Below are 112322 nucleotides of genomic sequence, written 5' to 3'. Positions count from 1 at the left end.
AAGACGACCTTGCCGTCGTGGACGCGCCGGACCCGGCTGCTCCACCACGAGTGGCGCAGGCCCTGCTGGAGGAACACCTCGCAGCCCTCGCAGTCGGCGACCTTGACCACGACCTTGGTCCGGTGCGGAGCGGCGGCAGGGGCGGGGGAGGTGCCGAGGGCGAGCAGCCCGGCGACGAGGGCGAGCAGCGGCACGAGGAGGGCGAGAGGCCGGAGCGGGCGGAGGGTGCGGGACATGGGGGAGGACTCCTGGTGGTCGTGGGTGGGAACGTGCACCAGGGGAGACGCCGCCGGGCGGCGTTTGGTTCTCGGCCGGAGGCCCTCAGTCGCGCGACGTCCAGTTGCGGGCGCCGACGAGCAGCATCCGCAGCTGGGTCCGGGTGGCGTCGGCGATCCGGCGCTCGGCGGCCGAGCCGGGCTCGGCGCCGACCAGGCGCTCGGCGGTGGTCACCATGGCGCCCACGATGAGTGCCGAGAGGGTCTGCAGGTCCGGCTCGGACCAGACGTCGGTCCCGGGCAGGTGGGCGAGGTCGGTGGCGAGCTCGCGCTCGGCCAGCTCGATGCCGTGGGCGATCGCGGAGCGCACCCCGGCCGGCCCGGCGAACCGCTCGCGGGCGAGGAAGGCGAAGTGGGCGTGGTGGCGGCGTACCTGCTCGACGAGGACGTCGACCGAGCCGTCGATGATCGTGCCCGCGTCCTCGCCCGCCGTACGGCGCAGCTCGCGCAGCAGCGCGCGCAGCGTGTCGAGCGACTCCTCGACCAGCGCGAGCCCGAGGTCCTCGATCGAGGGGAAGTGCCGGTAGAAGGCGGTCGGCACGATGCCGACCTCCTTGGCCACCTGGCGCAGCGAGAGCGCCACGAGCGTGGTGTCGTCGCAGAGCGCGAGCGCGGCGTCGAGGATCGCGCGGCGGGTCCGCTCCTTGCGCTCCACGCGGCTCTCGGTCATGGGCCCGAGTCTACGTGAGTGAACATGTGTGCACTGTCACGCGGTGGGGTCGTTGACGCCTCCGGCGCCGACGGGTGAAGGTTTGGGTGTACAGACGTACACCGAAACTTCCGCCAACGAAGTCGAAGCCCCGAAGGAGGCGCGCATGTCCGCGCTCATCTCCCCGCCGGCTCCCGGCGGCCCTGTCGGGCGGCTCCTGCGCTCGCGGCTCGCCGCGGCGCTGGCCACCCCGCACAGCGTCGACCGGTACCTCGAGCGGTTCAACCCGATGTGGGCCGCGCACGAGGTGCGGGCCCGCGTCGTGTCCGTCCACCGCGAGACCACCGGGACCGACACGGCCCCGGTCGCCACGCTGACCCTCCAGCCCACCAGCACCTGGCGCGGGCACCGCGCCGGCCAGCACGTCCTGGTCGGTGTCGAGCTCCCGGGCTCGGCCAAGCGGCTGACCCGCGCGTTCTCGATCTCCTCGGCCGCCTCGGCGCCGGGGGAGCAGATCACGCTCACCATCCGTGCGCACGACGAGGGGCAGGTCTCGGCATACCTGGTGCGCGAGGCGCAGCCGGGCACGATCCTGCACCTGAGCCAGGCGCAGGGGGAGTTCACCCTCCACGAGAGCCCGGCCACCCCGACCACCAACCACCTGCTGCTCATTACCGGCGGCTCCGGGATCACCCCGGCGATGTCGATGGTGCGCACCCTCCTGCGCGACGGGTACGACGGCCACGCCGGGCGCAAGGTGACCTTCCTGCACTTCGCCCGCAGCGCCGAGGACCAGATCTTCGCCGACGAGCTGGCCGCGATCGCGGCCGCCGACAACGGCGTCGACGTCCAGCTGCGCCACGGCGACGCGCTGTTCAGCGCCTTCGAGCTGCGCCGGCTGGTGCCGGCCTACCGCGAGACCGACACCTGGCTGTGCGGTCCTGCGGGTCTGGTCGACCTGGTCAAGGACGCCTACACCGACGCCGACGGCACCCTGGCGCCGCGGCTGCGGATGGAGTTCTTCAAGCCCGCCGTCGCCCGCGCCGCCCAGCCCGCCGACGGCGCCGAGCTCGCCGGTGAGGTGACCTTCACCCGCTCGGGCGCGAGCGCGCCCGCCTCGGGCACCAGCCTGCTGGAGCAGGCCGAGGAGCTCGGCCTGAAGCCCGAGTTCGGCTGCCGGATGGGCATCTGCTTCTCCTGCACCCGCACCAAGACCGCCGGCACCGTCCGCAACGTCCTCACCGGCGAGGAGTCCTCCCTGCCGGACGAGGAGATCCGCATCTGCGTCACCGCCGCCGCCGGTGACTGCCACATCGACCTCTGAGGAGCCCTGATGAGCACCGACACCCTGACCCCCGGCCCCCTGGCCGACGAGAAGTACCACGGCCTCACCGCGGCGCAGATCGACGAGCTCGGCACCGAGCTCGACGCCCTGCGCCAGCGGATCATCGCCGACCTCGGCGAGGCCGACGCGGAGTACCTGCGCAAGGTCGTCACGACCCAGCGCAAGATGGAGATCGCCGGCCGTGCGCTGTTCTACCTGCCGGTGATCGGCTGGCTGCCGGCCGTCGCCTGCCTGAGCGTGTCGAAGATCCTCGACAACATGGAGATCGGGCACAACGTCATGCACGGGCAGTACGACTTCCTGGGCGACCCGGCGTTCAACTCCCGGATGTTCGACTGGGACACCGTGTGCCCCGGCGAGCAGTGGAAGTACAGCCACAACTACATCCACCACACGTTCACGAACATCGTGGGCAAGGACCGCGACGTGGGCTACGGCATCCTGCGGATGGACCCGGACCAGAAGTGGCACCCGTACTACCTGGGCAACCCGCTCTACGCGTTCCTGCTGATGACCTTCTTCGAGTGGGGCGTCGCGCTGCACGACCTCGAGGTCGAGAACATCGTGTCCGGCAAGCGCACGCTCGCCGACAACAAGCCGCTCTACCCGGGCCTGATGCGCAAGATCCGGCGCCAGGCGCTCAAGGACTACGTGCTCTTCCCGACGCTGACCGGACCGCTGTTCCCGCTCACCTTCGCGGGCAACGCGGTGGCCAACCTGGTGCGCAACGTGTGGGCGTTCAACATCATCTTCTGCGGGCACTTCCCGGCCGGCGTCGCGTCGTTCTCCGAGGAGGAGACCGCGAACGAGACGCGCGGCCACTGGTACCTGCGCCAGATGCTCGGCTCGGCCAACATCAAGGGCAGCAAGCTGATGCACCTGATGAGCGGCAACCTCTCGCACCAGATCGAGCACCACCTCTTCCCGGACCTGCCGGCCCGGCGCTACCCCGAGATCGCGGGCGAGGTGCAGGAGATCTGCGAGCGCTACGGCCTGCCCTACAACACCGGCCGGCTGCACCAGCAGCTGTTCAGCGTGTTCAAGAAGATCGTGCGCTACTCCTTCCCCGGCGGTACGGCGAAGCCCGCTCCCGTGCGCGGCCCCGAGGCCGTGACCGACGACTCGTTGGCAGCCTGAGCCCGCGCGGGGGAGACTGACCGGCATGACCGACGGACGCGACCGCCTGACCCGGGGCGAGATCACCAAGGACGCGCTCCAGGCGGGCGCCGAGGCCGCGGCCCACACCGTCGGCGAGGTCGCGACCATCGTGACCCGCGCCGTCGGCGAGGTGGCCTCGGCGGTCGGCGGCTTCGCCACGGAGATCTTCGAGATCCGCGACTCCTCGCGCCGGGCCCTGGCCGACCAGGTCGAGGAGATCGGCGACGACGAGGCGCCGCCGGCCTCACTCGAAGTGCAGCCGGAAGCCTGACATCCGGAAGGAGCCGAGCTGCCGGGCCCCGCGCAGGAAGCCCAGCGGGCCGTCGGCGGCGAAGCTCCACCGGCCCCGGCACGGCAGCGCCTTGGCGGTGCCCTTCATCACGACGTCGGCGGTCTCCGGGTGCTCGGCGATGCCGGGCTGCTCGACCAGACCCGAGAACGGCACCCGCAGCGCGGCGCGCGAGAGGTCGCTGAAGTGCGCCTCGACGATGGGACGCCGCTCCAGCGTGGCGGTCCAGTCGGTCGTGGTGAGCGGACCGCGGAAGGACGTCTCGAGGTCGAAGTCGCACAGGTCCTTGGGGATCGCCCACAGCTCGCGACCGCCGGCCTGCGAGGCGGCCGAGTCGACCCAGATGTCGGTGATGGTCACCGCGCCCTTGCCGGCCCTGTTCTTGACCGTCCGGGCGACCAGGAGCTCGTGGTAGGTCAGCGGGCTCGGCTCCTCGTAGGAGACCAGCGCGACGCCGTACGTGCCGGCGGGGTGGCGCTCGTCGGCGGCCTCGCGGAGCCGGAAGGCCGTGAGCCACATCGAGCCGTGCATGTGCCACGGCGCGGGGGGATAGACGTTCACGACTCGGGTTCCTCCTCGAGCAGGAGCTGGGCGGTCTGCTCCAGCTCGGCTTCCATGGCGGCGGGCAGGGCGTCGGTGAGCTCGTCGGCGATCGGGCTCTCCGCGCGCGGGCCGAGTCCGGCGGCGGCGCGCTCGACGGCGGCGCCGACGTCGATCAGCGTCGCCTGGCGCACGTAGGGCTGGTCGAGCTCGCGGGTGACGTACTTGGCCACGAAGCGGCGCAGCTCGCCCTCGACGTTGGCGGCCCGGCTGGTCAGCGAGGCGCGCAGCCCCTGCGCCTTGAGCCGTACGACGACCTGCGCCGGGCTGGGCGGCGTGACGTCGAGCGCGATCGCCAGGTCCGCGCGGGCGTGCGCGGTGATCACGAGCGGCACGGTGATGGCGGCGTCGAAGCGCTGCTTGTCCATGCCGAGGTCGATGGTGAAGACGAGCTCGACGGGCAGGTCGACGTGGAAGGCGACCGGGTCCGCGCCGACGCGCTGGCCGGTCGCGGTGCCGATCCGGCCCTGGGCGGTCACCTTGGCGATCCGGCCCGGGCCCACGCCCATCGGTCCGACGTCGATCGGGCGCCCGGCCAGGACGTTGACCCCGCGCAGCACCCGCTCGGCGGTGACCGCGGTCGCGAAGAACCGCTCGCCCCAGGCCGCGTAGTCGATCCGGTCCTCGCTCACGCGGGTGACCCTAGGGCATGGCGCGCGGTCCCGTGGCGAGTCCTCGGGTGACGAGCTCGAGGGTGCGCTCGATCGCGGTCTCGCGCTCGGCGGCGCCGAGGCCCGACAGCGGCCCGTCGATGAGCAGCATCGCCAGCCCGTGCACGGCCGCCCAGGGCCCGGCCTCGGCGTCGGGCCGGTCCTCGGGAGCGAGGTAGCCGACCGCGACCAGCTCGTCGAGCATCTCGCCCAGCAGCACGTACGGCGCCGGGTCGTTCATGCCCTCCTCCTCGTCGCCGAGCCGGCCGGTGAAGCAGGTGCGGAAGACGCCGGGCTCCTCGACCGCGAACCGGATGTAGCCCAGCCCGGTCGAGCGCAGCCGGGCCAGCGCGCGCCCGACGGGGTCGCCGTCGGTGGGCACCTGGGCGAGGAACTCGGCCATCGCGGCGACCATGCCGTCCATCGCCAGGGCGCGCGCGGCCTCGAGCAGGTCGGCCTGGTTCTCGAAGTGCCGGTAGGCCGCGGTGGGGGTGACCCCGACCTCGCGGGCCGCGCCCCGGATCGTCACGGCGTCGGGGCCGCCGGTCGCGGCCAGCTCGGCGGCGGCGCGGACGAGGGCGTTGCGCAGGTCGCCGTGGTGGTAGCTGCGCTTGGCCGGTGTCGAGGTGCTCACGAGAGACATGTTGACACCCGTACACATCCGTGCCAAGTTAACGGCAGCAAAGTTTACGGCCACACACATTCGAGGAGAGGGCCATGTTCCGCAGGATCGGCACACTCGTCACCACCCGTGCCCGGTGGGTCCTCGGGCTCGGCGTCCTCGCCGTGCTCGTCGCCGCCTGGGTCGGCGTCGGTGCCTTCGGCAAGCTGGAGACCCAGGGCTTCGACGACCCGGCCTCCGACAGCAGCCGGGCCGCCGCGCTGCTCGCGGACCGCTTCGGCGGCTCCGCCGACTACGTCTTCGTCGTCGCGGCCGCCGACGGCGACGTCGACAGCCCCGCCGCGGCGGCCGCGGGCACCGCCCTGACCGAGCGGCTCCGCGCGGACCCGGCGCTGGCCGACGTGGCGTCGTACTACGACGCGCACGCGCCGCCGCTGCGCTCCACCGCGGGCGGGCACGCCCTGATCACCGCCTCGATCGCGCCCGGCGCCGAGGCGGACCCGGGCGCCGTCCTCGACGCGTACGCCGGCACGGACGGCCCGATCGACGTGCAGGTCGGCGGATCCGAGGTCGTCGGCGAGGAGATCGGTGGCCAGATCGGCAAGGACCTCGGGCTCGCCGAGAGCATCGCGATCCCGCTCATCCTGGTGCTGCTCGTGCTCGCCTTCGGCAATGTCGTCGGCGCGCTGGTCACCCTCGGCATCGGCCTGGTCGCGATCCTCGGCACCTTCGCCGAGCTGTCCGTGCTCGGCTCGATGACCGACGTCTCGATCTACGCGGTCAACCTCACCACCGGCCTCGGCCTGGGCCTGGCCGTCGACTACGGCCTGCTCATGGTGGCCCGGGTCCGCGAGGAGCGCGCGGCCGGGCACGGCCACGACGCCGCCGTGCGGCGCGCGGTCGAGACCGCCGGGCGCACCATCGTCTTCAGCGCCACCACGGTCGCGGTGGCGCTCGCCTCGCTGCTCGTCTTCCCGATGTACTTCCTGCGCTCGTTCGCCTACGCCGGCATCGGGGTCATGCTCATCACCGCGTTCAGCGCGGTGCTGATCCTGCCCGCCGGGCTGTTCCTGCTCGGTGACCGGATCGACGCCTGGCGGGTGCCCAAGGTGCGCGGCATCCGTGGCGAGGAGGCCCCGTCGTGGGCCCGCCTGGCCCGGTTCGTCGTACGGCGTCCGGTGCTGAGCGCGCTGCCCGTGCTCGCCGGTCTCGTGGTGCTGGCCCTGCCGCTGGCCGGGATCTCGCTCGGCACGCCCGACGACCGGGTGCTGCCCACGAGCGCGTCGAGCCGCCAGGCCGGCGACGCGCTGCGCGCGGAGTTCGCCGGTGACGGCACCCACCCGATCCAGGTGGTCACCACCGCCTCGCTCGGGGAGGCCGCGCTGGCCGACTACGCCGCCCGGCTCGGCGACCTGCCCGACGTCGTCCGGGTCGACACCACCCCGGGCCGCGACGCCGACCTGCTCTCGGTCGTCACCGACCTCGACCCGCGCTCGGCGGCCGCCCGCGACCTGGTCCAGGACGTGCGCGGGGTGGCGCCGCCGTCCGGTGCCGAGGCGCTCGTCGGCGGCGCGTCGGCCGAGCTGCACGACCAGATGACCGGGATCGGCGATCGGCTCCCGCTGGTCGCGGGCTGGCTGGTGCTGAGCACGCTGGTGATCCTGTTCCTGTTCACCGGCAGCGTGATCCAGCCGATCCGGGCGCTGCTGCTCAACGCGGTCGGCCTGGCCGCCACCCTCGGCGCGATGGTCTGGGTGTTCCAGGACGGCCACCTCTCCGGCGTCCTGGGCTTCACCCCGCAGCCGATGGACTCCTCGATGATGGTGCTGCTGTTCTGCGTCGCCTTCGGCCTGTCGATGGACTACGAGGTGTTCGTGATGGGCCGGATCAAGGAGATGCGCGACCGCGGCCTGGGCAACGAGGAGGCGCTCGTGCACGGCCTGGCCCACACCGGCCGGATCGTCAGCACCGCCGCGGCGCTCATCGCGATCAGCTTCTTCGCCTTCCTGGTGAGCTCGGTGAGCTTCATCCAGTTCTTCGGGCTCGGCACCGGGCTGGCGATCCTGATCGACGCGACCCTGATCCGGGGCGTGCTCCTGCCGGCCGCCGTACGGCTGCTGGGGGAGCGGGCCTGGTGGGCCCCGCGCCCGCTGCGTGCCCTGCACCGCCGGGTCGGTCTCTCGGAGACGGCGCCGGCCTGAGCGCAGACGCCGACGGCCCGGAGGACCAGGTCCTCCGGGCCGTCGGCGTACTGCGTCGGGGTCAGTCCTCCGGGTCGTCGAGCCGGGCCAGCCAGGTGGCGAAGCGCTCGATCGGCGTCTCGAAGTCGGGGTGCACGTCGACGAACTCCTGGAGCCGCTCGCCGAGCCAGGCCAGGGTGACCTCCTCGTCGCCCCGGCGCTGCTGGAGCTCCTCGATACCGCGGTCGGTGAAGTACATCAGCTGAACGCGCGCTCGATCAGGTCGGCCTGCTCCGCCGCGTGCCGCTTGATGGTGCCGACGGCGGTGGTGGAGGAGGACGCCCGGGTGATCGGCTCGACCGCACGGCCCAGCTCGGGCACCACGTTGAGGTGGTACGACGGCCACGGCCCCTGGTTGAAGGGCTCGTCCTGGACCCACTTGACCTGGGCGTTCGGGTACTTGGCCAGCTCGGCCTTGATCGCCTCGGTCGGCCACGGGTAGAGCTGCTCGACCCGCAGGATCGCGACGTCCTCGCGCTCGCTCTTCTTGCGCTCGACCATGAGGTCCCAGGTGAGCCGGCCCGAGACCAGCAGCACGGTGGAGACCTTGGCCGGGTCGGCGCTCGCGTCGCCGATCACCGGGCGGAAGTCACCGCTGGTGAAGTCGGCCGGCTGCGAGGCCGCCTCCTTGCGCTTGAGCATCGACTTCGGCGTGAAGACGATGAGCGGCTTGTGCTCGCCGCCGAGCGAGTGCCGGCGCAGCAGGTGGAAGTACGACGCGGGCGTCGACGGCTGGGCGACGACCATGGACTCCTCGGCGCACAGGGTGAGGAAGCGCTCGATGCGCGCCGACGAGTGGTCGGCGCCCTGGCCCTCGTAGCCGTGGGGGAGCAGGAGCACCACGCCGGAGTCCTGGCCCCACTTGGTCTTGCCCGCGGAGATGTACTCGTCGATGACCGACTGGGCGCCGTTGACGAAGTCGCCGAACTGGGCCTCCCACAGCACCAGCGCGTCGGGACGCGCCACCGAGTAGCCGTACTCGAAGCCGAGGGCGGCGTACTCGGAGAGGAGGCTGTCGTAGACGAAGAACTTCGCCTGCTCCTCGGTGAGGTTGGCCAGCGGGGTCCACTCGTCGGCGTTGTGCCGGTCGATGATCGTCGCGAAGCGCTGCACGAACGTGCCGCGGCGCGAGTCCTGGCCGGCCAGGCGGACCGGGCGGCCCTCCATGAGCAGCGAGCCGAAGGCGAGGATCTCGCCGGTGCCCCAGTCGATCGGGCCGTCGGCGATGGCCGCGGCGCGACGCTGCAGCTGGGGCATCACCTTGGGGTGGACGGTGAAGCCGTCGGGCGGGGTGACGTAGGCGTCGGCGATCCGCTTGAGGACCTCGGCCGAGACGGCGGTCTGGGTCTCGCCCGCGGTCTTGTCCGGGTAGTCGGGGACGGTCGTCCACTCCTTGGGCGCCGACGACGCCTCGCGGACCTCGGTGAAGACGCGCTCCAGCTGCTGCTGGTAGTCGCGCAGGACCTGCTCGGCCTCCTCGATCGTGATGTCACCACGACCGATGAGCGACTCGGTGTAGAGCTTGCGCACCGAGCGCTTCTGCTCGATCAGGTCGTACATCAGCGGCTGCGTGTACGACGGGTCGTCGCCCTCGTTGTGCCCGCGGCGGCGGTAGCAGACGAGGTCGATGACGACATCGCTGTGGAACGTCTGGCGGTACTCGAAGGCCAGCCGCGCGACACGGATGCAGGCCTCCGGGTCGTCGCCGTTGACGTGGAAGATCGGCGCCTGGACCATCCGGGCCACGTCGGTGGCGTAGAGGGTCGAGCGCGACGAGCCCGGCGAGGTGGTGAAGCCGACCTGGTTGTTGATGACCAGGTGGATCGTGCCGCCAGTGCGGTAGCCGCGCAGCTGGGAGAGGTTGAGCGTCTCGGCGACCACGCCCTGGCCGGCGAACGCGGCGTCGCCGTGCAGGAGCAGCGGCAGCACCGGGAACTTCTCGCCCTGGTTGAGCACGTCCTGCTTGGCCCGCGCGATGCCCTCGAGGACCGGGTCGACCGTCTCGAGGTGTGAGGGGTTGGCCGCGACGGAGACCTTGATGGTCTCGCCGGTGCCGGCCACGAAGGCACCCTCGGCGCCGAGGTGGTACTTCACGTCGCCGGAGCCCTGGACCGTGCGCGGGTCGATGTTGCCCTCGAACTCGCGGAAGATCTGGTTGTAGGACTTGCCGACGATGTTGGCCAGGATGTTGAGCCGGCCACGGTGGGCCATGCCGATGGTGACCTCGTCGAGGCCGGCCTGGGCGGCCGCCTCGGCGATCTCGTCGACGACCGGGACGGTCGTCTCGCCACCCTCGAGCGAGAACCTCTTCTGACCGACGAACTTGGTCTGCAGGAAGGTCTCGAACGCCTCGGCCTGGTTGAGCTTGAGCAGGATCCGCAGCTGCTCCTCGCGCGGGGGCTTGCTGTGCGGCTGCTCGACGCGCTCCTGGATCCAGCGACGCTGGTCGGGGTCCATGATGTGCATGTACTCGATGCCGGTGGTGCGGCAGTAGGAGTCGCGCAGGATGCCGAGGATGTGGCGCAGCTTCATGAAGCGCCGGTCGCCGCCGCCGAAGGAGCCGGTCGGGAACTCGCGCTCGAGGTCCCACAGCGTCAGGCCGTGCGACTCGATGCGCAGGTCGGGGTGGCTGCGCTGCTTGTACTCGAGCGGGTCGGTGTCGGCCATCAGGTGGCCGCGCACGCGGTAGGCGTGGATCAGCTCGAGGATGCGCGCCTGCTTGTCGATCTCGTCGTCGTGCGAGGTCGCGATGTCGTTGTTCCAGCGGATCGGCTCGTACGGGATGCGCAGCGCGCGGAAGATCTCGTCGTAGAAGCCGTCCTGGCCCAGCAGGTAGCGGTGCACCTGGCCGAGGAACTCACCCGACTGCGCGCCCTGGATGACGCGGTGGTCGTAGGTCGAGGTCATCGTCATGATCCGGGAGATCGCGTTGCGCGCGATGGTCTCCTCGGAGGCGCCCTGGAACTCCGGCGGGAAGTCCATCGAGCCGACGCCGATGATCGCGGCCTGGCCCTGCATGAGGCGCGGCACCGAGTTGTTCGTGCCGAGGCCGCCGACGTTGGTGAGGCTGACCGTCGTGCCGGAGTAGTCCTCCATGGTCAGCTTGTTGTCCTTGGCCTTGCGCACGATCTCCTCGTACGCCGTCCAGAACTGCGCGAAGTCCATCGACTCGCACGCCTTGATGCTCGGCGCCACCAGCTGGCGGGTGCCGTCCTTCTTCTGCTGGTCGATGGCCAGGCCCAGGTTGATGTGGGCCGGCGTGACCATGGTCGGCTTGCCGTCGATCTCGTCGAAGGTGTTGTTCATCGCCGGCAGCGCCTTGATCGCCTTGACGATCGCGTAGCCGATGAGGTGGGTGAACGACACCTTGCCGCCGCGGGCGCGCTTGAGGTGGCTGTTGATGACGATGCGGTTGTCCCACAGGAGCTTGACCGGGATGTTGCGCACCGAGGTCGCCGTCGGGACCGACAGCGAGATGTCCATGTTCTTGGCCGTGGCGGCCGGGATGCCGCGCAGCACGGTCAGCGTCGGCTCGTCGCTGGCGGTGACCGGCGCGGGACGCGGGGCGTCCTTGGGGGTCGGCTTGGGGGCGTCGGCCTTGGGCGGCGTCGGCGTCGTCGTGGAGGCAGGGCTGACCTGGGGAGCGGGGGTCGCCTTGGGCGTGGGCGCGGCCTGCGCGGCCGGCGCCGCGGGGGCGGCCGGCGCCGCAGGAGCCGCGGCCGCGGCGGGCGCGGCCGGGGCGGCGGTGGTGGCCGTCGTGGTCGTCGTCGCCGTCGCGGTGACGCCGTTGGTCTTGAAGTAGGCGGCCCAAGCAGCATCCACGCTGCCCGGATCGGCCTCGAACCGCTCCTTCATCTCCTCCACGAGCCACTCGTTGGCTCCGAAGTCCGCAGGAACGGGTGATCCGGTGGACTGGTCTGACGACTGCGTCACGACGTGCTTCGCCTCTTCCGATGAGCTGCTCCGACCCGCGTACCGGTAGCGGGTGCTGTCGACCGCCAAGGCTAGTCCCATGCCGAAGCAAATACCGACCCTCGGTCACCCTTTGAGGCAGGGTGTTGCGCATCAGACATTCCGCCCGGGTACCGGGGGTGGAGCGAACGGGGGTGTCGAAGGTGCTACGCAGAGCGGATCGAGCCCGGATCGTGGCCGTCGTCACGGTCGCGGTCCTGGCCCTGGGCGGGTGCTCGGGAGGCGACGACAAGAGCTCCTCGGACGGCCCCGAGCCGTCCGGGCACGCCACCCCGGAGGTGCCGGCCGACGCCCGGCTCGGCAAGGTCCGGGGCCGGCTCGGCCCGGCCAAGGCCGATGCCGTCCTGGCCGCGGTGACCACGGCCGTCGAGGCCTGGGTCGCGGGGGCCTACGGCGGGGACTACCCGCGCACCGACTTCGCCCCGGCCTTCGCGGGCTTCACCGCCGACGCGCGCCGGCTGGCGCTGCGCCAGCCGGAGGTGATGAGCAATGCCGCCGTCGGCGCCGGCCTGGAGACGGTCGAGGTGACCGAGCGCCGGATCCGGGTCGACGTCCTCGGCGTCGACGGGCGGGCCGCCGGGGCGACCGCCCGGGTCCGGATCGGGCTGCGGCTGACCGGCGGGGGAGAGCGGACCGAGTCCGTGACCGGCCGGCTGCTGCTGACGCCGGTCAAGGGCGGCGGCTGGCAGGTGTTCGGCTTCGACGTGAGCCGTGGCGAGGAGGGGGCGTGATGGTGCGCAGGATCCTGCGGACGCTGGTGCTGGGGCTGGTCCTCGGCGCGACCGCGCTCGTCGTACCGGACAGTGCGCCGGCGCCGACCGTGCTGACCCTGGTCAAGATCGACCGCGCCACCGGCGTCGACGTCGACCCGGACGTGGTGTGGATCCTCGCCGCCGGCGTCGACACCCGCCCCCGCGAGGACCCGCTGCGCAGCCGCGCCGACGCGCTCCAGCTCATCGCCATCGACACCCGCACCGGCGCGGCGAGCGCGGTCGGCATCCCGCGCGACAGCTGGGTGCCCATCCCCGGCCACGGCTCCAACCGGGTCAACGCCGCCCTCTACTACGGCGGCCCCCAGCTGCTCGGACGCACGGTCGGCGACCTGGTCGGCGTCCAGCCCGACTACGTCATGCTCGCCACCTTCAGCGGCCTGGCCCAGCTCATCCGCGGCATCGGCGGCATCACCGTCGACAACCCGCGCTTCTTCGCCGACTCCCACCTCAACCCCGAGGGCTGGAAGGCCGGCCGGATCAAGATCGACGGCATGCGCGCCGTCGAGTTCGCCCGGGTCCGCAAGTCCCTGCCGCAGGGCGACTTCGACCGCTCGGCCAACCAGCAGCGCGTCATCCGCGGCATCCAGCGCAAGATCGCCGCCAACGCCGACCGCCCCGGCTGGATCGAGTCCGGCGTCCTCAGCGTCCTGCAGCACCTCAAGACCCAGGGCGTCTCGCCCAAGGAGCTGTTCCGGATCGCCCAGGCCATCGCCCAGGTCGACCACCGCAAGGTGACCACCTGCGTGCTGCCCGGCAGCATCGGCAACATCAACGGCGCCAGCGTCGTCCTGCCCTCCGTCGGCACCGCCCGCCGCTACGGCGACGACGCCCGCAAGGACGCCACCATCAAGCGCTGCTGAGCGTCCCGTCCCGCGCCTCCCGGGCCCCCTTGCCCGCCAACCCGTCCGCCTGCTCGTTGCCCGGGTCGCCCGCATGCCCCTTGACCCAGTGCCAGGCCACGTCGTGCTCGGCCGCCGCCACGTCGAGCCGGCGCCACAGGTCGTCGTTCTTGACCGGCGCCTTGGCCGACGTCCGCCACCCGTTGGCCTTCCACTTCGCCACCCAGGACATGATCCCGTTGCGCACGTAGCTGCTGTCGGTGTGCAGGTCGACCTCGGAGCGCCGGGTGAGCGTCTCGAGCGCGCGGATGGCCGCCATGAGCTCCATCCGGTTGTTCGTCGTGGCCGCCTCGCCGCCGTACAGCTCGAGGGTGTGGTCGCCGTAGCGCAGCACGGCGCCCCAGCCGCCCGGACCCGGGTTGCCGAGGCAGGCGCCGTCGGTGTGGATGGTGACGCGGGAGCTGGCTTCGGGCATCCGCACAGCGTAGGTCAGGCGGGCGCGTCGTCGAGCGCCAGGAACCCCGCAGCCATGGCCGCCGCGTCCACCCGCAGCACGACGTACGCGCCGCGCCGGGCGCCGACGCGCTCGGCCGTGGTGCGCTCGGCCGTGGTGCGGTCGGGGGAGAGGTGGACGTGGTGGCGCCGGCGCCGGTCGAGGCCGAGCCCGGATCAGGTCACGGCTCCACGGGAGCCGCGGCCAGGGTCCGCCGCGAGTACGGCGACGAGGTCGTCGAGCACGAGGCCGATCGAGTCCGGCCGATGGCGCAGGACCAGGGAGAGGCGTTTCGACAGGGATGTGTCGTGGGAGTTCATGCGGCGCCTCCGGCAGGATTCGAACCTGCGACACCTGGTACCGGAAACCAGTGCTCTATCCCCTGAGCTACGGAGGCATGCACCTCATGGAGGTGCGGTCAGGAACCCTACCGGTCCATATCCGTGCAAGAGAAACCGGTGCCCATCGATAGGCTTGCCCGTGTGACTCCGGCCCAGCTCTCCGCCACCATCGTCGACGCCCTCCAGGCGCTCGTCGCGCAGGGTTCGCTGACCCTGCCCGACGGCGTCCCTGCCGAGGTGACGGTGGAGCGACCCCGGCAGAAGGGGCACGGCGACTACGCCACCAACGTGGCGCTCCAGCTGGCCAAGAAGGCGGGCACCAACCCGCGGGCGCTGGGGGAGCAGCTCGCCGAGCAGCTGCGGGCCGCTGACGGGATCAGCGGGGTCGACCTGGCGGGGCCGGGCTTCCTCAACATCTCCGTCGAGGCGGGGGCGCAGGGCAAGGTGGCGGCCGAGATCGTCGCGGCCGGTACGGCGTACGGGCGCACGGACACCCTCGCCGGGCAGCGGATCAACGTCGAGTTCATCTCGGCCAACCCGACCGGTCCGCTCCACCTCGGGCACACCCGGTGGGCGGTGCTCGGCGACGCGATCGCGCGGGTGCTGGGGGCTGCGGGCGCCGAGGTGACCCGGGAGTTCTACATCAACGACCGTGGCGTGCAGATGAACAACTTCGCCGCCTCGATCATCGCGGCGGCGCTGGGGCAGCCCAAGCCCGACGACGGGTACGCCGGCGCCTACGTCGAGGACCTGGCCAAGGCCGTCGGCGAGGCCAGCCCGGGCATCTTCGACCTCGAGGGTGACGAGCGGCTGGCGGCGGTGCGGGCCAAGGGCTACGAGCTGCAGCTCAAGGAGCAGCAGGACCAGCTCGACATGTTCAACACCCACTTCGACGTGTGGTTCTCCGAGCTGTCGCTGCACGAGTCCGGGTCGGTGCCCGAGACGCTGGCCAGCCTCAAGGAGAAGGGCCACGTCTTCGAGGACGGCGGCGCGCTCTGGATGCGCACCACCGACTACGGCGACGACAAGGACCGCGTCCTCATCAAGTCCGACGGCGAGCTGACCTACTTCGCCTCCGACACCGCCTACTACCTCAACAAGCGGGCGCGGGGCTTCGACCGCTGCATCTACCTGCTCGGCGCCGACCACCACGGGTACGTCGGCCGGTTGCGCGCGATGGCAGCCTGCGCCGGCGACGACCCGGCCCAGACGCTCGAGGTGCTGATCGGCCAGCTGGTCAAGATCATGCAGGACGGCGAGGAGCTCAAGCTCTCCAAGCGCAAGGGCACGATCGTCACCCTCGACGAGCTCGCCCAGGAGATCGGCGTCGACGCGCTGCGCTACTCGCTCGCGCGCTACCCGGCCGACTCGCCGCTGGTGCTCGACGTCGCCGAGATCACCAAGGCGACCAACGACAACCCGGTCCACTACGTGCAGTACGCCCACGCCCGTACCTGCCGGATGCTCGCCAACGCCGCCGACCTCGGCATGACGCTGCCCGAGGGCGACGCGTTCGACCCGAGCCTGCTCGACCACGAGCGCGACGGCGAGCTGCTGCGCGCGCTCGCGGAGTTCCCGCGGGTGGTCGCGAGCGCCGCCGAGCTGCGCGAGCCGCACCGGATCGCCCGCTACCTCGAGGACACCGCGTCGGTGTTCAACAAGTGGTACGACACCAAGGAGTGCCGGATGCTGCCCCAGGGCGATGAGCCGGTCGGTCCGGCCAACCTCGCCCGGATGGTGCTCGTCGTGGCGACCCAGACCGTGATCGCCAACGGCCTCGACCTGCTCGGCGTCTCCGCGCCCGAGCGCATGTGACCCCGGGAGAGACGACGCGATGACCCACGAGGCCGGCTGGGCGCACGCGCCCGGCGCCCTGCGCGGACCTGCCTGGCTCCAGGCGCCCGCCGACGTCAACACCCTGGTGCCGCAGCTGTGGTCGGCGACCGCGCACAAGACCGAGAGCGGCGACCTGGTCGTCGGCGGGCTGCCGATCGCGGACCTGGTCGCCGAGCACAACACCCCGGCGTACGTCCTCGACGAGGACGACTTCCGGGGCCGGGCGCGTGCCTTCCGAGACGCCTTCGCCGACTACGACGTCTACTACGCCGGCAAGGCGTTCCTCTCCGTCGCGGTCGCCCGCTGGGTCGCCGAGGAGGGTCTGCACCTCGACGTCTGCTCGGCCGGCGAGCTGACCGTCGCGCTGCGTGCGGGCGTCGAGCCGGCCCGGATCGGCTACCACGGCAACAACAAGACCGTCGCCGAGCTGCGCCGTGCGGTCTCCGCCGGGGTCGGGCGGATCATCGTCGACTCCTTCCAGGAGGTCGAGCGGCTCGCGATGGTCGCCGCCGACACCGGGCTCCCGGCGCGCGCGATGGTCCGGGTGACGGCCGGCGTCGAGGCGCACACCCACGAGTACATCGCGACCGCCCACGAGGACCAGAAGTTCGGCTTCTCGATCACCTCCGGCGACGCCTTCGAGGCCGTACGACGCCTCCACGAGGCCCCCGGCGTCGAGCTGCTCGGCCTGCACTCCCACATCGGCAGCCAGATCTTCGACTCCGCCGGCTTCGAGGTCGCGGCCCGCCGCGTCCTCGGCCTGCACGCGCGCGTGGCCACCGAGCTCGGCGCGGTCATGCCCGAGATGGACCTCGGCGGCGGCTTCGGCATCGCCTACACGACCCAGGACGACCCGCGCGAGCCCGCCCAGCTCGCCGCCGAGCTCACCGCGATCGTCGACCACGAGTGCCGCGCCCTCGACGTCGCCCGCCCGCGGCTCTCGATCGAGCCCGGCCGCGCGATCGTCGGCCCGGCGATGTGCACCGTCTACACCGTCGGCACGGTCAAGCAGGTCACCCTCGACGCCGGCGCCGTGCGCACCTACGTCAGCGTCGACGGCGGGATGAGCGACAACATCCGCACCGCGCTCTACGACGCCGACTACTCCTGCACCCTGGCCGGCCGCCGCTCCGAGGCCACCCCGGTGCTCGCCCGCGTCGTCGGCAAGCACTGCGAGGCCGGCGACATCGTCGTGCGCGACGAGTTCCTGCCCGGCGACATCGCCCCCGGCGACCTGCTCGCCGTGCCCGGCACCGGCGCCTACTGCCGCTCGATGGCCTCCAACTACAACCACGCCCTGCGCCCGCCGGTGATCGCGGTCAAGGACGGCGTCGCGCGCGTCATCGTGCGCCGCGAGACCGAGGACGACCTGCTCGCCACCGACCTCGGCTGACCTGTCGGACCGGGGTCCTCAGCTGCGCCCGAGCAGCCGGACCGGCCCGTCGCCGTACTTCTCCAGGACGTCGCCGGGGTTGGCCAGCGCGCACGAGCGCATCGACAGGCAGCCACAGCCGATGCAGTCGTCGAGGGTGTCGCGCAGCTTCTGCAGCTGGGCGATGCGGTCCTCCAGCTCGCTGCGCCAGCCGCGCGAGAGCCGCGCCCAGTCGGCCTTGGTCGGCGTACGTCCCTCGGGGAGCGTGGCGAGGGCGGCGCGGATGTCGGACAGCGAGATCCCGACGCTCTGCGAGACCCGGATGAAGGCGACCCGGCGCAGCACGTCGCGGTGGTAGCGGCGTTGGTTGCCGGCGGTGCGGATGCTCTCGATCAGGCCCTCGCGCTCGTAGAAGTGCAGGGCGGAGATGGCGACGCCGGCGCGCCGGGACACGTCGCCGGGGGTCAGGTCGTGGCTGCGGAGCTCGCGGTTCATCTCGGTCATTGACCTCAACCATACTTGAGGTTGTCGAATGACGTCATGCACGCGATCCGCCACCACGCCTTCGGGCCCGCCGACGTCCTCCGCCTCGAGCAGCTGCCCGACCTCGACCCCGCGCCCGGTCAGGTGCGGATCGCGGTCGAGGCGGCCGGCGTCCACCTGCTCGACACCTCGATCCGGGCGGGGGAGTCGTTCGGTGCCGGGGAGCCGCCGGAGCTGCCCGTCGTACCGGGTCGCGAGGTCGCCGGGTACGTCGACCGGGTCGGTGCCGGTGTCGACCCGGCGTGGATGGGGCAGCGCGTGGTGGCGCACCTCGGCTTCGCCGGCGGTGGGTACGCCGACCAGGCGGTCGTCGCCGCCGACCGCGCCTACGTCCTGCCCGACGCGCTCGACGCCCCGACCGCGGTGGCCGCGATCGGCACCGGACGTACTGCCGCCGCGATCCTCGAGCTCGCCGACCTCACTCCCAACGACATCGTCGCGGTGACCTCCGCGGCGGGCGGGCTCGGCGTCCTGCTGCTCCAGGGGGTACGCCACGTGGGTGCGGTCGCGCTCGGGGTCGCGGGCGGGCCGGCCAAGGTCGCGCTCGCCGCCCGGCACGGTGCGGACCCGTCGCTGGACCGGCACGACCCCGACTGGTGCGCGCAGGTGCCCGAGCTGACGCTCGTCCTCGACGGGGTGGGCGGCGAGGTCGGTCAGGCGCTCTACGACCGGCTCGCGCCGGGCGGCCGGCTGGTCCGCTACGGGTGGGCGGCCGGCGTCCAGAACGCGTACGACGACCCGGAGCGCCGGGTGGTCGACGTGCTCGGCCCGCCCATCATGAGCCGGCTCGCGGAGTTCGAGAGCGCGGCGCTCGACGCGGCCGCCGACGGGACCCGGGTGCCGTACGTCGGCTCGGTGTTCCCGCTCGCCGACGCCGCGGCCGCGCACCGCGCCCTCGAGACGTCCGCCGTGACCGGCAAGGTCGTCCTGGTGGTCGATCGGCCCGCACGGTGACCGCGGTCGCCCCGGTCCCGGTGGAGTCACCGTGGCGGGGACGGCACGGGCGCACCACGGTCGGCGTCTTCTCGCTCGCCTTCCTCTTCGCCTTCGAGGCGCTCGCCGTCGCCACGGTGATGCCCGACATCGCCGACGAGCTCGACGGCCTGCGCTGGTACGCCGTGGCCTTCGCCGCCCCGCTGGCCGCCGCCGTCGTGGCGCTGCCCGTCACGGGCGCCGCCGTCGACCGGCTCGGACCCGGCCCGGCGCTGCGCCGCGGCCTGGTCGTGTTCTGCGCCGGCGTGGTGCTCGCCGGGCTCGCCCCGAGCATGCCGCTGTTCCTGCTCGGCCGCCTCGTCCACGGGTACGGCGGCGGCGTCCTCGGTGTCGCCCTCTACGTCCTCATCGCCCAGGCCTACCCGGAGCGGCTGCGCCCGCGGGTGTTCGCGGTCCTCACGATGGGCTGGGTGCTGCCCGCGCTGGTCGGCCCGGTGGTCGCGGCGTGGGTGGCCGCCACGGTCGGCTGGCGGTGGGTCTTCCTCGGGGTCCCCGTGCTCGCGGTCGCGGCCTGGCTGCTCGTCGCCGACGCGCCCTCCGCGGCCGGGACCAGCGCCGCCCGGCCGGCCCGGCTGCCCTTCGCGCTGCTCGCCGCGGGCGGGGTGCTGCTGGTGAGCGTCGCCGGCCAGCGGTCGCTGCCGCTGTGGCCGGTCCTCGTCGCGGCCGGTGTCGCGGCGATCGTCGCCGGGGGAGGGCGGCTGCTCCCCCCACGGGTGTGGACGCTGAGGGCCGGGCTGCCCGCCGTGCTCGGCACCCGCGCGGCCGTGGGGACGGCGTTCGCCGCGGCCGAGGTCTACCTCCCGCTCCTGCTCACGCTCGAGCGCGGCCTCAGCCTCACCCAGGCCGGCTGGGTGCTCACCGTCGGCGCCCTGACCTGGTCCGGTGGTGCGGTGCTCGCCGCCCGGTGGGCCCGGCTCGCCGACCAGCCCGGACGGGTCCGGCTCGGGGCGGCCCTGCTGGCGCTGGGGATCGGCGGCTTCGCGCTCGTGGCGATCCCGGGGGTGCCGCTCGTCGTACCGGTGTTGGCGTGGGGGTGCGCCGGCTTCGGCATCGGCCTGGCGTTCCCGACCCTGTCGGTGCTCGCGCTGGGCACCGCCGGACCGGACCGGGCCGGCGAGGTCTCCTCGTCGCTGCAGCTCAGCGATTACCTGGCCAACAGCGCCGGCGTCGCGCTCGGCGGCGTCCTGTTCGCGGGCTTCGCCGAGACCGCGCCCGTCCCGGCGGCCACCGCACTGGTCGTCGCGGCGGCCGTCCTGGGGGCGCTCGCGCTCGTCCCGGCCCGCCGGCTGGAGGCGTGAACGAGGCCGATCCGGCCGCAAGGTGTCCGCCATACGCAGCGGGTGGCCGGACACTCCACCGGCGCCGATACCCTAGAGCGGTGAACAGTCCTCTCAAGGTTGCCGTGCTCGGCTGCGGATCCGTCGGGTCGCAGGTGGTGCGGCTCCTCGGCGAGCAGGCCGACGACCTGGCGGCGCGGGTCGGGGCCCGGGTAGAGCTGGTCGGCGTCGCCGTACGCCGGCTCGACGCTGCCCGCGAGGTCGACGTCCCGGCCGATCTGCTCACCACCGACGCCGCGGCGCTCGTCGCCCGCGAGGACGTCGACGTCGTGATCGAGGTGATCGGCGGCATCGAGCCGGCCCGCTCGCTCATCCTCTCCGCGCTCGAGAACGGCGCCTCGGTGGTCACCGCCAACAAGGCGCTGCTCGCCGAGGACGGCCCGACGCTCTTCGAGGCCGCCGAGAAGGCCGGTCGCGACCTCTACTACGAGGCCGCCGTGGCCGGTGCCATCCCGATCCTGCGCCCGCTGCGCGAGTCCCTCGCCGGCGACAAGGTGACCCGGGTGCTCGGCATCGTCAACGGCACCACCAACTTCATCCTCGACAAGATGGACACCTCCGGCGCCGGCTTCGCCGACGCGCTCGAGGAGGCCCAGGCGCTCGGCTATGCCGAGGCCGACCCCACCGCCGACGTCGAGGGCTTCGACGCCGCCGCCAAGGCCGCGATCCTGGCCAGCCTGGCGTTCCACTCGCGGGTCACCGCGGCCGACGTCCACCGCGAGGGCATCACCGACGTCTCGGCCGGCGACGTGCGCTCCGCGCGCGAGATGGACAGCGTCGTCAAGCTGCTCGCCATCGCCGAGCTGCGCCCCGGTGCCGACGGCGACGACGCCGTCAGCGTGCGCGTGCACCCGGCGATGATCCCGCGCTCGCACCCGCTGGCCAGCGTCCGCGAGGCCTACAACGCCGTCTTCGTCGAGTCCGAGGCGGCCGGCCAGCTCATGTTCTACGGCCCTGGTGCCGGCGGCTCGCCGACCGCGAGCGCCGTCCTCGGCGACCTCGTCACGGTCGCCCGCAACCACCGTCAGGGCACCCGCGGCGTCGGCGAGTCGGCGTACGCCGACCGGGCCGTGCTGCCCATGGGCGAGACCCGCACCCGCTACCACGTCGCCATCGACGTCGACGACCGCGCGGGCGTGCTGGCGGCGGTGGCCCTGGCCTTCGCCGAGCAGGGTGTCTCGATCCAGACCGTCCGCCAGGAGGGCCGGGGCAACGACGCCCAGCTCGTCGTCGTCTCGCACGAGGCCACGGACGCGGCGCTCGCCGCGACCGTGGAGCACCTGCGAGGCATGGAGATCGTGCGCGAGGTCACCTCGGTGATGCGCGTCGAGGGAGCAGAAGAGTGAGCAGTACCGCCAACGGACAGTGGCGTGGCGTCATCGAGGAGTACCGCGAGCTCCTCGACATCCCCCAGGACACCCCCGCGGTCACGCTGCGTGAGGGCGGCACCCCGCTGGTCCACTCCGGGTGGCTCTCCGGGCTGACCGGCGCCGAGGTGTGGCTCAAGGTCGAGGGCAACAACCCGACCGGGTCGTTCAAGGACCGCGGGATGACGACCGCGCTGTCGGTCGCCGTCCACGAGGGCGCCAAGGCCGTGGTCTGCGCCTCGACCGGCAACACGTCGGCCTCGATGGCCGCCTACGCCGCCAAGGCCGGTGTCACCCCGATCGTGCTCGTGCCCGAGGGCAAGATCTCCGCGGGCAAGATGGCCCAGGCGGTGCTGCACGGCTCCCAGGTCATCCAGGTCCGTGGCAACTTCGACGACTGCCTGCGGATGGCCCGCGAGATGGCGTGGAAGTACCCCGTCGCCCTGGTCAACTCGGTCAACCCGGCCCGGCTCGAGGGCCAGAAGACGGCCGCCTTCGAGATCGTCGACTTCCTCGGCGACGCTCCGGACTTCCACCTGCTGCCGGTCGGCAACGCGGGCAACATCTCGGCCTACTGGCTCGGCTACACGCAGTACGCCGCGCTCGGCCGCGCCACCAAGCGCCCGGTCATGCGCGGCTTCCAGGCCGAGGGGGCCGCGCCGCTGGTGACCGGCGAGCCGTTCCCCGAGCCGGAGACCGCGGCGACCGCGATCCGGATCGGCAACCCGGCCTCCTGGAAGCTCGCCGAGGCCGCGCGCGACGAGTCCGGCGGCCGCTTCGCCGCCGTGTCCGACGCCCAGATCCTCGCCGCCCAGAAGGCGCTCGCCGCCAACGACGGCGTCTTCGTCGAGCCCGCCTCGGCGGCCGGCATCGCCGGCCTGCTCGCCGAGCTGGCGGCGGGGGAGAGCTACGCCGGTGCGACCGTCGCGGTCACCGTCACCGGGCACGGCCTCAAGGACATCGCCACCGCCCTCGACGGCCTGGTCCTCCCGGACACCGTCGTGGACGCCGACGTCGACGCCGCCGCCCACGCGGCCGGACTCTGAGCCCGGGCCAGGCTCGATGACCTTCGTCGCCGGCCCCGTGCGCGTCCGGGTGCCCGCCACGTCGGCGAACCTCGGCCCCGGCTTCGACACCCTCGGGCTCGCGCTCGACCTGCGCGACGAGCTCGAGGCCGAGGTGCTGGCCGACGGCCTCGTCGTCGAGGTCACCGGGCACGGCGCGGGTGCGGTCCCGCTCGACGAGCGGCACCTCGTCGTACGGGCGATGCGGGCGACCTTCGACCGCCTCGGCAAGCAGCCGACCGGCCTGCGCCTGACCTGCACCAACGTCATCCCGCACGCCCGCGGCCTCGGCTCCTCCTCGGCCGCCATCGTCGGCGGCGTCTGGCTGGCCCGCGAGCTCGTCGCCGGCGGCCGGCTGCTGCTCGACGACGCCGAGCTGCTCGACCTCGCCGCCCAGCTCGAGGGTCACCCCGACAACGTCGCCCCGGCCCTGCTCGGCGGCTTCGTGATCTCCGGCCAGGACGCCGACGGCGGCTTCTGGGCCGTCCCGGCCGGCGTCGACCCGCGGATCAGCGCGGTCGTCTTCGTCCCCGCCGACCCCCTCTCCACGGAGGCAGCCCGCGGCCTGCTGCCCGCCGCGGTCCCGCACGCGGACGCCGCCGCCAACGCCGGCCGCGCCGCCCTCCTCGTCGCCGCCCTCTCCGGCCGCCCCGAGGAGCTGCTGCGCGCCACCGAGGACCGGCTGCACCAGGACTACCGCCGCCCGGCCATGCCCGCGAGCCTCGCGCTGGTCGACGCGCTCCGCGCGGACGGCGTACCGGCGGTCGTGTCGGGCGCCGGCCCCACCGTCCTCGCCTTCGCCGACGGCCTCGGCACCGCCGCCACCGAAGCCCTGCTCGCGCGCTGCCCCGACGGCTGGGACGCGCGCGCCCTGATGCTCAGCAGCACGGGTGCCGTGGTGGTACATTGACGCTGCGCCGCAGTTCTCGGCGCCGGCGAGCACGGCTCGCCCTCTCCCTCCCGACGCGAAGACCGGCACCGTCCGGACCGGTCGTCGCAGGAGCTCACAGGACTCAGACCAGTGCGCTGGTCCGCTCCGGATTCAGCCGGGCCCGGGCCGCGCGAGATACGTGGGAAGGACTCACGTGACCGAAACTCCCGACTCCACCCCGTCGGCGCCTGCCGCCGCCGAGAAGGCGCCCCGCAAGCGCTCCGGTGGACTCAACTCGATGCTCCTGGCCGACCTCAAGGCGATGGCCAACGGCATGGGTATCGCCGGCGCCGGATCCATGAAGAAGGCCGCCCTCGTCGACGCCATCAAGGCCGCCCAGGCCAGCGGTGGCAGTGGTGGTAGCGGCGGTGGCGGTGCGGCTCGGCCCGCTGAGCGGGCGCCGCAGCAGCAGGCCGCCCCCGAGCAGCCCGCGGCCGCCGAGCAGCCCGCGGCCGCCGAGAAGCCCGCCCCTGCCGAGCAGCCCGCGGCCGACAAGCCCGCGCCGGAGCGGTCCGCGCCCGAGAAGCAGGCCGACCAGCAGTCCGGCGGCAAGGGCAAGGGCGGCAACGGCGGCGGCAAGCAGCAGAAGCAGAAGCAGGGCGGTCAGCAGAACCAGCAGCAGGGCAAGCAGCAGCAGCAACAGCAGCAGCCCGCTGCCGCGAAGCAGCAGCAGCCCGCCAAGCAGCCGCCCCCCGCAGCCCCCGCGGACGCCCCCCACGACGCCCCGAACGACGCCGACCTCGACGACGACGGCGACGGTACCGAGGGCGGCAGCCGCCGCAACCGGCGCCGCCGCGGCCGCGACCGGGACCGGACCACGCGGGCCGGGCGCGAGCCCGACACCGAGGTCCGCGAGGACGACGTCCTGGTGCCGGCCGCCGGCATCCTCGACGTGCTCGACAACTACGCGTTCGTCCGGACCAGCGGCTACCTGCCCGGCACCGACGACGTCTACCTGTCGCTGTCGATGGTGCGCAAGTACGGCCTGCGCCGCGGTGACGCGATCACCGGTCAGGTCCGCCAGCCGCGCGACGGCGAGCGCCGCGAGAAGTTCAACCCGATGGTCCGCATCGACACCGTCAACGGGGTCGACCCGGAGCAGGTCAAGAACCGGGTGGAGTTCACCGAGCTGACCCCGGTCTCGCCGACCGAGAGGCTCCGGCTCGAGACGACCTCGGAGAACCTGGCCGGCCGGCTCATCGACCTCGCCGCGCCCGTGGGCAAGGGCCAGCGCGGGCTCATCGTGTCGCCGGCGCGGGCGGGCAAGACCACCCTGCTCCAGCAGATCGCTGCGGCGATCACGACCAACAACCCCGAGTGCCACCTGATGGTGGTCCTGGTCGACGAGCGTCCCGAGGAGGTCACCGACTTCGAGCGCTCGATCAAGGGCGAGGTCATCGCGAGCACGTTCGACCGCCCCGCGGCCGACCACACGATCCTGGCCGAGCTCGCCATCGAGCGCGCCAAGCGCCTGGTCGAGCTCGGGCACGACGTCGTCGTCCTGCTCGACGGCCTGACCCGCCTGGGCCGGGCCTACAACCTGGCCGCCCCGGCCAGCGGCCGGATCCTGTCCGGCGGGGTCGACGCCTCGGCGCTGTTCCCGCCCAAGCGCTTCTTCGGTGCGGCCCGCAACATCGAGAACGGCGGCTCGCTCACCGTCCTCGCCACCGCCGTGGTCGACTCCGGCTCGCGCGTGGACGAGGTGATCTTCGAGGAGCTGCGCGGCACCGAGAACCTCGAGCTGCGGCTGCGCTCGGACCTCGCCGACAAGCGCGAGTTCCCGGCGATCGACGTGGTCGCCTCCGGCACCCGCCGCGAGGAGCTCCTGCTCGGCAAGGAGGAGCTCGAGATCGTCTGGAAGCTGCGCCGCGAGCTCGCCGACGGCGACCGGGTCGAGGGCCACGGGACGCTGCTCCAGCGGCTGCGCAACAGCAAGTCGAACTACGAGTTCCTGCTGCGCGTCCAGCGCGACTAGCTCGACAGCTCGGGAGGCGCCGACCGGACCGGAACGGCGCCTCCCGAGTGATGGACGAGGCGGATCCTGACTCCGTCTCGCGTTGTGGCGCGCCCACGGACCGATGCCTCGAGCGCACGGCCGTAGGGAGATGCGCACGCCGCCGCACGCCGCCGCGCGCCCGCCGCGCCCCGGCGACCTCGCCCGCCTGCGGAAGTGATGGCCGGCGAACGGTCGCCCCGATGCGATCCGTGCGTTCGGCGGCGCGGCCCGTGTTCTCGGCGACCGCCGGATGTCTGACATGAACTGTCCTGAATCGGACACAAGCAGTTCCTATCGGCACTTGACGGGCATACCTGAGCGATCTAGTTTTGCAGTGCAGTTGTTATATTCGGGAAAGTTTCACTGTGAAATGAGGAGATTGTCTTGGACACTCATCGCGACGACGTCACCTTCCGTACGGGTAAGCTCGCCGGCCTGATCGCAGTCGTAGCGCTGCTGCTCGCCTCCGTGGCGCTGCTCGACAGCCCGGCCAACGCGGTCAGCGCCAGCTGCACCGCGGTCAAGCAGACCGAGGCCAGCTCGGGGCTGGACTCGCACCGTGCGCGGGCGATCTGCTCGCGGATCGCTTCCGACACCAAGGTGCGCGCCAAGCTGGTGCGCAACGCTGCCAACGACTACGAGGGCAGCTGGTTCACGACGACCAACAAGTACTACTACACCGGCTGGGCGACCTGCTACGCCGGCTGCTCCGCCCGCTACGACGTCACGGCACGCTGAGGAGCCGTGGCCGCTTGCTGATCATCGAAGGCGCCTCGGTTTCGTACGGTCGCCGGGTGGTCATGGATCGGGTCTCAGCTTCGCTGGGGCCCGATCCGGTCGCCATCACGGGCCCTAGCGGGTCGGGCAAGTCGACCCTGCTCCGCGTGCTTGCCGGGCACCAGTCCCTCGACCGGGGAGATGTCACGCTCCACGGGACCCCTGTGGTGCGACGCACGTGGTCGCGTTCGAGTGACACCAGGATCGCGTTCGTCCACCAGGACTACCAGCTGGTTCCGTACCTCAAGGTCGTCGACAACGTCCGCCTGGCGTGCGAGCTGCGTGGGGTCGAGGCGTCCGCGTCCACGGCCCTCGAAGCGCTGGGCCAGGTCGGATTGAGCCCTGAGCACGCGGACAGGTGGCCGGAGACCCTCTCGGGAGGCGAGCAGCAACGAGTGGCCATCGCCCGAGCGGTCGCTTGCGGTTCCGATGTCCTGATCGCCGACGAACCGACCGGCGCTCTCGACACGGAGACCACCTTGCAGATCGCGGCTCTGCTGACGCGGCTCGCGACGGAGCGCGACATGCTGGTGCTCGTCGCGACGCACGATCCCGTCGTTGCCGAAGTCATGCCGCGCCGTTTCCACCTCGCCGACGGCAGGCTCGGGGAGCTCGCATGAGCTCACGCCGTCTCCTCTGGTCGTTGCTCAGGCGCTCGTGGCGTTCGGTGGTGGTGATCGCCGCAGCGGCCGCCCTCGCTGCGGGCGTTGCCACCGCCACCGCTGCGATCCGCGCCTCTGCACTCGATGCACTCGCGGCTCAGGTGGTCGCGGACCGGGGCTACGCCCAGGGTGTGTCGATCCAGGGCTCAGAGGAAGCGGCTGCGTTGCTCGCGCGGCGTCCCGACCTGACCGGTCTGCTGATCGCGCCGGGCACCGTGACGTCGCCGGCCGGTACGGCTCCGGCCGAGGTCAGGGCACTGACCGACGCGCGTCCTCCGCTGGGCGCGCTGCTGAGCGGGCGTCGAGCCGCCGACGCGACCGAGGTCGTCGTGAGCGAGCCGCTGGCGAACGCCCTCCAGGTCGCTCTCGGGGATCAGGTCTTCCTCACGGTTCCGGACGGGCCTTCGGGTCAGCGCACGGTCGTGGGGATCGGCGTGGACCCGGCGACCTCGGGCTCCGCCTTTGCGGTCACGATGTCGAAGGAGATCGACGCTTCCGCCGTGACTGCTTGGTTGGCGCCCGCCTTCGACGAGGAGATCGACGGGCTCGAGGGCGTTGCGGGCGTTGCGAGCACGCAGACGGCTGCTGCCGACCAACGTGATCGTCCTCCGGCGCGCGTGGCTGCGCTGCGCTACGTGACGACTGGTCTTGCTGTCCTGCTCCTGCTCGGACTGCTGGCGGTCGTCCTTCCGCACGCACGGATGGCCAGGACGGTGGTCCGAAGCCTCGAAGCGGCCGGCCTGGACACTCGGTCGGCCTGGCGCCAGATACGCCTTGCCGCGCTCGTCGTCATCGTCGGCGGCATGGTCGCGGGAGCACTCGGCGGAGCGCTGGTGATCCACCTGCTCGCCTCGTCGGTGGACGAGCGGCTGGGGCAGCACTGGATGAGCGTAAACGTGCCGTGGTCGCCGGCGGTCGTCCTCCTCATCGTCGCGACCGCCGGCTGTTGCCTTCCGGCCCGGCTGACGATGGCCCTTTCGCGCCGGCCGTTGCTTCTCGCGCCCGCTCTTTCGGGGAGCGGCGGCTGGGTGCTGGCCGCGGTGACGCTCCTCGGCGGCGGGGTGCTGGCGGCGATCAGCATCTCTGCGGGCCGCGGCAACGCCGACGTCAGCAATCCGGTACTCCTGGGATTGATGGGCGCGACACTGTCGGCGGCCGGGATCGTCCTCCTCGGTCGCACGGTGTCGGTGGTGCGTCAGCCGCCCGCAACGCGTGCCGTCGTGAGGTGGCTCGCCGACCATGCTGTGCTCATCTCCCTCGTCTGCGCCGTCGCGGCGGCCGGCGCCAGCACCTACACCGCGTTCCTGACGCGCGACACGAGCTCGTTGGCGAAGGTCAACCTGACGAATCAGCAGGACGGCTCGCTCATCGTCTCCGGCGTTCCTGAGGTGGTCGCCGAAACGCTGGTCGGGGACTATCGCGATCGGGGAGGCGACGACGTCCGCGTCGTCGGGCTCCCGGAGCGAAGCCTGGTGCCGAGCGTGACCACCCCCGCGTTCGCGGAGTGCATGCGCGAGGGGACGCTCACCACGTGCAGCGAAGGCGTCGCCCCAGCCGACCAGGTGCTGGCCTCGATCGGGTTCGACCCCGCGTTGTCGGCCTCGGTCCCACCGAGAGCGGCGGGGGCGGCGGTCCAGGACGGACGGATCGGGCTCCTGTTCTTCGGATCAGGCGACCCCGAGCGTGCCGATGTGCGCGTGGTCGCTGCGACGGCCGACCCGGAGCTGCGCGTTGACGATCCGATGCCGTCGGTGCTCCTCTCGCCGCAGTCGGAAGTCGCCGTCGAGATGGGCATCCGGCCTTCGGGGATCGTCGATGTCGAGCTGGCGGGCTTCGGTCAGCTCAGCATCGAGGACGCGGCCGCAGTTCGTGGGCTCGTCGATCGACTGGCTCCCACGGCACTCGTGATCGAGCCAGACGTTGATTCCTCGTTCTTGGAGCACGAGCTCAGTCTAGCCCGTTTGATCGCGATCCTCGCGGCGGCTCTCTGCGCCGCGTTGTGCCTGGCGTCGGGCGCTGCGATCGCCGTCTCGAGCGCGCCGACGCGTCGGCTGCTCTCGGAGGTCGGGGCCGGCGTCGCGCGCCGGTTCTCGATCGGGTTCTGGGCATTCCTGCCGGCCCTGGGCGCATCCGTGGCCATCGCGATCGGCGTGCCGTGGCTGACAGCACAGTGGTCAGGGGGCGGTGCTGCGGTGGGCTGGCACTGGCTTCTGCCGCCCGGAGCTCTCTTCGCGTCGTCGCTGGCGATCGTCCTGGCGCTCGCCCGCAATCCGACCCGCTAGGACGGCGACTCCGTGGCCCGGGCGGGCGCGGTGGTTGCGGCGCAGTCCAGGCATTTGGGACGGCGCCCACCCACCTCGTAGAATCATCTGTTGGCTCCGGTTCACGTCCGCAACCCGTGCGACGACCCGGTCCCCTTGTGAGAGGACACCCATGAAGAAGGACATCCACCCCGACTACGTCGTGACCCAGGTGACCTGCACCTGCGGCGCCTCGTTCACCACCCGCAGCACCGCGACGTCCGGCTCGATCCACGCCGACGTGTGCTCGCAGTGCCACCCGTTCTACACCGGCAAGCAGAAGATCCTCGACACCGGCGGCCGCGTGGCCCGGTTCGAGGCCCGCTACGCCAAGGCTGCCCAGAAGTAGCTGCCTGACCGCGCCGGTCGTCCCGCCCTCCGGGTGGGCGACCGGCGTTCGTCATTTCATCCGCAGCGACCCAAGGAGTCCAGGTGTTCGAAGCCGTCGAGGGCATGCTCGCCGAGCACGCCGAGCTGGAGACCCGGCTCGCGCTCCCCGAGACCCATGCCGACGCGCGGCTGGCGCGCACCCTCAACCGGCGCTACGCCGAGCTCAACGCGATCATCGCGACCTGGCGCGAGTGGCAGCAGTACGGCGACGACGCCGAGGCCGCGCGCGAGCTCGCCGCCGACGACCCGGCCTTCGCCGACGAGGTCGACGAGCTGCTGGGCCAGCGCGAGGAGGCGGCCGAGCGGCTGCGCCGGCTGCTGGTCCCGCGCGACCCCGCCGACGACAAGGACGTGCTCCTCGAGGTGAAGTCGGGGGAGGGCGGCGAGGAGAGCGCGCTGTTCGCCGGCGACCTGCTGCGGATGTACAGCCGCTACGCCGAGCGCCGCGGCTGGAAGACCGAGATCCTCGACGCCACCGAGTCCGACCTGGGCGGCTACAAGTCGGTCACCGTCGCGGTGAAGTCGCCGGGCAGCACCGAGCCCGGCCAGACCCCCTACGCGCTGCTCAAGTTCGAGGGCGGCGTGCACCGGGTCCAGCGGGTGCCGGTGACCGAGTCGCAGGGCCGGATCCACACCAGCGCGGCCGGTGTCCTGGTGATGCCCGAGGCCGAGCAGGTCGACGTCGAGATCAACGACAACGACCTGCGCATCGACGTCTTCCGCTCCTCGGGCCCGGGCGGCCAGAGCGTCAACACGACCGACTCGGCGGTGCGGATCACCCACCTGCCGACCGGCATCGTGGTCAGCTGCCAGAACGAGAAGTCGCAGCTGCAGAACAAGGAGCAGGCGATGCGCATCCTGCGTGCCCGGCTGCTCCAGGCCGCCCAGGAGGCCGCCGACGCCGAGGCGAGCGACGCGCGCCGCAGCCAGGTCCGCACGGTCGACCGCTCCGAGCGGATCCGCACCTACAACTTCCCGGAGAACCGGATCTCCGACCACCGCACCGGCTACAAGGCCTACAACCTCGACCACGTCCTCGACGGCGACCTGCAGCCGCTGCTCGACTCGTGCGTCGAGACCGACATGGCCGCCCGCCTCGCCGCCCTCGAGGACTGACGTGAGCGCGGCACGAGAGCTCGTCCGGGAGGCCGCCGGCCGGCTGGGCGCGGCCGGCGTGGCCAGCCCCGACCACGACGCCGCCGAGCTGCTCGCCCACGTCCTCGGTACGACGCGCGGCGCGCTCCTGCTCGGCCCCGAGGTGGCCCCCGACCAGGCCCGCCGGTACGACGACCTGGTCGCCCGCCGTGCCGCCCGCGAGCCGCTCCAGCACCTGCTCGGGGTCGCCTGGTTCCGCCACGTCTCGGTCGAGGTGGGCCCCGGTGTCTTCGTCCCGCGCCCCGAGACCGAGCTGCTGGCCGGCTGGGCGATCGAGCACGCCGCGGCCCTCGTCGCGGCGGGGGAGAGCCCCGTGGTCGTCGACCTGTGCACCGGCTCGGGCGTGATCGCCAAGAGCATCGCCGACGAGGTGCCCCAGGCCCGGGTGCATGCGGTCGAGCTCGACCCGCCGGCCCACGCCTGGGCCGAGCGCAACCTGGCCGGGAGCGGCGTCGAGCTGCGCCTGGGCGACCTGGCCACGGCCTTCGAGGACCTCGCCGGGCAGGTCGACGTGCTGGTCAGCAACCCGCCGTACGTGCCGCTGGAGGCGTGGGAGTCGGTCGCCGTCGAGGCCCGTGACCACGACCCGCACCTGGCCCTGTTCTCGGGCGCCGACGGCCTGGACGCGATCCGCGTCCTCGACCGCCGCGGCGCCCTGCTGCTCAAGCCCGGGGGAGTGATCGGCATCGAGCACGCCGACGCCCAGGGAGAGGCGGCGCCGGCCGTGCTCAGCCGCAGCGGACGCTGGGAGGAGGTCCGCGACCACCGGGACCTCGCCGGGCGTCCGCGCTACCTGACGGCACGCCGCCCGCGATGACGACGACCACGGTGGGAGGATGGAGAGCGTGACTGCCGAGCGGTTCCCGACCCAGACCGACGAGGAGCGCGAGGCGGCGCTCGACGCCGCGAGCCGTGCCGTGCGGCGCGGACGCCTCGTCGTCCTCCCCACCGACACCGTCTACGGCGTCGGTGCCGACGCCTTCGACCCCGACGCGGTGGCCCGGCTGCTCGCGGCCAAGGGCCGCGGCCGCGAGATGCCGCCGCCGGTGCTCGTGGGCACCAAGGGCACCCTCGAGGCGCTCGCCGCCCGGGTGCCGGCCTACGTCGCCCCGCTGGTCGAGGCGTTCTGGCCCGGCGCGCTGACCCTGGTCCTGCACCAGCAGCCCTCGCTGCAGTGGGACCTGGGTGACACCCGGGGCACGGTCGCCGTACGGATGCCGGACCACGAGGTGGCCCGCGCCCTGCTCGACCGCACCGGCCCGCTCGCGGTGAGCTCGGCCAACCTCTCCGGCCAGCCGGCGGCGCTCGACGCCGACGCGGCGGCCGAGATGCTGGGGGAGTCGGTCGCGGTCATCGTCGACGGCGGCGCCTCGCCCGGCGGCGTCGCCTCGACCATCGTCGACGCGACCACCGAGCAGCCCCGCCTGCTGCGCCTGGGCGCGATCTCCGTCGCCGAGCTCGACGCCGTCCTGTCCGACCTCGAGCTGCGTGTGGAGACCGAGCCGACCGATGCGTGAGTACCTCGTCGTCTTCCTCGTCGCGGCGATCGTCACCTACCTGCTGACGGTCGTCGCCCGGGAGATCGCGATCCGCACCGGAGCGGTCGCCAAGGTCCGCGACCGCGACGTGCACGCCCAGCCGATCCCGTACCTCGGGGGGCTGGCGATGCTCGGCGGGCTCTGGGCGGCGTACTTCGTGGCCCGCCAGCTGCCCTTCCTCGGCTCCCAGAACCCGTTCTTCGAGGACGCGCTCTCGGTGCTCGTGGCCGGCTCGCTGATCTGTGCGGTCGGCGTGGTCGACGACATCTTCGACCTCGACGCGCTGACCAAGTTCGGCGGTCAGGTGCTCGCCGTGGGCTTCCTGGTCTACTCCGGCATCCAGTTCCGGTACTTCTACCAGGCCGAGGGCCAGGTCCTCACCCTCGACACCGCCCAGGGCGCCCTGCTCACCGCCCTGATCGTGGTGACCACGGTCAACGCCGTGAACTTCATCGACGGCCTCGACGGTCTCGCCGCCGGCGTGATCGGGATCAGCGCGTCCGCGCTCTTCCTCTTCTGCTACTCCCTGACCTACCTCAACGACGTCACCCGGGCGGTGACCGGCGCGCTCCTCGCGGCGGCGCTGGCCGGCGCGTGCGTCGGCTTCCTCGTGCACAACTTCCACCCGGCCCGCCTCTTCATGGGCGACAGCGGCTCGATGCTGCTGGGCCTGGTGCTCTCGGCCAGCGCGATCACGGTGACCACCCAGTTCGCCCCCGGTGACCTCACCCAGGGCGCGGACGGCGCCCGCTCCAGCCTGCTCCCCGTGCTGCTGCCGGTGGCGCTGCCGATCACCATCCTGATCGTGCCCCTGGGTGACCTGGTCCTGGCGGTGGTGCGAAGAACCCGGGCGGGGCGCTCCCCGTTCGCGCCCGACAAGCAGCACCTGCACCACCGGCTGCTCGAGATCGGCCACTCGCACCGCCGTGCGGTCATCATCATGTGGCTGTGGGCCGGGATGATCGCCTTCGGCGTCGTCGTCGCCTCCGTCTTCACCGGCCCGGTCGTGTGGTCGGTGCTCGGCGCGGCCGTGGCGCTCACGGTGGCTCTCACGTTCGCGCTGCCGCTCGTGCACAACCCGGCCGACCCCCAGGCCGACCCCGACCCGGCCGTCCAGGGCGAGCCAGGCGGGCCCGGCGACCCCACCGGCCCGGCCGTGAGCCCCGGCGCGCTCGCCGACCTGGCGGACGCCGTACGGGCCACTCCGGTGGCCTCCGCGAGCCCCGAGAACGGCGTCGCGAGCACCCCCGATTCGGAGCCCTCCGGCACTTTGTGATAACTTTCACGAACTCCCGGAGCACGCCTCCGGGGCCCGCCCGAGACGCACCCGAGCAGGACGGCCGCCAATGCTGACGACCGACACCAAGACACCCCCGGTGGTGCTGCGCGCGGCCACTGTGTCCGCGCTCGCCGCCGGTCTCGTCGTGGCCGTCGCCGCCGTCACCGCCGGCGGCAGCGCCGCTGCCGGAGCCGCTGTCGGGGGAGCGCTCGCGGTCGGCGTGCTGGCCTTCGGGGCCATCGCCGTCGACGCGGTCTCGCGCCTGATGCCGGCGGCCTCGCTGCTGTTCGCGCTGGTCACCTACACCTTCCAGGTGGTGCTCATGGCGCTCGTCTTCGTGGCGCTCAGCCGCTCGGGGATGCTCGACCACGAGCTCGACCGGGGCTGGCTCGGCGGCGCCATCATCGCCGGCGTCCTGGTGTGGACGGTCGTGCAGATCCGGCTCGCCACGACGGCCCGGATCCCGGCCTTCGAGAGCCCTGCCGTCGCCCGGCCCGAGGGCGGTGCGCGATGACCTCACGCGACTGCTATTGTCCGGGGCGCAATGAGTCAGCCCGAGGAGAAGCCCAAGGGCGATCCGTGGCATGCGTTCGGCTACATCACCGCCGGGGTCGCGTTCTACGGCCTGCTCGGCTGGCTCGCGGATCGGTGGCTCGGCACCGACTTCATCGTTGCGGTCGGGATCCTGTTCGGCGCTGCCCTCGGGATCTACCAGACCGCAGCACGGTTCCGGATCGATCCGCCCGAACCCCCGAACTCATCCGAGCAGGACAAGCTGAAGTGAACGCAGAGGAGACCTGGTGATCGCCGCGACCAGCGCCCCCACCGCCGAGGAGTTCCACGCTCCGGGGCCCGGCAACTTCGACCTTCCCGGCTTCTTCAGCATCGCCGACCAGGCGATCACGAAGCCCATGTTCCAGCTCGTGCTGGCCGCGGTCCTGGTCTTCGGCTTCTTCTACCTGGCGCTGCGCCGCGGGGCCCTGGTGCCCGGCAAGCTGCAGTTCGCCGGTGAGAGCGCCTACGGGATGGTCCGCAACAGCATCGGCCGCGACATCATCGGCAGCCACGACTTCGCCAAGTTCGTGCCGTACCTGGTCACGGTCTTCTTCTTCATCCTGGTCAACAACGCGTTCGCCAGCATCCCGATCATCCAGTTCCCGACCTTCTCGCGGGCCTCGATGGCCTACGCGCTGGCCGGTCTGAGCTGGATCGTCTACAACGCCGTCGGCATCAAGAAGCACGGTCTGGTCGGCTACCTCAAGCTCCAGTGCGTGCCGTCGGGCGTCAGCCCTGCGATGTACCCGCTGCTCGTGCCGCTGGAGTTCTTCTCCAACCTGCTCGTCCGCCCGGTCACGCTGGCCCTGCGTCTGTTCTGCAACATGTTCGCCGGCCACCTCCTGATCATGCTGTTCGCCACCGGCGGCCTGTACCTGATCAAGGACTACGGCGGCGGCATCGGCATCGTCTCCGGACTGGCCGCCTGGGTCCTCGCGATCGCCATCGGCTTCCTCGAGATCCTGGTCCAGTTCCTGCAGGCCTACGTCTTCACCCTGCTCAACGCGATGTACATCCAGGGCGCGCTCGCCGACGAGCACTGAGCACCCGCTCTCCCCGCCTGACCTCCTCCACCCCCACCCCACAGTTTTCCAACAAGGAAACAACCGAAAGGAACAAGCCGTGCTTCCTATGGCTATCAACGGCTCCGCCAACATGATCGGCTACGGCCTGGCCGCCATCGGCCCGGGTATCGGCATCGGTCTCATCTTCGCCGCCTACATCTCCGGCGTCGCCCGCCAGCCCGAGGCGCAGAGCCGCCTGCAGTCGATCGCGATCCTCGGCTTCGCGCTCGCCGAGGCGCTCGCCATCATCGGTATCGCGCTCGCCTTCGTGCTTTCTTGATCCTCCGACAGTTCGTCTGAAGGGCCTGCCACATGCAGACATTTCTGATCTCCGCCGCGGAGGAAGGCGACCACGGACCGCTCGCCTTCGTGCCTGTCGAGTTCGTGCTCTCGCTGGTCATCTTCGGCATCCTGTTCTTCCTGATCTGGAAGTTCGTCACGCCGAAGTTCGAGGCGACCTTCGCCGAGCGCACGCAGGCGATCGAGGGCGGCATCGCTGCGGCCGAGTCGAAGCAGGCCGAGGCCGACGCCAAGCTCGCCGAGCTCGAGCAGCAGCTCGCGGACGCCCGCCACGAGGCGGCGCGCATCCGTGAGGAGGCGCGTGAGCAGGGTGCTGCGATCGTGGCGGAGATGCGGGAGCAGGCCCAGGCCGAGTCCACGCGCATCCTCGACCACGGCAAGGCGCAGATCGAGGCGGAGCGCCAGCAGGCGGTCACCTCCCTGCGTGCCGAGGTCGGCTCGCTCGCGACGGGTCTCGCCGGTCGCATCGTCGGTGAGTCGCTCGAGGACGACGCGCGCCAGGCGCGGGTCGTGGAGCGCTTCCTCGCCGACCTCGAGGCCTCCGAGACCGCGGCGAAGGACGCCTGATGGTGTCCTTCCGCGGCGCCTCCGCCGAGGCGATGGCCACCCTCACCGACCAGCTCGGTGGGGTGGCTGAGGGATCGGCCGCCCGGGTGGCCGACGACCTCTTCGCCGCGGCGGCCGGCATCCGGTCCGAGGGCACGCTCCGGCGCTTCGTCACCGACCAGTCGGTGCCGGCGCAGGCGCGCGAGGGCGTCGTCCGCGACGTCTTCTCGGGCAAGGTCGACCCGGCCGCGCTGCAGGTCCTCGCGACCGCGGCCGGCCAGCGCTGGACCCGGGCCCGTGACCTCGCCGACGCGCTCGAGCAGCTCGGCGTCGTGGCGTCGGTCCGCTCGGTGGGCCTGCAGGCCTCGACCCTGGTCGACGAGCTGTTCGGGGTGCGCCAGCTGGTCACCGCGAACCACGACCTGCGCAACGCCCTCTCGGACCCGTCCCGAACGGTCGCCGACAAGGCGGGCCTGGTCGAGACGCTCCTGGGTGGTCGCACCCTGCCGGCCACGGTCCAGCTGACCCGCCAGGCGCTCTCCGGCTCCTACCGCACCGTGGTTGCGGCGCTGGAGGACTACGAGCGCACGGCGGCCCAGGTCAACGGCGAAGGGGTCGCGACGGTCCACGCCGCGCGACCGCTGGACCCCGCGGTCCAGCACCGCCTCGCTGCAGCACTGACCCAGCAGTACGGCCGCCCGGTGCACCTCAACGTCCTCGTCGACGCCACCGTCGTCGGCGGTCTCCGCGTCGAGATCGGCGATGACGTCATCGACGGCACGGTCGCCAGCCGCCTGGACGACGCTCGCCGCAAGATCGCCGGCTGACCCGGCACGGTTCGATCCGCACACCAGACTTCAGCAGCAGAAGAAGAGAGAAGGCACCAGAGATGACGGAACTCTCCATCCGTCCGGACGAGATCCGCGACGCCCTCGCCAAGTACGTCGCGGACTACCAGCCCGCGGCCGCCAGCAAGGAAGAGGTCGGCACCGTCGCCTCCGCCGGTGACGGCATCGCCCGCGTCAGCGGCCTGCCCTCGGCGATGGCCAACGAGCTCCTCGAGTTCGAGGACGGCACCCTCGGCCTCGCGCTGAACCTCGAGGACCGCGAGATCGGCGTCGTCATCCTCGGTGACTTCGACAAGATCGAGGAGGGCCAGACGGTCCGCCGTACCGGCGAGATCCTCTCGGTCCCCGTGGGCGAGGGCTACCTCGGCCGCGTGGTCGACCCGCTCGGCAAGCCGATCGACGGCCTCGGCGAGATCGCCACCGAGGGCCGCCGCGCCCTCGAGCTCCAGGCGCCCGGCGTCATGGCCCGCAAGTCGGTCCACGAGCCCCTCGCCACCGGCATCAAGGCCATCGACTCGATGACCCCGATCGGCCGTGGCCAGCGTCAGCTGATCATCGGCGACCGCGCCACCGGCAAGACCACGGTCGCGATCGACACGATCATCAACCAGAAGCAGAACTGGGAGTCGGGCGACCCGACCAAGCAGGTCCGCTGCATCTACGTCGCCATCGGCCAGAAGGGCTCGACCATCGCCTCCGTGCGTGGCGCCCTCGAGGAGGCCGGCGCCCTGGAGTACACCACGATCGTGGCGGCTCCGGCGTCCGACAGCGCGGGCTTCAAGTACCTCGCCCCCTACACCGGCTCGGCCATCGGCCAGCACTGGATGTACGCCGGCAAGCACGTCCTCATCGTGTTCGACGACCTGACCAAGCAGGCCGAGGCCTACCGCGCCGTGTCGCTGCTGCTGCGTCGTCCGCCGGGCCGCGAGGCCTACCCGGGTGACGTCTTCTACCTGCACTCGCGGCTGCTCGAGCGTTGCGCGAAGCTCTCCGACGAGCTCGGCGCGGGCTCGATGACCGGTCTGCCGATCATCGAGACCAAGGCCAACGACGTCTCGGCGTTCATCCCGACCAACGTCATCTCGATCACCGACGGCCAGATCTTCCTGCAGTCGGACCTGTTCGCGGCCAACCAGCGCCCGGCCATCGACGTCGGTATCTCCGTCTCCCGCGTCGGCGGCGCGGCGATGACCAAGGCGATGAAGGCCGTCACCGGCTCGCTCAAGGTCGACCTCGCGCAGTACCGCGCGATGGAGGCCTTCGCGATGTTCGCCTCCGACCTCGACGCCGCGTCCAAGCAGCAGCTGGCCCGCGGTCAGCGGCTGATGGCGCTCCTCAAGCAGCCGGCCTACTCGCCGTACCCGCTCGAGGAGATGACCGTCTCGCTGTGGCTCGGTACGTCGGGTCGCCTCGACGCCGTCGCCACCGGTGACGTGCTCCGCTTCGAGAGCGAGTTCCTCGACTACCTGCGCCGCTCGCACGAGGGCATCCTCGCCGCGATCCGCGAGACCCAGAAGTTCGAGGACGAGGACGGCCTCGCCGCCGCGTACGACTCCTTCCTGAACCAGTTCGAGACCTCCGAGGGGGGCAGCATCAAGGTCGGGCACGAGCCCGAGGCCGAGGCGCTGGCCGACGACGAGCTCGAGCAGGAGCAGATCGTCAAGCAGAAGCGGGGCTGACACATGGCCGTATCGCTGCGTGAGTACCGCGCGCGGATCAAGTCGACCGAGTCGATGAAGAAGATCACGCGTGCCATGGAGCTCATCGCTGCGTCCCGGATCATCAAGGCGCAGCAGCGGGCACAGGCGGCAGCGCCGTACGCCCGTGAGCTGACCCGCGCGGTGTCGGCGGTGGCGACGTTCTCGAACGTCGACCACCCGCTGACCCGCGAGGAGGAGAACCCGAAGCGGGCCGCGGTCCTGGTCATCACCAGCGACCGGGGTCTGGCGGGTGCCTACTCCTCGAGCGTCATCAAGGAGGTCGAGCGCCTCACCGAGCGCCTGCGCGACGAGGGCAAGGAGATCGACTTCTTCCTGGCCGGTCGCAAGGCCGAGGCGTACTTCAAGTTCCGCGGTCGCCCCTACGTGCAGGCCTGGACGGGCTTCTCCGACCAGCCGACCTACGACAAGGCGGCCGAGATCGGCGCGGCGCTGATCACGGCCTTCCTCAAGGAGCAGGGTGAGGAGGGCGACGTCGACGAGGTCCACGTCGTCTACACCCGCTTCCGCTCGATGCTCACCCAGGAGCCGACCGCGATCCGGCTGCTGCCGCTCGAGGTCGTCGAGGGCGAGGAGGCCCCCGAGGCCGACGAGCTGCTGCCGCTCTACGAGTTCGAGCCGTCCCCGGAGCAGGTGCTCGACGGACTGCTGCCGCAGTACGTCCAGAGCCGGATCTTCTTCAGCCTGCTGCAGGCGGCCGCTTCCGAGCTCGCCGCCCGCCAGAAGGCGATGAAGGCTGCGACGGACAACGCGGAGGAGCTGATCAAGAAGCTCACCCGGATCGCCAACCAGGCGCGCCAGGCGGGCATCACCCAGGAGATCAGCGAGATCGTCGGCGGCGTCAACGCGCTCGCCGATGCCCAGGCCGCCGCGAACGACTGACCCCACCAGAGAAAACACCTAACGGAGTAAGACATGACTGCAACGGTTGAAGAGACCACCGCCAGCGGTGCGGCCTCGGTGGGTCGGATCGCACGGGTCATCGGCCCGGTCGTGGACATCGAGTTCCCGACCGACGCGATGCCCGACATCTACAACAAGCTCGAGGCTGAGATCACCCTCGACGGCGAGACCTCGGTCCTGCCGCTCGAGGTGGCCCAGCACATCGGCGACGGCATGGTCCGCGCCATCTCCCTCAAGCCCACCGACGGCCTGGTCCGCGGCCAGAGCGTCTCCGACACGGGCAGCCCCATCTCGGTGCCCGTCGGCGACGTCACCCTCGGCAAGGTCTTCAACGCCACCGGTGACTTCCTCAACCTCGCCGAGGGCGAGACGGTCGAGGTCAACGAGCGCTGGGGCATCCACCGCAAGGCGCCGGCCTTCGACCAGCTGGAGTCGAAGACCCAGATGTTCGAGACGGGCATCAAGGTCATCGACCTGCTCGCGCCGTACGTGACCGGTGGAAAGATCGGTCTGTTCGGTGGTGCCGGCGTCGGCAAGACCGTGCTCATCCAGGAGATGATCGCGCGTGTTGCCAAGAACCACGGTGGTGTGTCGGTGTTCGCCGGTGTCGGCGAGCGCACCCGTGAGGGCAACGACCTCATCGTCGAGATGCAGGAGGCCGGCGTCTTCGACAAGGTCGCCCTGGTCTTCGGCCAGATGGACGAGCCGCCGGGCACGCGTCTTCGCGTCGCCCTGTCCGCGCTGACGATGGCGGAGTACTTCCGCGACGTCCAGGGCCAGGACGTGCTGCTGTTCATCGACAACATCTTCCGGTTCACCCAGGCGGGTTCCGAGGTGTCGACCCTGCTCGGCCGCATGCCGTCCGCTGTGGGCTACCAGCCCAACCTGGCTGACGAGATGGGCACGCTGCAGGAGCGGATCACCTCGACGCGCGGTCGCTCGATCACCTCGATGCAGGCGATCTACGTCCCCGCGGACGACTACACCGACCCGGCCCCGGCCGCGACCTTCGCGCACCTCGACGCGACGACCGAGCTCTCCCGTGAGATCGCGTCGCTGGGTATCTACCCGGCCGTCGACCCGCTGACCTCGACCTCGCGGATCCTCGACCCGCAGTACATCGGTCAGGCGCACTACGACTGCGCGATCCGCATCAAGCAGATCCTGCAGCGCAACAAGGAGCTCCAGGACATCATCGCGATCCTCGGTGTCGACGAGCTCTCCGAGGAAGACAAGATCATCGTCTCCCGCGCGCGTCGTATCCAGCGGTTCCTGTCGCAGAACACCTACGTCGCCAAGCAGTTCACCGGCATCGAGGGCTCGACCGTTCCCGTGGCCGAGACCATCGAGGCGTTCAACAAGATCGCCGACGGTGAGTACGACCACGTGGCCGAGCAGGCGTTCTTCATGTGCGGCGGTCTCGACGACGTCGAGCGCAACTGGGCCGAGATCCAGAAGAGCCTCTGATCATGGCCGAGTCCGCAGTCTCGACCCTGCACGTCGAGCTCGTCGCCGCCGACCGGACCGTGTGGTCCGGTGAGGCGTCGATGGTCATCGCGCGCACGCTCGAGGGAGACATCGGTGTGCTGCGTGGGCACGCGCCGACCCTGTCGCTGCTGTCGGCCTCCGTCGTCGAGGTCCAGGTCGAGGGCACCAACCAGCTGCTGGTGGCTGCCCTCGACGGCGGGTTCCTCTCGGTCGCCAACGACCGGGTGTCGATCCTCGCGGAGCGGATCGAGCGGGGCGAGGACATCGAGGTGTCCCAGGCCCAGGTCGACCTCGAGGAGGCCCGGCGCCTGCTCGACTCCAGCGACGAGGCGGAGCAGCGGGTCCGGCACGCCGAGGCCCGCATCCGCGCGGCGGAGAAGGTAAGCGGGAAGGTCTCGTAGTTCACAGATGACGTGGTGGGAGTGGCTGCTCGACGCGTGTGGCGCGCTCCTGCTCCTGTGTGTGCTGTACGGCGCCGGAGTCATCGTCCGGCGCCGTCTGCTCTCCCGCAACGGTGGCACGTTCGAGCTCAGCCACCGCTACCGGATGGACACGCCGGAGCGTGGGTGGGTGCTGGGCCTGGGCCGGTACTCCGGCGAGCGGCTGGAGTGGTTCCGGGTCTTCACGCTGTCGCGCAAGCCCAAGCGTTCGTGGCGTCGTGACGAGATCAAGTACGACGGCCGGCGCGAGCCGCTCGGTGCCGAGCAGGCCTCGCTGTACCCCGATCACCTCGTGATCCGCTGCCAGTCGCCGCAGGGACCGGTCGAGCTGGCCATGAGCGTGTCCTCGCTGACCGGCTTCCAGGCCTGGCTCGAGGCGCGCCCGCCCGGGACCGACTGGAACCGGGTCAAGGGCTCCGGCTCGTCGTAGCCTGGCTGCCGTGGAGCCCACCTGCGCCCAGGTCCAGCTGGCGTCGCGGACCGGACGCATCGTCCTGGCCGCCGCAACGCTCGGCTCCGCGATGGCGCTGCTCGACAGCACCGTCGTCAACGTGGCCCTGCGCCGCATCGGCGAGGACCTCGACGCCAGCCTCGGCGACCTCCAGTGGGTCTCGAACGGCTACCTGCTCAGCCTGGCCTCGCTGACCCTCCTCGGCGGCTCGCTGGGCGACCGCTTCGGCCGGCGCCGGATCTTCGTGCTCGGCGTGATCGGCTTCGCGCTGACCTCCGTGGCCTGCGGCCTGGCCCCGACCGCCCCGGTGCTCATCGCGGCCCGCGTCGCCCAGGGCGCCGCCGCCGCGATGCTCACCCCCGGCAGCCTGGCGATGATCCAGGGCACCTTCGCCCCCGAGGACCGGCCCCGCGCCATCGGCACCTGGTCCGGCCTGGGCAGCGTCGCCACCGCGGTCGGCCCGTTCCTGGGCGGCTGGCTCGTCCAGAGCGCCAGCTGGCGCTGGGTGTTCCTGATCAACCTGCCCCTCGCCGCCCTCACCCTCCTCGCCGCTCGCGCCGTCCCCGAGACCCGCGACCCGAGCGCCGTGCGCGGCTTCGACGTCGGCGGCGCCGTGCTCGGCTCGCTGGCCCTCGGCGGGATCACCTACGCCCTCATCGAGTGGACCGCCCTGCCCGGCGCCGCACTCGCCGCCCTGGTGATCGGCCTGGCCGCCGCCCTGCTCTTCGGCCTCAACGAGCGCCGCAGCCGGCACCCGATGCTGCCGCTCACCCTCTTCGCCTCGCGGCAGTTCTCGGCCGCCAACGCGATGACGCTGCTGACCTACGCGGCCCTGGGCGGGGTGCTCTTCTTCGTCGTGCTCCAGCTCCAGACCGTCTCCGGCTTCAGCCCGCTCGCCGCGGGCGTCGCCACCCTGCCGATCACCATCGTCATGGTCCTGCTGGCCGGCCGTGGTGGCGCGCTCGCCGCCCGGATCGGCCCGCGCCTGCCGATGACCTTCGGGCCGCTGCTCTGCGCCGTGGGCACGCTGCTGCTGGCGCGGGTGGGGGCGGACGTCGTCTACTGGCGCGACCTGGCCGGCCCGCTCACGGTGTTCGGGCTGGGCCTGGCGCTGCTCGTCGCGCCGCTCACGGCCGCCGTACTGGCTGCGGCGCCGGACCACCACGCCGGCGTCGCCTCCGGCATCAACAACGCCGTCGCCCGCGCCGGCTCCCTCCTCGCCGTCGCGGCGCTGCCGCTGCTCGTGGGGCTCTCGGGTGAGGACTACCAGGCGCCGGAGGCGTTCGGGGCCGGGTACCAGGCGGCGATGCTGTGGTGCGCGGCGCTGCTGGCTGCTGGGGGACTGCTGTCGTACCTGCTGATCCGCGACCCGGAGCGGGTCAGCGTCGTACCCGGACGGTGAGGGCGGGGGAGCGGACCGCGCTCAGGTCGGCGTTGCCGGTGAAGGTCGCGGTGAGCCGGTGCTTCCCCGGACGGTTCAGCCGGACCCGGAGCGCCCGGGTGCTCGCGCCGCTCGGCCCGAGCGTGAGCCGGCCGACCACCCGCCGCCCGTCCCGTACGACGACCCGGCCGGTGCGCGCGACCGTTCCGACCGCGCTGAGCCCCACCCGGACCTTGACCACGCCGCCCCGGCCGACCCGGCGCCGGTCGACCCGCTCGGCGAGCCCGGGCCGCTCCTTGGCGACCCGGTAGGTCGCGTCGGCGCTGACGGTCGGTGAGCCGGGGGCGCTCGGCGACCAGGTCGCGTGGAGCGCGTGGTCGCCGGCGGCGAGGGTGGCGGGCAGCTCGTAGACCCACCAGCCGTAGACGCTGTCGGGCCGGAAGGGCAGCGGTGCGCCGTCGAGGCTGAGACTCGCTCCGCCCAGCACGCTGTCGGTGCGGACCACGACCCGGTGGGTGGTCCCGACGGTGGCGCCGGCAGGTGCGTCGATGGCGATGGCCGGGTCGGGGAGGTTGATCCAGCCGTAGCGGGGCGTGGTGACCAGCGCGGCGCCGGCGTTCCAGTCGACCGTGCTCGTGCACGAGACGAAGAAGCCGACCTGGGCCCCGCGGTCGAAGCGGTCGTCCAGGTCGATGCTGGTGCCGAAGGCGCCCGCGGAGTTGGCGTTGGTCCAGTGGTCGAGGTTCACGTGACTGCTCGGCTTCGCCGTGTCCCAGACGTCGATGGAGATCGGGGACGAGGCGGGGCAGCCGCTGCCGAGGAAGCCCACCGTGCTGCGGGGCTCGTAGGGGCCGCTGGTGACGGCGAAGGTGGGGGTCGCGGCGCTGGCGGGCGCGATGCCGGCGACCGAGCCGGCTAGGGCGAGAGCGAGCACCGCGCCGAGGCGACGGGCCGGGTTCATGTCGCTCAGCGTGGCACAGGAAGACCCCGCAGCGCTGCCCTCAGTCGGCGAACAGTCCCCGGATGTCGTCGGCCCCGATCGCCGTGCTCATCGCACCGTCGCCGTCGATCACCTGGGCGAACAGCTCGGCCTTGCGCGCCTTGAGCTCCATGACCTTCTCCTCGATCGTGTCGGTGGCGACGAGGCGGTAGACGTGGACGTGGGCGGTCTGGCCGATCCGGTGGGCGCGGTCGACGGCCTGGGCCTCGGCGGCCGGGTTCCACCACGGGTCGAGGACGAAGACGTAGTCGGCCTCGGTGAGGGTGAGGCCGACGCCGCCGGCCTTGAGGGAGATCAGGAAGACGGGGGCGGCGCCGGAGCGGAACTCGTCGATGACGGCGCCGCGGTCGCGGGTGGACCCGTCGAGGTACGTCGTGACGATGTCGGCCGCGTCGAGGCGGGCGCGGACCCGGCCCAGGAACGAGGTGAACTGGCTGAACACGAGGGCGCGGTGGCCCTCGGCGGTGATCTCGGCGAGGTGGTCGACGAGGACGTCGAGCTTGGCCGAGCCGACCTTGTCGTGCTCGGCGTCGACCAGGGCGGGGTCGAGGGCGAGCTGGCGGAGCTTGGTCAGGGCGCTGAAGATGGCGACCCGGTTGCGGTCGAAGTCCTCGACCAGGCCGAGGATCCGCTGGCGCTCCTTGGCCAGGTGGGTGTCGTAGATCTTGCGGTGCTTGGGGTCGAGGTCGACCTCGAGGACCTGCTCCTGCTTGGGCGGCAGGTCGTCGGCGACGAGCTCCTTGGTACGCCGCAGCAGGAACGGCTTGATCCGGGCCCGGAAGCGGTCGAGGACGGCGGCGTCGGCGTCGCGCTCGACGGGCCGGACGACCTTGTCGGCGAAGGCGCGCGGCCACGGGTAGAGGCCGGGGACGGTGATCGAGAGCAGCGACCACAGCTCCATCAGCCGGTTCTCGAAGGGCGTGCCGGTGACGGCGAGCTTGAACGGCGCCTCGATGGTGCGCACCGCCTGGTAGGTCTTGCTCTGGTGGTTCTTGGCCTGCTGGGCCTCGTCGAGGACGACGCCCGACCACGCGACGCCGGCATAGCGCTCGTGGGCAAGCCGGAGCAGCGTGTAGGTGGTGACCACGATGTCGTGGTCGCGGGCGAGCGCCCCCACGTCGTCCGTACGGCGTCCGGCGATGCCGACGCGCAGCCCGGGCGCGTGCCGGGCGGCCTCGGAGGCCCAGGCGGTCACGACGCTGGTGGGGGCGACGACGAGGAAGGGCGCGTCGGTGGGGCGTTCGGTACGGGCGTGGGCGATGAGGGCGAGGACCTGGAGGGTCTTGCCCAGGCCCATGTCGTCGGCGAGGATCCCGCCGAGCCCGTGCTGCCACAGGAACGCCAGCCACCAGAAGCCCTCGCGCTGGTAGCTGCGCAGGTCGGTGACCAGGCCGCGCGGGGTGGGCTGGGGGATGTCGGTGAGGTCGCGCAGCGCGTGGGCGCGGTGGACCCACTCGGCGACCTGGGTGTCGACCAGGCCGGTCTCGGCGAGCTGGGCCCACAGGCCGAGGTCGTGATGACCGATGCCGATGTGCTCGCCGTCGCGCTCGCGCAGCTCGGCGGCGGCGTCGACGACCTCGCGCAGCCGGGCGAGCTCAGGGCGGTCGGTGGTGACGTAGAGCCCGCTCGGCAGCACCAGGAACTCCTGGTCGAGGGTGAGCGCGGCGAGCACGTCGGGCAGGGGGATCTGCTCGCCGTCGACGCTGACGGTGACCGCGAGGTCGAGCCAGTCGGTGGCGCCGGCCGCGTCGGCGTCGGCGGGCTCGACCAGGTCGAAGCGGATCTCGGGGGCGATGTCGGCCTCGCGGAAGTCGGGCCGCTCCTGCTCGACCACCCGTACCCCGGCCAGCGTGCGCAGGTGCGGCAGACCGTGGATCGCGAGCGCCAGGGCGTCGCCGTCGGCCATCGTGGCGGTGGTGAGCAGGCCGGGGGAGACGGTCTCGAGGATCGCGTGCTCGGCCGCCCGGTCGCGCACGCCGCCGAGCGGGTCGTGGCTGGTCAGCGAGCAGGTGCGCGCCTCCCCGCCGTCGCCGTCGCGGTCGTCGTCGCCGTACTGCCAGTGCCAGGCGAGCCCCGCCTTGGTCGCGCTGTGCCAGGTCACGGTGAGCACCAGCGTGGGCGCGAGCGGCTCGGGCAGCTCGACCGCGGACTCCTCGGCGCGCACGGGCAGGTGGCGCATCAGCCCCGGCAGGGCCGAGCGGAACGCCGCCAGGTCCGCCGGCGGTACGACGATGGGCGGCCCGTCGACGAGGTGGCGCAGCGCGGGCGGCACGGGCGCGGTGGTCGCGGCGAGCACGAGGTGGCGGTCCTCGACCAGGCCGACCACCGACGCCGGCGACCCGATCGGTACGACGGCGTCGCCGCGCCAGGTCCGCTCGCCCAGGGTGACGGCCGCGCGCAGCGTCGTCCCACCGTCGACGTCGGTGAGCTCGGCGACGACCTCGGCCGGCTCGTCGGCGATGGCCACCGAGCGCAGCGGTCGCGCGGGCAGCAGCGTGACGCCGGCGTCGCGGGCGTGGCGCAGCGCGCGCACCACGTGGTCGCCGAACTCGTCGAGCGAGGGCGCGACCCCCGCGTAGTAGTAGGAGCGGTGTCCCGACCACAGCGCGTGCAGCGCGGCGATCGCGTCGGCCTGCTCGGGCGGGAAGCCGGCCGCGCCGGACCCGAGCCCGATGTCGCTCCAGTCGGCGCCGGTCTTGATCCATGGCTTGTTCTTGCCCTGGCGCATCGGCCGGATCCGGATCGCCGGGCCGACCGAGCGATAGCTGGTGCGCCCCTCCTCGAGGCTGATCTCGAGCGCGAGCGGCACCTGCTCGACCGGACCGGCCTGCTGCTTGTCGAGCTCGGTGACCAGTCGCTCGAGCGAGCGCCGCCAGGTGGCCTCGCCGGCGGGCTGGGTGAAGGTCTGGCGCAGCGTCAGCGCCAGCGCGGCGCCGTGCTTGCAGGTCGAGCGGACCGGGCAGGTGCACACCGTGAACAGCCAGCCGGCGTAGTCGTCGGTGGGCGCCTCGGCGTGCAGCTGGACCTGGTAGGGCAGGTCGCGCGAGCCCTGCACCTCGGCGGTCGCGGTCACCGAGGAGGCGGTCAGCTGACCGATCTCGGGACGCCGTACGGCGCCCGCCGCGGCCACCTCGCGGGCGCGGTCGAGCGTGGCCGGGTCGAAGTGGCGGCCCAGGAACTCGTCGGTCAGCGTGGCGAGGACGTTCACGTGCGCCGCCGCTTCCCGGTGCCCTCGGGGAACGGCCAGGCCAGCGTGATCGAGGCGCCGGTGGCCAGCGCCGTCCAGCGCGCGGCGAAGTCGTCGTAGCGCGCGAAGAGCCGGTCGAGCAGGTCGCCGGCGAGGCCGCTCGCCTCGATGCTGCCCGGCCAGGCCGGGTCGGGCGCGCGCCGCCCGCGGGCGACCTCCCACAGCGCCACGCTGAGCGAGGCGAGCCGCTCGGAGCGCGCCATGTCGGCGGACTCCTGGGACGTCGGCGTCCGCCGGTTCTTGAGCGAGGCCCGGCGGGCCTTGGGGTCGACCGGCCAGAAGAGCCCGTCGTCGCCGTCGGCGGCCGCGAGCCGGCCGTAGACCCCGCCGCGCAGGCCCTCCTCGATCTCGACGAGCAGGTGTGCGACGTCGTGCGGCACCGCGTCGTCGTGACCGGGCCCGTTGCGCGGCGCGAGCGCGGCGCCGGCCGACCGGTCCACCGCGATCTCGTAGCGGCCGGTGAGCTTGGTGAAGGTCACCTGCACGGGGGCCTGCTCACTCGCCGCGCTCCCCGCCCGGCACCCAGAGCACGTCGCCCTCGGCCCGGTTGGCGTGCCGGGCGAGGATGAAGACGAGGTCGGAGAGCCGGTTGAGGTAGGTGATCGCGATCTTGTTCATCGCCTCGCCGTGCACCTCGTAGGCCGCCCACGCGCCCCGCTCGGCGCGGCGGATCACGGTGCGCGCGACGTGGAGGTGCGCGGCGCCGGGGGTGCCGCCGTTGAGGATGAAGGAGCGCAGCTTGGGCAGGTGCTCGTTGTACTCGTCGCACCAGCGCTCGAGCCGGTCGACGTAGTCCTGCTCGATGCGCAGCGGCGGGTACTCCGGGTCGGGCACGACCGGCGTGCACAGGTCGGCGCCCACGTCGAAGAGGTCGTTCTGGACGCGGGTCAGGACGCGCACGACGTCCTCCTCGAGCCCGCCGGTGGCGAGGGCGACGCCGAGGTGGGCGTTGGCCTCGTCGACGTCGGCGTAGGCGAGCAGGCGCAGGTCGGTCTTGGTGGTGACGCTCATGTCGCCGAGCCGGGTCTCTCCGGCGTCGCCGGTACGGGTGTAGATCCGCGTCAGGTTGACCATGTTCGGAGCGTAGTCGCGAGGGCCGACGGAAAAAAGTCGGTCCGGGGTGCAACCGATCGGACTGCTGGCGCGTCATGGTGGGTAACAGGTGGGAGACACGACTGACATCTCGGGAGGGAAACCATGAGAGTGCGACAGTCGACCCCTGTCCGGATCGAGAGCGTCCCGGGGGAGCCGGTCCTGCTCCTGGGCGGCGATCTGGACGTCCGCAGCACCGGTGAGCTGCGCGCCGCCGTCCACGACCACATCCGCCGCTGCGGCATCGACCGGATCAGCCCGGTCATCATCGACGTGAGCGCCGTGCGCTCCGTCGACGCCACCGCGCTCAAGGTGCTCGCCGCGGCGAGCCGCCAGGCCCAGCAGTACGGCGTCCGCGTGGTCCTGCGTGGTGCCCGCCCGGCCGTGCGCCGCATGCTCCACCTCACCCACCTGATCCGGCTGATCGAGCTCGAGCGCGAGCCGGTCCCCGCCTGAGCACCCCCGTCCGGGGGTGGGGGCTGTGCAGTACCCCACACGTCCGGACCGTTACCAAGCGGTAGCAATCGTCCTAGTCTTCGCTCTATGAGCACCACGCCCGAGGCAGCCCGCGGTACCGAGAAGGCCACCCAGTCCAAGGACCGCCCGTGGGTGATGCGGACCTACGCCGGCCACTCGACCGCGGAGGCGTCCAACGCGCTGTACCGGACCAACCTGGCCAAGGGCCAGACCGGTCTGTCGGTCGCCTTCGACCTGGTCACCCAGACCGGCTACGACCCGGACAGCCCGATGGCGCGCGGCGAGGTCGGCAAGGTCGGCGTACCGATCCCGCACCTGGGCGAGATGCGCAAGCTCTTCGACCAGATCCCCGTGATCGAGATGAACACCTCGATGACGATCAACGCCGTCGCGATGTGGATGCTCGCGATGTACCAGGTGGTCGCCGAGGAGCAGAACCCCGAGATGGAGCCGGCCGAGGTCGCCCAGCTCCTCGCGGGCACCACCCAGAACGACATCATCAAGGAGTACCTCTCGCGCGGGACCTACGTGTTCCCGCCGGAGGCGTCCCTGCGGCTGATCGCCGACATGATCGCCTACACGGTCAACTACATCCCGAAGTGGAACCCGATCAACATCTGCAGCTACCACCTGCAGGAGGCCGGGGCGACGCCCACCCAGGAGCTCGCCTACGCGCTGTGCACCTCGATCGCCGTCCTCGACCAGGTCAAGAACTCGGGCCAGGTCAGCGACGAGGACTTCGAGAAGGTCGTCGGCCGGATCTCGTTCTTCGTCAACGCCGGCGTGCGGTTCATCGAGGAGACGTGCAAGATGCGCGCCTTCACCGAGCTCTGGGACGAGATCACCCAGGAGCGCTACGGCGTCCAGGACGCCAAGATGCGCCGCTTCCGCTACGGCGTCCAGGTCAACAGCCTCGGCCTGACCGAGGCGCAGCCCGAGAACAACGTCCAGCGGATCGTGCTGGAGATGCTCGGCGTGACGCTGTCCAAGAAGGCGCGGGCGCGCGCCGTCCAGCTGCCGGCCTGGAACGAGGCGCTCGGCCTGCCCCGTCCGTGGGACCAGCAGTGGTCGCTGCGCCTGCAGCAGGTGCTGGCGTTCGAGTCGGACCTGCTCGAGTACGAGGACATCTTCGACGGCTCGCACGTCATCGAGGCCAAGGTCGCCGAGCTCAAGGCCGGCGCGCGCGCCGAGATGGACCGGGTCCAGGCCATGGGCGGCGCGATGGGCGCGGTCGACTACATGAAGTCCGAGCTGGTCTCCTCCCACGCCCGGCGCCGGGCCCGGATCGAGGACGGCGAGGAGATCATCGTCGGCGTCAACAAGTTCGAGACCACCGAGCCCAGCCCGCTGACCGCCAACCTCGACGACGCGATCATGACCGCGGACCCCAAGGCCGACGAGGCCGCCCGGGCCTCCGTCGCGGCCTGGAAGGCCCAGCGCGACGAGACCGCGGTCGCCGAGGCGCTCGCCCACGTCGCCGAGGTCGCCAAGTCCGGTGAGAACCTGATGCAGGCCACGCTCGCCGCGGCCCGCGCGGGCGCCACCACGGGGGAGTGGGCCGGCGTGCTGCGCGAGGTCTTCGGCGAGTTCCGGGCGCCCACGGGCGTGGCCGGTGCCGTCGGCGTGGCCGCCGCGGGCGCCGAGCTGACCGCTGTCCGCGAGGCCGTGCGCACCACCGGCGAGGAGCTCGGCGGCCGGCTGCGCCTGCTCGTCGGCAAGCCGGGCCTCGACGGGCACTCCAACGGCGCCGAGCAGGTCGCCGTCCGGGCGCGCGACGCGGGCTTCGAGGTCATCTACCAGGGCATCCGGCTCACCCCGGAGCAGATCGTCGCGGCCGCCGTGGCCGAGGACGTCCACTGCGTGGGCCTCTCGATCCTGTCCGGCTCGCACATGGAGCTCGTGCCCGCCGTCCTCGACGGCCTCAAGGCCGCCGGCATGGGCGAGGTCCCCGTCATCGTCGGCGGGATCATCCCCGACTCCGACGGCAAGGCCCTCCTCGACCTCGGTGTCGCCGCGGTCTACACGCCCAAGGACTTCGGGCTCACCGAGATCATGGGCGGCATCGTCGAGGTCATCCGCAAGGCCAACGACCTGGACTGAGCCCGGCCCGCCGTACGACGCTCAGTCGGCCGCGATCACCTGCGCCAACGACGCGGGGTCGCGGCCGACGACCGTCGTACCGTCGGAGGCGGTGAGGATCGGGCGCTGGATGAGCTTCGGGTGCTCCGCCATCAGCGCCAGCCACGCCCCGCGCTCGGCGCTGTCCTTGGCGGGGAGGGTGACGCCCAGCTTGCGGGCGTCGGCAGTGCGCGCGATGTCCCACGGCTCGAGCCCGAGCCGGCCCAGCACGTCCTCGAGCTCGGCGACCGTCGGCGGCTCGTCGAGGTAGCGGCGCACGGTGTAGTCGGCGCCGGCCGCCTTGAGCTCGCTCTCGGCGGTGCGGCACTTGGAGCAGGCGGGGTTGAGCCAGATCTCGATCACGCCCGCACCCTAGCGCCGCCCGTACGAGGGCTGCCGGGCGTGACGCGCGTCCCTGGTGACCCACGTCACGTTGATTAGGTCTGCCTACCCTCAGTCGCCTACCCTGCTGCTCGTGGGCAAGGACAAGAAGAAGTCGAAGGGGAAGGTGCGCAAGCTCCCCAAGACGAAGTGCTGCGTGTCGAAGTCGCGCTGCGGTCGCTGCCCCATCCGCATGCTCAAGGAGGGCACCCTCCCCGAGGGCTACACCGTCAAGAAGCGCGTGCTGGTCCGCGCCGACGGCAAGAAGGTCACCAAGAAGAGCCTGCAGAAGGCCGCCTGAGCCGACCCGGTCACCCGGGACTCGCGTCCCTGTCCGGGCGGGCGCCCGCTGCTCCATACTCGGCGCATGAGACCGCGCCGGCGCCTGTGGGGTCCGGTGGCCACCGCCGGTCTGCTGCTGTCGTGGGCGGCGATCCTGGGCTCGCTCGTCGGCCTCGTGCTGCGCCCGGTCGGGCGCGGTGAGCCGTTCGCGATCGACGACCTCGTCTACGTGCTCGAAGGCGTGGTGGCGCTCGTCAACGGTGTCGTCGCGGCGCTCGTGCTCAGCCGGCGCCAGCACGTCGTCGGCTGGATCTTCGCGCTCGTCGCGCTCGGCTTCACCCTGGCCCTGGTGACCGGCCAGCTCGCGGTCGCGGGTGTCGGCTCGCCGGGGGTGCACGCGGTGCTCGCGCACGCGCCGTACTGGGTCTGGGTGCCGGGGGCGTACGCCGCCGCGCTGGTGCTGCCGTGGGCGCTGCGGGCCGGGCACCCGCCGCTGCTGCCGGTCGTCGTGGGTGGGGTCGTCGCCGTGGGGACCACACTTATCCGGCTCCTGCACCAGCAGCCCGACGCTCCGCCGCACCCGTGGGCGGTGGGGGCCGCGACCGACCGCGTGCTGACCGGCGTCGGACGCGCGCTGCTGGTCGTCACGGTGGTGCTCGCCGCGGCCGCCCTGGCCTCGCTGGTCCGCCGCGCGCTCGCGGGGGACCGTGCCGAGCGGACTGCCTCGGCCTGGGTCGCGGTCGGTCTGGGCCTGCTGGCGATCGCCTTCGTTGGGCTGCGGCTCACGCCGGTCGACGCCGTCGGGTTCACCGACGTGCTGGAGGCGGCGCTGTTCCTCTTCCTCGGCTCCCAGCTGATGATCCCGGTCGCCGCGCTGACCGTCGTCCTGCGTGGGCGGATGTGGGGCCTGGATGTCGCGGTCTCGCGGGCGACCGTGTGGGCGATGCTGACCGCGCTGGTCGTGGTCGCCTACAGCGCCGTGGTGTGGCTGTGGGGCCGGCTGATGCCCTCCGACGACCGCTTCGGCGGCTATCTCTCCGTGGGCCTGCTCGCCCTCGCCGTCCAGCCCGTACGACGCGGGGTGCAGCGCGAGGTCGACCGGCTCGTCTACGGCCAGGCGCCCGACCCGGCCGCCGTGCTGCGCACCTTCGCCGAGGACGGCGCCGTGCCGCGCACGCCGGGCGAGAGCCTCCAGGCGCTCGCCGAGGCGCTGGCGTCGAGCCTGCGCCTCGGGCACGTCGCCATCGTCTCGGACCCGGCGCCGGCCGGACCCGACGGACCCGACGCGCGGGTCGGCGCTGCGCCGGACGAGGCGCGTGAGGGGCTGCTGGTGCTGCCGCTCCAGGTCGGGGACCGGCGCCGCGGCGAGCTCCGGATCGGCCCGCGCCCGGGGACCCGGCTCGACGAGCGCACCCGGCGCCTGGCCGAGGGGCTGACCGGCCTGGTCGCGATCACGCTCGAGGTGGCCCAGGTCAACGCGGCGCTCGACCGGGCCCGCTCGCGCCTGGTCGAGGTCCGCCACGAGGAGCGCCGCCTGCTGCGCCGCGAGCTGCACGACAGCCTGGGGCCGAGCCTGGCCGGGGTCGGCCTGGGGCTCACCGCGGTCGAGCAGATGGGCGACGACCAGCGGGCCGCCCGCTCCGAGCTCATCGGACGGCTGCGCACCGAGCTGGTCCGTCGTACCGAGGACATGCGGACCATGGCCCGCGCGCTGCTGCCGCCCGCGCTCGACGACGGCGACCTCGTCGGGGCCGTCGGGACGCTCGTCGAGCGCATCGGCGGGCACGGCCTCGCCATCGACACCGACCTGCGCGACGTCGACCGGCTCGCGCCGCGGACCCAGGTCGCGGTCTACCTCATCGTCTCCGAGGCGCTGCTCAACGTGCGCCGGCACGCGGACGCCACCCGGTGCCTGGTCGAGGTGCGCGGCACCGGTCCCACCGTCGTCCGGGTCAGCGACGACGGCGCCGGGCTCGACCCGGCCGCGCGGCCCGGGGTCGGGATCGCGTCGATGCGCGAGCGGGCCGAGGAGCTGGGCGGCGCGCTCGCCCTCGCCGGGGACGGCCCCGGCACGACCATCGAGGTGAGGATCCCGTGACCGACATCCGCATCGTCATCGTCGACGACCACCCGATCTTCCAGCTGGGCCTGGCGGCGGCGCTGGAGTCCCTGGACGGGCTGACGGTCGTGGGCCGGGCGAGCACGGAGGACGAGGCGGTCGCCGTGGTCGCCCGCGAGCGCCCGGACGTCGTCGTGATGGACCTCGACCTCGGCGCCGGCTCGGGCGTCGAGGCGACGCGCGCGATCACCGCCGACCAGCCGGGGGTCGCGGTCCTCGTCGTCACCATGCTCGGCGACGACGACTCGCTGTTCGCCTCGATCCGGGCCGGGGCTCGCGGCTACGTCCTCAAGGGCGCCGACCACGAGGACGTCGAGCGCGCGGTCCGCGCCGTCGCGCGCGGCGAGGTGCTCTTCGGCGCCGATGTCGCGAGCCGCGCGATCGCGCTGGTCAGCGGGACCCAGGCCCGCTCGGTCTCCTCGCCGTTCCCCGAGCTGACCGACCGGGAGAGCGAGGTGCTCGACCTGGTCGCGCGCGGCTACGACAACGCGACCATCGCGCGCCGGCTGGTGCTGAGCAACAAGACGATCCGCAACTACGTCTCGGGCATCCTCGCCAAGCTGCACGCCTCCGACCGCAGCGCGCTCATCGTCCGGGCGCGGGAGGCGGGCATGGGCTCGCCGGATCCCGTGAGCTGAGGACCGTCGTCCCTGTCCGGGCCCCTGCCGGGACCGGAAGCGTCGGTGCCGCCGGTCGCGAGCGCGACCGGGCGGCGTACGCCGCGCAGCAGAAGGACGACACCATGACGACACGTCCCCAGGAGCACGGGGCGAGCACCCTGCCCACCGAACGACCCACCCGGCGCGGGTGGTGGCCGATGTGGGCCACCGCCGCCGGCGCCCTCGGCTTCGTCGCCAGTGCCCTCATCGACGAGCGCCCGGACGTCGGCAGCACCGAGGCGGTCACGCCCGAGCTGGTCGATCGGCTGTCCACCGGCCCCTTCCATCTCGCGCTCGTGTGCGGCTACCTCGCCGTCGCGGCGCTGATCGTGCTGGCCGGGCTGTGGCGGCGCAACGTCGAGCACCGCTTTTCGGGCTCGGCCGGCGCCTCGATCGTCCACGCCGGCCTCGTCGCGTCGGCGGCTGGGCTCTCGCTGGCCTACGGCTGGAAGGGCGCGCTGAGCCGCTACCTCGAAGCGGGCCCCGAGCACGCGACCTTCGACGAGCGCGGGACGTTCGTCCGCACCCAGGAGAGCGCCGCCACCGGACCCGTCACCGGCGCGCTCACCGTGTCCGGTGCGCCCCGCATCGCCGGGACGGCCCGCGTCGGCGCGACCCTCACCGCGACGCCCGGCACCTACGCGCCCGCCGCGACCGGCCTGTCCCGGCAGTGGCTGCGCGACGGCGTACCGATCGCGGGGGCGACGGGGACGACCTACCGGCTGACGGCGGCGGACGCCGGGCACCGGGTCGTCGTACGGGAGACGGGGGCGCGGACTGGCTGGGACGACGTCACCACCGCATCGACCGCGACCGCGCCCGTCGTCAAGGCCGTCGCGACCGGCCGGGTCGGCGCGACCGTCCGCAAGCGCACCGTGCGCCTGCGGGTCGCGCTCACCGCGCCGGGCGTCGTACCGACGGGGGTGGTGACGGTCCGCCGCGGCGGCACGACGGTGCGCGGCACCTGGACGCTGCGCAACGGCGCCGCCGAGATCGTGCTGCGCAAGCAGCCGCACGGCAAGCAGCGCTACGCCCTCACCTATGCCGGCGATCACGGCGTCGCGGGGCTCCGGCTGGCCGTCGTACGGGTGCGGATCCCCTAGGCTGGCGCCATGGCTGCCCCGCGCTTCACCGACCTCCTCAACGCTCAGATCGGCAACGAGTTCGCCGCCCACAACCAGTACCTCGCCTGCGCGGTGTACTACGACGGGCTGACGATGCCGCAGCTGGCCGGGTTCTTCTACGGCCAGGCCCTCGAGGAGCGCCAGCACGCCTTGATGATGGTCCAGTACCTGCTCGACACCGACGCTCCGGTCGAGATCCCGGGCGTCGACGCCCCGGTCTCCTCGTTCGAGGACATCGTCGCCCCGGTCCAGCTCGCGCTGGCCCAGGAGAAGAACGTCACCGAGCAGATCAACGCCCTGTTGCGCACCGCCCGCGAGGAGAACGACTTCGCCTCCGAGCAGTTCATGCAGTGGTTCATCAAGGAGCAGGTCGAGGAGGTCGCCACGATGAACGACCTGCTCGCCGTGGTCACCCGCAGCAAGGACGACATCAACGCCATCGAGGACTGGGTCGCCCGCGAGCAGGGCGGCGCCGACACCGACCCCACCGCGCCCCCGGTCGCCGGTCAGGCCTGAGGTCGCTCCGGCCGGGCGTGACGGCGGCGGTACAGCACCACCGCCGTCGCGATCCCGGCCGCCAGCCCGACCAGCCCCCCGATCCCGGGCGCCTGGTCGCCCCCGATCGCGAGGCCCAGCACGAGGCCGAGCGCGCTCGCGGCGATGGCGAGGCTGGCGATGGCGACGTTGAAGAACATCTCGCGGAAGTAGACGCGGGAGAAGCTCTCCTGGCGCTCCTGCTGCTGCGGCGCGGGCCGGGCCGCGGCTGGTGCGGCGGCCGGTGTGGGCGCTGGTGCGGGCGGGGTGGGCGTCGTACCGGGGATGGGGAGGGCCTTGACCACCGCCGTCACCGGGAGCCGCCCGTAGATGTGCGGGAAGGTCTCGCTCACGCCCGGCGCGGGCGCCTCCTCGACCACCGGTACGTCGAGCAGGTCGGTGTCGATGTGCAGCAGCACCAACGGCTCGGTCACGCCGGCGTAGAACCGGTCGCGCACCCCCGTCCACTGGTCCGCACGGCTGGCGTGGATGAACCCCTCCTCGGCGAGCGTGCGGCCCAGCGTCGAGGTCGTGTACGCCCCGGACTGCTGCGCCGCGGCCCACTCCGAGGCGAGGGCGAGGTGGAAGATCGTGGCCATCGCCGCCCATCCTCGCACCGCGGCGCCGTCGACTGACGGACCTACGCGCGGGGTGGGCCCAGATCAGCCGGTCCTCGGCGGCCGACGACCTCTGCCATGATCGACGAGTGACCAACTCGGCCCGAGCTCGCTGGGCGGCGCTCCCGTATCCGCGGGTGAGCAGGCAGTCGTTCGTGGACGCAGAGCTGACGTCCGTCGTCGCGGCAGGGATCTACGACCGCGTGGACTTCAGCCGGGCGGACCTGCGGCTCGCGACCCTTCGGGCGTCCTTCAAGATGTGCACCTTCAGAGGGGCCGACCTTCGCGGCGCGAACCTCGCGGGGGCGTGGTTGGCCGGGTGCGACCTGAGCGGTGCTGACCTCCGTGACGCCGACTTGGCGGGCGTTCGCTTCACGTACGTCAACACAGGCTCCGACAACGGGCGCACGGACCTCACCGGTGCCAGGTTCGAGGGAGCCGACCTCACGGGCGCGTCGTTCGAGCGGGTGATCGGCTACGAGTCGACCGGCGACCACGTGGTCGGCTAGAACAGCCGGTCCTCGGCGTTGTCGATCCCGCGCAGCGCGTCGTAGTCCACGACCGCGCACGCGATCCCGCGGTCCTCGGCCAGCACGCGCGCCTGCGGCTTGATCTCCTGGGCCGCGAACACCCCGCGTACGGCGCCCTTGGTGGTGAGCAGCGGGTCGCGGTTGAGGAGCTCGAGGTAGCGGGTGAGCTGCTCGACGCCGTCGATCTCGCCGCGCCGCTTGATCTCGACCGCGACGCTGAGGCCCGCGTCGTCGCGGCACATCAGGTCGACCGGGCCGATGGCGGTGGGGAACTCGCGGCGTACCAGCGTCAGGCCGGGGGCGAGGGTGGCGGGGTGCTCGGCGAGGAGCTCCTGGAGGTGCTTCTCGACGCCGTCCTTCTGCAGGCCCGGGTCGATGCCGAGGTCGTGCTGGGAGTCGTGGTGGATCTCCTCGATGAGGATCCGCAGGGTGTCGGGGGTGGCGCCCTTGGCGGCCTTGGCGGTGACGGTCCACTCGACCTGGCCCTCGTCGGTGCTGCCCTCGCGGACGGTGCAGGGCGGCGACATCCAGTTGAGGGGCTTGTACGAGCCGCCGTCGGAGTGGACGAGGACCGAGCCGTCGGCCTTGATCATCAGCACCCGGGTGGCCATGGGGAGGTGTGCGGTCAATCGGCCTGCATAGTCCACCTGGCAACGCGCCACGACGAGTCTCACGAGCCAGCAACATACCCTCAGGCCCGTGGAGATCGAGCCGGACCGTCCCTGGTGGCGCCCCGAGCCCGGCAGTACGACGACCTGGCTGCTCGCGGTCCGCGTCCAGCCGGGCGCCTCCCGCACCGGTGCGGTGGGGCCGGCCGGGCCCGGGGGAGACGAGCTCAAGGTGCGGTTGGCGTCGCCGCCGGTGGACGGGCGGGCCAACGACGAGCTGGTGCGGTGGCTGGCCAAGGAGATCGGCGTACCGCGCTCGGCGGTGACGTTGGTGCGCGGGCAGCGGTCGCGCTCGAAGGTGGTGCGGATCGCCGTACCGTGACCGCGGGACTGGGTCTCTGTGATGTCCGTCTCGATCGCGGATCCTTGGTTACCGACGGGTAGTCACGGCCCTCGGTGAGTGTCAGAATCCGGCCCATGACTTCGAGCGAGCAGATCTTCAACACGCTGGTGCTGCCGTACCTCAACCATGCGGTGCGCACCTACGAGTCGGGGTACGCCTCCGTGGCCGACATCGACGCCGCCATGCGCTTCGGCTGCGGCTACCCCAAGGGTCCGCTGACGGTCGTCGACGAGATCGGCGCCGCCCAGGTCCGCGACCTGCTGGCCGCCCGGTACGCCGAGACCGGCGACCACCTGCACGAGCCGGCGGGCCTGCTCGACAAGCTCGTCGCCGAGAACCGCACGTTCGCCGACGAGGCCGCGGCGGCCGGTGGCGGCGCGGCGCCGGAGTTCAAGCACGAGATCAAGACCGTGGGTGTCGTGGGCACCGGCACGATGGCCTCGGGCATCGTCCAGGTCTTCGCCCAGGCCGGCTACGACGTGATCTACGTCGGCCGCAGCCAGGACAAGCTCGACGGCGTCCTGGGCTACATCACCAAGAACCTCGACCGCGCCATCGCCAAGGGCAAGAGCACCGAGGGCGACAAGGACGCGCTGCTGGGCCGGCTGACCGGCTCGACCGAGCGTGAGGCGCTCGGCGGCGTCGACATCGTCGTCGAGGCGATCGCCGAGGACCTCGAGATCAAGCTCGAGCTGTTCCGCGACCTCGACCGGATCGCCAAGCCCGGCGCGATCCTGGCGACCACGACGTCGTCCCTGCCGATCACCAAGCTGGGCGAGGCGACGAGCCGCCCGCAGGACGTCATCGGCATGCACTTCTTCAACCCGGCCCCGGTCATGAAGCTCGTCGAGATCATCACCACCGCCGACACCTCCGCCGACGTCGACGAGACCGTGCGCGCGCTGACCGCCAACGTGGCCAAGGTCGGCGTCTCTGCCGGTGACCGCGCGGGCTTCATCGTCAACCTGCTGCTGTTCCCCTACCTCAACGACGCGGTCAAGCTGCTCGAGTCGGGCGAGGAGATGGCGACCATCGACGCCGCCATCAAGGAGACCGCCGCCTTCCCGATGGGCCCGTTCGAGCTGCTCGACGTGGTCGGCAACGACGTCTCGCTGGCCATCCAGAAGGAGCTGCACGGCGAGTTCGGCGAGCCGGGCTTCGCGCCGGCCGCGACACTGGTCGCCAAGGTCGACGCGGGCGAGCTCGGCCGCAAGACCAAGAAGGGCTTCCACGACTACGCCTGACACAATGGCGGCGTGACGCTTCACCACACGGCTCTCGGCACGACCGGGAGCCGTGTGGTCTTTCTGCACGGTCTCTTCGGCCAGGGCAAGAACTGGACCGGCATCGCCAAGCAGCTCGCCGAGCGGCACCGGGTGCTGCTGATCGACCTGCCCCACCACGGCCGCTCGCCGTGGCCGGCGCGCTTCGACTTCGCCGAGGTCGCCGAGCAGGTCGTCGCGACGCTGCCCGACGACGAGCCGGTGACGCTCGTCGGGCACTCGCTCGGCGGCAAGGTCGCCATGGTGCTGGCGCTGCTGCACCCCGAGCGGGTCGCGCGGCTGGTGGTCGCGGACATCTCGCCGGTCGACTACGAGGCGAGCCGGGAGTTCCCGGGCTACATCTCCGCGATGCGCGACCTCGACCTGACCCAGGTGGTGCAGCGGGCGGACGCCGAGCGGCTGCTCGCGCCCGCCGTGCCGGACCCGACGGTGCGCTCGTTCCTGCTCCAGAACCTGCGTCGCGACGCCGCCGCGCCGGCCGGATGGAGCTGGCAGGTCAACCTCGACGTCCTCGACCGGGACCTCCCGGTCATCAGCGCCTGGCCCGCCCACCGCCTCGCCACCGTGCCGCCGTACGACGGGCCGGTGCTCTGGCTGGCGGGCGGGCGCTCCGACTACGTCCGGCCGGAGTACGACGCCGCGATGGACCGCTGGTTCCCCCGCAACCGCAAGGTGACCCTCAAGGACACCGGGCACTGGCTGCACTCCGAGCGTCCCGAGCTCTTCCTCGAGGTCCTCAAGCGGTTCCTGGGGGACTAGGACGGCCCGTCACCAGATCTGCTCGGCGTACTCCGGGTGGTCGATGAACGGGTTCCGGTTGCCCTGGTAGTCGTCGTAGACGAGGTCGTTGCGCGCCCGCTCGGCGTTCGAGACCGGGTCCGCGGCGCTCCACGCGAGCAGCACCGAGATCTTGCCCAGGTACGGCGTCGTGCCGTTGGTGGTGTTGTTGAGCTCGAGGTCGGCGAACCCGTCGCCGCCCTCGTAGCGCACCGCCATGTACATCAGTCCGCGGGCGACGTCGCCCTTGACCGCGTCGCGCGGCTCGAACGAGTCGGCGTCGGTGAAGCAGCCGGAGCACTGGGCGACGGGGGAGCCGCCGTTGTCGAAGTCCTTGTTGCCGCGGGTGGAGTTGACGGTGACGTCCTCGGGGCGCAGGTGGTGCAGGTCGGTGCCCGGGCCGGCCGACGTACCGAAGTTGCCGTGGCTCTGGGGCCAGGTGTGCTCGCGGTTCCAGTTGCCGGTGCTGCCGCCGTTGCTGGACTTCGGGACCGAGCGACCGGAGTAGAACTCGATCACGTTGCTGCTGTTGGCCGGGTCCTGGTCGGTGACCTTGAGCGCGTCCCAGACCTGGGCGTAGGTCAGGGTCCGGTTGCCGTCGATGATCCCGTGCAGCGCGGTGGCCAGGGCGGCGCCGGTCTTGCCGGCGGCGGCGTCGTAGTAGCCGGGTGGGATGCCGGGGTCGCTCGGCGTACCGGGGTCGGTGCCGCCGCCGGTGACCGTCGTGAAGACGGTGCCGCCGGTGAGCCCCGGGCGCGAGAAGTACGCCCCGAGCGTGCCGGTCACGTCGAGCTGCTTGCCGAGCAGGGACGGGTTCGACCTCAGCCCGTACGACGCGCGGAACGCCGCCGGGACCTGCACGTAGAGCATCGAGCCGGTCGCGGTGGTGCCGGGGGAGTCGGCGAGCGCGAGCGCGTAGTCGTTGGGGAACCCGCTGCGGACCACGGTCGAGGTCGCGGTGGGCTGGCCCACGACGTACCCGCGGACGGTGGCGGTCGAGCCGTTCTGGGTGCCGATCGCCTGGGCGACCGTCAGCGGTGTCGCGGCGGCGTCGGCGGGGTCGGCGCGCGGACCGACGAGGAGCAGGGAGGTGGCCAGGAGGGAGAGGAGGACGGCGTGCAGAGCGCGACGTCGCATCCCGAGCATGCGTGTCATGCCCGCGATCCTGACCCGGGGCGGGGTCGCTCCGCTAGCCCCGCGGGCGACTCGTCACGCGGTGCTCACCCGTCGTTGGCCTGGCGGGCGCGGTAGGCCGCGACGGCGTTGCGGTTGCCGCAGGCGACCGAGCAGAAGCGCTTGGAGCGGTTGCGGGACAGGTCGAGGACGATCCCCTCGCAGCCGTCGTCGGCGCAGATCGCGAGCCGCGACATCTCGTCGGCCCGGATCACGTCGATCATCGCCATCGCGGTCTCGACCGTGATCCGCTCGGCCAGCGGGCGCTCGGGGTCGACGGCGTGGAGGTGCCAGTCGTAGCCGTCGTGGCGGCGCAGCTGGGGGAGCGCGGACGCCTCGCGCAGCATGGCGTTGACGGTGTCGACGGCGTCGTCGCGGTCGGCGGTCAGCAGCGTGCGCAGCCGTGGGACGACGGCGTGGACGGCGGCCAGCTCGGCCTCGTCGCCGTCGTGGCGACCGGTGTAGCCGTGGTCGGAGAAGAAGGCCTCCAGCTCGTCGGGCGTGGTCAGCGAGACCGGCTCGAGGCGGGAGTTGACGAGCGCGACCGCGGCTTGGAGCGCGAGCGAGGTGTCATGGGCGAAAACCACTTTGACAGGTTACCGCATCCGGGCTTAGTGTCATGGGTCATGAGGACGTTGACTCGTGACGGTGGGGCGGGTGTCGGCGCGGGCTTCGGGTTCGCCCTGGCCTCGGCCGCGTCGTTCGGTCTGTCCGGCGCGCTGGCGCGCCCGCTGCTCGACGACGGCTGGACCGCCGGCAGCGTGGTGCTGCTCCGGATCGTCATCGGCGCGCTCGCGGTGCTGCCGTTCGGCATCGTCGCGCTGCACGGACGCTGGCACCTCCTGCGGCGCTCGGCCCCCACCGTCCTGCTGTACGGCGGCCTGGCGGTCGCCGGCGCGCAGTACTGCTACTTCTCCGCGGTCCGCACCCTCGAGGTCGGCCCGGCCCTGCTCATCGAGTACACCGCCCCCGCGGCGGTCGTGGTGTGGATGTGGCTCGCGCACGGCCAGCGCCCGGGCCGGCTGACCGTCCTCGGCGCCGTCGTCGCGGCGCTCGGGCTGCTGCTCGTGCTCGACCTGTTCTCCGGCGCGGACTTCGACCTGCGCGGCGCGGCCTGGGCCCTGGCGGCGATGGTCGGCGCGGCGACGTACTTCGTGATCTCGGCCGACGACCGCAGTGGCCTGCCGCCGCTCGCGCTCGCCACCGGCGGCCTGGTCGTGGGCGGCGTGCTGCTCGGCGTGCTGGGACTGGTCGGGCTGATGCCGATGGCGGCCGGTTCGAGCCACGTCACCTACGCCGGGATCTCGGCGGCCCCCTGGGTGCCGATCGTGGTCCTCGGCCTGGTCACCGCCGCGCTCGCCTACACGACCGGCATCGAGGCCAGCCGGCGCCTCGGCTCGCGGCTCGCGTCGTTCGTGGCGCTGAGCGAGGTCGTGCTCGCCGTCGTGTGGGCGTGGCTGCTGCTCGACCAGCTGCCCGGTCTGGTCCAGCTCGCCGGTGGCGCGCTCATCGTGGCCGGTGTGGTCGGGGTCAAGCTCGGCGAGCGCAGCGTCAGCGCGGTCAGCATCGCCGTGGGAACCGATCCGCTCCCGGCGCCGTCGTCGGAGCATGAGGTGGTTGCCGGCGATGCTGCTCCTGGTCGTGACGACAGCGGCGTGCCGCGCCGAGGAGCCCCGGCGGCCGGCTGAGCCGGGGGCGGCCCCCACGGCGCCGGCCGACGGCTGGCGCACGGAGACGTGGGCCGGGCTCAGCGTCGACGTCCCGGCCGACTGGACCTACGGCGGTGCGCCGATGCGCCTCGGCGGCGGAGAGCGCGGGGTCTGCCCGCCCGCGGTGATGGGCGCCGACGACGGCGCGACCGGCTGGGTGGGGCGTCCGGTGCTGCTCTCCGACGTCTGTGCCTTCTACCCGTGGATCCCGGGCTCGCGCGAGCTGACCTCGACCACGCCGTTCGTGTGGCTCGGCGCGGCGGTGCGCCCCGGCGTCGTGCGGTACGAGGGCGGGCTGGTCCAGGAGACGATCGCGACGCACGGGACCACCCTTACCGTGGGCAGTGCCGACGCCGGCCTGCGGCGCCGGATCCTCGCCTCGGCCCGCCCGGCCGAGCTGTGCCGGCCCGGGGGAGCGCCGTCCGCGTGGACCGAGGTGTGCGGCTACCGGCGTACCGACGGCGGGGGGCTGGTGCTCGGCTTCGCCGAGAAGGTCGATCCGGCGGTCATGGCGGAGACGGTGACGGCGGCCCGGGCGGCCGCGGAGGTCCCGGCCGGCCGGCGCTGCCGGGCCGAGCCGGGGGAGGTCGTGGAGCTGCGCGACGCCCGGCGCACGGTGCGCGTCGACCTTGCCTGCGCCACGGTGGACGTCGGCGACGCCGGCGACGCGGACGTCCACCGGCTCACGGTACGAGCGCGCGGGGCGTGGGCGACTCCTGTCGCCCACGCCACGCTCAGCACGCTGATCGGCCTGCAGGGGTGAGCTAGCGCAGGTCCTGCTGCTTGACCACGACCTCGCGCAGGATCAGCAGCACCGCCGCCGCGACCGGGATCGCGAGCAGCGCGCCGACGACGCCGAGCAGGCCGGCGCCGACGAGTGCGGCGATGACGATGACCGCGCCCGGCAGGTCGACGGACTTGCTCATCACCCGCGGGTAGATGACGTAGTTCTCGACCTGCTGGTAGACGACGTAGAAGATCACGCAGGCGATGCCGGTCTTGATGTCGGTCGCGAAGGCGATCGCCGAGACGATCACCGCGCCGATGGTGGCGCCGATCATCGGGATGACGTCGAGCAGGGCCACGACGAAGGCCAGGGCGACGGCGTACTCGCGGATGTCGGTGAACCAGAGGAACACCAGCGAGGACATGCCGGCGCAGAGCGCGACGAGGAAGGCGCCGGAGACGTAGCCGCCGATGTTGGCGATCACCTTGTCGCCGAGCTTGGAGACCCGCTCGCGGCGCGAGGCCGGGGCGAGCTTGTAGATCGCGCCGGTCGTCGTCTTGAGCGAGGCCAGGAAGTAGAGCGTCAGGACGATGATCACGAACAGGTTGAACAGCGCCGAGATGACCTTGAGGCCCACACCGAGGACGCCGCCGAAGAGGCTGGAGAGGAAGTCGCCGTCCTCGATGAAGGCCTTGGCCTTGTCGATGACGTCGTACTCGCGGTTGAGGTCCTGGATCTGCTTGTTGCGCTGCAGCTCGTCGAGCCAGGCCGGCGCGTTCTTGGTGATCGCGGTGACCTGGTCGGTGATCACCGGGACGATCGCGACCAGGAACAGGCCGAGCGCGACGAAGGCGATGACCAGGACGACGGTGACCGCGAAGGAGCGCCGCAGGCCGCGGCGCTCCAGGGCCTCGACGGCGGGGTTGAGGCCCGCGGCGAGGAAGAACGCCACCACGACCAGCATCAGCACCGAGCTGATGGCGGTCAGGGACTTGAAGAGCAGGAACGCCGTCAGCGCGCCGAGGCCGCCGACGAAGCCGTAGAAGAACGGCGAGCGCCGGTCGAAGGGCCGTCCGGGCGTGCCGTAGGGCGCGAGGTCACCGTCGACCGGTGCGGCCGGGTCGATGCCGCCGTGCTCCTGCACCCCGTCCGCGGCGTCGGCCGCGGACGGGGATGCGGGTGTGCTCAACTGTCGTCCTCGCCGAAGCCGGCGACCAGGTCGGCGAGCGAGGACAGCTGGGCGGTGATGGCCGCCCGGCGCTTGGTGAGGCGGTCGAGCTCGGCCTTGCGGGTCGCGATCTCGCGCTCGAGCTCGGCGTCGCCGCTGGCCGACACGGCCTCGGCCTGGGTACGGGCCGAGACGATGATCTGCTCGGCCTCGCGGCGGGCGCGGGTCAGCAGACCCTCGGCCTCGGCCTGCGCGGCGCTGCGGTTGGCGGTGGCCTGCTTGCTGGCCTCGGCCGCGCGGGCCTCGGCGGCGTTGGCGCGCTGCTCGGCCTCCTCGACCAGGCGGCGGGTCTCGGCGACGGCGGTGTTGTGGTGGTCGGTGGCCTCGCGGGCCAGCCGCTCCTTCTCCATCGCCAGCGCGCGGCGGGCCTCCTGGACCTCGCGGTCGACGGCCGCGCGGGCCTGCTCGACCTCGCGCTGGGCCTGGCTGCGCTGCTCGGAGGCCTCCTGCTGCGAGGCCAGCCGGAGCTGGTCGGACTCGCGGCGCGCGGCGGCGAGGGTGTCCTCGGCCTCGCTCTTGGCCAGCGCCCGCTCCTGCTCGGCGTCGGCGAGCAGACGGGTGCGGTTCTCCTCGAGCTCGCGCAGCTGGACGGCGCGCATGTCGTCGGCCTCGCGGGCGGCGTCGGCGCGGATCGCCTTGGCGTCGCGGGCGGCCTGGTCGCGGACCTCGACGGCGTCGTTCTCGGCCGTCACCCGGATCTCGGAGGCCTCCTCCTCGGCCAGGCGCAGCATCGCGCTGGCGCGCCCGCCGAGACCGGCGTACGACGGGTTGTCCATCTCGGCGAGCTCGGCCTTGAGCCGGGCGACCTCGCGGTCGAGGTCGATGACCTTCTGCTCGGACTCGGTCAGGCTCGCGCCGAGGGTCGCCTTCTCGCTGGCGAGCTGGCGGATCTGGGTGTCGACCGCGTCGCGGTCGTAGCCGCCCTTGCGCACGATCGGCAGACCGCCGGCCGCACCGCCGGGCGCGGTGAAGCCGACCGGGCGGGCACCGCCGCCCGGAGCACCGGACGCCGGCGGCTGGGCGGGTGCCTGCGCCTGGGGCCGGGCGGCGGGCGCGGGGCGACCGGGCTGGGCCGGGGCCTGCGCCTGGGGGCGCGCGACCGGGGTCTCGGCGGTCTTCACGGCGGGGATCACCTGCGTCGGCTCGTCGTCGGCCTTCGTCGTCACGTTCTTGGGCTCCTCGGTCGGGGTGGGCTCGTCGTCGAAGATGGACAGACCCTCGTCGCTCATGGAACTGAGCCTCCCTGGCTCTCGCGTCGGTGTTTCGGGGGGTGGACTGGGGTGGGACCGCACCCATGATCCCCGATAGGGGAAGGGTTTCCCACCCCGCCTCGCCGGGCGGGACGGCGGCGCACCCCTGGGCGCGAAAAGCCGAGCGGGCCGAGCGCGTGGTGCGCTCGGCCCGCTCGTCGTACCGCGGGGATCAGATCCCGCGGAACAGGTTGATCTTGTCGAGGTGCTGCTCGCGGAGCTCGGCCTTGCGCACGCCGAGGCCCTCCTCGGGCGAGAGGCACAGGACGCCGACCTTGCCCTGGTGCTTGTTGTGGTGCACGTCGAGCGCGGCCTGGCCGGTCTGCTCGAGCGTGTAGGTGCGCGACAGGGTCGGGTGGATCTTGCCCTGCGCGATGAGGCGGTTGGCCTCCCACGACTCGCGGTAGTTGGCGAAGTGGCTGGAGATGATCTTCTTGAGGTTCATCCACAGGTAGCGGTTGTCGTACTCGTGCATGTAGCCCGAGGTCGACGCGCAGGTGGTGATGGTGCCGCCCTTGCGGGTGACGTAGACCGAGGCGCCGAAGGTCTCGCGGCCCGGGTGCTCGAAGACGATGTCGATGTCCTCGCCGCCGGTGAGCTCGCGGATGGCCTTGCCGAAGCGCTGCCACTCCTTGGGGTTCTGCTGGGTGCCCTCCTCGTTCCAGAACTTCGGGGCGAGCTCGGAGCGGTTGATGACCATCTCGGCGCCCATGTTGCGCACGATCTGGGCCTTCTCCTCGTTGGAGACCACGCAGATCGGGTTCGCGCCGCCGTTGAGGGCGTACTGCGTGGCGAAGCCGCCGAGGCCGCCGGAGGCGCCCCAGATGAGGACGTTGTCGCCCTGCTTCATGTTGCCGCCGTTGGACGAGACCAGCTGGCGGTACGCCGTGCAGTTGACCAGGCCGGGGGAGGCGGCCTCCTCCCAGGTGAGGTGCTCGGGCTTGGGCATGAGCTGGTTGGCCTTGACCATCGCCACGTCGGCGAGGCCGCCGAAGTTGGTCTCGAAGCCCCAGATGCGCTGCGAGGGGTCCATCATCGTGTCGTTGTGGCCGTCGGGCGCCTCGAGCTCGACACTCAGGCAGTGGGCCACGACGCGGTCGCCCGGCTTCCACTTGGTCACGCCCGCGCCGACGGCGAGGACGACGCCGGACAGGTCGGAGCCGACGATGTGGTAGTCGAGGTTGTGCCGGGCGCCGAGGTCGGACTCGCGGCCGTAGCGCTCGAGGAAGCCGAAGGTGGAGACCGGCTCGAAGATCGAGGTCCACACGGTGTTGTAGTTGATCGCGGAGGCCATGACCGCGACGAACGCCTCGCCGGGGCCGAGCTCGGGCAGCGGGACCTGGTCGACGTGGAGGGACTTGCGGGGGTCCTTGTCGCGAGAGTCGATGCCCTCGAACATGTCGACCTCGTCCTTGTGGACCGTCACGGCCCGGTAGGACTCCGGGAGCTCGAGGTTGGCGAAGTCCTCCGAGGAGGTCCCTTCGGCGAGGATGGCGTCGAGGATGTGCTGCACGGGCGTCGTCTCCCTTGGAATGCGGTGCGGGACCGGTGGGGCTGGCTGGCAAGTACGGGCCGCCGCGAAGATACCCGTCGGTAACCTCTGCGTGGTGAGTTCGTGACACTCATCTCATCGCGTCCCGCCCGGCGGGCGGGCGTCGGCGGCTCGCGCCGTCCTGGGCTCGGCGGCGCTCCGATGGGCCACCATAGAGCCGTGACGTTGCATTCGGGTGGCCTGTCCACGAAGGAGGGGGTCGTCGACCTCAACGCCGATGTCGGCGAGTCGTTCGGCCGCTGGCAGCTCGGCGACGACGGCGCCCTCGTGCCGCACCTGACCAGCGCCAACGTGGCGTGCGGCTTCCACGCCGGCGACCCGCTCACGCTGCGCCACACCTGCGCGATGGCGGTCTCGGCCGGGGTCACGATCGGGGCCCAGGTCGGCTACCGCGACCTGGCCGGCTTCGGCCGCCGGTACGTCGACGTACCGGCCGCTGAGCTCACCGCCGACGTGCTCTACCAGCTGGGCGCGCTCGACGCGATCGCCCGCGCGGCGGGCGGCCGGGTCGCCTACCTCAAGCCGCACGGCGCGCTCTACCACGCGGTCAGCCGGCACCCGGCGCAGGCGGAGGCGGTCGTCGAGGCGGTCCGCGCCTTCGGCGGGCTCCCGGTCCTGGGGCTGGCCGGCTCGGCCTTCCTGGAAGCCGTCGAGGCGGCCGGGCTCGAGGCGGTGGGCGAGGGCTTCGCCGACCGGGCCTACCTGCCCGGTGGCGGCCTGGTGCCGCGCACCGAGCCGCACGCGCTGCTCACCGACCCGGTCGCGGTGGCGGGACAGGCCGTCGAGCTCGCCCGGTCGGGCAGCGTGCGCTCGCTCTGCGTCCACGGCGACTCGCCGGGTGCGCCCGAGCTGGCCGCAGCGGTCCGCGCGGGGCTGGTCGAGGCCGGGATCCCGGTCGGCGCCTTCGCATGAACCTGGTGCCCTACGGCGACCGCGGGCTCCTGGTCGAGCTGCCCGGGACAGCCGAGGTCGTCGCCTGCGCCGATGCGCTGCGCGCCGACCCGGCCGCGGCCGGGCTCCTGCTCGACGTGGTGCCCGGCGCCCGCACGGTGCTCCTGGTCGCCCGCCCGGGGGTCGGCGTCGACCGGCTGCGCGCGCTGGTCCCCGCGGCCGCCTCGGCTCCGGCGGCCGTCGCCGAGGGGCCCGAGCTCACCGTCCCCGTCGTGTACGACGGCCCGGACCTCGCCGCCGTCGCCCGGCTGACCGGCCTGGACGAGGCCGCGGTGGTCGCCGCGCACACCGGGACGCCGTGGCGGGTCGCCTTCGGCGGCTTCGCGCCGGGCTTCGCCTATCTCGTCGGCGGCGACCCGCGGCTGCGGGTGCCGCGCCGGCCCGAGCCGCGGACCCGGGTGCCGGCGGGCGCGGTGGGGCTGGCGGGGGAGTTCAGCGGTGTCTACCCGCGCGCCTCGCCGGGCGGCTGGCAGCTCCTCGGCCGCACCGGCCTCGTGCTGTGGGACCTCGACCGGGACCCGCCGGCGCTGCTCGCCGCGGGGGCCACGGTCCGCTTCGTCGCGGTCGAGGCGGAGGAGCACCGGTGAGCGGCGCGCTGCTCGTGCACGCGGTCGGCGGACCCTGCCTGGTCCAGGACGCCGGGCGGCCGGGACACGCCGCGATCGGCGTGGGGGCGAGCGGGGCGGCCGACCGGGCGTCGTACGGGCTGGGGAACCGGCTGGTCGGCAACGCTCCCGGCGCGGCCGCGCTGGAGGTGGTGCTCGGCGGGCTCGAGGTCGAGGCCACGGCCGCGACCTGGGTGTGCGTGACCGGCGCGCCGGTCCCGCTGACGGTGGCCGGGCGGGCCGAGCCGACCGGCGCGGTGCTCGCGCTGCGTCCTGGCGAGCGGCTGTGGATGGGGATGCCGGTCAGCGGCCTGCGCTCCTACCTCGCGGTCCGCGGCGGGATCGCCGTCGCGCCGGTGCTCGGGTCGCGCTCGCGCGACACCCTGGCCGGGATCGGGCCCGCGCCCGTCGCCGCCGGCGACCGCCTGGCGCTGGGGGTGGACGGCACGGGGGAGCTGCTCGTCGACGCGGTGCCCCCGGCGTCGTACGGCGGGGCGGTGGCGGTGCGCCTGCTCCGCGGCCCCCGCGCGGACTGGGTCGCCGACGTCGAGCGCCTGGTCGGCCAGACGTGGCAGGTGGGCGCGGCGAGCGACCGGGTGGGCCTGCGCCTGGACGGCGCGCCGCTGACCCCGGTCGCCGAGCGCGGCGAGCTGCCGAGCGAGGGTGCGCTGCGCGGGGCGGTCCAGGTGCCGCCGGGCGGGGGACCGGTCGTCTTCGGACCGGACCACCCGGTCACCGGCGGCTACCCCGTGGTCGGTGTGGTCGTCGACGCCGACACCGACCGGCTGGCCCAGCTGCGCCCCGGTGACCCCGTGCGCTTCGGCTGGGCCTGAGCCTCAGTGGCCGCCGTCGGCGGCCGGCTCGACGAGCTCGACCAGGACGCCGCCGGCGTCCTTGGGGTGCACGAAGTTGATCCGGCTGTTGGCGGTGCCGCGCTTGGGCTCGGGGTAGAGCAGGCGCACGCCGCGCTCGCGCAGGATCGCCGAGACCTGGTCGAGGTCGGCGACCCGGTAGGCCATCTGCTGCACGCCGGGGCCGCTGCGGTCGAGGAACTTCGCGATGGTCGACTCCTCGTTGAGCGGCGCGAGGAGCTGGATGCAGGAGCCGGAGTCGCCGACCGCGACCATCGCCTCGCGCACGCCCTGCTCCTCGTTGGTCTCCTCGTGCACGGCGACCATGCCGAAGGTGTCGCGGTAGAACGCGATCGCCACGTCGAGGTCGGGCACCGCGATGCCGACGTGGTCGATGGCGGTGAACAGGTGCTGGGGCAGGCCGTCAGTACTCATGCGGGCCATTCTGGACCACGGCCGATCGGTGACGAGTGCCACATCCACGCCCCTCTGAGACCCCTCGCGACCCCAGGTGACCCGCGAGTAGAGTCGAAGGAGTTCACGTTTCGGTACCACCGATGTTTTCTTCCACGGAGGCAGCAATGTCCGACAACCCCAGCGTCATCGTCGCCGGCGCTCGTACGCCGATCGGCCGCCTGCTCGGCGGCCTCAAGACCCTGTCGGCCGCCGACCTCGCGGGCGTCGCGATCAAGGGCGCGCTGGACAAGGCGGGCGTCGCGCCCGAGCAGGTCGACTACCTCATCGTCGGCCAGGTCCTCCAGGCCGGCGCCGGCCAGAACCCGGCCCGCACCGCCGGTCTCGCCGCGGGCCTGCCCGCGAGCGTCCCGTCGATCACGATCAACAAGGTCTGCCTCTCCGGCATCAACGCCATCGCGCAGGCCGACCAGATGATCCGCTCCGGCGAGGCCGAGATCGTGGTCGCCGGTGGCACCGAGTCGATGACCAACGCCCCGCACCTGCTCCCCAAGAGCCGCGACGGCTTCAAGTACGGCGACACCACGCTCGTCGACTCGATGGCCTACGACGCCCTCTACGACCAGGCCACGCAGCAGGCGATGGGCAACCTCACCGAGGCCGTCAACGCCGAGCGCACCAACGCGCTGAGCCGTGAGGAGCAGGACGCCTTCTCCGCCCGCTCGCACCAGCTCGCCGCCGCCGCCCAGAAGAACGGCGTCTTCGACGACGAGATCGTCCCGGTGAGCATCCCGCAGCGCAAGGGCGACCCGGTCGTCATCAGCAAGGACGAGGGCGTGCGCGGCGACACCACCGCCGAGTCCCTCGCCGGCCTGCGCCCGGCGTTCTCCAAGACCGGCACGATCACCGCGGGCTCGGCCTCGCAGATCTCCGACGGTGCGGCCGCCGTGGTCGTCACCAGCAAGAAGAAGGCCGAGGAGCTCGGCCTGCCGATCCTCGCCGAGATCGTCAGCCACGGCCAGGTCGCCGGCCCGGACTCCAGCCTCCAGCTGCAGCCGGCCAACGCCACCCAGAAGGCCCTCGACAAGGCCGGCCTGAGCGCCGCGGACCTCGACCTGGTCGAGTTCAACGAGGCCTTCGCCGCGGTCGGCATCGAGTCGGCCCGCGCCCTCGGCCTCGACGAGGACAAGGTCAACGTCAACGGCGGCGCGATCGCCATCGGTCACCCCCTCGGCGCCTCCGGTGCCCGGATCACGCTGCACCTGGCGCTCGAGCTCAAGCGCCGCGGTGGCGGCGTCGGCGCGGCCGCCCTCTGCGGCGGTGGCGGCCAGGGCGACGCCCTGGTCATCCGGGTTCCCTCTGCCTGATCGTCCGGCTTTGCCTGACCGAAGCACCCAGGGCGGCCGTCGCGGGATCACCGCGGCGGCCGTTCCTGACATCGTGGCCAAGGCGCGCGAGGGCGACCCGCGCTCGGTGGGCCGGCTGGTCTCGCTCGTCGAGGACGAGTCGCCGCTGCTGCCCGACCTCATGCGCACGCTCGCGCCCCACGCCGGCCACGCCCGCATCGTCGGCCTGACCGGCTCCCCGGGGGTCGGCAAGTCGACCTCGACCAACGCGCTGATCGGCGAGCTGCGCCGGCGCGGCCAACGGGTCGCCGTCCTCGCGGTCGACCCGTCCTCGCCGTTCTCGGGCGGGGCGCTGCTCGGCGACCGGATCCGGATGGGCGACCACGTCCTCGACCCGGGCGTCTTCATCCGCTCGATGGCCGCGCGCGGTCACCTCGGCGGTCTGGCCTGGACCACCCCGCAGGCGCTGCGCGTCCTCGACGCGGCCGGCTTCGACGTCGTCCTGGTCGAGACGGTCGGGGTGGGGCAGAGCGAGGTCGAGGTGGCCGGCCATGCCGACACCACGATCGTGCTGCTCGCGCCCGGGATGGGCGACGGCATCCAGGCGGCCAAGGCCGGGATCCTCGAGATCGGCGACCTCTACGTCGTCAACAAGTCCGACCGCGAGGGCGCCGACCGGGTCCGCCGCGACCTGCGCGCGATGCTCGGTCTCGCCGAGCGCCGCGACGGCGCCTGGCGTCCGCCCGTCCTCAAGACCACCGCCTCGACCGGGGACGGCGTCGTCGACGTCGTCGACGCGCTCGAGGAGCACACCGCCTGGCTGCGCGAGAGCGGCGAGCTGGAGCGCCGCCGGATCCGTCGCGCCCGCGACGAGGTCGAGACCCTCGCGCTCACCGCGCTGCGCCGGCGCTGGGGGAGCGTCGGCTCGGGGGACCGGCTCGACGCGCTGGCCGCGGCGGTCGTGGCCGGCGAGACCGACCCCTACACGGCGGCCGAGACCCTCGTTGAGGGCTAGCCCGCCGCCGTGGGCTCAGAAGGGCCCGCCGCGGCGCAGCAGGACCGGCGGCCCGGGCAGCACGACCCGCCCGGCCGCGGCCGTGTCGGTGATCGTCACCGTCGCGGACCGCTCGGTGCCCAGGCGCAGCCCCTCGGGGGAGCGCAGCCGGACGGTGAAGGTCTCGGCGGGCTCGAGCACGCCGTCGGCGACCAGCGGGATCCGGAGCTTGGCCGACCGCTTGCCCGCCGGTACGACGAGCCGGGTGCTCAGCCGCGGCAGGTCGGTCCCGACCGTCGCCGTACCGGAGTGGGTCTCGACGACGACCGCGGTGTCGCGCCCGGCCGGCCGGTCGAGCCTGACCCGGACCACGGCCGCGCCGCCCTCGACGCCGTCGCGGGTCACGAGCGTGGCGGTCGGGGTCGGGAAGCCGGGGCGGCCCTTCTCGTCGAGCGCGGTGAAGCAGTAGCCGCGGCGCCGCGCGCCCTGGACGACCTGGGCGACCGCGCCGACCGAGATCGGCGAGCGGTTGACGCCGTCGTGCTGGAGCACGATGTTGGCGCCGGGGCGCAGCGAGCCGAGGATGCGGGCGGCGATCTGGTCGGAGGTGCCGCTCTTCCAGTCCAGCGAGTCGGTGGTCCACAGCACGGGGACGAAGCCCGCGTCGCGGATCGCGCGGCGGATCGTCGGGTTCGTCGCGCCGTACGGCGGCCGCATCAGCCGGGTCGGGTGCACCCCGGCCCGCAGCAGCGCGCGGTTCGTGGTGCGCAGGGTCCGCAGCGCCTGGTCGTAGGACAACGTGCGCATGTCCTGGTGCGCCCAGGTGTGGTTGCCGATGAGGAAGCCGTTGCGCTCGATCTCGCGCACCGCGCCCGGCATCGCCTCGACGCGCTGCCCGACGACGAAGAACGTCGCCGGCACGTGCTTGCTGCGCAGCAGCCGGATCAGCCGGTGCGTCGTACCGCGGGCCGGACCGTCGTCGAAGGTGAGCGCGACCTGTCCCTTGCACCCGCGCGCCTTGGCCGGAGCCGGCGCGGCGGCCTGGGCGGGCAGGACGAGGAGCGAGAGGGCGCAGGACAGGGCCAGGGCGACCAGCAGGAGGGGGGTACGGCGCAGGAGCACGCGGACAGCATGAACCGTCAGGTGCCCGTGCACCGTCATTTCGGCGATTCGGTGCTGTGATGTCGCCCGCTGAGAGGATGGGCGGGTGAAGGACGTCGTCATCCTCGGCTCGACCGGTTCCATCGGCACCCAGGCGCTCGACCTGGTGCGTGCCAACCCCGACCGCTTCCGCGTCGTCGGGCTGACCGCGGGCGGCGGCAACCCCGCGCTGTTCGAGGAGCAGGTCGCCGAGTTCGCCCCCCGGTTCCACGGCCTGGGCGAGGAGGCGAGCGTCGAGGCGGCCCGGCAGGAGTGCGATGTCGTCCTCAACGGGATCACCGGCGCCGTCGGCCTGCGCCCCACGCTCGCGGCCCTCGACGCCGGGACGACGCTCGCGCTGGCCAACAAGGAGTCGCTGGTGATGGGCGGCCCGCTCGTGCTGGAGCGGGCCCGGCCCGGCCAGATCGTGCCGGTCGACTCCGAGCACAGCGCGCTCGCCCAGTGCCTGCGCGCCGGCACCCCCGACGAGGTACGCCGCCTGGTGCTGACCGCGAGCGGCGGCCCGTTCCGCGGCCGGACCCGCGCCGAGCTCGCCGACGTCACCCCCGAGCAGGCCGGCAACCACCCCACCTGGGACATGGGCCCGGTGATCACCATCAACTCCGCGACCCTGGTCAACAAGGGCCTGGAGGTGATCGAGGCGCACCTGCTCTTCGGCATCCCCTACGACCGGATCGAGGTCGTGGTCCACCCGACGAGCGTCGTGCACTCGATGGTCGAGTTCGTCGACGGCTCGACACTGGTCCAGGCCAGCCCGCCGACGATGCTCATCCCGATCGCGCTCGGCCTGTCCTGGCCCGACCGGGTGCCCGACGCGGCACCGCCGGTCGACTGGACCCGGCCCGAGACCTGGGAGTTCCTCCCGCTCGACGACGAGGCCTTCCCCGCGGTGGCCCTGGCCCGGGCGGCGGGGGAGCGCGGCGCCACCGCGCCGGCGGTCTACAACGCGGCCAACGAGGTCGCGGTCGAGGCCTTCCGCCAGGGCCGGCTGGCCTTCACCGGGATCGTCGACCTGGTCGGCGACGTCCTAGCCGCCCACGACGTACCCTCAGAGGGTCAGCTCTCGCTCGACGACGTCCTCGCGGCCGACGCGTGGGCGCGGGAGAGCGCCACCCAGCTCATCGACCCGAGGACCGCATCCCGCCCATGACCGCTCTGCTCTACCTTCTCGGCGTCGTCGTCTTCGCAGTGGCGATCCTGGCGTCGATCGGCCTGCACGAGCTCGGCCACATGATCCCGGCCAAGGCCTTCGGCGGAAAGGTCACCCAGTACTTCATCGGGTTCGGCCCGACGGTGTGGAGCAAGCAGGTCGGCGAGACCGAGTACGGCGTCAAGGCGATCCCGCTCGGCGGCTACGTCAAGATCGTCGGCATGCTCCCGCCCGGCGCGGAGCAGCTGGCCGACGAGGCCGGCGTCGACGAGCACGGCAACCAGGTGCTCAAGGTCCGCAAGTCCAACACGGGCATGTTCACCCAGCTGATCTCCGACGCCCGCGCCGCGGAGTGGGAGCTGGTCCGTCCCGAGGACACCGACCGGCTCTTCTACAAGATGGCCTGGTGGAAGAAGGTCATCGTCATGGGCGGCGGCCCGATGGTGAACATCGCCATCGCCTTCCTGATCTTCGCCGGCGTCTTCGCCACCTACGGCAACCCGAGCGACCAGAAGAGCGAGCTGACGATCAGCGAGGTCCAGGGCTGCGTGATCCCGGTCGACGAGAACGGCCGGACCTGCACCGAGGACGAGATCGCGACCTCGCCGACGCCGGCGTACGTGGCCGGGCTCCAGAAGGGCGACCGCTTCGTCTCCTTCAACGGCACCACGATCACCACCTGGGAGCAGCTCCAGAAGCTCATCCGCTCCAACGACGACGGCGAGGCCACGATCGTCGTCGAGCGCGGCGGCGAGCAGCTCACCCTCGCCACCCGGACCAAGGTCGAGCCGCGCTTCCTCGAGGCCGAGGACCGCGAGAAGAAGAAGACCACCGAGGTCGGCTTCCTCGGCGTCAGCCCGGTCACCCACCCGACCACCGGCGGTGTGTTCTACACCGCGGGCCAGATGGGCCACATGACCGTCGAGGTCGTGAAGTCGCTGGCCACCCTGCCGGTCAAGGTCTGGGACGTCGCCAAGGCCATCGTCGGCGTCGAGAAGCGCGACCCGGCGGGCCCGGTCAGCATCGTCGGCGGCGGCCGCCTGGCCGGTGAGACCGCGTCCCACGACGAGATCAGCAGCCGCGACAAGGTGCTCTCGCTGCTCATGCTGGTCGCGGGCTTCAACTTCTTCATCGGCATGCTCAACCTCGTGCCGCTGCTGCCGCTCGACGGCGGTCACATCGCCAGCGCGCTGTGGGAGGCCGTACGCCGCGGCCGGGCCCGGCTCTTCCGCCGTCCCGACCCGGGCTACGTCGACGCCGCCAAGCTGCTCCCGATCGCCTACGTCGTGGCGAGCGCGCTGCTCGTCATGGGCCTGGTGCTGATCGTCGCGGACATCGTGGTGCCCGTGCACCTCGAATCCTGATCCCACCCCACCCGCGACCGACGAGGCCGGGCGGGTAGGGCCTGCCGGCGGTGCGCCGCCCCAGCACGCACCCGTGCGCCGCCTCCTCGGTCGCCGGGCCTCCGGCCCGCCTCCCTCGTCGGCGGTACCCGGGCACGCACTGGAACGACGCACCACTCGACACCCCCTACCCGCCCAGCCTCTAACCTGGACCCATGACGTCGATCAGCCTGGGCATGCCGGCCGCGCCGCCGCCGGTGCTCGCCCCCCGTCGTACCACCCGCCAGATCCAGGTGGGCAAGGTCGGGGTCGGCAGCGACCACCCGATCTCGGTGCAGTCGATGACCACGACGCTCACCTCCGACGTCAACTCCACGCTCCAGCAGATCGCCGAGCTCACCGCGGCCGGCTGCGACATCGTCCGGGTGGCCTGCCCCAGCCAGGACGACGCCGAGGCGCTCCCCGAGATCGCCCAGCACAGCCAGATCCCGGTCATCGCCGACATCCACTTCCAGCCGAAGTACGTCTTCGCCGCGATCGAGGCCGGCTGCGCCGCCGTCCGGGTCAACCCGGGCAACATCAAGAAGTTCGACGACCAGGTCAAGGAGATCGCCGCGGCCGCCAAGGACCACGGCACCTCGATCCGGATCGGCGTCAACGCGGGCTCGCTCGACAAGCGGCTGCTCGAGAAGTACGGCAAGGCCACCCCCGAGGCGCTCGTCGAGTCGGCGGTCTGGGAGGCGAGCCTCTTCGAGGAGCACGGCTTCCGCGACTTCAAGATCTCGGTCAAGCACAACGACCCCGTCGTGATGGTGCGCGCCTACGAGCTGCTCGCCGAGGCGGGCGACTGGCCGCTGCACCTCGGGGTGACCGAGGCCGGCCCGGCGTTCCAGGGCACCATCAAGTCGGCCACCGCTTTCGGTGCGCTCCTCTCGCGCGGCATCGGCGACACCATCCGGGTCTCGCTCTCGGCGCCGCCGGTCGAGGAGGTCAAGGTCGGCATCCAGATCCTCCAGTCGCTCAACCTGCGCCCGCGCAAGCTCGAGATCGTCTCGTGCCCCTCGTGCGGCCGGGCCCAGGTCGACGTCTACACGCTGGCCGAGCGGGTCACCGCCGGTCTCGACGGGCTCGAGGTCCCGCTGCGCGTGGCCGTCATGGGCTGCGTCGTCAACGGTCCCGGTGAGGCCCGCGAGGCCGACCTGGGTGTCGCCTCCGGCAACGGCAAGGGCCAGATCTTCGTCAAGGGCGAGGTCATCAAGACCGTGCCCGAGGCCGAGATCGTCGAGACCCTGATCGAGGAGGCGATGAAGATCGCCGAGTCGATGGAGCCGGTCGAGGGCGCCGAGCCCACCGTCTCGGTCTCCTAGGCAGGCCCGGGGACGCCCCACATCGCGGCCACGTGCCGCGCATCGGTCCCGCAGCAGCCGCCCAGGACCGTCACCGCCGTGAAGGCGTCGAGCAGCGGCCGCTGGTCGGCGGCGAGCCGATCGGGATCGCCCGCGTCGAGGGTCGGTGCGGCGTCCAGCTCGGCATGGCTCATCGTCGAGGCGTTGACCCGCAGGCCGCCCACCCGGTCGCGCCAGCCGCCCTCGTCGAGCCCGCGCGCGACGTGGCTCGGGTGCGCGCAGTTGACCACGAAGTACGCCGGCGCGGCCGCCGCGTCGACCGCGGCCACCGCCGCGGCCAGCGTCGTCCCGTCCGGCAGCCGGCCGTCGGTCTCGACGGTGAACCCGATCCCGGCCGGCAGGCCGACGTCGGCGGCCGCGCGGCTGATGCCGATCGCCTCGCCGACCTCGGTCAGGGTCAGTGCCGTGGCCCGGTCCGCGCCGCCGGCCGCGAACGAGGCGAGCTGTGGTCGGTGGTACTCGGCGGCCGCGTCGGGGTCGACCGGTCCGGCCGAGGCGTAGCCGTCGCCGCGCGGGCCCAGCATCCCGCCGACCTGCCAGCCCACCAGCTCGTCGGCCCGCTCCGCCGCGACCTCGCGCAGCAGGTCGAGGCTCGCCCGATCGATCCGGTCGAGCGCCGCGGCGTCGTACCCGAGGACGGCGGCGTGGTCGGGGTTGGCCCGCCAGGTCGGTGCCTCCAGCAGCACGGGGGCCTGCGCACGCACGGCGATGTCGACGTAGCCGCGGTAGTAGTCGCGCAGCACCGCCCGGCCCTCCTCGGAGTCGAGCAGCGGGAAGGCGGCGAACTCGGGCAGGTCGAAGCCGCGCAGGAAGATCAGCTCGGTCTCCAGACCGCCGTCCGTCACGTGTCGTGTCGTCATCGGGCACCTCCGCCGGTCGCACCAGTGTGCGCTCGGAGAGAACGGGGACGCCATCCCAAGAACCGGGGAGTGCCCTAGGCTCGGGCCGTGTTGACGACCCGGTCCGGTGTGCGCGTGCTCGCGCAGACCGACCTGCCCGCGTTCCTGGCCCTGGCCGGCCAGGACCCGGTCGCCAACGTCTTCGCGATCCACCGCGCCCACACCACCAACCTCGAGCCGCGCTGGCTCGGTGGCGAGATGTGGGGCCGGTTCCGCGAGGGTGAGCTCGTCGCGGCCTGCCACGTCGCCGCCAACCTGGTGCCGGTGCAGGCCACCGCCGAAGACGCGGCCCGGTTCGCCGAGCGGGCCCTGGCCCGGCGTCGTACGGTCTCGACGATCGTGGGCCCGCAGGAGCCGGTCCGCGCCTTCTGGGGTCAGGTCGCCCCCCACTGGGGCCAGCCGCGCGACGTGCGCTGGGACCAGCGGCACCTGGCGATCGACACCGCGCCCGCGATCACCCCCGACCACGGCGTGCGCGCCGGCGTCCGCGACGACCTGGCCACGCTCTACCCGGCCTGCGTGGCGATGTACACCGAGGAGGTCGGCGTCTCGCCCGAGACCGGCGGGGGCGGCGACCTCTACCGGGCCCGCGTCGCCCAGCTCGTCGGCCGCGGCTGGTCCTTCGTCCGGTACGACGGCGACGAGCTCGTCTTCAAGGCCGAGGTCGCCTGCGCGACCCCCGACGCGGCCCAGATCCAGGGGGTCTGGGTGCCGCCGCACCGGCGCGGCGAGGGCCTGGCCACGGCGGGCATGGCCGCGGTCGTGCACCAGGTGCGCGCCCGGATCTCGCCGACGGTCTCGCTCTACGTCAACGACTGGAACCACGCGGCCCGCAAGGCCTACGAGCGCGTCGGCTTCGTCGAGACGGCGCGCTTCGCGACCGTCATGTTCTGACCCGCGGCAGCCCGTTCCACAGCAGCTGGGCCGCGACGTCGGTGACCTCGTCGAGCGAGGCGTCCGGGTGCTCCTGCCACCAGCGCGCGACACCGTCGACCCCGGTGATGAGCAGCTCGACCACGACCGCCGCGGGGGTCGTCCCGGCGGCCAGCCCGGCGCGGGCGAGGTCGGGGCCGAGCATCGTCGCGACCGCCTGGGTGCGCGCGGTGCGGAAGGCGTGCACGGCCTGGTCGAGCCCCGGGTCACCCGTGGGGATCGGGTCGACGAGCAGCCGGCGGGCGGCCGGGCGCTGCTGCGCGAACGAGAGGTACGCCGCCACGGTGGCCCGCATCCGCGCCCGGCCGGCGCCGGCGCCGGTGATGCCGCTGCCGACCTCGGCGAGCATCGCGGCGTTCTCGGTGCCGAGCACGTGCAGGTAGAGCGCGCGCTTGTCGCGGAAGTGGTCGTAGAGCACGGTGCGCGAGACGCCGGCGGCGGCCGCGATCTCGCCGACCGAGGCGGCGTCGTACCCGCGCTCGGCGAAGACCTCGACGGCGGCGGCCTCGATCCGCTCCCGGCGTGCGGACGCGGTCAGCCGGCGGCGGACGGAACCGGTCGCGCTCACGGTCGCCTCCTCGGGGGCCCTTGACCTGGCATGGCGGGGTCACGATACTCGGCGGCACGCAGTTACCGACAGTAGTGTCGGTTGAGATCATGGGGTGATCGCGGATGGCGCAGCGTGTGGACCGTCGTACCTTGCTCGTGTCGTCGGCCGCGGCCGGCGCGGGCGCCGTCCTGGCCGGCACCGGCCTGGCGCCGGCGTTCGCCGCCACGCCCGGACGCCGGGCCGTCGTCCTCGGCGGAGGGATGGCGGGGCTGACCGCCGCCCACGAGCTCGTCGAGCGCGGCTTCGAGGTGACGGTCTTCGAGCCGTCCGCCTGGGGCGGCAAGGCGCGGAGCATCCCCGTGGCCGGCACCGGCACGGGCGGCCGTGCGGACCTGCCGGGCGAGCACGGCTTCCGGTTCTTCCCCGGCTTCTACCACCACGTGCCCGAGACGATGAGACGTATCCCGTTCGGCACGGGCACGGTCGGCGACAACCTCGTCGCGGCCACCGGCGGCAAGTTCCTGCGCGCGGGGGAGCGGGCCGACGGCTTCGTCTTCGGCATCGGACCGGACCCCCAGCAGCTGCTCACGGTCGACGGCCTGCGCCGCTACCTGCGCGACACGCTCGGCGGCCGGACCGTCCCGCCCCAGGAGCTCGCCTACTTCGTCGAGCGGCTCCTCGTCTTCCTGACCAGCTGCGACGAGCGCCGCCTGGGCCAGTGGGAGAAGGTCAGCTGGTGGGACTTCGTCGGCGCCGGCAAGCGCTCGAAGGAGTACCAGCGCGTCCTCGCCGCCGGCCTGACCCGCAGCCTGGTCGCGGCCAAGGAGACGATCGCCAGCACCCGCACCATCGGCAACATGGGCGAGGCGTTCGTCTACAACATGATGGGCCGCGGCAACGACGGCGCACTCGACCGCGTCCTCGACCTGCCCACCAACGAGGCGTGGATCGACCCGTGGACGGCGTACCTGCGCAGTCGTGGGGTGCGCCTGGTGTCCGGCCAGCGCCTCGTCCGGTACGACATCGAGCGCGGCCGGGTCGCCGCGGCCGTCCTCGCCGACGCCTCGGGCGCCACGACCCGGGTCGAGGCCGACTGGTTCGTCAGCGCGATGCCGGTCGAGCGCGTCGTACCGACGCTGACGCCGGCCGTGCTCGGGCTCGCGCCCGAGCTCGAGGAGCTCGGCACCCTGACCACCGACTGGATGGTGGGCATCCAGTTCTTCCTGCGCGCGCCGGTCAAGCTCACCCACGGCCACATCACGTTCCTCGACGCGCCCTGGTCGCTGACCGCGCTGACCCAGGGCCAGTTCTGGGCCGACCGCACGATCACCCGCGACTACGGCGACGGCGCGGTCGTCGACATCCTCTCGATCGACATCTCCAACTGGGACGCGCCGGGCATCCTCTACGGCAAGACCGCCAAGGAGTGCACGCCCGCCGAGATCGCCGCCGAGGTGCTCGCCCAGGTCCGGGCCCACCACACGGCCGGCGACCTGCTCCCCGAGGGGATCATCCACTCCTGGTTCCTCGACCCCGGCGTGCGCTGGGACGCCGCCCAGCGCCGCAACACCAACGAGACGCCGCTGCTCGTCAACACCGTCGACTCCTGGTCGCGCCGGCCGACCGCCCGGACCGGCGTACCGAACCTGATGATGAGCGGCGACTTCGTGCAGACCGACATCGACCTGGCCACCATGGAGGGCGCCAACGAGTCGGCCCGGCACGCGGTCAACGCGATCCTCGACGAGTCGGGCTCGTCCGCCGCGCCGGCGAAGACCTTCCGGCTCTACGACCCGCCGGAGTTCACGCTGCTCAAGCAGACCGACCGGCTGCTCTACAAGCTCGGCCGGCGCAACCTGCTTGACCTGGGGTGACACCCTGCCTGCATGCGGAGCTGGGTGCTGGCTGCCTGTGTGGCGGCGGTCGGTCTGTCGGGATGCACGGGCGCGCCCGAGGCCGACCCGGACCAGCGGCTGTCGTGGCGCGAGATCGAGCGCGACGGCACCGGCGGCGACGGGCGCGTCGCCGTGTTCCTGTCGGCGTACGCCGACGCGGCGGAACCGCGCGGCTTCCTGGGCCTCGTCGACGGCGAGGGCCGCACGGAGTTCCTGACGACCGAGACCCGCGCCGACGGGCTGCTGGCCGCGCGCGACGGCGAGCTCTGCGCCTCTGACCGCCGGTGGCGCTACCGGATCACGCTCTCCGGCGGCGAGCGGACGGCGCACCGCGGTGGTGACGATGCACCGGTGGGCCGCTGGGCGGGCGTCCGGCCCGACGGCGGCGGGTGCGTGACCATCGTCAGCGGGGCCTCGAACGAGGTCCTGTGGGAGACCGACGGCCGTGACCGGCGCTCCGTCGTACCGGGCGTCGTGGGGCCGGCCGGGCTGTCGCCGGACGCCCTCTGGGCGCTCGGTGCGCCGGTGTCCGGACCCGGCCCCCAGACGCTCTACCGGACCGACCTCGCCACCGGCGAGACCACCGAGCACCTGTCCTGGCAGGTGGGGTCCGACACGCTCACCGACCTGTTCTGGCACGACGGCCGCCTGGTCGCCCTCGACGCGGACCTGCGCCTTGCCGAGCTCGACCCCGTGGCGCGCCGCGCCGACACGACCCTGCTCCAGCACCCGGCCGGCGGCGGGCCGAGCGCGGCGCCCCCGGTCCATGGCGCCGCCACGGCCCTGCGCGCGGGCCACCTCGACGGCGACACCCTCTACACGGCCGACAGCGGCGGCGAGATCCTCGGCGTCGACCTGACCACCCGCCGGATCCGGGTCGTCGGCACGCTGAGCCCCGAGTCGGCCGCGGCCGTCGACGCGGCCGCCGCGTGGGACGGCGACCGGCTCCACCTCGTCCTCGTGGGCGCCGACGACGAGGTGACGCTCGAGACCTACGACCTGACCACGGGGGAGCGGGTCGAGCGCCAGGAGGTCGACGGCTGGTCCTCGCTGCTCGAGGACGACCGGGTCCTGCTCACCGGAGCCGCGGCGCTCGGGTAGGCGCGGCTGCCATGATGGCGCCATGAGCCTGCCCGCGGGAGCCAAGGTCGTCACCGGTGCGTTCGTCGTCAGCGGCGTCGTGCACCTGGTCAAGCCCGAGGTCTTCGAGCCCCTGATGCCCCGGCAGCTGCCCGCGCACCGCGAGATCATCCTGGCCAGCGGCGTCGCCGAGCTGCTGTGCGCCGCGGGCCTGGTCGCGCCCCGGACCCGCAAGGTCGCCGGCTACGCCAGCGCCGCGCTGCTCGCCGGCGTCTTCCCCGGCAACGTGCAGATGGCGCTCGACGCGCTGCGCGGCGACAACGCTCCGCTCAAGGCCGTCTCGCTGGCCCGGCTGCCGCTCCAGTGGCCGCTGATCCGCTCCGCGCTCAAGGCGGCGCGCACCGCCTGAACGTCCCGGGGCGTTACTGGTTCGCCCCGCGTCGTACCCCGGCCGTAGGCTTCGCCCCGTGCTGATGCGGATGTCGACCCTGTTCGTTCGGACCCTGCGCGAGGACCCCTCGGACGCGGAGGTCCCGAGCCACCGGCTGCTCGTGCGCGCCGGCTACATCCGCCGCGCCGCGCCGGGCATCTACACCTGGCTGCCGCTGGGCCTGGCCGTGCTGCGCAAGATCGAGGGCATCATCCGCGAGGAGATGAACGGCATCGGCGCGCAGGAGGTCACCTTTCCCGCGCTGCTGCCTCGCGAGCCCTACGAGGCGACCGGCCGCTGGGCCGAGTACGGCGACAACATCTTCCGGCTCAAGGACCGCAAGGACGCCGACTACCTGCTCGGCCCCACGCACGAGGAGATGTTCACGCTCCTGGTCAAGGACATGTACAGCTCCTACAAGGACCTGCCCCTGAGCCTCTACCAGATCCAGACGAAGTACCGCGACGAGGCGCGGCCCCGCGCCGGGCTGCTGCGCGGGCGCGAGTTCACCATGAAGGACTCCTACTCCTTCGACGTGAACGACGCCGGCCTCGACGCGTCGTACCAGAAGCACCGGGCGGCGTACGTGCGGATCTTCGACCGGCTCGGCTTCGACTACGCGATCGTCAAGGCGACCGCGGGCGCGATGGGCGGCTCGAAGTCCGAGGAGTTCCTCGCCAAGGCCGACGTCGGCGAGGACACCTACGTCCGCTGCACCCACTGCGACTACGCCGCCAACGTCGAGGCGGTCGAGGTCCGCCCGCCCGCTCCCGTGGCCTACGACGACGCGCCCGCCGCGCACGCCGAGGACACCCCCGGCACGCCCACCATCGACAGCCTGGTCGACCACCTCAACGCGGCCTTCCCCCGCGCGGACCGGCCCTGGGCCGCCGGCGACACGCTCAAGAACGTGCTCGTCGTCCTCAAGCACCCCGACGGCACCCGCGAGCCCCTCGCCATCGGCCTGCCCGGCGACCGCGAGGTCGACCAGAAGCGCCTCGAGGGCCAGCTCGAGCCGATCGAGGTCGAGCCCATGGACGAGGCCGAGCTCGCCAAGCACCCCGCGCTGGTCAAGGGCTACATCGGGCCCGGCGTCCTCGGTGAGGACAACAAGACCGGCATCCGCTACCTCGTCGACCCCCGTGTCGCCGAGGGCACCCGCTGGGTCACCGGCGCCGACGAGTCCGGCCGCCACGTCCTCGACCTCGTCACCGGTCGCGACTTCACGCCCGACGGCACCATCGAGGCCGCCGACGTCCGCGACGGCGACCACTGCCCGCACTGCGCGGACGGCACGCTCGAGTCCGCGCGCGGCATCGAGATGGGCCACGTCTTCCAGCTCGGCCGCAAGTACGCCGAGGCCCTCGACCTCAAGGTGCTCGACGAGAACGGCAAGCTCGTCACCGTCACCATGGGCTCCTACGGCGTCGGCGTCACCCGCGCGGTGGCCGCGATCGCCGAGAACAGCCTCGACGAGATCGGCCTGTGCTGGCCCCGCAACGTCGCCCCGGCCGACCTCCACGTCGTCGCCGCGGGCAAGGAGGAGGCGGTCTTCGCCGCCGCCGACGCGCTCGTCGCGGGCCTCACCGGCGCCGGTCTCGACGTCCTCTACGACGACCGCACCGGCAAGGTCAGCCCCGGCGTGAAGTTCAAGGACGCCGAGCTGATCGGCTGCCCGACCATCGTCACGGTCGGCCGCGGCGTGGCCGACGGGGTCATCGAGGTCAAGGACCGTCGTACGGGGGAGCGGCAGGAGCTCACCCTCGACGGCGCGGTCGACGCGCTGGCGGCGATCGTCCGCGGCTGACGCCATGACGATCGAGGCGGTCATCTTCGACTGGGGCGGCACGCTGACCGCCTGGCACGACATCGACTTCCACGCGGAGTCGCTCGCGCTGGCCCAGGCGGTGCTGGCCACGCCGGACACCTCCGACGACCACCACGCCCACGCCACCCGGCTGCACGAGGCCGGCAGCGTGATCTGGGGCCGCAGCCGCGACCACCAGCAGTCCTCGACGATCGCCGACCTCTTCACCGCGGCCGGGCTCGAGCACGACGCCGACCTGCTCGACGCCTACTACTCCTTCTGGGAGCCGCACACGCTCACCGATCCCGAGGTGCGGCCGCTGTGGGAGTGGCTGCACGCCGAGGGGATCAAGGTCGGGATCCTGTCCAACACGATCTGGCCGCGGCGCTGGCACCGCGGCTACTTCGAGCGCGACGGCGTCCTGGACCTCATCGACGGCGACGTCTACACGAGCGAGATCCCCTGGACGAAGCCCTCGCCGCTCGCCTTCCGGGCCGCGATGGACGCCGTGGGCGTCGCCGACCCGGCCCGGTGCGTCTACGTCGGTGACCGGCTCTTCGACGACGTCTGGGGCGCCCAGCACGCCGGGATGCGCGCCGTCCACATCCCGCACAGCGCGATCCCGGCCGACCAGGTCGGCCACACCGAGGGCGAGCCGGACGCCGTCGCGCACCGCCTGGCGGACCTCCCGGAGCTCCTCGCGCCGTGGCGTTGAGCCCCTCCGGGGGAGTGCGCGCGACAGCATGTCGCGGCTGCAGGTTTGTGCACTGCATGTTTATGAGGATCGCGGGAGCGGGACGCTGGGAGCGTTCTGTTGCATGATTGTGCACAGGTGCTGGTGAGCCCCACCTCTCCCTGCACCTGATGACCGTTGTCCCCGGTCACCAGCGGTTCGCGACCCCGACTTCGGGGGACGTCTCGGGAGTTCCCCGGATGTCGGAGGTCGCGGACCGTTGGTCTTTTTCCGGCCGGCGCTCAGAGGCCGGGCAGCCGGTCCGGCGCCGCGCCGAAGCCCAGGCCGCGCACCGCGGCGTCGAGCAGGGCGGTGATCGCCCAGGTGCGGGTCTCGCCGGTCGAGCTGGCCACCAGATAGGCGTACGTCGCCGCCGCGGCCTCCTCCAGCGCCCGCCCCCGCGCGCTCACCGCGCCGGCCGAGCCGAGGTCGGCCGGCAGCTGGTAGCCGGGCTCGGCCGCGACCGGCTCGGCGCCGGCGGCGTGGATCCGGGCGATCAGCTCGTCGCGCCGCCCCCGGTGCACCGTGTACGCCGCGGTGACGGCGCCGTACAGCGCCGGGGTGCGCGACTGGGAGGTCTGCCCGCCGAGGGCGCCGTAGACGAAGACGGCGGCGTGCTCGGCGGCGAGCGTCTGCTGCAGCGCGGTGACCGTGGGGTCGGCGCTGCCGGTGGGGGTCGGGGTGGGCGTCGGCGTGCTCATCCGAGCACCGCCCGCTGCTGGGCGATCGCGGCGGCCATGGCGGCGAAGAGCTGGGCGAGCGCGCCGCTCTGGGCCTGCTGGGCGGCGCCGACGAGCCGGGTCTGGAGGTCGGCCTCGGCGCGCAGCAGCCGGCGCAGGGCGGCCGGGCGGGGGCCGGAGGCGGCGGGCGGGGTGGCCGGAGCGGTGATCGTGGCGCCCAGCTCGGCGACGTGGGCGGCGTGGAGCCGGGTCAGCGTCGCGGTGGTCTTGGCCAGCGCGGGGACGGCCGTGGTGGTCGCCGCGACGAGCGCGCTGGTGGCCGAGATCGCCGTCACGACGTCCTCGACGAGGGTGCTGTCGGCGTCCTCGGCGGGGGCGGTCGGGGTGACCGCGCCGGACGGGCTGCCCGACACGCCCGGGTCGTCCTCACGTCCGAGCACGTCGTCGAGCAGGTCGCACCCGCTCAGGGCCAGGGCCGCACCGCCGAGGCCGCCGGCGACGAGGAGCCGTCGCGAGACGGGAGCGGGGCTGGCGGGCACGCGGTGACCCTACCCGTCCGGGTATCGTGGACCCCGCACAGCCACAACAGGACACGGGGAGGACTCCCAATGGGTACTCATTCCGCTCAGGGAACGACCGCAGAGCGAATCGAGCAGGTCCTCGCCACGCCGCTGGCGGCGCTCGGGCTCGACGTCGAGGCGGTGGAGCTGACCCCCGCGGGCAAGCGCCGCGTCCTGCGCGTCGCCGTCGACACCGACGGCGGCCTGACGCTCGACGACGTCGCCGCGGCCACCAAGGTCATCGACCAGGTCCTCGAGGACGACGGCCCCGACGGCGGCAGCAAGGCGATGGGCCAGCAGCCCTACACGCTCGAGGTCACCTCGCGCGGCGTCGACCGGCCGCTGACGCTGCCCCGCCACTGGCGGCGCAACGCGGGCCGCCTGGTCAAGCTGACCCACGGCGCCGAGGGCACCGAGGCCACCGAGGTGGTGGGCCGGATCGGCGCGAGCGACGCCGAGGGCGTGACCCTCGACGTGGCCGGCACCGAGCTCCGGCTGCCGTACGACGAGGTGCGCAAGGCACTGGTGCAGATCGAGTTCAACCGCAAGGACAACGACGTAGACATGGACAAGGACGCCGACTGATGGACATCGACCTCAGCATCCTCCGGACGCTGGAGCGCGAGAAGGAGATCAAGTTCGACGTCCTCGTCGAGGCGATCGAGCAGGCGCTGCTCACGGCGTACCACAAGACGGAGGGCTCGGTCGCGCAGGCGCGTGTCGAGCTCAACCGCAAGACCGGGCACGTCAGCGTGCTCGCCGCCGAGCTCGACGGCGAGGGCAACAAGGTCGGCGAGTTCGACGACACCCCCGACGGCTTCGGCCGGATCGCGGCCACGACCGCCAAGCAGATCATGCTGCAGCGGCTGCGCGACGCCGAGGACGAGATCAAGTTCGGTGAGTTCTCCGGCAAGGAGGGCGACATCATCTCGGGCGTGATCCAGCAGGGTCGCAACCCCGACGACGTGCTCGTCGACCTCGGCAAGGTCGAGGCCCAGCTGCCCGCCAGCGAGCGGGTCCCCGGCGAGGACTACAGCCACGGCACGCGCATCAAGTGCCTGGTGATCTCGGTCCGCAAGGGCATGCGCGGTCCCCAGATCACGCTCTCGCGCTCGCACCCCAACCTGGTCAAGAAGCTCTTCGCGCTCGAGGTCCCCGAGATCGCCGACGGCACCGTCGAGATCTCCGCGATCGCGCGCGAGGCCGGGCACCGCACCAAGATCGCGGTCCGCTCGACCGTGGCCGGCGTCAACCCCAAGGGCGCCTGCATCGGCCCGATGGGCCAGCGCGTGCGCAACGTGATGTCCGAGCTCGGCGGCGAGAAGATCGACATCGTCGACTGGTCCGAGGACCCGGCCACCCTGGTCGCCCACGCGCTCTCGCCGGCGCAGGTGCAGTCGGTGACCGTGGTCGACGCCGCGGCCAAGTCGGCGCGCGTCGTCGTCCCGGACTTCCAGCTGTCGCTGGCCATCGGCAAGGAGGGCCAGAACGCCCGCCTCGCCGCGCGCCTGACCGGCTGGCGCATCGACATCCACTCCGACGAGGAGAGCGACTGACCCAGCGCTCCAGCGAGGTCCGTCACGCCGTGGTGTGACGGACCTCGCTGCGCGAAGGGGTGCCGGTTCGTGATCTGCGCAGCCCGGGCGGTAGTGTTGACCCTCGGTGGCACGCCGAATGAATTCCCCTGCACGCCCAGACGACCTTCCCCTCGGGGAGCCCGTCCGGACCTGCGTCGGATGCCGGCAGCGGGCCGCCAAACGCGAGTTGTTGCGGGTGACCGCCGGCTCGGGGCCCGACGGCCGACCGGTCGTCGACCCTGATCCTGACGGCACTGCACCGGGGCGTGGAGCGCACCTGCACCCCACCACCGGTTGCTACGACCTCGCGGTGCGGCGGAAGGCCTTCTCCCGTGCGCTCCGGTTCACGCCGGGTGCGGGTGGCCTTTCCAGTGCGCCGGTGGGGGAGTACGTCGCCTCGCTGATCCAACCGACCGAATCCGTCAACAGAGACTGGAGCAACAGCTCATGAGCACTCGATGAGTATCTCGCGATGAGCCAGTTCGTTCTGCTGCACCACCCATCGACGGTCTGAGATCCACCCCGGGTCTTGGGCCATTAGGAGAAACGTGGCCAAGACCCGAGTTTCCGAACTCGCGAAGAAGTACGGCATCAAGAGCGCCGATGCGCTCAAGATGCTCAACGACATCGGCGAGTTCGCCAAGACTGCCTCCTCGAGCATCGAGCTTCCTGCTGTCAAGAAGTTCGAGGACACCTACGGCACGGAGCTTCTCTCGAAGATGAAGCCCGCTGCCGACGCGCCGGCCAAGCCGGCCGCGCCCAAGCCCGCTCCGGCCAAGAAGGCCGCGGCCGCCCCCGCTCCGGAGGCGCCCGCTGCCGAGGTTCCGGTCCAGGCCCCTGCCGCTCCGGCTGCCGAGGCTGCTCCGGCCGCCGAGGCGCCCGCCCCGGCTGCTCCCGCGGCCAAGCCCGCGACGCCCGCTGCTGCGCCCGGCCCCCGGCCGGGTCCGCGCCCGGGTCCGGCCAAGACGCCGGAGCCCGAGCCCGAGCCGGTCGCCCCGGCCGAGCCCGAGCAGCCCGCCGCGGCCGCGGCGGCTCCCGAGGCTCCGGCCAAGCCGGCCACCCCGGGTCCCAAGCCCCCGACGCCCAAGGCTCCGGCCCCGCGTCCGGTCGGCAAGCCCGGCGGTACGCCGCGCCCGGGCAACAACCCGTTCGCACCCAGCCAGGGCATGGGCCGTCGTCCCGCTCCGCCGCCGCGCGAGGGTGAGGCCGGTCCGGCCGGCCCGCGTCCGCCGGCCGGTGCCGGTGGTGGCGGTGGCCGTCCCGGTATGCCGCGTCCCAACCCGGCGATGATGCCGAAGTCCCCGGCCGCCTTCGGCCAGGGCCCCGGCGGTCGTGGTCCGGGTCGTCCCGGCGGCGGCCCCGGTCGTCCCGGTGGCGGCGGTGCGCCCGGTCGTGGCGGTGCTCCGGGTCGTCCCGGCGCCGGCGCGGGTGCCGGTGCGCCCGGTCGCGGTCCCGGTGGCTTCGGCCCCGGTGGCGGCGGTCGTCCCGGTGGCGGTGGCCGTCCCGGTCAGCGTGGCCAGACCCAGGGTGCCTTCGGTCGCCCCGGCGGTCCGGCCCGGCGTGGACGCAAGTCCAAGCGGGCGCGTCGCCAGGAGTTCGAGGCCATGGAGGCCCCGACGATCGGCGGCATGCGGGTCCGCAAGGGCAACGGCGAGACGATCCGTCTCGCCCGTGGCTCCTCGCTGACCGACTTCGCCGAGAAGATCGGTGTCGACGCGGCCTCGCTCGTGCAGATGCTCTTCCACCTCGGCGAGATGGTCACGGCCACCCAGTCGGTGGGCGACGAGACGCTGGAGCTGCTCGGTGACGAGCTCAACTACGTCGTCGAGGTCGTCTCCCCGGAGGACGAGGACCGCGAGCTGCTCGAGTCGTTCGACATCGAGTTCGGTGCCGACGAGGGCGGTGAGGACGACCTGGTCGTCCGCCCGCCGGTCGTGACCGTCATGGGTCACGTCGACCACGGTAAGACCCGCCTCCTCGACGCGCTGCGCAACGCCAACGTCGTCGAGGGCGAGGCCGGTGGCATCACCCAGCACATCGGTGCCTACCAGGTCCACACCGAGGTCGACGGCAACGACCGCCGGATCACCTTCATCGACACCCCGGGTCACGAGGCGTTCACCGCCATGCGTGCCCGTGGTGCCCAGGCGACCGACATCGCCGTCCTGGTGGTCGCGGCCGACGACGGCGTCATGCCGCAGACGGTCGAGGCGCTCAACCACGCCAAGGCGGCCGGTGTGCCGATCGTGGTCGCGGTCAACAAGATCGACAAGGAGACCGCCGACCCGACCAAGGTCCGCGGCCAGCTCTCCGAGTACGGCCTCGTCCCCGAGGAGTACGGCGGCGACGCGATGTTCGTCGACGTCTCGGCCAAGGCCGGTCTCCACCTCGACAAGCTGCTCGAGGCGATCGTCCTGACCGCCGACGCGTCGCTGGACCTGCGGGCCAACCCGACGCAGGACGCCCAGGGTCTCGTGGTCGAGGCGCACCTGGACCGCGGTCGCGGCCCGGTGGCGACCATCCTCGTCCAGCGCGGCACGCTCAAGGTCGGCGACTCGATCGTCGCCGGTCCGGCCCACGGCCGGGTCCGCGCGATGCTCGACGAGCACGGCAACGAGCTCACCGAGGCCGACCCGGCGCGTCCGGCGATGGTCCTGGGTCTGTCGTCCGTCCCGGGCGCCGGCCAGAACTTCATCGTGGTCGAGGACGACCGGATGGCGCGCCAGATCGCTGAGAAGCGTGAGGCCCGCGAGCGGGCGGCCATGCAGGCCAAGCGCCGCGTGCGTCGTACGCTCGAGGACTTCATGGCCTCCATGGAGAAGGGCGAGAGCCAGGAGCTCAACCTCATCCTCAAGGGCGACGTGTCCGGTTCGGTCGAGGCCCTCGAGGACGCCCTCGCCCAGATCGACGTCGGCGACGAGGTCAGCCTGCGGGTCATCGACCGCGGTGTCGGTGCGATCACCGAGACCAACGTCGACCTGGCCGCCGCCTCCGACGCCATCATCATCGGCTTCAACGTCCGGCCCCAGGGCAAGGCGGGCCAGATGGCGGAGAAGGAGGGCGTCGAGATCCGCTACTACTCGGTCATCTACCAGGCGATCGAGGAGATCGAGGCGGCCCTCAAGGGCATGCTCAAGCCGGAGTACGAGGAGCACGCTCTCGGTCAGGCGGAGATCCGTGCGATCTTCCGCTCGTCCAAGATCGGCAACATCGCCGGCTGCATGGTCATCGACGGAGTCATCCGCCGCAACGCCAAGGTGCGCGTCCTGCGCGACGGCGCCGTGGTGGCCGACAACCTCGACCTGGCCTCGCTCAAGCGCGAGAAGGACGATGCGTCCGAGGTCCGCGAAGGCTTCGAGTGCGGTCTCGTGCTCAAGAACTTCCAGGACATCAAGGAAGGCGACATCGTCGAGGCCTTCGAGATGCGGGAGATCCCGCGCTCCTGAGGCGCTGATGCACCACCGTGCTGCGCCGCCCGCTCCGTCACCGGGGCGGGCGGCGCAGCCGTTCTACTGATAGGAATCTGATCATGGCCAGCCCGCGCGTGCGCAAGATCGCCGACCGGATCCAGGTGATCGTCGCCGAGATGCTCGAGCGGCGCGTCAAGGACCCCCGCCTGGGGTTCGTGACCGTCACCGAGGTCCGGATGACCGGTGACGCCCAGAACGCCACCATCTACTACACCGTGCTCGGCGAGGACGCCGACCAGCAGGCCACCGCCCAGGCGCTGGAGTCGGCCAAGGGCCTGCTCCGCTCCGAGGTCGGCAAGCAGCTCGGCATGCGGACCGTCCCGTCGCTCGCGTTCGAGTTCGACGGCATCCCCGAGAGCGCGCGGCACCTCGACGAGGTCCTCGCCAAGGCCCGTGAGGCCGACGCGGCCGTCGCGGCCGCCCGCGAGGGTGCCGAGCCGGCCGGCGAGCCGGACCCGTACAAGAAGCCGCGCGAGATCGTCGACGAAGAGGCCGAGGACACCGAGTGACCTCGTCCGGCGCGCCGTCCGGGCTGGTCGTCGTCGACAAGCCTGGCGGCATGACGTCGCACGCCGTCGTCTCCCGGGTACGACGCACGCTCGGCACCCGCAAGGTCGGGCACGCCGGCACCCTCGACCCGATGGCGACCGGCGTGCTCGTGCTGGGCGTGGAGCGGGCGACCCGGCTGCTCGGTCACCTCATGCTGACCGAGAAGACCTACTCCGCGACCGTCCGGCTCGGCCAGGTCACCACGACCGACGACGCCGAGGGCGAGACCACCGCGACCACCCCGACCGCGCACGTCACCGAGGACGCCGTGCGGACCGCGCTCGCCGCGTTCGAGGGCGAGATCTCCCAGGTGCCCTCGACCGTCTCCGCGATCAAGGTCGACGGCAAGCGCGCCTACGCCCGGGCCCGGGCCGGCGAGGAGGTCGAGCTCAAGGCCCGGCCGGTGACGATCCACGAGATCACCGCCGGCGGGTTCCGCCGCGAGGGCGACTTCCTCGACCTGGAGATCCGGGTGCGCTGCTCCAGCGGCACCTACATCCGCGCGATCGCCCGTGACCTGGGTGCGGCGCTGGGCGTGGGCGGTCACCTGACCGCGCTGCGCCGGCACGCCGTCGGCCCCTTCACGCTCGCCACCGCCTGCACCGACCTCGACGACCTCCAGGTCACCCCGCTCGCCGACGCCGCCCGGGCGACCTTCCCCGCCGTCGACCTGGACGCCGAGCAGGCCCAGGCGGTGCGCTACGGACGGCCGCTGCCGCTGGCGATCGACGAGCTGACCGGCGTCTTCGACCCGGCCGGCGAGTTCCTCGCGCTCTACAAGCCCGAGGGCGCCACCGCCCGGCCCGCGGCGGTCTTCGTCGGGTGAGCCGGCGGCACGCCCTCGGAGCCCTGCTGGCCCTCGTCGTGCTGACGGGGTGCTCGGCGGGCGCCGACGAGCCGCGCTCCGAGCCGGCCGCGCGGGCGACGCCGGACTGCGCCGGTGAGCGCCCCGCCGTCCGCACGTACGACGCCCCGGTGGCCGAGCTGGGCGTCGCCTCGTTCAACGTCGACCGCACCGGGCGCCCGCGCGCCATCGCCGCCGACGTACGCCGCCTGCTGGGTCGCGACGACCTCGACCTGGTCGGTTGGCAGGAGGCCGACACCGACGCCTTCGCCCGCGCGGTGCGGGCCGTGCCGGGCTGGCGCACCGAGATCCTCGACGCCGCCGACGGTCAGCGCCAAGTGCCGATCAGCTGGCGCACCGCGCGGTGGACGCTCGTCTCGGTCACCGCCCACCCGATGACCGAGGGCGCCGGCCGGGACCGCACCGACCACCCGTTCCGGCCCAAGTGGGCCACGTCGGTGACCCTGCGGCACCGGGCCAGCGGGCGCGAGGTCACGCTGCTCGACACCCACGTCCCCAACCACGTCGAGACCGGAGACCGCTGGGAGGACAACGTCAACGCCCGCGCCGCCCGGCAGCACTACCGCCGCCTGGCCGACCTGCTGGGCCGGCCCGGCGGCGTACGGCTGGCGACGGGGGACTTCCAGTGGGACCACCACGACGACCTCGCCGCCCGCCCGCGCGGCGGGATCACCGACACCTTCGCGGGCCGCGCGCGGAGCTCGTTCGAGGTGCTGGGGCTCACCGGCGTCTGCCCGACCCGCAACACGCGCTGGATCGACTACGTCTGGATCGACGAGCCCTCGCTCGCCGCGGGCCGGGCCGGGTTCGTGACCCACCGCTCGCTCGACGGCTACGCCTCGGACCACCGGCCGATGCTCGCCACGATCGCGCTGCTGCCCGGACGCTGAGCCTGCGACCCGGATGTGGGAGAGTTGCCGCCGTGCGAGTGTGGCGCGACTTCTCCGAGGTGCCGAGTGATCTCGGCCGCACGGTGGTGACGATCGGCAACTTCGACGGCATGCACCTGGGACACCAGCACGTCGTACGGCGGGCCCGCGAGGTCGCCGCCGAGGTCGGCGTCGACCACGTCGTGGCGGTGACCTTCGACCCGCACCCGATCGCGGTGCTGCGGCCCGAGCACGCCCCGCCGACGCTGACCACCATCGAGGGCCGGCTGCGGCTGCTGGGCGAGGCGGGCGTGGACGACGTGCTCGTCATCCCGTTCTCCCGCGAGATCGCCGACTGGACCCCGCAGGAGTTCATCGACCGGATCCTGCTCGCCGCGCTGCACGCCAAGGCGGTCGTGGTGGGCGCGAACTTCCGCTTCGGCAACCGTGCGGCCGGCGACTGCAACCTGCTCCGCGCGGCCGGCGCCGAGCACGACTTCGTGCTCGAGGAGGTCAGCCTCGACGGCGGACCCCAGGTGTGGTCCTCGACCTACGTCCGGACCTGCCTGGCCGCCGGTGACGTGACCGGGGCCGCCGAGGCGCTGGGCCGGCCCTTCACCACCCGCGGGATCGTCGTCGAGGGCGACAAGCGCGGCCGCGAGCTGGGCTACCCGACGGCCAACGTCCCGGTCCGCTCCGGCGCGGCGGTGCCCGCCGACGGCGTCTACGCCGGGCGGCTGACGGTGCTCGACGGGCCCGACGCGGGGACGACATACCCGGCGGCGATCAGCGTGGGCACCAACCCGACCTTCGCGGGGGAGCGGGAGAGCCGGGTCGAGTCCTACGTGCTCGACCGGACCGACCTGTACCTCTACGGCCGCCAGGTCGAGGTCGCCTTCGCCGAGCGGCTGCGCGGCATGGTCCGCTTCGACTCGGTCGAGGACCTGCTCACCGCCATGGCCGACGACGTCGCCCGGGCCCGCACGATCCTCGCGGACTGATGCCCGAGGGCACCCGCTCCGACGTGGCCGCCGCGGAGCGGTGGTTCGTCGACCACGGGCTGCCCTACTTCGTCGACGACTACCGCGCCGCCGTCGCCCGGGGGCTGAGCCGGGCGCGGCTGGTGCCGGTGCTGACCGCGTCGGTCGTCGTGGGCGCGCTCGCCGGGGCGCTGACCGGACCGTGGCTGGGTGCCGCGGCCGCGCTCGGGGCCGCGTTGACCGCGCTCGGCGTCGTCCTGGCCGGGTACGCCGTCGCGACCCTGCGCGCCTGGCTGATCGTGGGCTGGGCGGTACGGCGTACCTTCCGCTCGCTGGGGCTCATGGTCCCGCTGGTGACCCGGGCGCTGCCCCTGCTCCTGCTCTTCGTCACGTTCCTGTTCATCAACGCCGAGGTCTGGCAGGTCGCGGCGAGCCTCGACGGCGGCGTGCTGTGGGTGGCGGTGCTGCTCTTCGCCGCGATGGCGGTGGGCTTCCTGCTCACCCGGCTGCCCGAGGAGCTCGACAGCGTCGACGACGAGGTCGAGGGCAAGCAGCTCGTCGACGCGTGCACCGGGACGCCGCTCGAGCCCGCCGCGCGCCGGATCGCCGGGCAGGTCGACCGGGTCGGCGCCGTCGACGCCGAGGTGACCGGGCTCCAGAAGGCCAACCTGGTCCTCGTCCTGCTGGTCGCCCAGGCCGTGCAGGTGCTGCTCCTGGCGCTGGCGGTCTTCGCGTTCTTCATCGTCTTCGGCCTGGTCGCGATGGACCCGGCGGTCGTCAGCCTCTGGACCACGCACCCGCTGCACCCGATCGACGGGCCGCTCGGTGAGCTCTTCGGTGACCGGCTGAGCCTCGAGCTGCTGCGGGTCTCGACCTTCCTGGCGGCGTTCAGCGGGCTTTACTTCACCGTCTACGCGGTGACCGACGAGCTCTACCGCCGGCAGTTCTTCTCGACCGTCATCCGTGAGCTCGAGCGCGCGGTGAGCGCGCGGGTCGCCTATCGCTGGCTGCGCGACGACGAGGAGCTCGCGTGACCACGCCGCTCGTCCTCGCCGCCGACGCGAACACCGACGACGCCGTCGCGATCCTCCTCGCGGCGCGGCACCCCCACCTCGACCTGCGCGGGGTCAGCACGGCGAGCGCCGACGAGGCCGCCGCCCTGCGCGACCTGGTTGCGCCCGGCGAGGTCGGCGAGGTCGGGTTCCACGCCGGTCCCGACTGGCTGGTCCGGACCCTGCGCGAGGCGCCGGAGCCGGTCACGCTGGTCACGACCGGGCCGCTGACCCACGTCGCCGCCGCGCTCGCTGCGGACCGCTCGATCGCCCGTGCGGTGGCCCGGCTGGTGGTGCTCGGGGGAGCGCACCGGGCGGCGGGTGTGGCGGCCCACGCCGAGCGCAACGTGTGGACCGATCCCGACGCCGCGGCCGTCGTCCTCGCCGCTCCCTTCCGCGACACGCTGCTGGTGACCGCCGACGCCACGGCCGCGGCGGCGCTGACCCCGGCCGACCTCGACCGCCTCCACGCCTCCGGCACCGCGCCGGCGCGGGCCGCGGCCGGGCTGTGCGCGGAGCGCCTCGACCGCGGCGCGCTCGTGCACGACCCGCTCGCGGTGGCCGCGGTCGTGGACCCGACTCTGCTCACCACGCTGCGCGCGACCGTCCGGGTGGAGCGCACCGACCCGGCGACGTACGGCGCCACGCGGTTCGCCGCCGAGCTCGACGAGAAGCGCGGCCGGACCACGGTGGCCGTCGGCGCCGACCGGGCCCGGTACGCCGACCTGCTCTGCACCACGCTCGGAAAACGCTACTAAGTCCAGCAAGTCACTCGTGTTACCGTCGGGAGATGACGGAGAACGCACTGCGCCGCCGGGCACTGCTCGGGCTGCCGCTGGCCGGCGCCGCCGCTGCCGTGGCCGCCCAGGTCGGACCGCTCGCCCAGCGTGCGCTCGCCGGGGCGCCGGCGATCCGCAAGGCCCTCCCGGCGTCCTGGTTCATCGACTACGGCACCAACGCGGAGACCCGCTGGGACTCCGTCGACCCGCGCCGCTACCGCACGCCCCAGGCGCGGCTGTTCGTGCGCAACCACACCGCGACGCCCACGATCGACCCGGCCGGCTACCGGCTGCGGGTCTTCGGGGACGGCCTGCTCGACCCCTCTGGGACCGAGCTCAGCCTGCGCGACCTGCGCCGGCGGTTCCGGACCGCCGAGGTGACCACCGTCCACGAGTGCACCGGCAACGGCCGCAGCCTCTTCGCGAGCCAGCAGGGCGCGACGGTGTCCGGCACGCCTTGGACGCTCGGCGCGGTCGGCACGGTCACCTGGCAGGGCGTGCGGCTGCGCGACGTACTGGCCGCGGCGGGGCTGCGCCCCGAGGCGGTGTCGATCCAGGCGACGGGCCTCGACGCGCCGTACGTCGACAAGGGGGTGGACCACGGCCGGGTCCGCCGCCCGTTCCCGGTCGCCAAGGCGCTCGACGACGCGCTGCTGGCCTGGGGCGCGAACGGCGAGCCGCTGCTGCCCGACCACGGCTACCCCCTGCGGCTCGTGCTGCCCGGCTGGATCGGGATCGCCAGCATCAAGTGGCTCGGCTCGCTCGAGGTCGCCACCGCCGACCTCACCTCGCCGTGGAACACCCGTTGGTACAACATCGACGGCCCCCTGAGCGTCAACCCGGTCCGCTCCGCCTGGGAGCTGGCCTGGCAGGCGCGGCTCCCGGCCGCCCGCAAGGTCGCCCTGGCCGGTCGCTCGTGGTCCGGCGCGGCGCCGATCGCCCGGGTCGACGTCAGCACCGACGGCGGCGCCACCTGGTCCCGGGCCCGGCTGCACCACGCGCCCCGGCGTACCCGGGGCCACGGCTGGACGCAGTGGAGCCACACCTGGCACCGCCCCACGGCGGGCGCCCACGAGCTGCTGGCGCGCGCCACCGATGCGCGCGGGCGGACCCCAGCCGGACGTCGCCGCGGTCAACCCCAACGGCTACTTCTTCGACGCCGTGGTGCGACACCCGGTGACGGTCGGCTAGCCGCGCCGCTCGGCGAGCAGCGCCGCCGTCGCGTCGCGGTCGTCCGGCAACCCGACCTGCATCCGGGCGAGCTTGGCGTTGCCGTTGGTGGGGCCCCAGGTCGCGTCGCTGGCGACGAGCGCGGCCACGACCGCGCACTGAGCGGCGCTCCACGCCGGCGCCGGGTCCGCGCGCACGCCGGGCGTGAAGACCACCTCGGGGAAGGTCCGGCGCAGGATCGGCGCGACGTCGGAGTCGACCGTGAACGCCCCGCCGGCCGCGATCATCGCGGTCAGCGCCGGGAGCATCTCGTCGAGGCCGACGTCCGCACGCTCCAGCAGCTCGCCCAGCAGCACCAGCCGCACGTGCCGCCCGAGCTGGGGCGGCCGCTCGGTGAACCAGGCGTCGCACGCCGCCGGGTCGCGCAGCGCCGCGATCAGCTCGGCGCTGCCGGCCGGCCCCCGCTCGCCGAGCGCGGCGCACGCCCGCACCGCCGGGTCGGGGTCGCTGAGCCAGGGGCTCGTGTCCCCGCCGCCGTCGCGCACGGCGAGGACCCGGGCGGCCTTCTCGTCGCGGTCGGCCGCGGCGGTGACCAGGTCGGACAGTGCGCTCACCACGGGGGCCTGTGCCTCCTCGCCGAGCAGGGCGGTGGCAGCGCCGAGGGCGGCGACGGCCTCGCGCCGTACGTCGGGGGCGGGGTGGTCCAGGAGCGGGCTCGCCGCTGCCGCGACCCGCGGTGCGAGCGCTCGTACGTCGACGACGGCGCGCCTCATGAGCAGGTCCACGACCGGGCTCGACCACGCCTCCTCGTCCTCGGCGGCGCTCGCCCGGAGGAAGGCGTCGACCTCCGCCTCGTTCGGTTCGGGCACCGGCTCGGCGCCGACATCGGACTGCCGGGCGGCGTCCATCGCCCACGCCAGCCACTGCAGCATCCCGGCCCGGGCCGGCGCCTGTGCCGCCGGTTCCGCCACGGCTGCGGCCACCTCGGCCACCGCGGCCGGCGTCGCCGTCCAGATGGTGCCCTGGTGGAGCACCGCGCCGTCGAGGTGGTCCAGTGCCTCGTCGATCTCGTCGTCGTCGCTGCCGCGGAGGGCGGCGAGGTGGTCGGGGGTGTCGGTGGCCGGGCCGTAGGCGTGGAAGAGCCGGTCCCAGGGAGTCGCGGTCACGCGGTCACCGTAGCGGGAGCGTCAGTCGTCGACCCGGCCGCGCAGCTGCTTGACCTGGCCCCGCTGCCGCTTGGCGTCGAGCCGTCGTTGCTGGGAGCCGCGGGTCGGCTTCGTCGCGCGCCGCGGCGGTGGGGGCGGCGCGAGCAGCTCTCGGATCCGGGCCGCGAGCCGCTCCCGGGCCGCACCGCGGTTGCGGTGCTGGGAGCGGTGCTCGTGGGCGACGATCGCGATCGGGCCAGGGCTGCGGGCGAGCAGGCGGGCGCGCTGGCGCTCGTCGAGCACGGCCGAGGCGGCCGGGTCCCAGACCAGCTCGACGCGGGTGTCGGTGGTGTTGACCGACTGCCCGCCCGGGCCGGGGGAGCGCGAGAAGCGCTCGACCAGCTCGCTGTCGGGCACGACGAGGCCGCCGGGGACTCCCGGCCCCGGTGGGACGGTGAGGTCCACTACGCCACCGTCACCGGTACGCCGGACAGCGCCGCATTGCCCGACACGTCGAGGCGCTCGGGGTCGGTCAGGTCGTTGATCGAGACCCCGGCGACCCCGGCGGCGACGCCCAGGCGGGCGCCGGCCCGGCCGTGCCCGTAGCCGTGGGGGAGCGAGACCACGCCCGGCATCACGTCCTCGGTCGCGCTCACCTCGACGCTCACCTCGCCCACCCGCGAGCGGACCGTCACCATCGCCCCGTCGCTGAGTCCGCGCGCGGCGAGGTCGGCGGGGTGCATGAGCAGCTGGTGGCGGGCCTTGCCGCGGGTGAGCCGGTCGGTGTTGTGCATCCACGAGTTGCAGTCGCGCTGGTGGCGCCGGCCGATGAGCAGCAGCTCGCCGTCGCGGGGCAGCGCGTGCTCCCGCAGCCGTACGACGTCCGCGGCCACGATCTCCGGCAGCGCGTCGATCCGGCCGTTCCCGGTCCGCAGCCGGCCGGGGAGCTGCCCGGCGTTGAGCGGGCCGAGGTCGACGCCCTCGGGGTGCCGGCGCAGCTCGGTGAGCGTCGTCCGGGAGCGCCCGGTGCGCAGCAGCATGCCGATCAGGAAGGTCGGGCTCATCCGCATCCGCGCCTCGGCCGCGATCCGCCGCTTGAGCGGGGGCTTGCGTCGTCGGCGCCGGGTGACGCGCAGGTAGAGGTCGCGGAAGATCTCCCAGTCGTGGCGCTGGTCGCGCCCCTTGGCGAGCACCGCCGGGGTGAACCGCGCGGTGTTGCGCACGGCCAGCAGGTGGAAGACGAGGTCGTAGTGGTCGCGCTCGAGCAGCGTCGTCGGCGGCAGGATCACGTCGGCGTGCCGGGTCGTCTCGTTGAGGTAGATGTCGACGGCCACGTAGAAGTCGAGTCCCTGGATCGCCCGGTCGAGCGCGGCGCCGTCGGGCGTCGAGAGCACCGGGTTGCCGGCCACGGTCAGCAGCGCCCGGACCTGGCCCTCGCCGGGCGTCTCGATCTCCTCGCGCAGCACCGAGACCGGCAGCTCGCCACCGAACTCCGGCGCGCCGCGCACCCGCGAGCGGTAGCGGTCGAGGTGCCCCCGCCCGATCAGCCCGCGCCCGATCGCGTCGATCGCCGGCTCGGTCAGCAGCACGCCGCCGACCCGGTCGAGGTTGCCGGTGACCAGGTTGAGCATCTGCACGGCCCACTGGCACACCGTGCCGAACTCCTGGGTCGAGACGCCGATCCGGCCGTACGCCGCCGCCCCGTCGGCCGCGGCGAGGTCCCGCGCGATCCGCCGGATCTCTGCGGCCGGCACCCCGCTGGCCTGCTCGGCGAGCTCGGGGGTGAAGTCGGCGACCAGCCGCTCGACCGCGTCGAGCCCGTCGGCGTACGGCGGCAGGTCGGTCAGGCCCTCGGCGAACAGCACGTGGAGCAGCGCCAGCAGCACCCACGCGTCGGTCCCCGGCCGGACGAAGTGGTGCTCGTCGGCGACCTTGGCCGTCTCGGTGCGCCGCGGGTCGAGCACGACCATCCGCCCACCTCGCGCCCGCAGCTCGCGCAGCCGCCCCGGGAAGTCGGGCACGGTCATCAGCGAGCCGTTGGAGGCCATCGGGTTGGCCCCGAGCACCAGGAAGTAGGAGGTCCGGTCGATGTCGGGCACCGGCAGCAGCAGCTGGTGGCCGTAGAGGAGGTAGCCGACGAGCTGGTGGGGGAGCTGGTCGACCGAGGTCGCGCTGAACTTGTTGCGCGTGCGGAACGACTGGGCCAGCGCCACCCCGTGGGTCATCGAGCCGAGGCTGTGCACGTTGGGGTTGCCGAGGTAGATCGCCAGCGCGTCCTCGCCGTGCTCGTCGACCGTCGCGGCCAGCCGGTCGGCGACCAGGGCGAGCGCCTCGTCCCACCCGAGCTCGATCCAGGTGTCGCCGACACGTCGTACCGGACGGCGCAGGCGGTCCGGGTCGGCGTGGACGTCGCCGATCGCGACCCCCTTGGGGCAGATGTGCCCGCGGGAGAGAGGATCGTCGGGGTTGCCCCGGACGCCGCTCACCCGCTCGCCGTCGGGGGTCGGCTCGATGGTCAGCAGCAGGCCGCAGGTGGCCTCGCACAGGTTGCACACGCCGGTCCGTGTCTCCACGCTGGCATCGTCGCACAGCGATTCGGTCGCGTGCGGGTCCCGCTGTTAGCCTTGAGCGTTGCCGTCAGAACGGCCGCGGACAAAGAGAGCCCCAGGATTTCAGGCTGGGGCGCCGCGCAACGAGCGAACCAGGAGTTCCCATGGCAGTCGGTACCGACGCTGAGACCAAGAAGAAGATCATCGCGGAGTACGCCACCACCGAGGGTGACACCGGTTCGCCCGAGGTCCAGATCGCGCTCCTGAGCCACCGGATCAGCCACCTGACCGAGCACCTCAAGCAGCACAAGCACGACCACCACAGCCGTCGTGGCCTGCTGCTCCTCGTCGGCCAGCGCCGTCGTCTTCTCAACTACCTCAAGAAGACCGAGATCGAGCGCTACCGCTCGATCGTCGAGCGCCTCGGCCTGCGCCGCTGACTCGAAGCGAAGGGATCCACCACCACGGTGGGTCCCTTCGCTACATTCAGCCTTGAACCACAACTGAAGACAGCAACCACTGGAGCGATCCGCGTCAACCACGCCTTCGATCCTCGGTAGTAGCCCTCTCTGCGCGCGCGAGCCGCAGGGCGGGCTTCGATCGAAGATCGATCACCGACGCGGGCGTCGCGGATCGCACCGCGAACGAAAGAGTCAAACGTTGACTGAACCCGTCATCTCCGCCGTCGAGACCGTTCTCGACAACGGAAAGTTCGGCACCCGTACCGTCAAGTTCGAGACGGGCCTCCTGGCCCGCCAGGCCGCCGGTTCGGTGACCGCCTACCTCGACGACGACACCATGCTGCTCTCGGCGACCACCGCCGGGAAGCACCCCAAGGACCACTTCGACTTCTTCCCCCTGACGATCGACGTCGAGGAGCGGATGTACGCCGCGGGCAAGATCCCCGGCTCGTTCTTCCGCAGCGAGGGTCGTCCCGGCGAGGACGCGATCCTCACCTGCCGTCTCATCGACCGCCCGCTGCGCCCGACCTTCAAGAAGGGTCTGCGCAACGAGGTCCAGGTCGTCATCACCGTGATGGCGCTCAACCCCGACACGCCGTACGACGTGCTGGCGATCAACGCCGCGTCGATCTCGACCCAGCTCTCCGGCCTGCCGTTCTCCGGCCCGGTCGGCGCCACCCGCGTGGCCCTCATCGAGGGTCAGTGGGTCGCCTTCCCGACGCACAGCCAGCTCGAGAACGCCGTCTTCGACATGGTCGTCGCCGGCCGCGTCACCGAGACCGGCGACGTCGCGATCATGATGGTCGAGGCCGAGGCCACCGAGCAGTCGTGGGGCCTGGTCACCTCCGGTGCGCAGGCGCCGACCGAGGAGGTCGTCGCCAGCGGTCTGGACGCTGCCAAGCCGTTCATCAAGCAGCTGGTCGAGGCCCAGGTCGAGCTCGCCAACGTGGCCGCCAAGCCGGTCCAGGAGTTCCCGATCTTCCTCGACTACGAGGACGACGTCTTCGAGGCCGTCGAGGCCGCGTCCAAGGCCGACCTGGTCGAGGCGATGACCATCGGCGACAAGCAGGACCGCGAGGCGCGCACCGACGAGCTCAAGGCCGAGCTGCTCGAGAAGCTCGCCGGCCAGTTCGAGGGTCGCGAGAAGGAGATCGGCGCGGCCTTCCGCTCGGTCAACAAGCAGGTCGTGCGCGAGCGCGTGCTGCGCGACAAGATCCGCATCGACGGTCGCGGCCTGGCCGACATCCGTCCGCTGCACGCCGAGGTCGGCGTCGTCCCGCGGGTCCACGGCTCGGCGCTGTTCGAGCGCGGCGAGACCCAGATCCTGGGCGTCACCACCCTCGACATGCTCAAGATGGAGCAGCAGCTCGACACGCTCTCCCCGGAGACGTCGCGCCGCTACATGCACAAGTACATCTTCCCGCCGTTCTCCACCGGCGAGACCGGCCGCGTCGGCTCGCCGAAGCGCCGCGAGGTCGGCCACGGCGCGCTCGCGCGTCGGGCGCTGCTGCCGGTGCTGCCGAGCCGCGAGGAGTTCCCCTACGCGATCCGTCAGCTCTCCGAGGCGATGGGCTCCAACGGCTCCACCTCGATGGGCTCGGTCTGCGCGTCCACGCTGGCGTTGCTCCAGGCCGGCGTCCCGCTCAAGGCGGCCGTCGCGGGCATCGCGATGGGCCTCATCTCCGGCGAGGTCGACGGCGAGACGCAGTACGTCGCGCTGACCGACATCCTCGGTGCCGAGGACGCCTTCGGCGACATGGACTTCAAGGTCGCCGGCACCAAGGAGTTCGTCACCGCGCTCCAGCTCGACACCAAGCTCGACGGCATCCCGGCCGAGGTCCTCGCCAAGGCCCTCAACCAGGCCAAGGACGCCCGTCTGGCGATCCTCGAGGTCATGGGCGAGGCCATCGACGCTCCCGAGGAGATGTCGATCCACGCCCCGCGGATCATCACCGTCAAGGTGCCGGTCGACAAGATCGGCGAGGTGATCGGGCCCAAGGGCAAGGTCATCAACCAGATCCAGGACGACACCGGCGCGACCCTGTCCATCGAGGACGACGGCACGGTCTACATCGGTGCGACCAACGGCGAGGCTGCCGAGGCCGCCCGCCAGGCGGTCAACGCGATCGCCAACCCGACCATGCCCGAGGTCGGCGAGCGCTACCTCGGCACGGTCGTGAAGATCACCAACTTCGGTGCCTTCATCGCGCTGATGCCGGGCAAGGACGGGCTGCTGCACATCACCAAGCTGCGCGCCCTGGCCGGTGGCAAGCGGATCGAGAACGTCGAGGACGTCGTCTCGGTCGGCCAGAAGCTCCAGGTCGAGATCGCCGAGATCGACGACCGCGGCAAGCTCTCGCTGGTTCCCGTGGTCGAGGAGGCCGCTTCCGACGAGGCGCCGGCCGAGGCGACCGAGGCCGGGGAGTCCGACGAGGCGTGAGCACCACCCGCACCACGACGGCCGGTCAGCGTTCCGCTGACCGGCCGTCGGCCGTTCCCCGGGCCTCCACCCGCACCCTGGAGACCGTCCGCGACGAGACCGGTCAGGTCACCTCGCTGGTCCGCCGCACCCAGCTCGCCTCGGGCCTGCGGATCGTGACCGAGCAGATGGCCGGCGCCCGATCGGCGTCCATCGGCGTCTGGGTCGGTGTCGGCTCGCGCGACGAGACCGCCAAGACCCACGGCGCCTCGCACTTCCTCGAGCACCTGCTGTTCAAGGGGACCACCGAGCGCACCGCGCTCGACATCTCGATCGAGCTCGACGCGGTCGGCGGTGAGTTCAACGCCTTCACCGCCAAGGAGTACACCTGCTTCCACGCACGGGTGCTCTCCGACGACCTGCCGCTCGCGGTCGACGTCCTGGGCGACATGATCACCGGCTCGGTGATCGCCACCCACGACGTGGACGCCGAGCGCGACGTCATCCTCGACGAGATCGCCATGCACGACGACGACCCCGACGACGTCGTCCAGAACCTGCTGGCCGCCCTCGCCTGGGGCGAGGACAGCGCGCTGGGCCGCCCGATCGCGGGCACCGACGCCTCGATCGAGGCGATGACCCCGGCCCAGATCAAGCGGTTCTACCGCCGTCACTACGTGCCGGCCAACACCGTCATCTCCGTGGCCGGCGCGGTCGACCACACGGCCGTCGTCCGGGCGGTGAAGAAGGCCTTCGCCCGCCACGACTGGCTCGACACCGTCGCGGCGCCCGTCGCTCCGCGCGGCGCCGCTCCGCGCCGTCGTACCCGGGTGGAGGCGGGGGAGGGTCACGTGACCCGGCCCTTCGAGCAGGTCAACCTGGTCCTCGGCTGCGAGGGCCTGACCCGCGACGACGAGCGCCGCTACGCCCTCGGCGTGCTCAACACCGCCCTCGGCGGCGGTACGTCGAGCCGGCTCTTCCAGGAGGTCCGCGAGCACCGCGGCCTGGCCTACTCGGTCTACTCCTTCGCCGCCCACTACGCCGACTCGGGCCTGGTCGGCGTCGCCGTCGGCTGCCTGCCCGACCGCACCGAGGAGGTGCTGGCCGTGGTCCGCGAGCAGCTCGCCCTCATCGCGGCCGAGGGCATCACCGACGAGGAGCTCACCCGCGGCAAGGGTCAGCTCGTCGGCGGCATGATCCTGGGCCTGGAGGACTCCGGCTCCCGGATGATGCGCCTGGGCAAGAACGAGCTCGTCAACGGCGAGGTGCTCGGCATCGACGAGGTGATCGCCCGGATCGAGGGCGTCACCCTGGACCAGGTCCGCGAGGTCGCCGCCGAGGTCTTCGGCCGGCCCGAGCTGCTCGCGCTCGTCGGGCCGGCCTGAAACCTCAGCGGTCGGTGGTCTCGAGCTCGGGCTCGGGATCGACCACCGTGGGCTCCTCCGGCACGGGCTCGCTCGCCTCGACCGTGAGCGCGAAGTCGTCGCCGTGCTCGGTGACGCCGGTGATCACCGCCTGCTCGATCGCCTCGGCGCCGTAGCGCTGCCGTACGACGAGCGGGTCGTGGCGCAGCTCCTTCATCAGCGAGACCGTCAGCCCGATCATGATCAGGACGAACGGCAGCGCCGCGACGATGGTGATCGTCTGGAGGCCCTGGAGCGCATCCTCACCGCCCGCGAGCAGCATCACCGCCGCGACGGCCCCGGTGGCGACGCCCCAGAAGATCACGACCGTACGACGCGGCTCGGTCGTGCCGTGCTCGGACAGGCTGCCCATCACGATCGAGGCGGCGTCGGCGCCGGAGACGAAGAAGATCGCCACCAGCAGCATCACCAGCACGATCGCGACGGTCGCGAGCGGCAGCGCGTCGAGGGTGCCGAACAGCTGGGCCTCGAGGCCGCCGGCGCCGGCGATGTCGGTGCCGTTCTTCTGCAGGTCGATGGCGGTGCCGCCGAGGATGCAGAACCACAGCACGCTGACCACGCTCGGCACCAGCAGCACGCCGGTGACGAACTGGCGGATCGTGCGGCCGCGGGAGATCCGGGCGATGAACATGCCGACGAACGGCGTCCAGGAGAGCCACCAGGCCCAGTAGAAGACCGTCCACGAGCTCAGCCAGGCCTCGGTGTCCGGACCCTCGGCGCCCGTGCGGGCGGCCATCATGGCGAGGTCCTGGACGTAGCTGCCGAGCGAGGTCGGCACCAGGTTGAGGATGAACACGGTCGGGCCGACCACGAACAGGAACAGGGCGAGCACGAGCGCCAGCACCATGTTGATGTTGGAGAGCCACTGGATGCCCTTGGCGACGCCGGAGACGGCCGAGAGCACGAAGGCGACGGTCAGCACGGTGATGATGAGCACGAGCGCGCCGTTGCCGAGCGGGCCGATGTCGGCGACGATCTCGAAGCCGCTGCTGATCTGCAGGGCGCCGAGGCCGAGCGAGGTCGCGGACCCGAACAGGGTCGCGAAGATCGCGAACATGTCGATCACCCGGCCCGCGCCGCCCGAGGCGCGCCGGCCCAGGAGCGGGGCGAAGGCGGCCGAGATGAGCTGGACGCGGCCCTTGCGGTAGACGCCGTAGGCGATCGCGAGGCCCACGACGGCGTAGATCGCCCACGGGTGCAGGGTCCAGTGGAACATCGTGGTCGCCATCGCGGTCTCCGCCGCGGCGTCGGCGTCCCCGCCGGTGCCCGGGGGCGGGGTGACGAAGTGCGACAGCGGCTCGCTGACGCCGTAGAACATCAGGCCGATGCCCATGCCTGCGCTGAACATCATCGCGATCCACGAGACGGTCTTGAACTCCGGCTCCTCGTCGTCGCGGCCGAGCGGGATGGTGCCGTACTTGCTCATCGCCAGCCAGATGACGAAGACGACGAAGCCGCTCGTGGTCAGCACGAACAGCCAGCCGGTGTTGGTCATCACCCAGTCGAGGGCCCGGGAGGAGGCCTCGGCGAGCGAGTCCGTCCCGAGCAGGCCCCACACAACGAAGCCGATGCTGACGGCGGCCGCGCACCCGAAGACGATCGGGTCGATCCCGCGCCGGGGCGGGTCCTCGGGCTCGGTGCCCTGGTCGATGGACAGGTCCAGCGCCGGGTGCGGTACGACGTCCGCCGCGGGGCTGCTGAGGGCCTCGGCCAGCTCGGCGGCCGCCCGCGACCGTCGGGGCTGATGGCCGTTGTTGGTGCTCTTCGGTTCGCTCACGTCACTCCTGGGGTCTCTCACGCACAGTCCGTGCGCACGCCCGGGCCCCCGGCCGTCCGGCAGGAGGGGGAGTCGTGATGAGGACCCCGAAGTATTCGTGATTTGTCCGAGAGTCAGATCAGCCCGGGTTCGGGCGTGCTGCCCCAGCAGGTTAACAAAACCTGAACGGATCGCCGTTTCGTCAGGTTCAGCGACGGCCGATGATGCCGATCACCGGCGGCATCTTGGAGTCCACGATGTAGACCCGGAAACCGCCGTCGCGCAGCTGCTCGGAGGCCTTGGCGAGGATGTCGGAGACCTGCTCGGGCCGGGTGGTGTCGAAGAACAGGTTCACCGAGCCGCCAGGCATGAGCCGCTCGTGGAGCAGCGCGATCTCCTCGGCCGCGTCGCGTACCCAGAACAGGTTCACGTCGAAGGCGAACACCTTGGTCAGCCGCTTGACCGGCACCCGCAGGGTGGCCAGGTCGATCTGGCGGACCGTGAGCTTGCCGGCCTCGATATGAGCGGCGCAGCGGGCCTTCGTGCGGTCGACACCGGCCTCGGATCGGTCGATGGCGAACATCTTGCCCTTGCCCTCGAGACGCCGGCAGATGAGGTCCGCGGCAGCGCCGTTCCCACAGCCGATCTCCAGCACGTGGTCGTTGGGCTGGACGTCCATGAAGTCCACCGCCCACCGGATCCGGGCCGGGATCTTGTTCACCATGGGGGTCAGCCTGCCAGAACGTCGCCCGAGCCGACGCACTACCTTGGTCCCGTGACGTCACGTGTCGCGGAGAACACCGCTGGAGACCGCCTTCGAGTCGGGGTGCTGGGCGCCCGTGGCAAGGTCGGAGCCGAGGTCGTCCGAGCCGTCGAGGCGGCCGCCGACCTCGACTTCACCGTCGGCGTCGATGCCGGCGACGACATCGCCGCCCTGCACGAGTCGGGGACCCAGGTGGTCGTCGACTTCACCCATCCCGACGTGGTGATGAACAACCTGCGCTCCTGCATCGACCACGGCATCCACGCCGTCGTCGGCACCACGGGCTTCGACGACGAGCGCCTCGCCACGCTGCGCGGCTGGCTCGCCGACCGCCCCGGCACCGGCGTCCTGATCGCCCCGAACTTCTCGATCGGCGCGATCTTGATGATGAGGTTCTCCGCCGTCGCCGCCCCCTTCTTCGAGTCGGTCGAGGTCGTCGAGCTGCACCACCCGACCAAGGCCGACGCCCCCAGCGGTACGGCGGGCCGCACCGCCGAGCTCATCGCCGCCGCCCGCCGCGACGCCGGCTGCGACCCCATGCCCGACGCGACCAGCACCGGCCTCGACGGCGCGCGCGGCGCCGACGTCGACGGCGTCCGGGTCCACAGCGTCCGGGTCCGCGGGCTGGTCGCCCACCAGGAGGTCATCCTGGGCGGCCTGGGCGAGACGCTGACCATCCGGCACGACTCGCTCGACCGGGTCTCCTTCACGCCCGGCGTGCTGACCGGGGTGCGCCGGATCGGGGACTTCCCGGGGCTCACCGTCGGCCTCGAGCACTTCCTCGACCTGGGCTGAGCCGGACCCGGGCGGAGCCGGACTAGAGCAGCCGGAGCAGGGCCGCCGCGGCCGCCGAGCCGAACACCACGACCAGGAACGGCGCCCGGGCCAGCAGGAGCAGCACCGCGACGCCCAGCGCGGCCGCCCGGGCGTCGAGCACGAGCGCGCGTCCTGACGGCGCCGCGAGCACCTGGACGGCGACCAGCGCGGCCAGGAGCGCGACCGGGATGAGCTCGGCGATCCGGGCGACGAGCGGGTTGCCCAGCACCCGGGCCGGCACCGAGAGCCCGGCGAGCTTGAGCAGGTAGCAGCCGATGCCGGCGCCGAGGACGGCCCACCAGATCATCTCTTCAGCACCCCCACGAGGACGGCGACGCCCGCCGCCACGAGCACCGGTACGCCGGCCGGGGTCACCGTCACCGCGCCGGCGGCGACGAGGGCGGCCAGCACGGCCACGGCGCGCAGCAGGGGCGTGGTCAGGCGCGGCCAGAGCAGGGCGAGGAAGGCGGCGCCGACGGCCGCGTCGAGGCCGAGGTCGCGCGGGTCGCCGAGCTGCTCGCCGGCGACGGCGCCGACGAGCGTGGTGAGGTTCCAGAGCACGAAGATGGTCGCGCCGGTGGTGAGGAAGCCGGTCCGGGCGAGGTCCCGGTCGGGCCGGGTGACCGCCATCGCGGTCGACTCGTCGATGAGGACGTGGGCGGCGGCGGCCCGGCGCCAGCCGCGGTAGCCGAGCAGGGGCGCCATCCGGAGCCCGTAGAGCGTGTTGCGGGTCCCGAGCAGCAGCGCGGCGAACGCGCCGGCCAGGGGAGTGCCGCCGGAGCCCAGCACCCCGACCAGCGCGAACTGCGAGGCGCCGGTGAACATCACCAGCGACAGCGCGCAGGTCTGCCAGACGTCGAGGCCCGAGGTGACCGCGACCGCGCCGAAGCTCAGGCCGTAGGTACCGGTGGCGATCGCCACCCCGAGGCTGTCGCGGACGACGGTCCGGCGGGTCTGCTGCTCCACGGGCTCACGCCAGCGCGGTGTGCAGCCGCACCTGCTTCACGTGGGTGCCGGCTTCGTCGGCGAGCTCGCGGCTGGCCCCGTCGGGTGCCCAGCCGGCGCTGGTCAGGAAGGCGCGCAGCACGTCGTCGGTGGCGTCGGCCCAGCTCACCGCGCGGGTGAAGCCGTCGGCGGCGAGCGTGTCGACGCACGCCTGGAGCAGGCGTGAGCCGTGGCCGGCGCGGGTGGCGCCGGGGTCGACGGTGAACTCGGTCATCTCGCCGTCGGCGGCCGGGTCGGCATCGGGGTCGGGGTTGGGGCCGGTCAGCGCGAAGCCGACCACCTCGGCGCCCGCGAGCGCCACCAGCGCCCGGTGCCGGGCCTCGGGCGGGCGGGACAGGGACTGGCGCCACGCGGCGGCGAGGGTGTCGGCGTCGAGGCCCGCCCCGCCGTCGTACCGCTCCTGCCAGGCGCGCAGCTGGACGGCGGCGATCCCGGGGGCGTCGGCGGGCCAGGCGACCCGCACGGAGACGTCGGCAACGACCATGGTCCGCAGTCTGTCAGGGCGCCGGTGTGGT

110 protein-coding genes, 1 tRNA gene and 1 pseudogene (1 of these 112 only partly in view) are annotated in these 112322 nt (G+C 72.7%); 76 read left to right on the top strand and 36 right to left on the bottom strand.

Features of this window, described 5'->3' with window-relative positions; all coding sequences use genetic code 11:
- On the bottom strand, positions 1 to 236 hold the beginning of the coding sequence (locus CCO04_RS17205) for a hypothetical protein (protein WP_215815340.1). 367 nt of this gene lie to the left of the window's left edge; only the first 236 of its 603 coding nucleotides appear in the window; it begins with the start codon at positions 234 to 236; its stop codon lies beyond the left edge, outside the window.
- A gap of 85 nt (positions 237 to 321) precedes the next feature.
- The gene (locus tag CCO04_RS17200; RefSeq protein ID WP_215815339.1) at positions 322 to 945 is read right to left on the bottom strand and encodes a TetR family transcriptional regulator; all 624 of its coding nucleotides are present in this window, start codon (positions 943 to 945) and stop codon (positions 322 to 324) included.
- Positions 946 to 1090: 145 nt separating this feature from the next.
- Here CCO04_RS17200 and CCO04_RS17195 point away from each other — a divergent pair, with 145 nt between their 5' ends.
- From CCO04_RS17195 to CCO04_RS17185, 3 genes are read left to right on the top strand one after another with little or no spacing between them, the layout of a single operon-like run.
- Positions 1091 to 2248, top strand: coding sequence for a flavin reductase family protein (locus CCO04_RS17195; RefSeq protein ID WP_215815338.1), 1158 nt, complete (start codon positions 1091 to 1093; stop codon positions 2246 to 2248).
- 9 nt (positions 2249 to 2257) lie between these two features.
- Positions 2258 to 3406, top strand: a complete 1149-nt coding sequence (locus CCO04_RS17190; protein WP_215815337.1) for an acyl-CoA desaturase — start codon at positions 2258 to 2260, stop codon at positions 3404 to 3406.
- A 25-nt stretch (positions 3407 to 3431) separates the two neighbouring features.
- Entirely contained in the window at positions 3432 to 3698 is a 267-nt protein-coding gene (locus CCO04_RS17185; protein WP_215815336.1) for a hypothetical protein, read from the top strand.
- On the opposite strand, the gene CCO04_RS17180 is transcribed toward CCO04_RS17185, so the two are convergent.
- Genes CCO04_RS17180 through CCO04_RS17170 form a run of 3 tightly spaced genes read right to left on the bottom strand, consistent with a single transcriptional unit; the run spans position 3672 to position 5600 of the window.
- The gene (locus CCO04_RS17180) at positions 3672 to 4277 is read right to left on the bottom strand and encodes an acetoacetate decarboxylase family protein (protein WP_215815335.1); all 606 of its coding nucleotides are present in this window, start codon (positions 4275 to 4277) and stop codon (positions 3672 to 3674) included. The two genes, CCO04_RS17185 and CCO04_RS17180, sit on opposite strands and share 27 nt — an antisense overlap.
- Positions 4274 to 4948, bottom strand: coding sequence for a hypothetical protein (locus CCO04_RS17175; protein WP_215815334.1), 675 nt, complete (start codon positions 4946 to 4948; stop codon positions 4274 to 4276). Before CCO04_RS17175 ends, CCO04_RS17180 begins: the two co-directional genes overlap by 4 nt.
- A gap of 10 nt (positions 4949 to 4958) precedes the next feature.
- Positions 4959 to 5600, bottom strand: coding sequence for a TetR/AcrR family transcriptional regulator (locus tag CCO04_RS17170; protein WP_215815333.1), 642 nt, complete (start codon positions 5598 to 5600; stop codon positions 4959 to 4961).
- An 83-nt stretch (positions 5601 to 5683) separates the two neighbouring features.
- On the opposite strand from CCO04_RS17170, the gene CCO04_RS17165 reads away from it, so the two are divergent.
- Positions 5684 to 7789: an MMPL family transporter gene (locus CCO04_RS17165; RefSeq protein ID WP_215815332.1), complete on the top strand. Its 2106-nt coding sequence runs from the start codon at positions 5684 to 5686 to the stop codon at positions 7787 to 7789.
- A gap of 61 nt (positions 7790 to 7850) precedes the next feature.
- Here CCO04_RS17165 and CCO04_RS17160 read toward each other — a convergent pair whose 3' ends face one another.
- Both CCO04_RS17160 and CCO04_RS17155 read right to left on the bottom strand, forming a co-directional pair.
- Complete coding sequence (locus CCO04_RS17160; protein WP_170222502.1) at positions 7851 to 8027, bottom strand: DUF6104 family protein; 177 nt, start codon at positions 8025 to 8027, stop codon at positions 7851 to 7853.
- Positions 8027 to 11683, bottom strand: coding sequence for a multifunctional oxoglutarate decarboxylase/oxoglutarate dehydrogenase thiamine pyrophosphate-binding subunit/dihydrolipoyllysine-residue succinyltransferase subunit (locus CCO04_RS17155; protein ID WP_252373487.1), 3657 nt, complete (start codon positions 11681 to 11683; stop codon positions 8027 to 8029). The genes CCO04_RS17160 and CCO04_RS17155 overlap by 1 nt, the downstream gene beginning before the upstream one ends.
- 290 nt (positions 11684 to 11973) lie before the next feature.
- Between CCO04_RS17155 and CCO04_RS17150 the strand changes: the two genes are divergently transcribed.
- Together CCO04_RS17150 and CCO04_RS17145 are read left to right on the top strand one after the other, a co-directional pair.
- Positions 11974 to 12531: a hypothetical protein gene (locus CCO04_RS17150; protein ID WP_215815330.1), complete on the top strand. Its 558-nt coding sequence runs from the start codon at positions 11974 to 11976 to the stop codon at positions 12529 to 12531.
- Positions 12531 to 13433, top strand: a complete 903-nt coding sequence (locus CCO04_RS17145; RefSeq protein ID WP_215815329.1) for an LCP family protein — start codon at positions 12531 to 12533, stop codon at positions 13431 to 13433. Before CCO04_RS17150 ends, CCO04_RS17145 begins: the two co-directional genes overlap by 1 nt.
- Here CCO04_RS17145 and rnhA read toward each other — a convergent pair.
- Positions 13420 to 13887, bottom strand: a complete 468-nt coding sequence (gene rnhA / locus CCO04_RS17140) for a ribonuclease HI (RefSeq protein WP_215815328.1) — start codon at positions 13885 to 13887, stop codon at positions 13420 to 13422. The two genes, CCO04_RS17145 and rnhA, sit on opposite strands and share 14 nt — an antisense overlap.
- Before the next feature lie 342 nt (positions 13888 to 14229).
- Positions 14230 to 14302, bottom strand: a tRNA-Arg gene (locus CCO04_RS17135).
- Between the two features lie 85 nt (positions 14303 to 14387).
- Between CCO04_RS17135 and argS the strand changes: the two genes are divergently transcribed.
- Positions 14388 to 16061 (top strand): arginine--tRNA ligase, encoded by a 1674-nt coding sequence (gene argS, locus CCO04_RS17130; RefSeq protein WP_215815327.1) that lies wholly within the window; start codon positions 14388 to 14390, stop codon positions 16059 to 16061.
- A 19-nt stretch (positions 16062 to 16080) separates the two neighbouring features.
- Positions 16081 to 17475 (top strand): diaminopimelate decarboxylase, encoded by a 1395-nt coding sequence (gene lysA / locus CCO04_RS17125; RefSeq protein ID WP_215815326.1) that lies wholly within the window; start codon positions 16081 to 16083, stop codon positions 17473 to 17475.
- A gap of 18 nt (positions 17476 to 17493) precedes the next feature.
- Here lysA and soxR read toward each other — a convergent pair whose 3' ends face one another.
- The gene (soxR, locus tag CCO04_RS17120) at positions 17494 to 17958 is read right to left on the bottom strand and encodes a redox-sensitive transcriptional activator SoxR (protein ID WP_215815325.1); all 465 of its coding nucleotides are present in this window, start codon (positions 17956 to 17958) and stop codon (positions 17494 to 17496) included.
- Positions 17959 to 17994: 36 nt separating this feature from the next.
- On the opposite strand from soxR, the gene CCO04_RS17115 reads away from it, so the two are divergent.
- From CCO04_RS17115 to CCO04_RS16990, 26 genes are all read left to right on the top strand, one after another.
- Complete coding sequence (locus CCO04_RS17115; protein WP_215815324.1) at positions 17995 to 18951, top strand: zinc-binding dehydrogenase; 957 nt, start codon at positions 17995 to 17997, stop codon at positions 18949 to 18951.
- Positions 18948 to 20288 carry an MFS transporter gene (locus CCO04_RS17110; protein ID WP_215815323.1) on the top strand — a complete coding sequence of 447 codons (1341 nt, stop codon included), beginning with the start codon at positions 18948 to 18950 and terminating at the stop codon, positions 20286 to 20288. Before CCO04_RS17115 ends, CCO04_RS17110 begins: the two co-directional genes overlap by 4 nt.
- Before the next feature lie 80 nt (positions 20289 to 20368).
- Positions 20369 to 21673 carry a homoserine dehydrogenase gene (locus CCO04_RS17105; protein ID WP_215815322.1) on the top strand — a complete coding sequence of 435 codons (1305 nt, stop codon included), beginning with the start codon at positions 20369 to 20371 and terminating at the stop codon, positions 21671 to 21673.
- On the top strand, positions 21670 to 22740 hold the full coding sequence (gene thrC / locus CCO04_RS17100; RefSeq protein ID WP_215815321.1) for a threonine synthase: 1071 nt from the start codon (positions 21670 to 21672) through the stop codon (positions 22738 to 22740). The genes CCO04_RS17105 and thrC overlap by 4 nt, the downstream gene beginning before the upstream one ends.
- A 16-nt stretch (positions 22741 to 22756) precedes the next feature.
- Entirely contained in the window at positions 22757 to 23668 is a 912-nt protein-coding gene (gene thrB / locus CCO04_RS17095) for a homoserine kinase (RefSeq protein ID WP_215815320.1), read from the top strand.
- Positions 23669 to 23843: 175 nt separating this feature from the next.
- A complete protein-coding gene (gene rho, locus CCO04_RS17090; protein ID WP_308281299.1) occupies positions 23844 to 25664 on the top strand; it encodes a transcription termination factor Rho in 1821 nt (606 codons plus the stop codon).
- Between the two features lie 405 nt (positions 25665 to 26069).
- Positions 26070 to 26423: a hypothetical protein gene (locus tag CCO04_RS17085; protein WP_215815319.1), complete on the top strand. Its 354-nt coding sequence runs from the start codon at positions 26070 to 26072 to the stop codon at positions 26421 to 26423.
- A gap of 14 nt (positions 26424 to 26437) precedes the next feature.
- Positions 26438 to 27082, top strand: a complete 645-nt coding sequence (locus CCO04_RS17080; protein ID WP_215815318.1) for an ABC transporter ATP-binding protein — start codon at positions 26438 to 26440, stop codon at positions 27080 to 27082.
- Positions 27079 to 29406, top strand: a complete 2328-nt coding sequence (locus tag CCO04_RS17075; protein ID WP_215815317.1) for a hypothetical protein — start codon at positions 27079 to 27081, stop codon at positions 29404 to 29406. Before CCO04_RS17080 ends, CCO04_RS17075 begins: the two co-directional genes overlap by 4 nt.
- A gap of 151 nt (positions 29407 to 29557) precedes the next feature.
- Positions 29558 to 29773: a 50S ribosomal protein L31 gene (gene rpmE, locus CCO04_RS17070; RefSeq protein WP_215815316.1), complete on the top strand. Its 216-nt coding sequence runs from the start codon at positions 29558 to 29560 to the stop codon at positions 29771 to 29773.
- A gap of 83 nt (positions 29774 to 29856) precedes the next feature.
- The gene (gene prfA / locus CCO04_RS17065) at positions 29857 to 30930 is read left to right on the top strand and encodes a peptide chain release factor 1 (RefSeq protein ID WP_215815315.1); all 1074 of its coding nucleotides are present in this window, start codon (positions 29857 to 29859) and stop codon (positions 30928 to 30930) included.
- A gap of 1 nt (position 30931) precedes the next feature.
- Positions 30932 to 31786: a peptide chain release factor N(5)-glutamine methyltransferase gene (prmC, locus tag CCO04_RS17060; protein WP_215815314.1), complete on the top strand. Its 855-nt coding sequence runs from the start codon at positions 30932 to 30934 to the stop codon at positions 31784 to 31786.
- 28 nt (positions 31787 to 31814) lie between these two features.
- Positions 31815 to 32486: an L-threonylcarbamoyladenylate synthase gene (locus tag CCO04_RS17055; RefSeq protein WP_257750386.1), complete on the top strand. Its 672-nt coding sequence runs from the start codon at positions 31815 to 31817 to the stop codon at positions 32484 to 32486.
- Positions 32479 to 33783 (top strand): glycosyltransferase family 4 protein, encoded by a 1305-nt coding sequence (locus tag CCO04_RS17050; protein ID WP_215815312.1) that lies wholly within the window; start codon positions 32479 to 32481, stop codon positions 33781 to 33783. The genes CCO04_RS17055 and CCO04_RS17050 overlap by 8 nt, the downstream gene beginning before the upstream one ends.
- Before the next feature lie 70 nt (positions 33784 to 33853).
- Positions 33854 to 34300 (top strand): hypothetical protein, encoded by a 447-nt coding sequence (locus CCO04_RS17045; RefSeq protein ID WP_215815311.1) that lies wholly within the window; start codon positions 33854 to 33856, stop codon positions 34298 to 34300.
- Positions 34301 to 34330: 30 nt separating this feature from the next.
- Positions 34331 to 34570, top strand: a complete 240-nt coding sequence (locus CCO04_RS17040) for an AtpZ/AtpI family protein (RefSeq protein ID WP_151581013.1) — start codon at positions 34331 to 34333, stop codon at positions 34568 to 34570.
- Between the two features lie 16 nt (positions 34571 to 34586).
- On the top strand, positions 34587 to 35384 hold the full coding sequence (gene atpB / locus CCO04_RS17035; protein WP_308281298.1) for a F0F1 ATP synthase subunit A: 798 nt from the start codon (positions 34587 to 34589) through the stop codon (positions 35382 to 35384).
- A gap of 88 nt (positions 35385 to 35472) precedes the next feature.
- Entirely contained in the window at positions 35473 to 35685 is a 213-nt protein-coding gene (gene atpE, locus CCO04_RS17030; protein WP_215815653.1) for an ATP synthase F0 subunit C, read from the top strand.
- A 32-nt stretch (positions 35686 to 35717) separates the two neighbouring features.
- On the top strand, positions 35718 to 36272 hold the full coding sequence (locus CCO04_RS17025) for a F0F1 ATP synthase subunit B (RefSeq protein ID WP_215815310.1): 555 nt from the start codon (positions 35718 to 35720) through the stop codon (positions 36270 to 36272).
- Positions 36272 to 37078 (top strand): F0F1 ATP synthase subunit delta, encoded by an 807-nt coding sequence (locus CCO04_RS17020; RefSeq protein ID WP_215815309.1) that lies wholly within the window; start codon positions 36272 to 36274, stop codon positions 37076 to 37078. Before CCO04_RS17025 ends, CCO04_RS17020 begins: the two co-directional genes overlap by 1 nt.
- Positions 37079 to 37140: 62 nt before the next feature.
- Positions 37141 to 38778, top strand: a complete 1638-nt coding sequence (atpA, locus tag CCO04_RS17015; RefSeq protein ID WP_215815308.1) for a F0F1 ATP synthase subunit alpha — start codon at positions 37141 to 37143, stop codon at positions 38776 to 38778.
- Between the two features lie 3 nt (positions 38779 to 38781).
- On the top strand, positions 38782 to 39699 hold the full coding sequence (locus CCO04_RS17010) for a F0F1 ATP synthase subunit gamma (RefSeq protein WP_215815307.1): 918 nt from the start codon (positions 38782 to 38784) through the stop codon (positions 39697 to 39699).
- Positions 39700 to 39732: 33 nt separating this feature from the next.
- Positions 39733 to 41187 carry a F0F1 ATP synthase subunit beta gene (atpD, locus tag CCO04_RS17005; protein WP_215815306.1) on the top strand — a complete coding sequence of 485 codons (1455 nt, stop codon included), beginning with the start codon at positions 39733 to 39735 and terminating at the stop codon, positions 41185 to 41187.
- A 2-nt stretch (positions 41188 to 41189) separates the two neighbouring features.
- The gene (locus tag CCO04_RS17000) at positions 41190 to 41609 is read left to right on the top strand and encodes a F0F1 ATP synthase subunit epsilon (protein ID WP_215815305.1); all 420 of its coding nucleotides are present in this window, start codon (positions 41190 to 41192) and stop codon (positions 41607 to 41609) included.
- A 7-nt stretch (positions 41610 to 41616) separates the two neighbouring features.
- Positions 41617 to 42078 carry a DUF2550 domain-containing protein gene (locus CCO04_RS16995; protein WP_215815304.1) on the top strand — a complete coding sequence of 154 codons (462 nt, stop codon included), beginning with the start codon at positions 41617 to 41619 and terminating at the stop codon, positions 42076 to 42078.
- Between the two features lie 10 nt (positions 42079 to 42088).
- Positions 42089 to 43501: an MFS transporter gene (locus tag CCO04_RS16990; protein WP_308281296.1), complete on the top strand. Its 1413-nt coding sequence runs from the start codon at positions 42089 to 42091 to the stop codon at positions 43499 to 43501.
- Here CCO04_RS16990 and CCO04_RS16985 read toward each other — a convergent pair.
- Genes CCO04_RS16985 through CCO04_RS16970 form a run of 4 tightly spaced genes read right to left on the bottom strand, consistent with a single transcriptional unit; the run spans position 43479 to position 48801 of the window.
- On the bottom strand, positions 43479 to 44441 hold the full coding sequence (locus tag CCO04_RS16985) for a hypothetical protein (protein ID WP_215815303.1): 963 nt from the start codon (positions 44439 to 44441) through the stop codon (positions 43479 to 43481). The genes CCO04_RS16990 and CCO04_RS16985 overlap by 23 nt on opposite strands.
- 40 nt (positions 44442 to 44481) lie before the next feature.
- Positions 44482 to 47688, bottom strand: a complete 3207-nt coding sequence (locus CCO04_RS29860; protein ID WP_215815302.1) for a DEAD/DEAH box helicase — start codon at positions 47686 to 47688, stop codon at positions 44482 to 44484.
- Positions 47685 to 48212, bottom strand: coding sequence for a hypothetical protein (locus tag CCO04_RS16975; protein ID WP_215815301.1), 528 nt, complete (start codon positions 48210 to 48212; stop codon positions 47685 to 47687). The genes CCO04_RS29860 and CCO04_RS16975 overlap by 4 nt, the downstream gene beginning before the upstream one ends.
- Positions 48213 to 48222: 10 nt before the next feature.
- Positions 48223 to 48801 carry a cob(I)yrinic acid a,c-diamide adenosyltransferase gene (locus CCO04_RS16970; protein ID WP_215815300.1) on the bottom strand — a complete coding sequence of 193 codons (579 nt, stop codon included), beginning with the start codon at positions 48799 to 48801 and terminating at the stop codon, positions 48223 to 48225.
- A gap of 123 nt (positions 48802 to 48924) precedes the next feature.
- On the opposite strand from CCO04_RS16970, the gene CCO04_RS16965 reads away from it, so the two are divergent.
- Positions 48925 to 49275: an STAS domain-containing protein gene (locus tag CCO04_RS16965; RefSeq protein WP_215815299.1), complete on the top strand. Its 351-nt coding sequence runs from the start codon at positions 48925 to 48927 to the stop codon at positions 49273 to 49275.
- An 87-nt stretch (positions 49276 to 49362) separates the two neighbouring features.
- Positions 49363 to 51396: a protein meaA gene (locus tag CCO04_RS16960; protein WP_215815298.1), complete on the top strand. Its 2034-nt coding sequence runs from the start codon at positions 49363 to 49365 to the stop codon at positions 51394 to 51396.
- Between the two features lie 21 nt (positions 51397 to 51417).
- On the opposite strand, the gene CCO04_RS29855 is transcribed toward CCO04_RS16960, so the two are convergent.
- Positions 51418 to 51777, bottom strand: coding sequence for an ArsC/Spx/MgsR family protein (locus CCO04_RS29855; protein ID WP_308281295.1), 360 nt, complete (start codon positions 51775 to 51777; stop codon positions 51418 to 51420).
- 112 nt (positions 51778 to 51889) lie between these two features.
- Between CCO04_RS29855 and CCO04_RS16950 the strand changes: the two genes are divergently transcribed.
- The 5 genes from CCO04_RS16950 to CCO04_RS16930 all read left to right on the top strand — a co-directional run bounded on the left by CCO04_RS16950 (position 51890) and on the right by CCO04_RS16930 (position 56495).
- Positions 51890 to 52096 (top strand): hypothetical protein, encoded by a 207-nt coding sequence (locus tag CCO04_RS16950; RefSeq protein WP_215815676.1) that lies wholly within the window; start codon positions 51890 to 51892, stop codon positions 52094 to 52096.
- 66 nt (positions 52097 to 52162) lie between these two features.
- Positions 52163 to 54175: an ATP-binding protein gene (locus CCO04_RS16945; RefSeq protein WP_215815297.1), complete on the top strand. Its 2013-nt coding sequence runs from the start codon at positions 52163 to 52165 to the stop codon at positions 54173 to 54175.
- Positions 54172 to 54834 (top strand): response regulator transcription factor, encoded by a 663-nt coding sequence (locus CCO04_RS16940; protein WP_215815296.1) that lies wholly within the window; start codon positions 54172 to 54174, stop codon positions 54832 to 54834. The genes CCO04_RS16945 and CCO04_RS16940 overlap by 4 nt, the downstream gene beginning before the upstream one ends.
- Positions 54835 to 54938: 104 nt before the next feature.
- A complete protein-coding gene (locus CCO04_RS16935; RefSeq protein ID WP_215815295.1) occupies positions 54939 to 55958 on the top strand; it encodes an Ig-like domain repeat protein in 1020 nt (339 codons plus the stop codon).
- 9 nt (positions 55959 to 55967) lie between these two features.
- Positions 55968 to 56495, top strand: coding sequence for a ferritin (locus CCO04_RS16930; RefSeq protein ID WP_215815294.1), 528 nt, complete (start codon positions 55968 to 55970; stop codon positions 56493 to 56495).
- On the opposite strand, the gene CCO04_RS16925 is transcribed toward CCO04_RS16930, so the two are convergent.
- Positions 56486 to 57112, bottom strand: coding sequence for a DUF952 domain-containing protein (locus CCO04_RS16925; RefSeq protein ID WP_215815293.1), 627 nt, complete (start codon positions 57110 to 57112; stop codon positions 56486 to 56488). The two genes, CCO04_RS16930 and CCO04_RS16925, sit on opposite strands and share 10 nt — an antisense overlap.
- A gap of 173 nt (positions 57113 to 57285) precedes the next feature.
- On the opposite strand from CCO04_RS16925, the gene CCO04_RS16920 reads away from it, so the two are divergent.
- The gene (locus tag CCO04_RS16920; protein WP_215815292.1) at positions 57286 to 57639 is read left to right on the top strand and encodes a pentapeptide repeat-containing protein; all 354 of its coding nucleotides are present in this window, start codon (positions 57286 to 57288) and stop codon (positions 57637 to 57639) included.
- On the opposite strand, the gene nucS is transcribed toward CCO04_RS16920, so the two are convergent.
- Positions 57636 to 58334, bottom strand: a complete 699-nt coding sequence (gene nucS / locus CCO04_RS16915) for an endonuclease NucS (RefSeq protein WP_215815291.1) — start codon at positions 58332 to 58334, stop codon at positions 57636 to 57638. The genes CCO04_RS16920 and nucS overlap by 4 nt on opposite strands.
- 25 nt (positions 58335 to 58359) lie before the next feature.
- Here nucS and CCO04_RS16910 point away from each other — a divergent pair, with 25 nt between their 5' ends.
- The 3 genes from CCO04_RS16910 to CCO04_RS16900 all read left to right on the top strand — a co-directional run bounded on the left by CCO04_RS16910 (position 58360) and on the right by CCO04_RS16900 (position 60713).
- Positions 58360 to 58650 carry a DUF167 domain-containing protein gene (locus tag CCO04_RS16910; RefSeq protein ID WP_215815290.1) on the top strand — a complete coding sequence of 97 codons (291 nt, stop codon included), beginning with the start codon at positions 58360 to 58362 and terminating at the stop codon, positions 58648 to 58650.
- Positions 58651 to 58745: 95 nt separating this feature from the next.
- Complete coding sequence (locus CCO04_RS16905; RefSeq protein WP_215815289.1) at positions 58746 to 59915, top strand: 3-hydroxyacyl-CoA dehydrogenase NAD-binding domain-containing protein; 1170 nt, start codon at positions 58746 to 58748, stop codon at positions 59913 to 59915.
- Positions 59916 to 59927: 12 nt separating this feature from the next.
- Positions 59928 to 60713: an alpha/beta fold hydrolase gene (locus CCO04_RS16900; protein WP_215815288.1), complete on the top strand. Its 786-nt coding sequence runs from the start codon at positions 59928 to 59930 to the stop codon at positions 60711 to 60713.
- Positions 60714 to 60722: 9 nt separating this feature from the next.
- Here the strand turns inward: CCO04_RS16900 and CCO04_RS16895 are convergent, their stop codons facing one another.
- Both CCO04_RS16895 and CCO04_RS29850 read right to left on the bottom strand, forming a co-directional pair.
- Positions 60723 to 61886: an endonuclease gene (locus tag CCO04_RS16895; RefSeq protein WP_252373356.1), complete on the bottom strand. Its 1164-nt coding sequence runs from the start codon at positions 61884 to 61886 to the stop codon at positions 60723 to 60725.
- A 65-nt stretch (positions 61887 to 61951) separates the two neighbouring features.
- Positions 61952 to 62491, bottom strand: a complete 540-nt coding sequence (locus CCO04_RS29850; RefSeq protein ID WP_215815287.1) for a CGNR zinc finger domain-containing protein — start codon at positions 62489 to 62491, stop codon at positions 61952 to 61954.
- A gap of 39 nt (positions 62492 to 62530) precedes the next feature.
- On the opposite strand from CCO04_RS29850, the gene CCO04_RS16885 reads away from it, so the two are divergent.
- Together CCO04_RS16885 and CCO04_RS16880 are read left to right on the top strand one after the other, a co-directional pair.
- On the top strand, positions 62531 to 63592 hold the full coding sequence (locus CCO04_RS16885; RefSeq protein ID WP_252373355.1) for a DMT family transporter: 1062 nt from the start codon (positions 62531 to 62533) through the stop codon (positions 63590 to 63592).
- On the top strand, positions 63531 to 64376 hold the full coding sequence (locus tag CCO04_RS16880) for a hypothetical protein (protein WP_215815286.1): 846 nt from the start codon (positions 63531 to 63533) through the stop codon (positions 64374 to 64376). The genes CCO04_RS16885 and CCO04_RS16880 overlap by 62 nt, the downstream gene beginning before the upstream one ends.
- Before the next feature lies 1 nt (position 64377).
- Here the strand turns inward: CCO04_RS16880 and CCO04_RS16875 are convergent, their stop codons facing one another.
- The 3 genes from CCO04_RS16875 to ccrA form a co-directional block, all read right to left on the bottom strand.
- Complete coding sequence (locus CCO04_RS16875; protein ID WP_215815285.1) at positions 64378 to 65529, bottom strand: AI-2E family transporter; 1152 nt, start codon at positions 65527 to 65529, stop codon at positions 64378 to 64380.
- On the bottom strand, positions 65526 to 66797 hold the full coding sequence (locus CCO04_RS16870; protein WP_215815284.1) for a hypothetical protein: 1272 nt from the start codon (positions 66795 to 66797) through the stop codon (positions 65526 to 65528). The genes CCO04_RS16875 and CCO04_RS16870 overlap by 4 nt, the downstream gene beginning before the upstream one ends.
- A 193-nt stretch (positions 66798 to 66990) precedes the next feature.
- Positions 66991 to 68331, bottom strand: a complete 1341-nt coding sequence (ccrA, locus tag CCO04_RS16865) for a crotonyl-CoA carboxylase/reductase (RefSeq protein WP_215815283.1) — start codon at positions 68329 to 68331, stop codon at positions 66991 to 66993.
- Positions 68332 to 68529: 198 nt separating this feature from the next.
- Between ccrA and CCO04_RS16860 the strand changes: the two genes are divergently transcribed.
- From CCO04_RS16860 to CCO04_RS16850, 3 genes are read left to right on the top strand one after another with little or no spacing between them, the layout of a single operon-like run.
- Positions 68530 to 69282: a LamB/YcsF family protein gene (locus CCO04_RS16860; protein WP_257750413.1), complete on the top strand. Its 753-nt coding sequence runs from the start codon at positions 68530 to 68532 to the stop codon at positions 69280 to 69282.
- Complete coding sequence (locus tag CCO04_RS16855) at positions 69279 to 69908, top strand: allophanate hydrolase subunit 1 (protein WP_215815281.1); 630 nt, start codon at positions 69279 to 69281, stop codon at positions 69906 to 69908. The genes CCO04_RS16860 and CCO04_RS16855 overlap by 4 nt, the downstream gene beginning before the upstream one ends.
- Positions 69905 to 70759: a biotin-dependent carboxyltransferase family protein gene (locus tag CCO04_RS16850; RefSeq protein WP_215815280.1), complete on the top strand. Its 855-nt coding sequence runs from the start codon at positions 69905 to 69907 to the stop codon at positions 70757 to 70759. Before CCO04_RS16855 ends, CCO04_RS16850 begins: the two co-directional genes overlap by 4 nt.
- 3 nt (positions 70760 to 70762) lie before the next feature.
- On the opposite strand, the gene mce is transcribed toward CCO04_RS16850, so the two are convergent.
- Positions 70763 to 71221: a methylmalonyl-CoA epimerase gene (gene mce / locus CCO04_RS16845; protein ID WP_374197010.1), complete on the bottom strand. Its 459-nt coding sequence runs from the start codon at positions 71219 to 71221 to the stop codon at positions 70763 to 70765.
- A 137-nt stretch (positions 71222 to 71358) separates the two neighbouring features.
- Here mce and CCO04_RS16840 point away from each other — a divergent pair, with 137 nt between their 5' ends.
- Both CCO04_RS16840 and meaB read left to right on the top strand, forming a co-directional pair.
- Positions 71359 to 72558, top strand: coding sequence for an acetyl-CoA C-acetyltransferase (locus CCO04_RS16840; RefSeq protein WP_215815279.1), 1200 nt, complete (start codon positions 71359 to 71361; stop codon positions 72556 to 72558).
- Positions 72559 to 72568: 10 nt separating this feature from the next.
- Entirely contained in the window at positions 72569 to 73552 is a 984-nt protein-coding gene (gene meaB, locus CCO04_RS16835; protein ID WP_252373354.1) for a methylmalonyl Co-A mutase-associated GTPase MeaB, read from the top strand.
- Positions 73553 to 73567: 15 nt separating this feature from the next.
- On the opposite strand, the gene CCO04_RS16830 is transcribed toward meaB, so the two are convergent.
- The gene (locus CCO04_RS16830; RefSeq protein ID WP_215815278.1) at positions 73568 to 74653 is read right to left on the bottom strand and encodes a polysaccharide deacetylase family protein; all 1086 of its coding nucleotides are present in this window, start codon (positions 74651 to 74653) and stop codon (positions 73568 to 73570) included.
- Positions 74654 to 74738: 85 nt separating this feature from the next.
- Between CCO04_RS16830 and dxr the strand changes: the two genes are divergently transcribed.
- The 3 genes from dxr to ispG all read left to right on the top strand — a co-directional run bounded on the left by dxr (position 74739) and on the right by ispG (position 78552).
- Entirely contained in the window at positions 74739 to 75842 is a 1104-nt protein-coding gene (dxr, locus tag CCO04_RS16825) for a 1-deoxy-D-xylulose-5-phosphate reductoisomerase (RefSeq protein ID WP_215815277.1), read from the top strand.
- Complete coding sequence (locus tag CCO04_RS16820) at positions 75839 to 77206, top strand: RIP metalloprotease (RefSeq protein WP_305799878.1); 1368 nt, start codon at positions 75839 to 75841, stop codon at positions 77204 to 77206. The genes dxr and CCO04_RS16820 overlap by 4 nt, the downstream gene beginning before the upstream one ends.
- 194 nt (positions 77207 to 77400) lie before the next feature.
- Positions 77401 to 78552, top strand: a complete 1152-nt coding sequence (gene ispG / locus CCO04_RS16815) for a flavodoxin-dependent (E)-4-hydroxy-3-methylbut-2-enyl-diphosphate synthase (protein WP_215815276.1) — start codon at positions 77401 to 77403, stop codon at positions 78550 to 78552.
- Here ispG and CCO04_RS16810 read toward each other — a convergent pair.
- The gene (locus CCO04_RS16810) at positions 78549 to 79451 is read right to left on the bottom strand and encodes a homocysteine S-methyltransferase family protein (RefSeq protein ID WP_215815275.1); all 903 of its coding nucleotides are present in this window, start codon (positions 79449 to 79451) and stop codon (positions 78549 to 78551) included. The genes ispG and CCO04_RS16810 overlap by 4 nt on opposite strands.
- A gap of 87 nt (positions 79452 to 79538) precedes the next feature.
- Here CCO04_RS16810 and CCO04_RS16805 point away from each other — a divergent pair, with 87 nt between their 5' ends.
- On the top strand, positions 79539 to 80384 hold the full coding sequence (locus tag CCO04_RS16805) for a GNAT family N-acetyltransferase (RefSeq protein WP_215815274.1): 846 nt from the start codon (positions 79539 to 79541) through the stop codon (positions 80382 to 80384).
- Here the strand turns inward: CCO04_RS16805 and CCO04_RS16800 are convergent.
- Entirely contained in the window at positions 80374 to 80991 is a 618-nt protein-coding gene (locus CCO04_RS16800) for a TetR/AcrR family transcriptional regulator (protein ID WP_215815273.1), read from the bottom strand. The two genes, CCO04_RS16805 and CCO04_RS16800, sit on opposite strands and share 11 nt — an antisense overlap.
- 104 nt (positions 80992 to 81095) lie before the next feature.
- On the opposite strand from CCO04_RS16800, the gene CCO04_RS16795 reads away from it, so the two are divergent.
- From CCO04_RS16795 to CCO04_RS16775, 5 genes are read left to right on the top strand one after another with little or no spacing between them, the layout of a single operon-like run.
- Positions 81096 to 82847: an FAD-dependent oxidoreductase gene (locus CCO04_RS16795; RefSeq protein ID WP_215815272.1), complete on the top strand. Its 1752-nt coding sequence runs from the start codon at positions 81096 to 81098 to the stop codon at positions 82845 to 82847.
- Positions 82848 to 82859: 12 nt separating this feature from the next.
- A complete protein-coding gene (locus CCO04_RS16790; RefSeq protein WP_215815271.1) occupies positions 82860 to 83969 on the top strand; it encodes a hypothetical protein in 1110 nt (369 codons plus the stop codon).
- 22 nt (positions 83970 to 83991) lie between these two features.
- Positions 83992 to 84357: a DoxX family protein gene (locus tag CCO04_RS16785; protein ID WP_215815270.1), complete on the top strand. Its 366-nt coding sequence runs from the start codon at positions 83992 to 83994 to the stop codon at positions 84355 to 84357.
- 58 nt (positions 84358 to 84415) lie between these two features.
- Positions 84416 to 86185 carry a proline--tRNA ligase gene (locus CCO04_RS16780; protein ID WP_215815269.1) on the top strand — a complete coding sequence of 590 codons (1770 nt, stop codon included), beginning with the start codon at positions 84416 to 84418 and terminating at the stop codon, positions 86183 to 86185.
- A gap of 4 nt (positions 86186 to 86189) precedes the next feature.
- A complete protein-coding gene (locus CCO04_RS16775; RefSeq protein ID WP_215815268.1) occupies positions 86190 to 86900 on the top strand; it encodes an HAD family hydrolase in 711 nt (236 codons plus the stop codon).
- 260 nt (positions 86901 to 87160) lie between these two features.
- Here the strand turns inward: CCO04_RS16775 and CCO04_RS16770 are convergent, their stop codons facing one another.
- Positions 87161 to 87619, bottom strand: coding sequence for a DUF4439 domain-containing protein (locus CCO04_RS16770; protein ID WP_215815267.1), 459 nt, complete (start codon positions 87617 to 87619; stop codon positions 87161 to 87163).
- Positions 87616 to 88137 carry a hypothetical protein gene (locus tag CCO04_RS16765; RefSeq protein WP_215815266.1) on the bottom strand — a complete coding sequence of 174 codons (522 nt, stop codon included), beginning with the start codon at positions 88135 to 88137 and terminating at the stop codon, positions 87616 to 87618. The genes CCO04_RS16770 and CCO04_RS16765 overlap by 4 nt, the downstream gene beginning before the upstream one ends.
- Before the next feature lie 69 nt (positions 88138 to 88206).
- On the opposite strand from CCO04_RS16765, the gene rimP reads away from it, so the two are divergent.
- The 11 genes and pseudogenes from rimP to CCO04_RS30095 all read left to right on the top strand — a co-directional run.
- Positions 88207 to 88743 (top strand): ribosome maturation factor RimP, encoded by a 537-nt coding sequence (rimP, locus tag CCO04_RS16760; RefSeq protein ID WP_215815265.1) that lies wholly within the window; start codon positions 88207 to 88209, stop codon positions 88741 to 88743.
- The gene (nusA, locus tag CCO04_RS16755; RefSeq protein ID WP_215815264.1) at positions 88743 to 89714 is read left to right on the top strand and encodes a transcription termination factor NusA; all 972 of its coding nucleotides are present in this window, start codon (positions 88743 to 88745) and stop codon (positions 89712 to 89714) included. Before rimP ends, nusA begins: the two co-directional genes overlap by 1 nt.
- Positions 89715 to 89832: 118 nt before the next feature.
- Positions 89833 to 90186 (top strand): YlxR family protein, encoded by a 354-nt coding sequence (locus CCO04_RS16750; protein ID WP_215815263.1) that lies wholly within the window; start codon positions 89833 to 89835, stop codon positions 90184 to 90186.
- Positions 90187 to 90283: 97 nt separating this feature from the next.
- Positions 90284 to 93181 carry a translation initiation factor IF-2 gene (gene infB, locus CCO04_RS29500; protein WP_215815262.1) on the top strand — a complete coding sequence of 966 codons (2898 nt, stop codon included), beginning with the start codon at positions 90284 to 90286 and terminating at the stop codon, positions 93179 to 93181.
- Positions 93182 to 93264: 83 nt separating this feature from the next.
- A complete protein-coding gene (gene rbfA / locus CCO04_RS16740) occupies positions 93265 to 93714 on the top strand; it encodes a 30S ribosome-binding factor RbfA (protein WP_215815261.1) in 450 nt (149 codons plus the stop codon).
- Complete coding sequence (truB, locus tag CCO04_RS16735) at positions 93711 to 94580, top strand: tRNA pseudouridine(55) synthase TruB (RefSeq protein WP_215815260.1); 870 nt, start codon at positions 93711 to 93713, stop codon at positions 94578 to 94580. Before rbfA ends, truB begins: the two co-directional genes overlap by 4 nt.
- Complete coding sequence (locus CCO04_RS16730; protein ID WP_215815259.1) at positions 94577 to 95509, top strand: hypothetical protein; 933 nt, start codon at positions 94577 to 94579, stop codon at positions 95507 to 95509. Before truB ends, CCO04_RS16730 begins: the two co-directional genes overlap by 4 nt.
- A 32-nt stretch (positions 95510 to 95541) precedes the next feature.
- Complete coding sequence (locus CCO04_RS16725; RefSeq protein WP_215815258.1) at positions 95542 to 96489, top strand: bifunctional riboflavin kinase/FAD synthetase; 948 nt, start codon at positions 95542 to 95544, stop codon at positions 96487 to 96489.
- Positions 96489 to 97502 (top strand): hypothetical protein, encoded by a 1014-nt coding sequence (locus CCO04_RS16720; RefSeq protein WP_215815257.1) that lies wholly within the window; start codon positions 96489 to 96491, stop codon positions 97500 to 97502. The genes CCO04_RS16725 and CCO04_RS16720 overlap by 1 nt, the downstream gene beginning before the upstream one ends.
- Entirely contained in the window at positions 97499 to 98278 is a 780-nt protein-coding gene (locus tag CCO04_RS16715; protein ID WP_215815256.1) for a nucleoside hydrolase, read from the top strand. Before CCO04_RS16720 ends, CCO04_RS16715 begins: the two co-directional genes overlap by 4 nt.
- Positions 98279 to 98310: 32 nt before the next feature.
- Positions 98311 to 99342: pseudogene (locus tag CCO04_RS30095) on the top strand (molybdopterin-dependent oxidoreductase); the annotation flags it as partial.
- Between the two features lie 144 nt (positions 99343 to 99486).
- Here the strand turns inward: CCO04_RS30095 and CCO04_RS16705 are convergent.
- From CCO04_RS16705 to CCO04_RS16695, 3 genes are read right to left on the bottom strand one after another with little or no spacing between them, the layout of a single operon-like run.
- Positions 99487 to 100635 carry a hypothetical protein gene (locus CCO04_RS16705; protein ID WP_215815255.1) on the bottom strand — a complete coding sequence of 383 codons (1149 nt, stop codon included), beginning with the start codon at positions 100633 to 100635 and terminating at the stop codon, positions 99487 to 99489.
- A 21-nt stretch (positions 100636 to 100656) separates the two neighbouring features.
- Positions 100657 to 101079, bottom strand: coding sequence for an alternative ribosome rescue aminoacyl-tRNA hydrolase ArfB (gene arfB / locus CCO04_RS16700; protein ID WP_215815254.1), 423 nt, complete (start codon positions 101077 to 101079; stop codon positions 100657 to 100659).
- A complete protein-coding gene (locus CCO04_RS16695) occupies positions 101079 to 103187 on the bottom strand; it encodes a molybdopterin-dependent oxidoreductase (RefSeq protein ID WP_215815253.1) in 2109 nt (702 codons plus the stop codon). Before CCO04_RS16695 ends, arfB begins: the two co-directional genes overlap by 1 nt.
- Positions 103188 to 103327: 140 nt before the next feature.
- Here CCO04_RS16695 and rpsO point away from each other — a divergent pair, with 140 nt between their 5' ends.
- The 3 genes from rpsO (at position 103328) to CCO04_RS16680 (ending at position 107428) form a co-directional block, all read left to right on the top strand.
- On the top strand, positions 103328 to 103603 hold the full coding sequence (gene rpsO, locus CCO04_RS16690; protein ID WP_036542197.1) for a 30S ribosomal protein S15: 276 nt from the start codon (positions 103328 to 103330) through the stop codon (positions 103601 to 103603).
- Positions 103604 to 103823: 220 nt separating this feature from the next.
- Entirely contained in the window at positions 103824 to 106064 is a 2241-nt protein-coding gene (locus tag CCO04_RS16685; RefSeq protein WP_215815252.1) for a polyribonucleotide nucleotidyltransferase, read from the top strand.
- A complete protein-coding gene (locus CCO04_RS16680) occupies positions 106061 to 107428 on the top strand; it encodes a pitrilysin family protein (protein ID WP_215815251.1) in 1368 nt (455 codons plus the stop codon). Before CCO04_RS16685 ends, CCO04_RS16680 begins: the two co-directional genes overlap by 4 nt.
- Before the next feature lie 4 nt (positions 107429 to 107432).
- Here the strand turns inward: CCO04_RS16680 and CCO04_RS16675 are convergent, their stop codons facing one another.
- On the bottom strand, positions 107433 to 109244 hold the full coding sequence (locus tag CCO04_RS16675) for a BCCT family transporter (RefSeq protein ID WP_308281291.1): 1812 nt from the start codon (positions 109242 to 109244) through the stop codon (positions 107433 to 107435).
- Positions 109245 to 109431: 187 nt separating this feature from the next.
- Entirely contained in the window at positions 109432 to 109947 is a 516-nt protein-coding gene (locus CCO04_RS16670; RefSeq protein WP_215815250.1) for a trans-aconitate 2-methyltransferase, read from the bottom strand.
- Between the two features lie 51 nt (positions 109948 to 109998).
- Here CCO04_RS16670 and dapB point away from each other — a divergent pair, with 51 nt between their 5' ends.
- Positions 109999 to 110781 carry a 4-hydroxy-tetrahydrodipicolinate reductase gene (gene dapB / locus CCO04_RS16665; RefSeq protein ID WP_215815249.1) on the top strand — a complete coding sequence of 261 codons (783 nt, stop codon included), beginning with the start codon at positions 109999 to 110001 and terminating at the stop codon, positions 110779 to 110781.
- 22 nt (positions 110782 to 110803) lie between these two features.
- Here dapB and CCO04_RS16660 read toward each other — a convergent pair whose 3' ends face one another.
- Genes CCO04_RS16660 through CCO04_RS16650 form a run of 3 tightly spaced genes read right to left on the bottom strand, consistent with a single transcriptional unit; the run spans position 110804 to position 112291 of the window.
- Complete coding sequence (locus CCO04_RS16660) at positions 110804 to 111109, bottom strand: AzlD domain-containing protein (RefSeq protein WP_215815248.1); 306 nt, start codon at positions 111107 to 111109, stop codon at positions 110804 to 110806.
- Positions 111106 to 111768, bottom strand: coding sequence for an AzlC family ABC transporter permease (locus CCO04_RS16655; protein WP_215815247.1), 663 nt, complete (start codon positions 111766 to 111768; stop codon positions 111106 to 111108). The genes CCO04_RS16660 and CCO04_RS16655 overlap by 4 nt, the downstream gene beginning before the upstream one ends.
- Before the next feature lie 4 nt (positions 111769 to 111772).
- Positions 111773 to 112291, bottom strand: a complete 519-nt coding sequence (locus tag CCO04_RS16650) for a GNAT family N-acetyltransferase (RefSeq protein ID WP_215815246.1) — start codon at positions 112289 to 112291, stop codon at positions 111773 to 111775.
- Between the last annotated feature and the right edge of the window lie 31 nt (positions 112292 to 112322).

It is taken from the genome of Pimelobacter sp. 30-1 (assembly GCF_018831735.1).
Lineage (GTDB): Bacteria > Actinomycetota > Actinomycetes > Propionibacteriales > Nocardioidaceae > Nocardioides.
The sequence above is the reverse complement of the archived record's forward strand: the minus strand, read 5'-3'. Positions and strand labels throughout refer to the sequence as shown.

Bases quoted from the DNA above. Each gene is read 5' to 3' on its own strand.
- CCO04_RS17200 (WP_215815339.1), bottom strand. From the start codon at position 945: ATGACCGAGAGCCGCGTGGAGCGCAAGGAGCGGACCCGCCGCGCGATC.
- CCO04_RS17195 (WP_215815338.1), top strand. From the start codon at position 1,091: ATGTCCGCGCTCATCTCCCCGCCGGCTCCCGGCGGCCCTGTCGGGCGG.
- CCO04_RS17190 (WP_215815337.1), top strand. From the start codon at position 2,258: ATGAGCACCGACACCCTGACCCCCGGCCCCCTGGCCGACGAGAAGTAC.
- CCO04_RS17185 (WP_215815336.1), top strand. From the start codon at position 3,432: ATGACCGACGGACGCGACCGCCTGACCCGGGGCGAGATCACCAAGGAC.
- CCO04_RS17165 (WP_215815332.1), top strand. From the start codon at position 5,684: ATGTTCCGCAGGATCGGCACACTCGTCACCACCCGTGCCCGGTGGGTC.
- CCO04_RS17160 (WP_170222502.1), bottom strand. From the start codon at position 8,027: ATGTACTTCACCGACCGCGGTATCGAGGAGCTCCAGCAGCGCCGGGGC.
- CCO04_RS17155 (WP_252373487.1), bottom strand. From the start codon at position 11,683: ATGAAGGAGCGGTTCGAGGCCGATCCGGGCAGCGTGGATGCTGCTTGG.
- CCO04_RS17145 (WP_215815329.1), top strand. From the start codon at position 12,531: ATGGTGCGCAGGATCCTGCGGACGCTGGTGCTGGGGCTGGTCCTCGGC.
- rnhA (WP_215815328.1), bottom strand. From the start codon at position 13,887: ATGCCCGAAGCCAGCTCCCGCGTCACCATCCACACCGACGGCGCCTGC.
- lysA (WP_215815326.1), top strand. From the start codon at position 16,081: ATGACCCACGAGGCCGGCTGGGCGCACGCGCCCGGCGCCCTGCGCGGA.
- soxR (WP_215815325.1), bottom strand. From the start codon at position 17,958: ATGACCGAGATGAACCGCGAGCTCCGCAGCCACGACCTGACCCCCGGC.
- CCO04_RS17115 (WP_215815324.1), top strand. From the start codon at position 17,995: ATGCACGCGATCCGCCACCACGCCTTCGGGCCCGCCGACGTCCTCCGC.
- thrB (WP_215815320.1), top strand. From the start codon at position 22,757: ATGACCTTCGTCGCCGGCCCCGTGCGCGTCCGGGTGCCCGCCACGTCG.
- CCO04_RS17075 (WP_215815317.1), top strand. From the start codon at position 27,079: ATGAGCTCACGCCGTCTCCTCTGGTCGTTGCTCAGGCGCTCGTGGCGT.
- rpmE (WP_215815316.1), top strand. From the start codon at position 29,558: ATGAAGAAGGACATCCACCCCGACTACGTCGTGACCCAGGTGACCTGC.
- CCO04_RS17050 (WP_215815312.1), top strand. From the start codon at position 32,479: ATGCGTGAGTACCTCGTCGTCTTCCTCGTCGCGGCGATCGTCACCTAC.
- CCO04_RS17045 (WP_215815311.1), top strand. From the start codon at position 33,854: ATGCTGACGACCGACACCAAGACACCCCCGGTGGTGCTGCGCGCGGCC.
- CCO04_RS17040 (WP_151581013.1), top strand. From the start codon at position 34,331: ATGAGTCAGCCCGAGGAGAAGCCCAAGGGCGATCCGTGGCATGCGTTC.
- atpE (WP_215815653.1), top strand. From the start codon at position 35,473: ATGGCTATCAACGGCTCCGCCAACATGATCGGCTACGGCCTGGCCGCC.
- CCO04_RS17025 (WP_215815310.1), top strand. From the start codon at position 35,718: ATGCAGACATTTCTGATCTCCGCCGCGGAGGAAGGCGACCACGGACCG.
- CCO04_RS17020 (WP_215815309.1), top strand. From the start codon at position 36,272: ATGGTGTCCTTCCGCGGCGCCTCCGCCGAGGCGATGGCCACCCTCACC.
- atpA (WP_215815308.1), top strand. From the start codon at position 37,141: ATGACGGAACTCTCCATCCGTCCGGACGAGATCCGCGACGCCCTCGCC.
- CCO04_RS17010 (WP_215815307.1), top strand. From the start codon at position 38,782: ATGGCCGTATCGCTGCGTGAGTACCGCGCGCGGATCAAGTCGACCGAG.
- atpD (WP_215815306.1), top strand. From the start codon at position 39,733: ATGACTGCAACGGTTGAAGAGACCACCGCCAGCGGTGCGGCCTCGGTG.
- CCO04_RS17000 (WP_215815305.1), top strand. From the start codon at position 41,190: ATGGCCGAGTCCGCAGTCTCGACCCTGCACGTCGAGCTCGTCGCCGCC.
- CCO04_RS16995 (WP_215815304.1), top strand. From the start codon at position 41,617: ATGACGTGGTGGGAGTGGCTGCTCGACGCGTGTGGCGCGCTCCTGCTC.
- CCO04_RS16985 (WP_215815303.1), bottom strand. From the start codon at position 44,441: ATGAACCCGGCCCGTCGCCTCGGCGCGGTGCTCGCTCTCGCCCTAGCC.
- CCO04_RS16970 (WP_215815300.1), bottom strand. From the start codon at position 48,801: ATGGTCAACCTGACGCGGATCTACACCCGTACCGGCGACGCCGGAGAG.
- CCO04_RS16965 (WP_215815299.1), top strand. From the start codon at position 48,925: ATGAGAGTGCGACAGTCGACCCCTGTCCGGATCGAGAGCGTCCCGGGG.
- CCO04_RS16960 (WP_215815298.1), top strand. From the start codon at position 49,363: ATGAGCACCACGCCCGAGGCAGCCCGCGGTACCGAGAAGGCCACCCAG.
- CCO04_RS16945 (WP_215815297.1), top strand. From the start codon at position 52,163: ATGAGACCGCGCCGGCGCCTGTGGGGTCCGGTGGCCACCGCCGGTCTG.
- CCO04_RS16935 (WP_215815295.1), top strand. From the start codon at position 54,939: ATGACGACACGTCCCCAGGAGCACGGGGCGAGCACCCTGCCCACCGAA.
- CCO04_RS16930 (WP_215815294.1), top strand. From the start codon at position 55,968: ATGGCTGCCCCGCGCTTCACCGACCTCCTCAACGCTCAGATCGGCAAC.
- CCO04_RS16925 (WP_215815293.1), bottom strand. From the start codon at position 57,112: ATGGCCACGATCTTCCACCTCGCCCTCGCCTCGGAGTGGGCCGCGGCG.
- CCO04_RS16905 (WP_215815289.1), top strand. From the start codon at position 58,746: ATGACTTCGAGCGAGCAGATCTTCAACACGCTGGTGCTGCCGTACCTC.
- CCO04_RS16895 (WP_252373356.1), bottom strand. From the start codon at position 61,886: ATGACACGCATGCTCGGGATGCGACGTCGCGCTCTGCACGCCGTCCTC.
- CCO04_RS16885 (WP_252373355.1), top strand. From the start codon at position 62,531: ATGAGGACGTTGACTCGTGACGGTGGGGCGGGTGTCGGCGCGGGCTTC.
- CCO04_RS16880 (WP_215815286.1), top strand. From the start codon at position 63,531: ATGCTGCTCCTGGTCGTGACGACAGCGGCGTGCCGCGCCGAGGAGCCC.
- CCO04_RS16870 (WP_215815284.1), bottom strand. From the start codon at position 66,797: ATGAGCGACGAGGGTCTGTCCATCTTCGACGACGAGCCCACCCCGACC.
- CCO04_RS16855 (WP_215815281.1), top strand. From the start codon at position 69,279: ATGAACCTGGTGCCCTACGGCGACCGCGGGCTCCTGGTCGAGCTGCCC.
- mce (WP_374197010.1), bottom strand. From the start codon at position 71,221: ATGGCCCGCATGAGTACTGACGGCCTGCCCCAGCACCTGTTCACCGCC.
- CCO04_RS16840 (WP_215815279.1), top strand. From the start codon at position 71,359: ATGTCCGACAACCCCAGCGTCATCGTCGCCGGCGCTCGTACGCCGATC.
- CCO04_RS16820 (WP_305799878.1), top strand. From the start codon at position 75,839: ATGACCGCTCTGCTCTACCTTCTCGGCGTCGTCGTCTTCGCAGTGGCG.
- ispG (WP_215815276.1), top strand. From the start codon at position 77,401: ATGACGTCGATCAGCCTGGGCATGCCGGCCGCGCCGCCGCCGGTGCTC.
- CCO04_RS16810 (WP_215815275.1), bottom strand. From the start codon at position 79,451: ATGACGACACGACACGTGACGGACGGCGGTCTGGAGACCGAGCTGATC.
- CCO04_RS16795 (WP_215815272.1), top strand. From the start codon at position 81,096: ATGGCGCAGCGTGTGGACCGTCGTACCTTGCTCGTGTCGTCGGCCGCG.
- CCO04_RS16790 (WP_215815271.1), top strand. From the start codon at position 82,860: ATGCGGAGCTGGGTGCTGGCTGCCTGTGTGGCGGCGGTCGGTCTGTCG.
- CCO04_RS16785 (WP_215815270.1), top strand. From the start codon at position 83,992: ATGAGCCTGCCCGCGGGAGCCAAGGTCGTCACCGGTGCGTTCGTCGTC.
- CCO04_RS16775 (WP_215815268.1), top strand. From the start codon at position 86,190: ATGACGATCGAGGCGGTCATCTTCGACTGGGGCGGCACGCTGACCGCC.
- CCO04_RS16770 (WP_215815267.1), bottom strand. From the start codon at position 87,619: ATGAGCACGCCGACGCCCACCCCGACCCCCACCGGCAGCGCCGACCCC.
- rimP (WP_215815265.1), top strand. From the start codon at position 88,207: ATGGGTACTCATTCCGCTCAGGGAACGACCGCAGAGCGAATCGAGCAG.
- nusA (WP_215815264.1), top strand. From the start codon at position 88,743: ATGGACATCGACCTCAGCATCCTCCGGACGCTGGAGCGCGAGAAGGAG.
- CCO04_RS16750 (WP_215815263.1), top strand. From the start codon at position 89,833: ATGAATTCCCCTGCACGCCCAGACGACCTTCCCCTCGGGGAGCCCGTC.
- rbfA (WP_215815261.1), top strand. From the start codon at position 93,265: ATGGCCAGCCCGCGCGTGCGCAAGATCGCCGACCGGATCCAGGTGATC.
- CCO04_RS16720 (WP_215815257.1), top strand. From the start codon at position 96,489: ATGCCCGAGGGCACCCGCTCCGACGTGGCCGCCGCGGAGCGGTGGTTC.
- rpsO (WP_036542197.1), top strand. From the start codon at position 103,328: ATGGCAGTCGGTACCGACGCTGAGACCAAGAAGAAGATCATCGCGGAG.
- CCO04_RS16670 (WP_215815250.1), bottom strand. From the start codon at position 109,947: ATGGTGAACAAGATCCCGGCCCGGATCCGGTGGGCGGTGGACTTCATG.
- CCO04_RS16660 (WP_215815248.1), bottom strand. From the start codon at position 111,109: ATGATCTGGTGGGCCGTCCTCGGCGCCGGCATCGGCTGCTACCTGCTC.
- CCO04_RS16650 (WP_215815246.1), bottom strand. From the start codon at position 112,291: ATGGTCGTTGCCGACGTCTCCGTGCGGGTCGCCTGGCCCGCCGACGCC.